The sequence below is a fragment of the Schumannella luteola genome, assembly GCF_013408685.1.
Lineage (GTDB): Bacteria > Actinomycetota > Actinomycetes > Actinomycetales > Microbacteriaceae > Schumannella > Schumannella luteola.
Genome location: NZ_JACBZY010000001.1, coordinates 1,197,506 through 1,307,051, shown reverse-complemented (window position 1 = coordinate 1,307,051; position 109,546 = coordinate 1,197,506). Strand labels below are relative to the sequence as shown.

Here is a 109,546-nt window from a genome sequence, read left to right as displayed (position 1 = left end):
GGTGCTCGTGACCCAGTCGGTGTTGACCGTCGTGACCGGGTCGGCCTTGAGCTTGTCGTAGGCGAAGAACTCGTCCAGCCGCGACTCGACCGCGGGGCGCGGGTCGGCCGCGTCCTTGCTCAGCAGGCGCATGAGGCCCGGCACGTCCTGCTGCACGAGCCAGCGGTACTGGGATGCGGTGCCCTCGTGGAATCCGGGCGCCTGCGAGGCCTCCGCGTCGCCGACGAAGGCGCCGCTGCGGTCGCGCGGACGGAAAGTGCCAGCGGCCGCATCCCAGATCGCCCGGTAGTTCTGCCCGCGGGCGGCGAGCCGTTCGGCGTCGGCGTCGTGGCCGAGGTCGCGGGCCATCGTGGCGAGCGTCGCGTCGGCGAGCGCGTACTCGAGCGTCGCCGAGGCGCCGTGCTGCAGGTCGTAGTCGCCGGGGAATCCGCTCTCGGCCGGGGCGTAGGGCGCGAAGCCGTCGGCCACATACACCGGGTTGCCGGCGCGGCCGTTGGCTTTGAGCGGCAGGTCGGCGGGTGGGGTCCCGTCGGCGTTCTCCAGCAGCAGCGCGTAGGCGCGGTCGGCCTCAGCCCGGGTCAGCAGACCCTGGTGCCAGGCGCTGACGAGGAACGGGGTGACCGGGTCGCCGGTCATGATGTTCGTCTCGACGAGACCGTAGGCCCAGCGCGGCAACCAGCCGCCCTGCTCGCCCATGCGGATGAGCGACACCGCCATGTCGGCGGACTCCTTCGGGGCGAGCATGGCGAGCAGCTGCTGCTGGGTGCGGTACGTGTCCCAGAGCGAGAAGTTCTGGTAGTACGGGCGATCGCCGGCGGAGCCGCGGTGGATGGCGCCATCCCAGCCGCGGTAGCTGCCGTCGACGTCGTTGCCGATGTTCGGCGAGAGGAAGGAGCGGTAGAGCGAGGAGTACAACTCGCGCGAGCTCGCCGCGCCGGCCGGGATGCGCACCTGCGACAGCCGCTGCACCCAGGCCTTCTCGGCATCCGTGCGCGCCCGGTCGAAGCCCGCCGTCTCGGCGGTGAGGTTCGCATGGGCGCCGTCGGCATCCACGTAGCTCATCGACGTGACCGCCTCGACGGTGCGGTCGTCGGTGGTGTCGAAGGTCGCCCAGGCGCCGGTGCGGGTGGCCTCGGCAGCGGTGTCGGAGCCGTTCGCGACGGCGCCGCCGGTCCAGGTGCCGTGCGAGGCGAAGGGCCGGTCGAAGCTGGTCTCGGTGAAGACCGTGAAGGGCTGCGTCGACTGGCAGAAGCCGGAGATGCGGATGGCCGTGCGGATCGTGTGGTCGTCGACGAACTGCACCGAGGCGGGCACGTCGCCGGTCAGCGTCTGGCCCGCGTTGACCATGACGGTCGACCGCGTGCTCGACGGGAAGGTGTAGCGCTGCACGGCCGTGCGCTCGGTCGCGCTGAGCTCGGCGTTCACGACGGCGCCCTTCTCGGGGCCGCCGCGGCTCGTGAGCTTCACCTGGAAGTAGCCGGGCGACGCGTTCTCACGCGTCGTGTCGTCGGCCGTGTTGTGCGAGAACGCCATCGCGTAGTCGGCGTAGTCCGTGACCCCGGTGTCGACCGGGGATCCGAGCACGGGCAGCACCGGCAGGTAACCGGCGATGCCGCAGCCGACGCCCGAGAGGTGCGCGAGCGAGAAGCCGCGCACGACGCTGTCATCCCAGGCGTAGCCCGTGTTGTGGCCGGTGTCGGGCGAGAACTGCACCATGCCGAAGGGGCGGGCCGCGCCGGGGTAGGTGTTGCCGAGGTTCTCGGTGCCGATGAAGGGGTTCACCTGGGCGAGCAGCGCTGCATCATCGAGCGGCGCGGGGGCCGCCGTCGCGGTCTGGTCGGGCACCGCGGCGATGCCGATCGCGGCCGCGGTGGCCAGCGCGAGGGCGAAGGCGAGGGGGCGCGCGGGGCGCGCGGGCACGGTTCTGCTGAGCTTCACGACGACGTTGTCCTCTTCCCGATGCGCATCCGACGCGGGGGCGGTGCGGAGCGTCCGGCCAGCCTGCCAGCCGATGACAGCGCTGTCAACGACGGTTCCTCAGCAGATCGGGTGAGGGGATGCGCGTCAGGGCTCGAGCAGGATGAGCTGCTGCGTCGCGCGGGTCATCGCCACGTAGCGGTCGACGGCGGCCTCGATCGAGGTGGGCGCGAGCGAGGCGGGACCGGAGGATGCGACATCCGCGCCCGCCGGCTCCGACGCCGGGTTCACCAGCAGCACCAGGTCGAACTCGAGGCCCTTCGCGAGCTCGGGCGTGAGCGAGGCGACGCGCGGACGCGGCGCGAACGACGCATCCCCGATGACGACCGCCACGCCCTCGTCGTTCGCGTCGAGCCAGGCGTCGAGCAGCGCATCCCGCTCGACGAGCGGCCGCGCCTCGACGGGGATGCCGCTCGCGCGCACCGACGACGGCACGTTCGCCTCGGGGAACACGGCGTGGATGACCGGCTCGGCTGCCGCCATGACCTCCTCGGGCGTGCGGTAGTTGATCGTGAGCGAGGCGAGCGAGACCGCACCCGAACCGGCCCCGCCGCCGATGCCGACCCGGCCGAGCCGCGCCTCCCACGACTCGGTGAAGCCGTGCCGCGCCTGCGCGCGATCGCCGACGATCGTGAAGCTGCGCGACGGGTTGCGCCGCAGCAGCATCGCCCACTCGGCGTCGGTCAGCTCCTGCGCCTCATCGACGAGGATGTGCGCGAAGGGTCCGGCGAGCGCATCCGGGTCGGGGGCGGGCAGCGATCCGGTGTCGATGAGCTTCTCGCGCAGGTCGGCGCCGTACTCGCCGGTCAGCATCGTCAGCAGGCCCTCGCTGTCGGTATCGGAGTCGAGCATCCCCGAGCTGAGCAGGTCGTCGAGCACGGTCTCGCGCTGCTCGGTCTCGCGGGCGAGCAGGGTCTCGCGCTGGCGGCGCAGCTTCGCGGCCTCGGGGTCGCCGATGCGCAGCCGGGCGGCGTCGAGCAGCGGCAGGTCGCTGACGGTCCACGCGCGCGGGTCGGCGCGCTGCAGCAGCGCGATCTCCTCCGACGAGAGCGACGGAGCGGAAGCGCGCAGGTACGACGGCACGCTCCAGAGGTCGGCGACGACGCCCGCCGGGTCGAGCAGCGGCCACGCCTTCGCGAAGGCCCCGCGCAGCTCCTCGTTGGTGGTGATCGCGCGCTGGGCGATGTGCGGCGGCACATCCTCGCCGACCTTGTCGATGAGGATCGTCAGCAGCTCCTCCCACACCTGATCGCGCTGCTCGTTGTGCGGGGTGGAGCGGTCGGCGGCCGCGAAGGCGTCCTCCCAGTCCTCGGGCTCGAGCTCGACATCCACCCAGTCGGTGCGCACGACCATGCCCTCGGCCGGCGGGCGCTCGTAGTGGCGCACGGCGCGCTCGATCGCCTCGACCAGGGGCAGGGATGCCTTGAGCGCAGCGACGGGCGGGTCATCCTCGCGCCCGGCGGAGACCTCGTCGGGCAGCTCGCCGCCCTGCGGCACGAGGTCGCGCAGCGTCGCGATGTGCACGCCGTCTTCGCCGAGGCTCGGCAGCACGTCGCTGACGTAGTCGAGGTAACGCGCGCTCGGGCCGACGAAGAGCACGCCGCCGTGGCTGCGCGAGAGGCGCGGGTCGGCGTAGAGCAGGTAGGCGGTGCGGTGCAGGGCGACGACGGTCTTGCCGGTTCCGGGGCCGCCGTCGACGACGAGGGCGCCGCGGGAGGAGGCGCGGATGATCGCATCCTGATCGGCCTGGATCGTGCCGAGCACGTCGCGCATCCGCCCCGAGCGCACGCCGCCGAGGCTCGCGATGAACGCCGACTGGTCGTCGAGCGCGGCCCGTTCGGTGCGCTCGGTCAGCTCGTCGGCGACGTAGACCTCGTCCCAGTAGTCGGTCACGCGGCCGCGTGCCCAGCGGTAGCGGCGCTTGCTCGCGAGACCCATCGGGTCGGCGTGGGTCGCGCCGAAGAAGGGCTCTGCGGCGGGTGAGCGCCAGTCGATGAGCAGGCGGTTCCCGTCTCGGTCGGTGAGGCCGAGGCGGCCGATGTAGACGGTGTCGGCGGATGCGGGCGCGGCGTCGGCGGGGCCGGTCGACTCGGCAGCATCTCCGGTCGGCTCCGCGCCGGCCGGGCCGGCGGCGTCCGGCACGATCCGCCCCAGGCACAGATCGAGCCCGAAGCGGCTCAGCGAGCGCAGCCGTGCCGTGAGGCGGTGCACCTCCTGGTCGCGGTCGAGCGCATCCTGGCCCGAGCCGCCCGGCATCCGCAGCGTCGTCGCCAGGCGGGCGGCGAGGTCGGCGCGCTGGCGGGCGAGCTCGGCCTCGATGCGGGCGAAGTGCGCCTGGTCGGCGGCGATGAGCCCGGGCGCACGCTTCGCCGCGAGACGGTCGGGCAGGTCGAAGACGGAGAGCGGCGCGGCGGTTTCGGCGGCGGAGGTGGCGGCGGCGGGGGTGTGTTCGGCAGGCACGGTGCACGATCCTGCACCCGCACCGGGGTCTTGCGGCAAGCCCCCGGCGCGCGGATACTCTTTAACAGACGGAGGGATTCCCTCCGCTTCGTCGTTTAACCGGCCCGCACGCCCGAACCCTCGCGCGACCGGCCCCTCGCATGATCGGGCCTTCGCCCGAGCGGCGACGCACCCACCGCACAGTCCACTCGCGACCGCGTGGCATCACTCCCGCTCGTGAGTCCGTTTCATCACCCTGCGTTCTATTACGCTGAACGACGCATTATTACTCAGCGGCCGACGGCGGGCCCATCCCCGTTGCTAGCGTGCCGACACGCCCTTCTCCAGCGCCGGAGAGTCCCGACGGATCCCGGCTCGCTCGCGCGCCGCATCCGCCCCGACGGGCACCTCTGCATCCGCACCGCCGCACGTTCCCAGCGCACGGCACCCGCAGCCGACCGGCCAGCACCGGCGGCCTCCCCACAGAAACCGGATCACCATGAAGAACGCCTTCGCCCGCGCCGCCGCGGTCTCGATCGTCGCCCTCGTCGCCGTCGGGCTGACGGGATGCGCCACCGGCTCCGGTTCGGAGGCCGGCGGCGACGCGGGATCGGGCGACACCGTCTACTTCGGCGTCTCGTCGGCGACGACGGGCCAGTACGCGCAGTACGGCGACCAGTTCAAGAAGGCCTTCGACCTCGCGGTGAAGGAGGTCAACGCCGACGGCGGCATCGACGGCAAGAAGGTCGCGCTGAAGTACGAGGACTCGCAGTCCGACCCGAAGCAGTCGGTCACGGTGGCGCAGAAGTTCGTCGCCGACAAGGACGTCGTCCTCGCCTTCGGCGACTACGCCTCCTCGGCCTCGATCCCCGCTTCGCCGATCTACACCGCCGGCAAGCTCGTGCAGTACGGCTACAACAACTCGAACCCCGACTTCACCGCCAAGGGCACCGAGTACCAGTGGTCGACCGCGATCACGACCACCGCCAGCTACACCTGGACGGCCGACTACATCAAGAAGCAGGGCGTGAAGTCGGTCGGCGTGACCTACCTCAACACCGCCGACTGGGGCATCCCCGCCTACAAGGCCTTCGAGGCTGAGGCGAAGAAGATCGGCCTCAAGATCACCGACTCGGAGGGCGTGCTCGACAGCTCCGACGACTACCGCCCCTCGCTGTCGAAGATCGTCGCGACGAAGCCGGATGCGATCGTGCACGTCGGCTACGGCCCGGATGCGGCGAAGATCGTGAACCAGCTGCGCTCGACCGGCTACGACGGCACCTTCTACGGCGGCCAGGACGAGGAGTCGTTCGACGCGACCCCCGAGGCCGAGGGCTCGGTCATCGGCACGGAGTTCGTCGAGACGAACCCCGACGCCGCCGTGCAGAAGTTCGTGAAGGCCTTCAAGAAGGCCTACCCGAGCGAGGAGCACGTGACCCTCTTCGAGGCCGGCGCCTATGACGCGCTGCACGTCGCCGTCGCGGCGGCGAAGGCGGGCGGCACGACGCGCGAGGGCATCCTCGCCGGCTTCAAGAAGCTCGAGGGCGTGCCGAGCGTCGTCTACGGCGCGATCACCTTCGACCAGAAGACCCGCCGCGTCGCCGACCCGAAGCTGACCCCGGTCGAGCTGAAGGACGGCAGCTGGTCGGCCATCGAGAAGTGAGCTGAGGGCGCTCACACCACATGCTCGACACCCTGATCGCCGGCCTGCTCCGAGGCAACATCTACGCCCTCGGAGCGGTCGGCATCTCGCTCGTCTTCGGCGTCATGAACGTCGTCAACTTCGCGCAGTTCTCGTTCTTCGGGCTCGGCGCGATGCTCGCCTGGTTCGGCATCGTCAAGCTCGGCCTGCCGTTCTGGCTGGCGCTGCCGCTCGTGCTCGTCGTCTGCGCCGGCATCGGCCTGCTGACGAACGTCGCCGTCGTGCGGCCGCTCGCGAAATACCTGCCGCTCGCGGCGATGCTGTCGACCTTCGCCGTGTCGCAGATCCTCGACAACGCCTCGCAGGTCGCGTTCGGCGCGAACTTCCGCGCCTTCCCGAAGGTGCTGCCGACCTCGAACTTCCGCGTCGGCAACCTCGCCTTCGGCACCTCCGACCTGGTGATGCTCGGCATCACGATCGTCGTGATGGTCACGATGTCGCTGTTCCTCAAGTACGGCAGGATCGGCCGGGCCATCCGCGCGACCTCGCAGGATCAGGAGGCGGCGCTGCAGGTCGGCATCCCGGTCGCGGGCGTGCAACACGTCTCCTTCGTGATCGCCTCCGCCCTCGGCGGTCTCGCCGGCGTCTTCATCGCGCTCTACGTCGGCGTCGCGAACCCCTCCTCCGGACTCGAGACCGGCCTCGTCGCCTTCGTCGCGGCGACCCTCGGCGGGCTCGGCTCGCTCGTCGGGGCCGTGATCGGCGGCTTCGTGCTCGGCGTGCTCGAGGCCTTCGGCATCCACTTCTTCGGCGACACCGCCCGCGAGATCATCGTCTTCGCGGTGCTCATCATCGTGCTGATCGTGCGCCCCGGCGGGCTGCTCGGGCGCGTGCCGCTCATCTCGAGCGAGCCGCTCACCGGAACCTTCCTCGGGCGCGGCCGGCCGTTCCGCATCCCGAAGTGGGTGTGGCCGATCGCCCTCGTGATCGCGGCGGTCGTCGTGCCGCTCGTCGGCGGCGACTACGTGCTGACCACCGGAACGCAGGTGCTGATCTACGCGACGATCGGCGCCGGCTTCACCCTCACCGCCGGGCAGGCCGGCGTGCTCGCACTCGGCCAGGCCGGCCCGATCGCGATCGGCGCCTACAGCTCGGCGCTGCTCACGACGGTCGTGCACCTGCCGTTCTGGGTCGCGCTGCCGGTGTCTGGGCTCATCGCCGCGATCATCGCCTCGATCCTGTCGTCGCCGATCTGGGGCGTGAAGGGCCACTACATCTCGATCGCCACGCTCGGCGTCGGCACCGTGATCGTGGCCGTCATCCAGTTGGTGTTCCCGCAGGGCATCTACGGAATCCCCTTCCCCGAGTGGTTCGGCACCCCGCTGACCTCGCCGCTCGCCTACTACCTGATCGACCTCGGCGTGCTCGTGATCACCCTCGTGGTGATGTGGCGCATCCGCCGCTCGCACCTCGGCAAGGTCATCGCCTCGGTCGGCAGCGACGAGACGGCCGCCGTCGCCTCGGGCGTGCGCGCCCGCGACTACAAGGCGCTCGCCTTCGCGGTGTCGGCGTTCTTCGCCGGCGTCGGCGGCTCGCTGCTCGCGCACCAGTACACCTACATCGACCCGACGATCTTCACGACGCTCATGTCGCTGCTCGTCGTCACGATCGTCATCATGGGCGGCGTCAACCTGCCCTACGGCGCCGTGCTCGGGTCGATCGTGCTGATCGGCGCGATGGAGCTGCTGCGCTTCACGCCCGAGCTGCGCATCATCGTCTACGGCCTCGTGCTGATCCTCGTCGTGAGGTTCCGGCCGGGCGGACTGCTGGTGAGGAACTCATGAGCGAGAACACGGCTGCTGCCGACGCATCGGCGACGGGCGAGGTGGATGCGGCGGCTACCGCGACGGCGGATGCGCTGCTCAGCGTCGACGGCCTCGAGCGCCACTTCGACGGCGTGCGCGCGGTCGACGGCGTCAGCTTCACGGTCGCCCCGCACGAGGTCGTCTCGATCATCGGGCCGAACGGCTCAGGCAAGACGACGACGCTCAACCTGGTCAGCGGCGCGCTGCGCGCGGGCGCCGGCACGATCTCGCTCGAGGGCCGTCGCATCGACCACGCCGACCCGGCGCGCATCGCCGAGGAGGGCGTCGCCCGCACCTTCCAGAACGGCCGCGTCTTCGCGACCCTCTCGGTGCGCGACAACGTCGAGGTCGGGCTGCACTCGACGCTCGTCGCGAGCCGCCCCTTCCGCCGGCTGTCGCGGCTGTTCCTGCTGAAGTGGGTCCCGCTGCTCGGCGAGCTGTTCATCGCGATCATCGGCACGCCCGCATCCCGGCGCGAGCAGAAGCAGATCGATGCGGCCGTCGAGAGCGAGGTGCAGCGCTTCGAGGCCCGCCTCGGCCCGCGCCGCGACGACCCCGCCTACTCGCTCAGCTACGCCAACCGCCGCCGCACCGAGATCGCCCGGGCCCTCGCGCTGCAGCCGAAGCTGTTGCTGCTCGACGAGCCGACCGCCGGCATGAACCAGTCGGAGACCGCCGAGGTGCTCGAGCAGCTGCTGCAGCTCAAGGCCGACGGCCAGGCGATCCTGCTCGTCGAGCACAAGCTCGACCTGGTCATGACGGTCAGCGATCGGGTGATCGTGATGGATGGCGGCCGGATCATCGCGGAGGGTCCTCCGCAGACCGTGCGGCACGATCCGGCCGTGATCGAGGCGTACCTCGGGCGGCGGCGCGGGCTCGGGGGCGGCGTGGATGACGTCGTGAGCTCCGGGGACGCGGTCTCCGGCGACGCGGTCTCCGGCGACACGACCACCGGAGGGGACGAGGCATGAGCGCCCTGCTCGAGCTCGACGACGTGCACGTCTACTACGGCCCGTTCCACGCCCTGCGCGGCAACACCCTCACGGTCGGCGAGGGCGAGATCGTCTCGCTGCTCGGCGGCAACGCGAGCGGCAAGTCGACCACGATGAAGACGATCCTCGGTCTCGTGAAGCCGAAGGGCGGCACCGTGCGCTTCGACGGACGGGATGTGACGCACGCCTCGACGCGGCAGCGGGTCGTCGCCGGCATCGCCTCCGTGCCCGAGGCGCGACGCGTGTTCCCGCAGATGACGGTCGACGAGAACCTGCTCGCCGGGGCCTTCACCCGCAAGGACCGCGCCGGCATCCAGGAGGACCTCGGGCGCATCCGCGAGCACTTCCCGCGGCTCGCCGAGCGCCGCCGACAGGAGGCGGGCACGCTCTCCGGCGGCGAACAGCAGATGCTCGCCTTCGGCCGCGCGCTCATGAGCCGCCCGCGTCTCATCTGCATGGACGAGCCGACCATGGGCCTCTCGCCCAAGCTCGTCGATCAGGTGCTCGACGAGATCGCGCGCATCAACCGCGAGCTCGGCGTCGCCGTGCTGCTCGTCGAGCAGCAGGCCGAGCTGGCGCTCTCGATCGCCTCGCGCGGCTACGTGCTCGCCTCGGGCGAGATCGTGCTGCAGGGCGGATCGCGCGAGCTGCTCGACGACCCCGAGATCCAGGTCGCGTACCTGGGCAAGGCGACGGACACCGCCGCAGAAAGCGACACCACCGCATGACGTTCCGACTCGGATTCTTCACCCGCCTGCTCGACGACGTCGCGCCGGTCGAGCGCTACCGCAACGCGCTCGCCCAGATCGTGCACGCGGAGGAGCTCGGCTTCGACACGGCCTGGGTGGCGCAGCACCACTTCCACGGCGACGAGGGCGGGCTGCCGTCGCCGTTCGTCGTGCTGGCGCAGGCCGCGGCGCAGACCTCGCGCATCCGCCTCGCGACCGGCATCGTGACGCTGCCGCTCGAGGCGCCGATCCGGGTGGCCGAGGATGCGGCGGTGCTGTCGCTGCTCTCGGGTGGACGCTTCGAGCTCGGCATCGGCTCCGGCGGCACCTCCTCGTCGTTCCCGCCCTTCGGCCACGACCCGGCCGACCGCCCCGCGATCTACGCCGCGCACAAGGAGACGCTGCTGCGCGCGCTGCGCGGCGAGGTGCTGACGAGCGACGGCGGTGCGCTGTACCCGCCGGCCCCGGCCGAGCTGCTCTCGACGCTCTGGGAGGCGACCTTCTCGGCCTCGGGCGCCGCGCGCATCGGCGGCGAGGGGCACGGGCTGCTGCTCTCGCGCACGCAGCCGCGCCGCGAGTACACCGGCACCGGCTCAGCCGTCGACCAGGTCGAGATCGTCGAGGCGCACGCCGCCGCGCTGCCGGCCGGCGTGCCGCAGCGGGTCATGGCGTCGCGCTCGGTGCTCGTGGTCGACGACGAGGCCGAGGGCCGCCGCCTGCGCGCCGCCGGCATCGCCGCCTCCGTGCCGCAGATCGAGAAGCTCGGCGTCACGCTGCCGTCCGGCGTCTCCGACGAGGAGGCGGCCGCCTACCTCGACCTGCACATCGGCACGCCCGAGCAGGTCATCGACTCGCTCGGCGCCGATCCGATCGTGCCGCTCGCGAGCGACGTCGTGTTCCAGCCGCATCCGGTCGACCCGCCGCACGCGGTCGTGCTGCGCTCGCTCGAGCTGATCGCCGAGCGCGTCGCGCCGGCGCTGGGCTGGGCGCCGGGCGCCTGACTTCCCGCTTCCCCATCCATCCGACCGAACCCCTCGAGAGGACCCCATGACCGCCGATGTCATCGACCGCCTGGTCGGCGTGAGCGAGGGCGACAGCCTCGACGCCGTGCGCCGTCAGCGTCCCGACGCGAAGGCCAACGCCCAGGCCAGCTACGACGCGCTCTTCGACTCCGAGGACCTCACGCAGGTGTCGCAGCTCGAGCGCCGCGCCGTCGCCTACTGGGCCGTCGCGCTCACGCAGAGCCCCACCGCCGGCTACTACCGCGAGCTGCTCGCGGCGGAGCCAGCCGGCACGAGCGCCCTCGACGGCGCCGCCCTCGCGACAGCTCTCGATGTCGCGCTCGAGGATGCCACCACGGTCGGCCCCTACGGCGACTTCCCCGCGGGCCCGCTCTCGGTCGAGAACGTCGACGGCCTGCACTGGGCGCCCTCGGCCCCGCTGGCCGCCGCGACCGGCGAGCGCCTCGCCGCCGCGCTCGCGCACACCCACCTGCTGACCTATCGCCCGCGCGACGCCTCGCAGGACGCCCTGCAGGCGCTGCTCGACGCCGGCTGGTCGACGACCGGCATCGTGACGCTGTCGCAGCTCGTGTCGTTCCTGGCCTTCCAGTCCCGCGTCGTCGCGGGCCTCACCGTGCTGAAGGGAGCCCTGTGATGAGCGAGAGCGTGCTGCGCCCCGAGAACACCGAACCGGTCGAGTTCACCCAGGAGAACCTCGGCTGGGTGCCGTGGCTCGAGCCCTTCCCGATCGACGAGCTGACCGAGCGCCACTGGCACGGCCTCACCGACAAGGGCCGCGCCAACAGCGACTACTTCCGACTGCTGGTGCGCGACCCCGACATCCTCGGCGCCCGCACCCGCACCGACAACGACATCTTCTACAACGAGAAGGGCGGCCTGCCGCGCGCCCTGCGCGAGCTGTCGGCGACGACCGCCTCGCGCGTCAACGGCTGCATCTTCTGCGCCTCGGTGCACTCGCGCTTCGCGACCCAGAAGTCGAAGCGCGGCGACGAGGTGCAGGCGCTGCTCGACGGCGGCGTGGATGCGGAGCAGCCCGACGCCGCCTGGCGCGCCGTGATCGACGCCTCGGCCGCGCTGACCCGCACGCCGAGCGACTTCGGGCCGCAGCACGTGCAGGCGCTGCGCGACGCGGGCTTCGACGACCTCGCGATCGCGGACGTCATCCACGGCGCGGCGTTCTTCAACTGGGCGAACCGGCTCATGCTGTCGCTCGGCGAGCCGACGCCGCCCGCGAGCTGAGGCGCGCGAGCTGACGAAGCTCGCCCCCGACTCAGAGGAGCCCCTCACCGCCGGGACGTGAGGTGAGGGGCTCCTCGCCTTGTCGGCTGTTCGTCTAGTCGGCTCGTCGGGGATGCCGCTCAGGCCTCGGTCGCCCCGACGGCCGCGGTCGGCGCGATCCCGGCTTCGGCCTCCGCGGCCAGCTTCACGAGGTGCGCGTGCGCGTACTCGCAGATGAGGGCGTGGCGGTAGACGGTGCGCGGCACATCCACGTTCGAGTCGAGCCAGAGGCTGAGCCCGCCGACCTTCCAATGCCGGAAGGTGTCATCGTCGGTGATGAGCGCGAGCATCTCGAGGAAGCTGTCGTCGAAGCGCATCGAGTGCACGGCCCGGCGGTACTCCTCGAGCGACAGGGCCATCGAGAACGGGATGTTCATGAAGCAGAGCGCGGTCTGGATGTCGAGCTTGAGCGGCCGACGCCGGTGCCGCTCGGGGTCGAGCTCGGGCATGTCGAGCTGCTGGAAGTCGAGCTCCGCGCGCGGCCGCGCCGTGATCGGCGCCCCGTCGAGGGCGATGAGCACGTCGTAGACGTTGATGTCGTGCTCGACGACGGCGTGGTCGCCGAGTCCGGCGAGCGCCGTCGGCCGCAGCGTGACCGGCTCGATGCGCGCCGGGGTGTTGCGGATCACGAAGTTGACGACGTTCGTCTCGATCACGAAGTGGCGGATGAGCAGCTCGACCGCGTCGGGATCGACGAAGCGGCGCAGGAACCAGACGCAGAGCACGTCCATCATGCCCAGCGGCATCCACCGGAACGGCAGGATGCGCTTGAGCGCCGACACGACGCCGACCACGAGCCGCGAGACGACCCGGGCGATCGGATGCAGCCAGCGCCGCGAAGGCCGCTGCTGGTCGACGACGATCTTGCGCAGCAGCTCGCGGTCGAGCGGCACCGAGGGATCGGCGTAGACCGCATCCCACATGCCCGGATCCGAGAGCACGGGCGCGGTCACGTCAGTTGTCCAGCTCTTCCAGCTGGAGCGCGTAGAGCCGCGCGACGACCTCGGCGCAGCGCACGATCTCATCCGCGGTGCTCGCGTCGATGAGGCCGGAGGTGAGGATGCCCTCCATGTCGCCGGTGTGCTGACCGTCGGCCTCCTGGTGGTAGATCATGAAGTGCACCTGGTTGTCGGCCAGGCCCAGCACCTCCTGGAAGCGCGCGGCCCACTCCGCCGCGCGGCGGGCGCCGAGGCCCTCGATGATGAACATGGCGCCGAGCAGTCCCGCCGGGTTCGGCCGGTCGGCGTAGTGGAAGAGGTAGCCCGACAGCGCCTCCGATCCGAGGTTCTTGCGCCCGGCGCGCAGCTCGGTGAGCGAGCCGCCGACGGCGACGTAGTCGCGCTCGAGCATGAGGTGGTCGCGGTGCTCCTCCTCGGCGTGACGGATGGCGGCCGACCGCAGCTCGAAGTGCTCGACGTCGAAGTTGGAGGCGGCCCGCGCGATCCAGGGCGAGCCGTCGATCACCTGCTGGCGCAGGTTGAACAGCAGCCGCTGGTAGTCGTGCAGGGTGACGGTGCCGGCGGCGAGGCGCTGCAGGATCGGCACCCGATCCAGGCGCTCCTCGAGCGTCGCCCAGACGCCGGCGAGGCGCTCGAAGAGCGAGGCGGGGATGTCGGCGTTCACCTCGCCGGCGCTCGAGAGATCGGCGGCGGCACTGTCGGTCGTGATGCTCATGCGGAGGCTCCTGTCGAAATGGGCGATGACGGGGTGGATGACGACGGGGTGGATGACGACGGATCGGCGGGGATCGCACCGGGCGGCGCGACGACCGTGAGGTGCGCGAAGGCGAAGGAGAAGCGCCCCGACTCGGGCACGGCGAGCAGGATCGTCTCGCCGGGGGCGAAGTCGCGGGTGCGCCACGCCTCCTCGAGGGCGATGAAGATGCTGGCTGAGCCGGTGTTGCCGCGCGTCTCGAGGTTCGAGTACCAGCGGTCGGTGTCGAGGGTGGGGATGCGGCGGCGCAGCGCCTCGAAGGCGACGTCGCGGAAGACGTTGGTGCTGTAGTGGCAGATCACGTGGTCGAGGTGGCGCACATCCACCAGGCCCGTGTCGACGAGCTCCTCGAACTGGCCGATGCCGGCGCCGGCGAGCTCGTCGAGCATGCTCACGTCCTGCCGCAGCAGGAACATGCCCGCCGCATCCGCTTCGCCGATCGAGCCGTCCTGCCAGGTGCCGCCGACCTCGGCCGCCGCGCCCGACATCCCGGCGCGCATGCAGACCGGATGCTCGTGCGCGAGCGAGACCTGACGCACCCAGTCGACGCGCAGCGAAAGCCGGGTGGGATGCGGCTGGAACTCGACGACGACCGCGCCGGCCCCGTCGGAGAGCATCCAGCGCAGGAAGTGCGCATCCATGCCGGCGCGGATGCCCTCGTAGCGCCGCTCGCGCAGGCTGCGGCTCGGCAGCTCGGAGCCGACGACCGCGGCGCGGGGGTGGTCGCCGAGGCGGATCTTGCTGACCGCCGCATCGAGCGCGGCGAGGCTCGAGGCGCAGACGCCCGAGGCGCTGAGCGTCTGCATCGGCCCGCCGCCGAGCCGGCCGTGCACCATCGACGCGAAGCCCGGCACGAGCACGTCGCCCATGGTCGTGGCGCAGACGAGCATGCGCAGGTCGGCGGCCTCGATGCCGCGGTCGTCGAGCGCCGCCCGGAGGGCCTTCACCGCGAGCTCTTCGTTGAGCTCGGTCGGCTCGCCGTCGCCGTCGAGCGCGTAGTGCCGCTGCCGGATGCCGTTCTGCTCGAGGATGCGGCGGCGGATGCGCTCGGTCACCGCATCCGTGCCGCCCAGTCGCCCTGCGATCTCGTCGTTGCCGACCGGCGGACCCGGCAGATAACTGCCGAAGCCGGTGAGGTACGCGGTCGCGAGAGACGCCATGTCGCTGACGATAGGGATGCGCGACCGGCTCGCGGTCAGCGCCAGCCCCGATCTGTGCAGAGTTCGGGGGCACCCCGGATCTGTGGATAACGGCCGCGGAATGCGGAGCGCCAGACCGTGCCAGCCTGTGTCGGCCCGCGTCACCCGCCCGCGCTACCGTCGGCTCGTGCCCACCCGCCTGCTGCTCGTCGCCGACACGCATGTGCCGAAGCGGGCGCGCATCCTGCCCGACCCGGTTCTCGCCGCGGCGCGCGAGGCCGACCTGATCGTGCATGCCGGCGACTGGGTGGATGCGGCCACGCTCGATCTGCTCGAGAGCTGCGGCGAGGTGCTCGGCGTATGGGGCAATAACGACGGCCCAGAGCTGCGGGCGCGGCTGCCCGAGACCGCCCGGCGCGACATCGACGGGGTGCGGTTCGCGGTCATCCACGAGACGGGCGCCGCCGGCGGACGCGGGGCGCGCATGGACGCCGCCTTCCCCGACGCCGACGTGCTCGTCTTCGGACACAGTCACATCCCCTGGGATACGACGACGCCGCGCGGGCTGCGCCTGCTCAACCCGGGCTCGCCGACCGACCGTCGCCGCCAGCCGCACTGCACCTTCGTGACGGCGACGGCGGATGCCGGCGAGCTGCGCGACGTGGAGCTCGTGCGCCTGCCGCCGCGCAGCCAGGCGTAGTCAGGCGTAGTCAGGATCAGCCGGGGTTGCGCGGATCGAGAGAGGTCGCCGCGGCGGGCAGCTGCTTCTCCTCGGGAGTGCAGTCGACGACGGCGCCCTCGCCCGAGGCATCCCAGCGCAGACCGGTCGTCTGACCGACGGCCTGGACGGCGCACGTCAGATCGCCGTCCTGCTCGCCGAGCGATGCGGAGATGGACGGCATGGAGACCGAGGGCGCTCCCCCGCCGAAGAAGATCTCGAGATCGCCGCGACGGTAGTCCAGCCGCTGAGTCCAGGGCGATGCGACGGGTCCGACATCGCGCGATCCGCCGTTCACGTCGTCGGGATCGGCGTAGTGGATCGCGGCGATCATGCCGGTCGACGAGGTCACCCGCACGACCAGCACGACGCGCTCCTCGGCACGCACGCGCGCCGCGTCGTCGATGGCCTGGATGCGCGCGGAGACCGCGCGCGCATCCGACACCGCGACGACGGCGATCTGGCCGGCGATGCCCGCGATCGCGAGCACCGCGCCGACGGCCGCGACGAACCGGCGCCACGACGGACGCCCTGCCGCCCGTGCGGGCCGGACGATCGGGTCGAGCGCGCAGAGCAGAACGGCGAGCACCCCGAGCAGCCAGGCGGGCGACGCGGATGCGGCCACCGGTATCACTGCGCAGCAGACGGCCGCGAGACCGAGGCCGACCAGGCCGAGGCGAGGATCGCGGCGGAGCCCGGGCGCCGGAAGCCGCCGGAACCAGTGGGGGCGTCGGCGGGCCGCGCCGTGATCGGCCGTCATCCTGCCCCCTTGAACTCGTGCGACGCTCATCTTCACACGACGCGCGATTCCGAGCACCCCACACGAAGAGGGGGCCTGCGCGACCGCCGACATCGAACTAGCCTCGCCGTCGTGCCCCCTGTCGACGCGCCCGACGGCCCGGTCGCGGAGGACGCGCCGCACTCCGTCGCCATGCTTCCCCGCCGGTATGCGCGGGCCGTGGTGTGGTCGCCGGCGAGCTGGGGTCGCCGGCCTGCGAGCACCGCCGATCTCGCCGTCGGCGCACTCCTGACCGTGCTGCTCGCCTGGTCGGCCTGGTCGCTGCACCTCGCCGCCGTCGAGATCGCCGCGGGTCGCGTCACCTACGGCGGCCTGATCGGCTACCGCCCCGAGCACGTGCCCGAGCTCGCCGCACAGGGCTGGGGCTGGTTCGCTCTGTTCTGCCCGGCCGGGGTGGCCTTCGTGATCTGGATGCTGCTGCGCGGCTGGAAGGACGCCGTCTCGGTGGGGGCGGCGCTGCTCGCCGCTCTCGGCTCGGGCGTGGTCGGCCTGTTCGTCGGCGTCGGCGTGCTGATGCGGCTCGACTTCCCGATCGCCTCGGCCGCCGCGAGCGGGATCGGCGCGGCCTGCGGGCTGCTCACCGTCGACGCGCTCGCTCAGCGTATGCGGATGGCGCACGCGAACCGGCGACGCGCGGCGACCGCGCTCGACGGTGACGCGGATGCGACCCCTCCGCCGCCAGCCGCGACGGGGTCGACGGGCGCGCCGCGCAAGCGCATCCCCGACCCGGTCGCGAGCACGAGCCGCGCGCTTCCGCGCACGGTGCTCGTCGTGCTCGGCACGATCCTGCTGCTGGCCGTGATCATCGATCGCCTCATCGCGTTCAGCACGACCGGCCAGCTGCTCGGACCGCCCGTGCTGCTGCCGGTGCCCCGGTTCGATCGCTGAACAGCGCGGAGCGGAGCCGAACGGCAGATGGAGACGGGGCGTGCACCGCAGCGGCACCGTCGCCCGCGCGGATGGTCTGGATAGCCTCGGTACGTGATTCCCGATCCGGTGCTCTGGATGCTGCTCGGCGTCGCGCTGCTGCTGATCGTCGCCGTCGAGACGGTGACCATCCGCGACATCGTGCGGCACCCCCGCATCAGCCGCGACCAGAAGACCGGGTGGATCGTGATGGTGCTGCTCGTCGGCATCGTCATGACGCCGGTCTGGTTCGCGAACGAGGAGCGCTTCGGGCGGGAGTGAGCGGACCCGGCGTCGCTCCGGCGTCGTCCGGCTCGCCTATCATCGGGTCGTTCGTCGTCTCCCTCGATCGCCTGGATCCCCGCCCGTGACCGACCCCGCATCCGAGCCGTCGCCGGTCGCGCCGCGCACGCGACGGCAGTGGCTCGCGCTCGCGCTCGTCGGCGTCGCGATCGTCGGCTGCGTGGCGCTGTTCGCCGGGGCGCTGCTCGCGACGATGCCGGGCGGCCGGCGCACAGCCGGTCCGCACGGGGTCAGCTCGGCGCCCGACGCGGTCGCGTCGGGGTCGGCGGGGGATGCGGCGAGCGGCTCGACGGACGGAAGCGGCGGCGGATCCGGTGCGGACTCCGGCGTCGGCTCGGGGTCGACGGGGTCGGACTCCGGGACCTCCCCCGGCACGATCTCGCCGGCGTCCACCGGCATCAGCTCGCTCGCCGACGCGGCCTGGATCGCCCGGGTCGCCGCCGGCACCGGCATCCCCTCGCGCGCCCTGCAGTCGTACGCCGGCGCCGAACTGCGGCTCGCGCAGGAGCAGCCCGGCTGCCGACTGCGCTGGAGCACGCTCGCCGCGATCGGCTCGGTCGAGAGCGGGCACGGCAGTCACGACGGATCGGTGCTCGGCGCCGACGGCACGGTCGCTCCGGCGATCATCAGCATCGCGCTCGACGGGCGCACGACCGACGCGATTCGCGACAGCGACGGCGGCGCGCTCGACGGGGATGCGCGCTGGGATCGGGCGGTGGGTCCGATGCAGTTCCTGCCGTCGACGTGGGCGCGCTTCGGCGCCGACGGCAGCGGCGACGGCGTGGCCGACCCGCAGAACCTCGACGACGCCGCGCTCACCGCCGGCCGCTACCTGTGCTTCGACGGCGCGGACCTCGCGACGGATGCCGGCTGGATCGCCGCGATCGCCAGCTACAACGACACCCTCGACTACAACCACCTCATCGCCGACGCCGCGAAGCGCTACGCGCGGGTGCGCTGATCCCGCGACCTTCCTGTCGTGACGCGCTGATTCGCTGCGAGGAGCCGCCGGCCCAGGCGCCCCGGAGATCGACGCCGACGCCGGCGCAGACGGCGACGCCCGGATCTGCGGTGCGCGATCGGGATGCGGCTCGGTCGAGCCCCGAGACAGCCGGCTGGGGCCGCGACGCGTGATGGCAGATGAATCCTGAGCGGCGCCTCCAGCAGCTCGAGAGCTCGTGCGGCCTCTCGATCACCGGCGGCTGAAATGTCGGTGGCGTATGCAGTCGGAGTCGGCGCGGAATGGGTTTCTGACCTGCGGTTCTGATGCCGCGGCCGGTACCGGTGGATGTCGGTGGCGGCTGTCATGGTGTGGGTATGGAGAAGCCCACGACGACACCCCGAGGCGATGACCTCGGTGGTGGTCTCGCGGGTGCGGGCGACCTTCGGGAGGTCACGCTCGAGGGCCTTGTCGGGCGCGCCGGAACCGTGTCGGCGCGAGTGTGTGCGGCGCAGGTCGCGGAGGTGCGGATGCTCGCCGACGCCGGCTTCTACGCCGAACGCGAGTCGGCGGGTGCGGCCGCGAGCGTGAAGGCGCACGACATGGCACTGCGGGCTGTCGCCGCGGAGCTCGGCGGGGTGCTGCGGCTCTCGGACCGGGTCGTGCAGGGTCGCATCGGCGACGCCCGCGAGATGGTCGAGTTCTACCCTGACGCCGTCGACGCGTGGGAAGCCGGGCTGATCAGCCGCGGGCACATGAACGTCATCGTCACCGCCGGGCGTGCGGTACCCGTCGAGCTCCGGGCCGAGTTCGAAGCCGAGGCGATCGACCGGAGCCTCGCTGACACCCCGAACCGGGTCCGGGCCGGTCTGGAGATCTACGCGGAGCAACTCGCCCAGCGCAGCCTCACCGAACGCCACGAGGAGGCCGCGCGGGAGCGGTGCGTGCGCGTGTTCCCGGGGCGGGACGGGATGTGCGATCTCGTCGCCACCGTCCCGATGGTGATCGGCGACGCGATCCTCGACCGCCTCACCCGCATGGGCCAGACCGTGAAAGACGCTCGCTCCCCGCAGGCCGGCGAGAGCCGTCCACGTCCTGACTCGGCATTCGGTGTCTGCCAGGGCGATGTGCGAGCGCACGCCGGAACCGCCGACGAGTCGACGGACGAGGCTCCTTCTGACGTCGAACCCGACCTGCGCGGGATCGATCAGATCCGCGCCCAGGTGCAGGTCGTGGTCCCCGCACTCGCGCTGGTCGGCCACGGCGAATCGCCCGCGGATCTGGTCGGACGATCGCCGACCGACGCGGACACCGCGAGGACGCTCGCCCGCAACGCGCCCTCGCTCACCCGGATGCTGACCGACCCCGTCACCGGAACCGTCACCGCCGTCGACTCCTACCGGCCGAGCTGGGCGCAGCGCCGGCACCTGCGCGCCCGCGACCAGCATTGCCGCTTCCCCGGATGCCGGCAGGCCGCCATCCGCTGCGAACTGGATCACACCCTCGACCACGCCCTCGGCGGCCCCACCGCGCTGAGCAACCTCGCCCACCTCTGCCAGCGGCACCACTCCATGAAGCAGTTCACCGGATGGACGGTGCGACAGCTGTCCGGCGGCGCGCTCGAATGGACCTCCGAGACCGGACGGATCTACAGCGAGAACGCCCCGACACCCGCCGTCGCATTCACCCCCGACTCGCCGACGACGACCCCACCAGTGCCATCCGACCCGGCGAACCCGACCGAACCACCGGGTCCACCGGCACCCCCGGCACCCCCGGAACCGCCGACGCCACCCGACGCCGCAACCGACCCACCGGACCTGGACATCCCGATCGACCCCGACCCCGACGCGCTCGACCGGTTCTTCGAGCTGCTCGAGATCGAACTCGGCCGACACGTCGACCTCGCACCCGACGACCCACTCGACCGCGCGCTCGACCCCGCCCCCTTCTGACGTTCGGGGCGCGGGGTGGCCCGGGGCTCGGGAGCAGCAGGTCCGGACGTCCGAACGCCGTCACGGGCCATCGCGGGCGTCGCGGTGTCACGGGCGTCGCGACGTCACGGGCGTCGCGACGCCGACCACGGTGACCCCGACAGCGATGACCCCGACCACGACGCCGATCCTCACGTCGAGCGCCCCGCGAGCCCGGAACCGCGAGCGAGCGCCTCAGCGCGCAGACGCGCGCGCGGCGTGACGCGACGCGGCATCCGCATCGCGTTCCGAGAGCTCGAGGAACGCCGGGATGCTGAGCCGGCCGGGCCAGTCATCCGGCAGCAGCTCGAACGGCAGGCCCGGATCGACGTAGGGGATGTCGCGCCACGCATCCACGGCGACGACGTAGCGGCGGAAGGCGGCCGCCTCCGCGAACCCCGGCCCCGCCTCCGTGACCCCCGGCCCAGCGTCCGCGAACCTCGACCCCGGCCCCGACCCCGACCCCGGCCCCGGCGCCGGCGCCGGCGCCGGCGCAGTCGCAGTCGCGTCATCAGCGAGCGGCATCTCGAGCGCTGTCTCTGCCGTCGGATCCGACTCGGCGGGCAGCCCTGCGAGCACCCGCAGGAACTCCTGGTGACGTGCGGCGATCGCCGGCAGGTCCCACCAGGTGGCCACGGCGTCGGCGAGCGATCCGGCCGGGCGCGGGTCATCCGCGAAGAAGAGCACCGTCGACGCGCGCACCGCCAGCTCGTCGAGGATCTCCTCGACCTCATCGGCCAGGAACGCCGGCGCGATCCAGAGACCGGGGGCGACCGTGCCGCATCCGATTCCCTGCAGGCGTCGCCGCAGCTGCGCGCGCACGCCGCGCTGCTGCTCGGGCAGCGAGAACGAGATCAGGCACCAGTCATCGCCGGGCACCATGCGCCGCGGGGCGAAGATGCGCCGGTCGCCGCGCTCGAACATCCGCTCGGCGGCCTTCGCGAAGGCGTAGCCGGCGACACCGTCACGGCTCGCCGCGACCAGCACCCCGCGCTGCTTCAGCCGGGTGAACGCCGAGCGGGTCAGCGCGGTCGCCGCCCCGGCGTCAGCGGCGAGCCGCACGAGCGCCGCCGTCGACATCCACCCGCCCGAGCGCCGCAGGTAGAGGCCGACGATCGTCAGCACGAGCGACGGCACGCTGCCCGTGCGCATCCCCAGCTCGTCGACGAGCGCCGCCGCCGCCAACGCCCGAGTCGTCACCCTCGGTGCGGTGCCGGCCACTCCGAACGCCGGGGTGACCTCGCGCGCACCGGGCGTCGCCGCTGGGCCTGGCACGCCGGGCACTCCGGGTACGGCCACGGGAGCAGGAGCAGGATCGGTCGCATCCGGAACGCGGCCGGCCACCCCGCGGGGCGATCGGCTCACATCACCAGACGACCGGCTCACGCGGTCGATCCGGGCGAGTCCGCGCCGGCACCCGCCACACCCGCCGCGCGCAGCTCCTCGCCGATCGCGCGCACGCCCGCCTCGACCTCGGCGAAGGTCGTGCTGAGCGGCGACAGCCCGATGCGGATGCCGTCGGGCGCCCGGAAGTCGGGGATCACACCGCGCTCCCACAGCCGCGCGGTCACGGCGCGGAACGACGGATGCGCGACTGTGAGGTGACTGCCGCGACGCGCGCCGGCCGGCGGCGACACGAGGCGCGCCCCGTGCGGCAGCACGTGCACCCCGAGCGCCCGCTCGGCGAAGTCGGTCAGCGCCCGCGACTTCGCGTGGATCGCCGCGACGCCGGCCTCCTCGATGAGGTCGAGCGTCGCATCCATCGCCTCCATCGCGAGGATCGCCGGGGTGCCGCTGAGGAAGCGCCGCACGTCGGCCGCCGGCTCGTAGCCGGGGCCCATCGCGAACACGTCGGCGTGCCCCATCCATCCCTGGATCGGCTGCCGCAGCTCGCCCTGCAGCGAGGCCCGCACATAGCCGAACGCCGGCGCGCCGGGTCCGCCGTTGAGGTACTTGTAGGTGCAGCCGACGGCGAGATCGACGCCCCACCCGTCGAGCTCGATCGGCAGCACTCCAGCGCTGTGGCAGAGATCCCAGACGACGAGCGCACCCGCTTCGTGCGCGAGCCGCGTGATCGCCGGCACGTCGGCGGCGAAGCCCGAACGGTAGGCGACGTGGCTGAGCAGCACGACCGCGGTGCGCTCGCTCAGCACCTCGGCGACGAGCTCGGGGGTGACCCCGCCGGCGGGGTCGGTCGGCACCCAGCGCACCGTCGCGCCCGCCTCGGCGGCGATGCCCTCGACGATGTAGCGGTCGGTCGGGAAGTCGTCGTCGCCGAGCACGAGCTCGGTGCGTCCCGGACGCCCGGCGAGCGCCGCGCGCACCAGCTTGTAGATGAGCACCGTGGTCGAGTCGCCGATGAACGTCTGCCCCGCGGCGGCGCCGAGCGCGACCCGGCCCAGGCGGTCGCCGAGCTCGACGGGGCGCCGCATCCACCCCTCATCCCAGCCGCGGATGAGCCGGGTGCCCCAGTCGTGCTCGATGAAGCGCGTCATGCGCGCGGCCAGATCGGCGACCGGACGCCCCAGCGAGTTGCCGTCGAGGTAGGCGACCACTCCGGGGCTCGGCGCGAAGCGGCTCGTGAAGCGGGCGAGCGGATCGGCGGCGTCGAACGCCGTCGCCACCGCGGCGAGCGCGGCCGCCGGGTCGAAGCCGTCGCCCGATGCGGAGTCGGGAACGGGGGTGGATGCGGAGATCGCGTCGGTCACGAGAGGTGCTCCTCGAGGTGGGCGGCGTGCACGGGGCGCGCGCCGAGCAGGGTCGGGATGAGCTCGGCGAGGTCGGGGGTCGCGAGTCGGCCGGGTTCGGTGCCGGCATCACGCGGGGCGGCGTGCGAGCGCGGGTCAATGGTGGGGCGGTGCTCGTCGTCGGCGCGCAGGGTGGCGCGAGCCGGCGGGGTGGTGCGGGCCGACGGGGCGGTGCCGACGGACAGGGCTGCATCCGCGCCGAGCGCGGCGTGCGTCGCGGCGTCACTCGGCAGCAGGGAGACCGTGGCTCCCCAGGTCGGCAGCAGGCCCCGGCTGTCGAGGGCGTCGAGCAGGGCGACGGCGCTGAGGCCGGCCGAGCCCAGCAGCTTCAGTTCGCGCGGCTCGAGCTCGCCGTGGCCGAGGTCGTTGCCCGCGTCGGTTCCGTAGACGACCGTGCCGCCCGCGGCGACGAAGCGGCGGGTGTTGTCGAGGGCGGTGTCGAGCGCATCCGTGCCGGCGCCGCGGCCGCGCTCGTGGATGTCGAGGGTCGCGATCCAGCGCAGGCCCGCCCCCGCCATCCACGCCAGCAGGGCGTCGTCGAGGCGCTCGGTGAAGGGCGCATGCGCGAGCGCGCTGACCCCGGCGCGTCCGGCGCGCTCGGCCTGGCCGACGCCCTCGACGTGCGCGATCACGGGGCGCCGCCGACGCCGCGCAGCCGCGACGATCGCCTCGAGCGTCGCGTCGTCGTGAACCGGGCCGGCATCCGCGTTGAGCGTCACCTTGATCACGTCGGCGCCGAGTGCGACCTGGGTCGCGACGACGGCGTCCGCCTCGACCGGCGCGGCGACGCCGACCACCGACCCCGGCGGAGCCCAGCCGCGCGTCGACGGATAGCCGCCCGGCGCCGTGAGGAACGCGCCCGCGAAGCGGACCTCCGTGCGCGTGAAGCCGGAGGCTGCGTCGGCCGCCGCCGCCCGCGCGACGATCTGCGCCGGATCCCAGCCCAGATCGAGCACCCGCGCGAGCGACCCGGAGGGCCGGTCGGCGAGCTCGGTCAGACCGACGTGCACGTGCGCGTCGGTGATCGGCGGCAGCACGGCCGCCCGCAGCCGCGGCGCCGCGGCCGGATCGATGCCGGCGGCCTCCGCGCGGGCGAGGTCGACGACCGAAGCCGGGTGGATGCGGTCGGCGCCGACCGCGAAGAGCACGTCGCGCTGCCAGCGGCCGTCGACGCGGGCGAGGTCGGCGCGCACGAGTCGCGCGGAGCGCGCATCCGCGCCGGCCGGGCCCGAGAGCGCGCGCGAGCGCTCAGCCAAGGCGCGTCCGCACCGCGTACATCTCAGGGAAGAACGTGAGGTTCAGCGCCCGCGCCAGGAAGTCCGCACCGCTCGATCCGCCGGTGCCGATCTTGCCGCCGATCGTACGGCCGACGGTGCGCAGGTGCCGGAAGCGCCAGAACTGGAAGTTGTCCTCGAGGTCGACGAGCTCTTCGCAGCTCTCGTAGACGTCCCAGTGCGTCTCGGCGTCGCGGTAGACGGTCTCGAAGAGATCCACGATCCGCTCGTCGAGCACGTGCGCGACCGTGACATCGCGGTCGACGATGTCGGCGGGGACGGCGTACCCGCGTCGCGCGAGGAGACGCAGGAACTCATCGTAGAGGCTCGGCCGTTTCAGCTCCCGCTCGAGCAGCTCGCGGTTCGCGGGCTCGGCATCGAACACCCGCAGCATCTTCGCGTTCTTGTTGCCCAGGCCGAACTCGACCGCGCGGTACTGCGCCGACTGGAAGCCGGACGAGCTGCCGAGCGAACCGCGGAACTCGGCGTACTCGGTCGGCGTGAGCGTCGCGAGCACGCTCCACTGCTGCGTCAGCACCTCCTGGATGTGCTTGATGCGGGCGATGCGCTTGAGCGCGCCGCGCAGGTCGTCGGCCGCGAGGAGGCGCCGGGCGTCATCCAGTTCGTGGATGACGAGCTTCAGCCACAGCTCGGTCGTCTGGTGCTGCACGATGAACAGCAGCTCGTCGTGGTGCTCGGGCACGCTCACCGGCAGCTGCGCGGCGAGCAGCGTGTCGAGCTGCAGGTAGCCGCCGTAGCTCATCCGGTCGCTCAGGTCGGTGACGATGCCGGCCTCGAGCGGACGGGTGTTGTCGTTGGCCGCGCTGTCCGTCGCGCTCGCAGCCGCGCTGTCGGTGGATCGGTCGTCGTGCGTGCTCACGGAGCCTCCACGGATGCGCGGCCCGCACCCTGCGCCGGTTCATCCGTGTTGCACGATAAGTGCGTCCGTCATGATTACGCAATACCCGCGAGCGCGCGACTCAGACGCGCGCCGCCTCCGCGGCCCGGTAGGCGTCGATCAGCGCGTCCGGACCGCCGCGCCAGGGAGCGCCGTGACCCGGGATCACCCAGTCGACGTCGAGTCCGCGCAGCTTGTCGAGCGACACCGAGGAGTCGTGCTGGTCGTCGGTGAACGGCGCCGGCTGCGGCCCCTCGACTCCTGTCAGCACGTGCCGTGTCGTGAGCTCGTCGCCGACGAACACGGCGCGCTGCGCCGGCGCGAGCACGGCGATGCTGCCCGGCGAGTGCCCGGGCATCCCGATCACGACGGGTGCGCCGGGCAGGTCGAGCACGTCGCCGTCGGCGACCGGCACGACCTCCTTCAGCGGCGGGATGCGCACCATGCCCTTGCGCAGGCCGTAGGCGGCGAAGCCGAGGGTCGGGCCGAGCTTCATCGCATCCTTCGGCGTGGCCGGCGGCTTCGCACCGCGGGCGCGGTCGGCATCCCCCGCTCCGATGAAGACGGGGATGCCGAGCTCACTGCGCAGACGCTCGGCGAAGCCGATGTGGTCGCTGTCGCCGTGCGTGAGCACGATGCCGCGGACGTCGGTGATCGGCCGGTCGAGCGCGTCGAGCTCACGGCGGAGGTCGGAGTAGTGGCCCGGCAGGGCGGCGTCGACGAGCGTGATGCCCTCGGCGGCGACGAGGAGGTGGGCGGCGACGATGTCGTTGCCGATGCGGTGGAGTCCCGGTGCGAGCTGCATGATGGCTAAGATAATTAGCTATCAGACATCCGTCAAGCACGGATACCCCGCACGGATACCGTGACAGCGACGAACAGGAGCCCCATCCATGCCGACCCCGCCGAAGACCGGCATCGACCAGGTCGTCGCCGCCGCCCGGGCCCTGCTCGAATCCGGCGGACCGGATGCCGTCACGATGAGCGCCGTCGCCGAGCGCGTCGGCGTGCGCTCGCCGAGCCTCTACAAGCACGTGCGCGACCGACGCGCCCTGCTCGCCGCCGTCGTCGCGGCGACCGTCGACGAGCTCAACGACCGCGTCGAGGCAGCGGCCGACCCCGCCGACGCGACCCGTTCCATCCGCCGCCAGCTGGATGCGCTGCGCACCTTCGCGCTCGCCAATCCGCAGGGCTACGGGCTCGTCTTCGGCGTCGCCGAGGGCGTTCCGCGCCCCACCCCGGACGATCTCGAGCGCAGTCTCGCCCCGCTGCTCGCCGCGACGGCCGCCCTCGTCGGCGCCGCGCACGCGCTCGACGCCGCGCGCTTTCTCACCGCGTGGGCGAACGGCTACCTCACGATGCGCCTGAGCGACTCGCTGCAGATGGGCGGCGACCTGGACGCGGCGTGGGACTGGGGCGTCGAGCGCGCCGTCGCGGCGGTGTCGCCCGGCGCCTGAGCCCGCCGACGACCCGGCTGCGACCCGGCTGCGGTGCGCCGGCGGGCCGTCAGGGGAGCGTCACGTAGATCGAGGGGCGCTGCTCGACCACGACGTCCGCGCGCGCACCCGAGCGCGCCGCCGCGATGCCCGCCTCGCACAGGGCGACGGTGAGCAGGCCATCCCAGGCCGATGCACCCGTCCACCCGTCGCCGACACCACGAAGACCGTCCACCCACTCCTGGAACTCACGGTCGTAGGCGGCTGCGAATCGCCCGACGTACGAGCGGTCGACCGCGCGATGGCGACGGCCGTCGTGCAGGGTCGTAGGCCCCTCGGGGGCGTCCGCGACGACGCTGCCCGCCTCGAACACGGCTTCGGTCGCGACCTGGTAGGCCGCCTGCGAGCTCATGTTGATCTCGACGTCGGCGAGCACTCCCGATTCGGTGCGCAACAGCAGCATGATCGGATCGCTCACGCCGTCCCGCGCATGGCGACTGCTCTTGCCGCGCCGCACCTCGACCGAGACGACCGGCTCACCCGCGAGCCACGCGACGATGTCCATCTCGTGCGCGGCAGCATCCTCGATCAGAAGCGCGTCATCCCAGCCCGGAGGCAGGTCGGGATTGCGGTGCCGGCAGTGCAGCAGCAGCAGATCGCCGAACGCGGCGGCGCGCGCGACCGAGCGGAGCGCGCGGTAGCCGTCGTCGAAGCGACGATGGAACCCGACCGAGATCAGCCGGCGCCCGATCGCGATCTCGTGATCGACGACCCGGCGAGCGCTCACGGCATCGAGGGTCAGGGGCTTCTCGCACAGCGTCGGCAGCCCCGCGTCGAGCAGTTCGTGCAGCGCCGCCTCGTGGAAGGCGCCCGGTGAGGCGACGACGGCGGCATCGATGCCGCCGTCCGCGATCGCGCTCGTCAGATCCGGATGCCACACCGCCGAACCCTCTGAGCTCTCGACACCCACCGCACCGCGCCCCGCATCCGGCTCGATCACGGCGACGACCTCGGCGCCCCTCGTCGAACGAGTGAGCCGACGGATGTGGTCGAGACCCATCGTCCCGGCGCCGATCACGGCGATACGGATGTGCTCTCGGCTTTTCACAGCGTTGTCCCTTCGTCGTCGAGGCGTTCACGGCTCTGATTCGAGCGCCGGAGCCCGGAGGTCAGGCATCGCGCAGTTCGATGAGCGCGGCGATCAGCTCGTCGATGAGGACCTCCCGCTGCCGGGCCGAGCTGCCCTCGATGGTGAGGCGACGGACGCGCGATGCGTCGTCGCCTCCTCGGGCGATCACCGCGACGCGATCTCCCGCGGTGCGGTCGATCTCGAAGATGTCGCCCTCGGCGAGCGCGAGTCCCTCAGCCATGTCGGCCCCCTGACCTCGTCACGATCCATTCCGGCCGTCTGCCACGTGCGGCGTCGGCGGGCCCCTCACTCGGGAGCGACCACAGCGGGCGCCGGCACGGTCTCCCGCCCGGCGCCCGCCGCACCATCGGCGGCCCTGCGTGGCCGCCTCCGCACCCCGACGGCGGCCACCACAGCCGCACCGTCGGGAGAAGGGGGATGCCGAGACGCCCAGGGCATCCCCCCGCCGGGATCAGCGCACGCCGGCCTTGGCGCCGCTCACGGCCTTGTCGACGTTGTCCTTATCCACCACGAGCGGGCCGGTGAGGATCGGCTTGGTCGGGGTATCGAGACCGTAGGTCACGTACTGGAAGCCGGCCGACACGGCGTAGAAGCCCTGCAGGTACGGCTGCTGGTCGATCGTCGCGTAGGCGACGCCCGACTTGACCGCGTCGAGGATCTTGGAGTCGACGTTGAAGTGCACGTACTTGACCTTGTCGCCGACGCCCGACTGCTTGAGCGCATCGAGGGCGGCGGCCGCGTCGGAACCGCCGACCGTAGCGAGACCGTCGACGTCGGAGTCCTTCTGCAGCGCGGCCTTGATGGCCTGCGACACCGCGGTCTGATTTCCGTAGCTCGAGCCGGCGAGCGAGAGCTGAGTCGACTCGCCGCCGCTCTTCTTCAGTCCGTCGGCCACGCCGCGGCATCGGTCTTCGAGGTTCTGCGCACCGGGCACGGTGTTGACGCAGACGTTCTTCTTCACGCCGGCCTTGCCGAGCGCCTCGCCGCCGGCCACGCCGGCCAGGTACTCGTCGGTGCCGATGTAGGTCAGCGCGCCGACCTTCTCGGCCTCCTCGTAGCCGCCTGCGTTGTAGAGGATGACCGGGATACCGGCGTCGACGACCGACTTGATGGCCGGATTCTCGGCCTCGGGCACCCAGTCGGGCACGGCGATGAGGCTGGGCTTCTGGCCGAGCGCGTTCTTCACGAGCTGGGCGGCGTCGGGGCCGATGTTGTTGTAGTCCTTGAGCGCGAGGTAGGTGACCTTGCCGCCGTGCGACTCGACGACCTTCTTGGCGTCGTCGACACCGCGCTTGATCGACGAGAAGAATGCGTCGTCGCTGGCGCCGCCGATGATGACGATGTTGACGCCCTTGGCGTCGTCGTCGGTCGTGCCGGTCGCGGTGCCGGCGCCGCCGGAGGTGCAGCCGGCGAGCGCGGCGACCGTGAGGCCGGCGATGACGGGGACGGCCGCGAGCAGGGCTCGGCGGCGACGAGACGGGCGGCGGGTGAGCGAGACGACCATGTCCCAGCTCCTTTCGTTGTCAGCGACGCTGCTGTGCCGACCAGGATGGCCGACTTCACTGCTGTCGCCCGATGAATGGATGAGGCGATGCGAGGGGATGGTGCTGTGGGTGGATGCGGGCATCCGCCACGAACGTTAGACCGGTCTATTTTGTTCTGTCAATAGGCCATATCCTCGACAGGTGTCGGGGTTTGACAGGACATATTAGACCGGTCTAGTTTGCGTTGCGAGTGCGCTGTCGCGCTCCGGCGCGGATCTCCATCGCCGGCGCAGCTCGGCCGCCGCGATCCACGACACCAGGAGCCCGTTCATGAAACTCACCATCGACCCGCTGCCATTCCGGCACCTGCCGATCCCCGAGATGGTGCGCACCGTCGCCGAGCTCGGCTACGAGTACATCGAGTTCTCGCAGCGCGACGACTTCTTCCCCTTCTACCTCTACCCGCGCGCGAACGACGACCTCGTGCAGACGCTCAAGCGCTCGCTGAAGGAGACCGGCGTGCAGATCGCGTCGGTGCTGCCGATCCTGCGCTGGTCGAGCCCCGACGAAGACCAGCGCCAGGCCGCGGTGCGCTCATGGCTGCGCTCGATCGACATCACGGTCGAGCTCGGCGTCGACCAGATGAACTCCGAGTTCTCGGGCCGCCCCGAGCAGTCGGAGCGCAGCGAGGGCCAGTTCCTCAAGTCGATGGAGGTCATCCTGCCCCGCCTCGAGAAGGAGGGGATCAAGCTCAACATCGAGCCGCACCCCGACGACTTCATCGAAGACGGCATCGAGGCGATCCGCTTCATCCGCGGCCTCAACTCGAAGAACGTCGGCTTCCTCTACTGCGTGCCGCACACTTTCTACCAGGGCCACGACATCGCCGAGATCGTGCGCTACGCGGGCAAGGACCTCAAGCACCTGCACCTCGCCGACAGCTTCGACTACCGCGCCTCGGGCGGCCGCCGCTACCTACTCAACCCGGCCGAGACCAACGCGACCGTGCATCAGCACCTGCCCTACGGCCAGGGCGAGGTCGACCTCGACGCGTTCTTCGCCGCCCTCAAGGAGGTCGAGTTCGACGGCATCGCGACCGTCGCCGTCTTCTCGCAGGAGGAGAAGGCTCACGAGAACGCCGTGTGGATGCGCCACGAGAGCATCCGCCGCCTGGGCATCGCGGCCTGACGTCGGCGCGCATCGCATCCCGGATGCACGAAGCCCCGGCTCCCGCTCACGCGGGGCCGGGGCTTCGGTGTTTCCGACGCCGTCGTCCAGTCAGCGGGCGACGTCGACCCAGACGCGCTCGTCGCTCGAGCGCTGCGCGGCGTCGAGCACCTCGACCACGCTCGCGCCCTGCTCGAACGACGGGTAGGCCTCGTGGCCCTCGACGATCGCGCGGAACAGGTTGCGCACCTCGATCGCCTTCTGCTCGTGCAGGCCCAGCGTGACTCCGCCGAACGGCCAGTACGCGGCGTAGTCGCCGTGCTGCGGGCCCATCGTGATCGCCGTCGTGCCGGTGAAGCGCTGCGCCTGCTCGCCGCGCAGGAAGAGGTCGACCGCGTAGGAATCCTGCTGACTGAAGCGCAGCGATCCCTTCGATCCGACGATCTCGAGCGCCAGGTCGAAGGAGTGCCCGTTGGCGACGCGGCTGGTCTCGATCAGGGCGCGGGCGCCGCCCGAGAGGCGGGCGACGACGGTCGCGATGTCGTCGTTCTCGACGGGATCGAGCGGCGCCCCCTCTTCGGCCTTCGAGCCGTAGGAGAGCGCGCCGACCGCGCGGGGGCGCTCGGGCACGACGGTCGCGAGCTCGCCGAACACCTCGTCCACGGGCCCGCCGAGGAACTCGACCAGCGAGATGACGTGCGAGCCGAGGTCGCCGAGCGATCCCAGACCGGCCTTGGCACGCTCGTAGTGCCAGGTGCGCGGCAGCGACGGGTCGGCGTTGCCGTCGGCGAAGAAGTGCGACTTGATCTGCCAGATGTCGCCGAGCGTGCCGTCATCGACGAACTGCTTCGCGAGCTGGATGCCGGGGCCGCCGAGGTACGAGAATCCGACGATGGTGCGCACGCCGGCCACGCGGGCGGCATCGCGCATCCGCCGCGCCTCGTCGACGGTGATCGCGAGGGGCTTCTCGCAGTAGACGTGCTTGCCGGCGGCGATCGCGGCCATCGCGATGTCGAAGTGCAGCGAGTTGGGGGTCACGATGTCGACGACGTCGATGTCGTCGGCCGTGACCGCCTCGCGCCAGTCGCTCGTGAAGCGGGCGAAGCCGAGCTGCGCGGCGGCGGCACGGGCCCGCTCGTCGTCGACGTCGGCGAGGATCGACAGCTCGGGCACGACGCCGAGCTCGGGGAACAGACTCGGCAGCGAGTTGTAGGCGAAGGAGTGCGAGCGGGCCATGAGCCCGCCGCCGATGAGGGCGACGCGCAGCGTGCGCGGGCGGGCCTCGGTTGCGGTGATCGTCATCGAACGGTCCTGTTTCTGGTTCTGCGACCCTCGGCGCGGGGCGTGGGGGCGACCGGGAGGTGGATGCTCACGCCCGGCATGGGCCGGTCGTGTTGACAGTCATATTAGACCGGTCTAATCTCGCAGATCGCGGGCCACTGCACCAGTGCCCGCATCAGACCTCCCCACGAAGCAAGGAAGCTCCATGACCGAGACGACGACCCGATGAGAGTCGGCCTGTACCTCGCCGCCCTCCTCGACCTCCCCCTCGCCGAGGCGCTCGCCCGCGCGAAGGCGTGGGGCATCACCGACGCCGAGGTGCCCTCGGCCGGGTTCAACATCCGCCGCCACTGCGACCCGGCGGTGCTCTCGACCAGCGCCGCCGCGCGCGACGAGTTCCAGCAGGTCTTCGCCGACGCCGGCGTGAACCTCGCGATCCTCAACGCCAACGGCAACCCCACGCATCCCGACCCCGAGGTCAGCGTGCCCCACAAGCAGGACCTCCTCGACTCGATCGTGCTCAGCTCGCAGCTCGGACTGCCCGTGCTCAACGCGATGTCGGGCAACGTCGGCTCGAACCCCGCGGCGACCCTGCCGACCTGGTCGCTCGTGCCCTGGGAGAGCGGACTGCTCGAGGTGCGCGATTACCAGTGGTCGGTCGCGATCCCGGCGTGGAAGGAGATCGCCGACTTCGCCGAAGACCACGGCGTGAAGCTCGCGCTCGAGATCCACCCGCATATGCTCACCTACAACCCGGGAACGCTCGAGCGCTTCATCGACGCCGTCGGCAGCGACAGCCTCGGCGTCAACCTCGACCCGAGCCACCTGTTCTGGCAGGGGATCGACCCGAGCCGCTTCGCGAAGCGCTTCGCCGGCCGCGTCTGGCACGTCGCCGCGAAGGACACGGTGCTGGATGCCGAGGGCATCGCCGAGTACGGCGTGCTCGACGACCGCTTCACCTCCATCCCCGCCGAGGAGGAGCCGCAGCCGCTCGGCGGCCGCTACCTCACCACGCGCCCGCCCGAGAACGGGCCGTGGCACTTCGTCGCCGTCGGCCGCGGGCACGACACCGCCTGGTGGACGCAGTTCCTCGCCGACGTGCGCGACTCCGGTTTCGACGGGGCCGTCTGCATCGAGAACGAAGACTGGGATCTGCCCCGCGAGGAGAGCATCCCGATCGCGGTCGCGACCCTGCAGGAGGCCATCGGCATCCGACCGGCCGCAGCCGCCTGACCCGCCGACCACGCTGAGCCGGCCGGGCCTCGCAGAGCCCGGCCGCCGGCGCGGATCACCGCGCCGCCATCGAACCACCATTCGACGCACCACCCCCGACGAAGGAGTCACATGTCGACCCCCCTGACCCGCATGGCCACGTCCCTGCCGCCGCTCACCCCCGGACCGCACTCGCGTCGCCTCGGCGTCGTCGCCGTGGTCGCCACCTTCGGCGGCCTGCTCTTCGGCTACGACACCGGCGTGGTCAACGGCGCGCTCGAGCCGATGAAGCACGAGCTCGGACTCACGCCGCTGACGGAGGGCATCGTCACCAGCTCGCTGCTCATCGGAGCCGCGATCGGCGCCATGCTCGGCGGCCGGCTCTCCGACGCCTACGGCCGCCGTCGCCTCGTCGTGTGGCTCGCGGTGCTGTTCTTCGTCGCTACGCTCGGCTGCGTCGTCTCGCCGACCGCCGGTGTGCTCATCGCGGCGCGATTCGTGCTCGGGCTCGCGGTCGGCGGCGCCTCGGTGACCGTGCCGGTGTTCCTCGCCGAGATCTCGCCCACCGAGCGCCGCGGCGGCATCACCGGTCTCAACGAGGTCGTGATCGTCTTCGGCCAGTTCCTGGCGTTCGTGGTGAATGCGATCATCGGCAATCTGTGGGGCGAGGGCGACGGCGTCTGGCGCGTGATGCTCTCGGTCGCCGCGCTGCCCGCGATCGCCCTGTTCATCGGGATGCTGCGCATGCCCGAGAGCCCGCGTTGGCTGCTCTCGAAGGGACGCCGTGACGAGGCGCTCGCGGTGCTCAAGCAGGTGCGCTCCGAGGAGCGCGCGGTCGCCGAGATCGCCGAGGTCGAGCGGCTCGCCGCCGACGAGGCCGAGTCGAAGCTCGGCAGCTGGCGCTCGCTGCGTCTGCCGTGGGTGCGCCGCATCGTGCTGATCGGCATCGGGCTGGCGATCGCCCAGCAGTTCACCGGCATCAACTCGATCATGTTCTACGGATCGCAGCTGCTCATCACGGCCGGGTTCGAGGCGGACGCCGCCCTCATCGCGAACGTCGCCAACGGCGTCGTCTCGGTCGGCGCGATGCTGATCGGGCTCAAGCTGATCCAGATCATCCCGCGACGCAAGCTGCTCATCGGCGGCTTCGTCGGCATCACGACCGTGCACCTGCTCGTGGGCGCCTTCTCGCTCGTGCTGCCCGACGGCCCCGTGCGCGCCTACACGATCCTCGGCCTCGTCATCCTCTTCGTCGCGTGCATGCAGGCGACCCTCGGACTCACCGTGTGGGTCATGCTGGCCGAGATCTTCCCGCTCAAGATCCGCGGCTTCGCGATCGGCGTCTCGGTGCTGTTCCTCTGGGTGACGAACGCGCTCGTCGCCTTCGCCTTCCCCTCGGTCGTCGCCGGCGTCGGCATCTCGAGCACCTTCTTCATCTTCGCCGGACTCGGCGTCGCCTCGATCGTGTTCATCGCGACCCAGGTGCCCGAGACGCACGGACGCTCACTCGAGAAGCTCGAGTCGGACATCTCGACCGGAGCGATCTTCCTCGAGCGCTCGTGATCGGACGCTGAGCCGTGCCGCCTCCGCCGACGCCGCCGATGCCGTCGGGATCCCTAGACTCGGGGTCTGCCGACACGCGGCGGAGCGGAGGCGGCATGACCAGGCGACCCACGATGCGCGACGTCGCCGCGGCCGCCGGCGTCTCGCACGCGCTCGTGTCGCTCGTCTACCGCACGCCCGAGAAGGTCAGCGAGAAGCGCCGCCAGCTCGTGCTCGATGCCGCCGAGCGCCTCGGCTTCCGCCCGAACTGGGTCGCCAGCTCGCTCTCGGGGCTGAAGAGCTACGGCTCGAGCTTCTTCGGCATCCTCGTCGCGAACCTGCACAACCCGGTGTTCGCGACGATCGTGGATGCGGCGCGTGCCGAGCTCGGCGACTCCGGCAGCTACGGGCTCATGTCGAGCGCCGTGCTGCCCGGACCCGACGGCACGACCGTCACCGACGAGCGCATCGTGCACGCCTTCGAGGATCTCAACGTCGCAGGGCTGCTCGTCGTCGGCGTCGTGCCCGACCTGGATGTCGTGCGCCGCGTGCGCCCCGACCTGCGCATCGTCGTGGCCGCAGCCTCGATCGCCGAACTGCCGCGCGCCACCTCGGTGCGCAGCGACAACGACCACGGGCTCCGCCTGCTCGTGGAGCACCTCGTCGCGCAGGGCCACAGCCGCATCGCGCATCTCGGTGGCGCAGGCGGCCCGGCTTCGGTGAGCCGAGCTGCCGGATACGAGCGGGCGATGCGCGAGCTCGGCCTGGCCGAGCACATCCACGTCGAACCGGCCGGCTTCACCGAGGAGAGCGGGCAGGATGCGGCGGCGCGACTGATCGCCGAGCGCCCGGACATCACGGCCTACACCTGCGTCAACGATCTGGTCGCGCTCGGCGCGATGTCGGCGGCGACCGCCGCGAACCGCTCGGTTCCGGGCGAACTGGCGATCGCCGGCTACGACAACACGTATCTGGCGGGCATCGACCGCATCGACCTCACCTCGGTCGACACCGCGGGTGAGGAGATCGGTCGCACGGCGGCCCGCTGGCTGCTCGCCGATCCGGCGCCGGAGCCGGGAACTGAGACGCTCATCCGTCCGCGTCTGGTGGTGCGCGGCACGACCGGCTGAGCCCCCGCGCCGGCCGAGATGACCGGCGCCGGCATCCGTCGGGCTCAAGGTGCACTTTCAGGCTTTCAGTGCAAAACTGCACTTCATGACCGAGAGTGCACCGACTCTGCGCGAGCAGAAGTCCATCGCGACCGCCCGCCGGCTGCGCATGACCGCGCGCGCCTGGGCCGCCGACCGCGGCCTCGCCGGCTTCACGATCGAAGAGCTGTGCGCCGAGGTCGGCGTCTCGCGCCGCACCTTCTTCAACTACTTCGCGTCGAAGGAGAACGCCGTCATCGGCATCCCGCTGAAGAGCGACGACAGCGACCTCGACGACGAGTTCCTCGCCGGCACCGGCCCTCTCGTCGACGACCTGCTCGAGCGCGCGGTACGTCGCTGGGAGCGTCTCGAGATCAGCGGCGACGAGGTGCCCGACCTCATCCGGGTGCTCGAGCACGAGCCGCGACTCGTCACCCACGTCGTCGGCCTCGTCGAGGAGTCCGACCGCGACGACATCGAGCTCGTCGAGCGACGGCTCAGCATCCGCCACGACCCCGACCGCGCCCCCGACCTCGCCGCCACGACCACGAGCCCCGACGACGTGCGCGCCGTGACCGCCGTGCACCTGGTCGGCGGACTCGTCCGCGCCGTCGGCGCGCAGTTCTTCGCCCCCGACAACACCGCGACCTACCGCACGCTCGCTGGGCGGCGACTCGCCACCGCCCGCGCGCTGCTCGCCGACTGACCCGCCCCGCAGAGAGAGCATCATCGTGAACACCACCGCATCCGGCCCCCTGCTGCTCACCAAGCGGCGCATCTGGATCATCTTCAGCGCCCTCATCGCGGGCATGCTGCTGTCGAGCCTCGACCAGACCATCGTCTCGACCGCGATGCCGACCATCGTCGGCGAGCTCGGCGGCGTCGCGAACCAGGTGTGGATCACCACCGCCTACCTGCTCGCCACCACGATCGTCATGCCGATCTACGGCAAGTTCGGCGACGTGCTCGGGCGACGCAACCTCTTCCTGGTGGCGATCGCGATCTTCACCCTCGCCTCGGTCGGCTGCGCCTTCGCCTCCGACTTCTGGGTGTTCGTGGTGTTCCGCGCCCTGCAGGGACTCGGCGGCGGCGGGCTCATGATCCTCAGCCAGGCGATCATCGCCGACATCGTGCCCGCCAACGAGCGCGGCAAGTACCTCGGCCCGCTCGGCGCGATCTTCGGCCTCTCGGCCGTCGGCGGGCCGTTGCTCGGCGGCTTCTTCGTCGACCACCTGACCTGGCAGTGGGCGTTCTACATCAACATCCCGGTCGGCATCGCGGCGTTCATCATCGCCGCCGTAGCGCTCACCCTGCCGAGCAAGAAGGCGACGAAGAAGATCGACGTGCTCGGCGTCGTCTTCCTCTCGATCGCCACCACCTGCCTGATCTTCTTCACCGACTTCGGCGGGCAGAAGGAGCACGGCTGGGGCGCGATCGAGACGTGGATGTGGGGCGCCGGCCTGGTCGCCGCGGTGCTCGCCTTCGTGATCACCGAGTCGCGGGCGCAGGATCCGATCATCCCGCTCGCGCTGTTCCGCAACGCCGCCTTCATCAACGCCACCGCGATCGGCCTCGCGCTGGGCCTCGGCATGTTCTCGGCGATCGGCTTCGTGCCGACGTTCCTGCAGATGTCGTCCGGCACCTCGGCGGCCGAGTCGGGACTCCTGCTGCTGCCGATGATGGCGGGACTGCTGGCGACCTCGATCGGCTCCGGCATCCTCATCACGAAGACCGGCCGCTACCGCATCTACCCGATCGTCGGCGCGATCGTCGTCGGCGGCGCGATGGTCGCGATGACGACGCTCGCCGCGTCCACGCCGATCTGGCTGATCTGCGTCTATCTGACGATCTTCGGCGCCGGACTCGGCCTGATCATGCAGGTCGTCGTGCTCGTCGCCCAGAACGCCGTGCCGGCCGCGCAGCTCGGCACAGCCACCAGCACGAACAACTACTTCCGCGAGGTGGGCGGCGCGCTCGGCACGGCCGTGTTCGGCACGATCTTCACCACCCGCCTGACCGAGGGCCTCACGAAGGTCTTCGCGGGCGCCGGCGCGAACGCCTCGGATGCCTCGGCCTCCGCCGCCACGCTCGACCCGCAGACCCTGGCGCAGCTGCCGGACGGGGTGCGCGACGGCATCGTGAACGCCTACGCCGACGCGCTCGCCCCGGTGTTCTGGTACCTGCTGCCGTTCATCGGCCTCGCGCTGCTGCTCGCGATCTTCCTCAAGCAGATCCCGCTCTCCGACGTCGCCGGGCTCGCCGCCCGCGGCGAGGCGATCACCGGCGAGGAAGCGGAGCGGATGGAGGCCGAGCAGCGCGCCGGGAAGCGCGGGGCCGGCGCCCACCCCACCGCCGGCGGCGCCGGTGATGCCGCCGACCTCACCGCCGCCTCATCCTCGAACTCCCCTCGGGTTCGTGACTAGGGTGTGGCCGTGACCTCGCGCCTCAACGCCCAGCCCGACGGATTCCGACTGCCCGACTCGCTCGGCCTCGACAGCGAGGCGGAGGCCGAGCTGCGCGAGCAGGCCTGGGCGGTCGTCACCCGCGGGGTCGACGACCCCTTCGAGTTCGTCGACTGGGCGACCGCCTCCGAGCTGCTCGACGAGCCGCGCGCCGAGCAGGTCTGGCAGCTCGTGCTCGACGCCCGCCGCGCTCAGCAGGCCTTGTGGGGCGACACACCGCGCACCGCGCTGACCGACGCCTTCGCCGAGCTGGAGACCCTCGGCGTCGTCGCCCGGCAGAACTTCAGCTGCTGCGGAACCTGCGCCTCGGGCGAGATCTGGGATGAGCGGCCCGCCGACCGGCCCTCGCGCGGCTACGTCTACTTCCACATGCAGGACACCGAGCAGCTGATCGAGTCGAACAGCACCTACCTCGGCTACGGCGCCTTCCCCGACGCCTACCTGTCGGAGGCCGAGTGGAACGCGCTCGACGAGCCCGCGCAGAACGAGTTCTACGAGCGCACCACGACCGCGCTGATGGATGAGGTGGTCACGCCGACGCTGACCAGGCACGGCATCCAGGTGGTCTGGAACCACCGGCTCGACACCCGCATCCTCATCGAGAACGCGGAGTATTTCGAGGCAGTCTGAGCGGCGGCCTGAGTGGCGGCCGAGCGGTCGCCGCGCACATCGCCCGGGGCGGGAGCAGGATGGGCGCATGCCGAATCCGATCGGGCGCGCGCTGCGTCACCGCCGCAACGGACCCGAGACCCTCGCCGTCGCGCGAGCCGAGCTGCAGCCGGCCGACGGATCGGATGCCGAGCCCTTCGCACTGACGAGCCCGGCCTTCGCGCACGGCGGCACGGTCCCCAGCGCGTTCCGCGGGCGGCTGTTCGCGCCGAACGTCTCCCCGGCGCTCGCCTGGGCCGGCGTCCCGGCCGGCGCCGTCGAGCTCGTGCTCGTCGTCGAAGACCCTGACGCGCCGAGCCTGCGCACCCCCGCGCATCTGGTGGTCGCCGGCATCGACCCCGCGCTCGGCGGTCTCGCCGAGAACGCGGTCAGCACGGCCGCCGCGAAGCCGGGCTCGGCATCCGCGCTGCGCTTCGGCCGCGGCGTCGCCGGCCGACGCGGCTGGGTCGGCCCGATGCCGGTCCCCTCGCACGGCCCGCACCTCTACGCCTTCCAGCTGTTCGCGGTGGATGCGCCGCTCACCCTCGCCGATGACTTCGGCCTCGACGACCTCGCGGCGGCCGCCGCCGGCCACGTCCTCGGCGTGGCGCAGCTCGACGGGTACTACGAGAACCCGTAGGCCCGCTCAGACGGAAGCCGCCACGGCGGGCGCCGCGACCGCGCGCACCCGCAGCTCGTCGAGGTTCGGCAGCGCGTGCGACGCGGAGTGCTCGGCGGCGCGGGCGATCGACTGCGCCTCGGCGAGCGCGACCGCGCGCGCGGGCTCGACCACCACATCCGCCGACCCCTGCAGCCGGTGCCCGACCCAACGCAGCTGCAGGTGCTCGACCTCGAGCACGCCCGGCGTCGCGAGCAGCGCCTGCTCTGCACGGTCGACCAGGTCGGGCTCGATGCCGTCCATCAGCCGACGGCCGACACTGCGCACCGTGCCGACCAGCAGCACCAGGATCGCGACCGAGATGAGGATGCCGACGATCGGATCGGCGAGCGGGAAGCCGAGCATGACCCCGAGAGCGCCGAGCACGACCGCGAGCGAGGTGAAGCCGTCGGCGCGGGCGTGCACTCCGTCGGCGACGAGAGCGGCCGAGCCGATGCGCCGCCCGACACGGATGCGGTAGATCGCCACCGTCTCGTTGCCGGCGAATCCGATGAGCCCGGCCGCGATGAGCCAGCCGAGCGCGTGGATCGGCTGCGGGTTCACGATGCGGTCGATCGACTGCCAGGCCGCGACGATCGCCGAGAGCGCGACGACGACCACGATGAACAGGCCCGCCAGATCCTCGGCGCGGCCGAGGCCGAAGGTGTAGCGCCGGCTCGCGGCGCGGCGTCCGATCACGAAGGCGATCCAGAGCGGTACGGCGGTCAGCGCATCCGAGAAGTTGTGGATCGTGTCGGCCAGCAGGGCGACGGATCCGCTCAGCGCCACGACGACCGCCTGCAGCATCGTCGTGCCGAGCAGCACGAACAGGCTGATCTTGAGCGCCCGCACACCCTCGGCGCTCGCCTCCATCGCGTCGTCGATCGAATCGGCGGCGTCGTGCGTGTGCGGCACGACGAGGTGGGTGAGGAAGCCGATCACGCCGCCGCGGTGGGCGTGGTCGTGATCGTGATCGTGATCGTGATCGTGATCGTGATCGTGATCGTGATCGTGATCGTGATCGTGATCGTGATGAGCGTGCGCGTGCCCCGCGGCCGACGTCATTCGCCGCTCGGCTCGCCGTGGTGGTGCCGCGGCGTGCCGCCGAGCGAGTGCTCGGCCTGGAAGATCGCGTCCGTCACGAGCCGCGCGGCGTGCTCGTTCGCGAGCCGGTAGAACACGCGCGTGCCCTCCTGCCGAGTGGTGACGAGCCGGGCGAGCCGCATCTTCGCGAGGTGCTGCGACACGGCGGTCGGCGCCTTGCCGGTCGCCTCCGCGAGCTCGGTGACCGAGCGCTCGCCGTCGCGCAGCGCCTGGATGATCCGCACCCGCGTCGCATCCGCCAGCATCGCGAAGATCTCGACCGCGAGCTCGACGTACTGACTGTCGGGTTCGCGCCCGCACACCTGCTTATCTGCATCCATGCGCAGATAATAACGTTAAAACGGAAGAGAGGGCGATCCGGGAGTCCCGGATCGCCCTCTGGCCGGCCGATCCGATCAGGGGGATCGACCCGCGCCTCCCGTGCGGTAACCAGCCGCCGGGACAGTCGTTCAGCGGCCGCTGCCGCCGCCGGTCAGCTTGTCCTTGAGGTCGCTCGCGACGTCCTTGACGTCGGCGACCTTCTCCTTCGCCGTCGCGGAGACCTGATCGGCCTTGCCCTCGGTCTCGAGCTTCTCGTTGCCGGTCGCGGCGCCGATCACCTCCTTGCCCTTGCCGGTCAGCTTCTGGGCCGTGTTCTTGATGTCGTCGTCGAGTGCCATGTCGGCGTCCTCTCTCTTCTCTTTCGGGGCTCGGGATGGGGCGGGCTTCGGCCCGTTCAGCTCAGGTCACGTCAAGCGGCTCACTCCGCCCGCTGCTCGCGCGCGAAGCTCGAGCGCAGGCCGGTTCGCACCCGCACGACGACGGGCACCCGGGCGCCGAGCGCCGCATCCAGGTCATCGACCGCGCCACGCACGGCGTCGAGCAGCGTTGGCAGGTCGGCGTGCCGGCGCGTCAGCACCGTCACGCGCAGCGCGGTGCGTCCGCGCAGCCGGTGCGCGGTCGCGCCAACGCCGACCACGGCAGGGGTCGGGCCGAGCGAGTCCTGCAGCAGGTCGCGCACGGCGTGGATGTCGATGCGCACGCCATCGACGTCGACCACCGTCGCGGTGCCTCCGCGTCCACGGCTCGCCGTCCACGCCACGGCCAGCAGCAGCGCGACGAGCGCGACTGCCGCGGCAGCGCCGGCGACGCCGAGACGGTCGGGTCCGGCGAGCAGCGCGGCGAGCCCGAGGCGCGGGGCTGGGGGGACGACCAGCCCCGCGACCTCGAGACGCGCCCGCGCGGCCGCCGGCCAGACGAGAGCCGCTGCCCCCGCGAGCGCGAGCACGCCCACGAGCGCGAGCACGAGCCGGTTCAGGGTGCGGTTGCTGCGGGTCATCGCGCCAGCACCCCGTCGCGGGCGACCGTCACCCGCGAGCGCAGACGAGGACGCGCGGCGAGCGCCGTCGCGAACGCCGCCGCAGTGTCGTCGAGCTCGACCTGAGCGAGCGGGCGACCCGAGGTCGGGCGCACCAGCACGACGAGCGAGCCGCGCCCGACAGCCGTGCGCACCTGATCGGCGGCCACGCCGGCGAAGCGCGCGAGGCGCCGCGACACCGCCGAGGCGAGCACGTCGTCGTCGACGAGGATGACGCTGCGCGCGTCATCGAGACGGTGACGCGGCCGGCGCTGCGGCAGCACCGCGAGCAGCAGCGCGATCACCCCGAGCGCGGCGAGCACGGCCGCCGCCCCGAGCACGAGCGGAGCGCCGTCGCGCCAGGCGCTCTCGGCATCGGCCGGGCGCACGAGCAACGGCAGCAACCGGGAGGCCGCGAGCACGAGCTCGACCGCGGCGTAGGTCACGGCGAGCGCGGCCAGCACGGCGGCGACGCCCGAGGCGACCGAACGCGAACGGTGCATCTCGCGCCGCGCGAGCGTGCGCGCGAAGCGACCATCGGCATCCGTGCTCATCGTGCTCTCCGTCCTTCTCCTGTCGCACCGCGCGCCGCGGACCGGTCCGCGGCCGCGACGCCGGTGATCCGCACCGACACCGAGGCGACCTCGACGCCGGCGATCCGTGCGCCGTCGGCGCGCACCGCATCCCGCGCGGCGCCGCCACGCTCGGCGAGCGAGCCGCAGCCGGAGCGTCGCGCCGGCGCCGTCACCGCGACGGCGAGACGCCCGCGCTCATCGGCGACGGTCGCCTTCACGTCGCGCGGCCGCACCCCGAGGTGCTCGGCCGCGACCGCCGCGAACACGGCGCGCAGCGCGCGTTCGGCGACCGAGACGCGACCGGGGATGTCGGCGTCGCCCGCCGTCACCGCACCCGGCGTCACCGCGCTCATCCGACCCGGCGCCCGCGTGCGGCATCGAACGCCGCACGCAGGTCGAGTCGACCCGTCACGGCCGCGCCGACCACGGCGCCGACCGCGCCCAGCACGGCGACGAGCACGAGACCCCAGAAGCCGAAGGCCAGGCCGGCGAAGGCCAGCGCGATCCCGGCGGCGCCGCCGATGACGACGCCGTTCATGGCGGGCGTCACTGGACCCGCGCCTCGGTCGTCGGCTCGGCGGTGTCCTCACCGGGCACGTGCACGTCGGTCACGATCACGTTGATCTCGGCGATCTGCATGCCGATGAGCCCGGTGATCGCGTCGGCCACCGCGGCGCGCACGCCCTCGGCGACGGTCTGCAGCGGCTGCGGGTACTCGACGACGATCGTCACATCCGCGGCGACCTCGGTCTCGCCGACCTCGACCTTGACGCCCTGCGACAGGTCGGTGTTGCCGATCGCGTCGCGCACCGAGCCGATGATGCGCGCGGCGCCGCCGCCGAGCGCGAACACGCCCGGCACCTCGCGGGCGGCGATGCCGGCGATCTTCGCGACGACCGGATCGACGATCGTGGTCTTGCCCTGCAGGGTCGCGGGGGCGGTGGTGGGGGTGCCGGGCTGAGCCATGGGGGTCTCCTTGTTCGAGGTCTTCGCCGCGCGATCATCCGCGCGAGCTGTCAGCCGCCGACCGCTCGGGGGGCGGTGGCTTAGGTTGTTCGCGGATGTGACGCATCCGGCACGGGTTTCGTCACGCCGGTTTTGCTGGCAGTCGGCTGGGAGAGGCGGTGACGGGATGAGCGCGCTCGATGACGCCGCGGATGCCCTGCTCGCCCAGCGCGCCGCCGACGGCGACGAGATCGCCTTCGCGGTGCTGGTGCGCCGGCACGCCGGCTACCTGCGGGCCTTCGCGATCCGGCTGACCCGGTCGGGGGCCGATGCCGACGACGTCGTGCAGGAAGCGCTCATCACCGCGTGGCGGCGCCTGCCCGAGCTGCGCGAGCCGGCGAAGGTGCGCGGCTGGCTGGCGACGATCGTCGCGCGCAAGGCGACCGACCGCATCCGCTCGCGCCGTGAGGCCGACCCGATCGACGAGCTCGACCCGGCCGCCGTGACCGACGGACCCGAGGAGCGGGCCGTGCTGTCGTCGCAGCTGCAGGCGCTCGCCGAGGCGGTCGACACGCTGCCCGACGAGGTGCGCGTCACCTGGACCCTGCGCGAGATCTCCGGCGCGAGCTACGAGGAGATCGCCGCGCGGCTCGAGGTGCCCGTCTCCACGGTTCGTGGGCGTCTGGCCCGAGCGCGTGCGCACCTGCTGGAGCAGATGATGGAGTGGAGGCAGGCATGACTTCCGCGAACGACACGACCGGCCCCGGCGGCATCGGCGGCTCCGGGTACGACCTGGAGGCGCTGTCGGCCTATGCCGATCGCGGCCGCACCCCGGCGATCGCCGCGATCGACGGCAACCCGGAGTGCGTCGCCCTGCTCGACTCGATCGACCGCCTCGGCGCCCTCACCCGCGACCTCGTCGCCGAAGACGCCGCGGCGCAGCCCGCCCCGGACGAGAACTGGATCCGCGCCCTGCTCGACACGATCAGCCGCGAGGTGCGCGCCGGGCGCGACATCCCCTTCCCCGGCACCGGCGAGGATGCGCGCTACGTCGTCACCGAGGGCGCGATCCGTCAGCTGATGCGCGAGACCGGCGATGCCATCGACGGAGCCCTCGTCGGCCGGGTCGGGCTGAGGATCGTGGATGACGCCCGCGCCGAGGTCGAGCTGAGCATCAGCGTCGCGGCGGGTCGGCGCCTCGACCCGATCGCCGCCGAGGTGCGCGACCGGGTCGCCGCGGCGCTGCGACGGTCGACGCCGCTCGAGCCGGATCGCGTCGACATCACGATCGACGACGTGCACGTCGCGGGGTCCTCGGCGACCGACGCCGCAGCGCCCACGACAGCCGAGCCCGGATCGGAGCCGCGATGAGCGACCGCACCTCCCCCGCCGCGCCCGCCGGGGACGGCGACGCCTCTGCAGCCGGCGAACTCGGCTTCGCGATCGACGCGGCCGTTCTGGCCGCACCCGGAGTGCAGCGCCTGTTCCCCACCGACCCGGCCGCCCTGCGCGCGCTGCAGCAGGTCGCCGGCGACGGCGTCGCCCGCCCGGCGAGCGCCTTGCGATCCGGCTCGGTGGCGATCAGCGTCGCGATCGACGACACCCGGCCGACGCGCGAGCTCTGCGACGAGCTGACCGCCCGCGTGCGCGCGATCGCCGGGCCGGTGCGGGTCGAGATCCGGGTGTCGCGCATCCACACCGATCGGATCTGACCCTGTAGCGGCCGACAGCGGCCGCGGCGGCAGCGAGCTAGCCCCGCGCCGCGCGCCGCAGCAGAACGCTGAGGCGGATCGCCGACACGAGGAAGAAGATGCCGCCGAGCGTCGCGTAGCCGGCGATCCCGGTCGCGCTCGCGCCCCCGCCGAGACCCTGGAACAGGAAGCCCAGCCCCGCGAACACCGAGATGCCGCCGCTCAGCACCTGCGGGATCTGCCCTCCGGCACGACGCCGCAGCAGCGCGGCGACCAGCTGGGAGATTCCGGCCACGACAGCCCAGACGCCCCAGACGGCGAGCGCGGCGCCGATCGAGACGGTGGATGCCCAGCCCAGCGCGACCGCGGCGACGACGCTCATCACGACGTTGATCCACTCGGCGACGCGTGAGCTCGAACCACCGCGCTCGGCGCGCAGCTGCCAGATCACGGCGGCCGCATCGACCAGCGGGTAGACGATCAGCAGGGTCGTGAACAGCGGGCCGGGGGCCGCGACCGACGTGACGGCGACGAGGGCGATCGCCCAGACCACGGCGAAGCCGAATCGGAGGAAGTACAGCCGCCGCAGCGCCGAGGCGAGGGGCGGGAGCTGCACGGGCGTGGAGATCTCGGAGGCGGTGCCGGTGTCGGTCATGGGGTTCCTTCCGTGGAGTCCGATCGGATCGATCGCGATGTAGAGTTACTAGTACGTCTACATGCAGGAACCTAGACTGCAGGTCGGCGGATGCGCAAGCCGTCTCGAGATCCGGAGCCCCGAATGACCGCCACAGCGACCCGCGAGCGCATCCTCGACGCCGCCACCGCGCGCTTCGCGACCCAGGGCATCCGCGCGACGAGCGCCGACCGCGTGATCGACGACGTCGGCGTGACGAAGGTCACCTTCTACCGCCACTTCCGCTCGAAGAGCGATCTCGTCGTCGCCTACCTCGAGCGTCAGGCCGAGGGCGAGAGCGGGTGGATGCGCTCCGAGCGCCGCGAGGGCGACCCGCGCGCGACGCTGCATGCGCTCGCGACCGGCATCGGCGCCGCGAGCTGCTCCCCCGGCTTCCGCGGCTGCCCCTTCATCAACGCCGCCGCCGAGTTCCCCGACGCCGAGGATCCGGTGCGCGCCGTCGTCACCGGGCACCGGGAGTGGATGCGCGCCCAGTTCGCCGAGCTCGCCGCCGAAGCGGGTCTCGCCGACCCCGCGGCCGCCGCCACCCGGCTCATGCTGCTGCGCGACGGGGCCATGGTGAACGGCTACCTCGCCGACCCCGCGACGATCGCCGACGCGCTCGACGCGGCCTTCGGCGCCGTGCTCGACGCCGGCTGACCGAGAACGGGCCGCCGGCACGAAGCCGGCGACCCGTCATCCGATCAGCGCGTCAGCGCATCAGCGCACAGCTCAGAGCGTCGCCGTGTCGATCACGAAGCGGTAGCGCACGTCGCTCTTCAGCACGCGCTCGTAGGCGTCGTTGATCTGGTCGGCCGCGATGAGCTCCGTCTCGGGCGCGATGCCGTGCTCGGCGCAGAAGTCCAGCATCTCCTGCGTCTCGGCGATCGAGCCGATGCTCGAGCCGGCGAAGGTGCGGCGGTTGCCGAACAGGGTGAAGACGTGGATCGGCAGCGCCTCCGGCGGGGCGCCCACGTTGACCATCGCGCCGTCGAGGCGCAGCAGGCGCAGGTACGCCTCGATGTCGAGCGGGGCGCTGACCGTGTTGATGATCAGGTCGAAGTGGTTGCGCAGCTCGGAGAACGTCGCCGGGTCGCTCGTCGCGAAGTAGTGCTGCGCACCGAAGGCGAGGCCGTCATCCTGCTTCGACAGCGTCTGCGACAGCACGGTCACCTCGGCGCCCATCGCGGCCGCGATCTTCACGGCCATGTGACCGAGGCCGCCCATGCCGACGACGGCGACCCGCTTGCCGGGGCCGGCGTTCCAGTGGGCGAGCGGCGAGTAGGTGGTGATGCCGGCGCAGAGCAGCGGCGCCGCATCCGCGTAGGGGATCGACTCGGGAACCCGCAGCACGAAGTCCTCGTCGACCACGATGTGGGTCGAGTAGCCGCCCTGCGTGATCGTGCCGTCGCGGTCGACGGCCGTGTAGGTGCCCGTGTTGCCCTTCAGGCAGTAGTTCTCCATGCCGGCGAGGCAGTTCTCGCACTCGCGGCACGAGTTCACCATGCAGCCGACGCCGACGCGCTGGCCGACCGCGAACTTCGTGACCTCGGATCCGACCTCGGTCACCTCGCCGACGATCTCGTGGCCGACGACCTGCGGGTAGGCGATCTCGCCCCACTCGCCGCGCACGGTGTGGATGTCGGAGTGGCAGATGCCGGCGTAGCGGATGGCGATCAGCACATCCTTCGCGCCGACATCGCGGCGCTCGATCGTGATGGGGACCAGGGGTTCGGTCGCCGACGGGGCGGCGTAGGCGTTGACGGTGAGCAACGGTTCTCCTCGGGGTGGTGAGGTCGTGGTGGTGTGACGTCGACCGGGTCCGAACGGTCGGAACGGGATGGGGATGATCGGCGCCGACGACCATCAGACCAGACCCCGCCTGTGCGTGCGACACCCTGCCGTGAGGTGTACCGACAGGCCACCTCTGCGGCCGACGCCGGCACCGGCCGAGTGCCTAGAGTGCCCCCATGGACACGAGAGCCGACGTGCGCGAGTTCCTGATGACGCGCCGCGCGCGCCTCGCCCCCGAGCAGGTCGGCCTGGTCGGTGGCGGCACCCGCCGGGTCGCGGGACTGCGCCGCAGCGAGGTGGCCGCCCTCGCCGGGCTCAGCGCCGAGTACTACGCCAAGCTCGAGCGCGGCGACATCGGCGGCGCCTCGGCGTCGGTGCTGGATGCGATCGGCACGGCCCTGCGCCTCGACGACACCGAGCGCGCGCACCTGCTCGATCTCGCCCGCGCGCAGGACGGCATCCCGACCTCCGGGCGCACCCGCCGCCGCCCCGCGACGCCGAGTGCACCCCGCCCCGCGCTCGCCTGGGCGCTCGACGCGGTCACCGACGGCATCGCCTTCGTGCGCAACTCCCGACACGACGTCGTCGCGACGAACCTGCTCGGCCGCGCCTTCTACGCCCCCGTCATCGGCGACGGCGGACGAACGCCGAACCTGGCCCGCTTCCAGTTCCTCGACCCGGCCTCCCGCGACTTCTATCCCGACTGGGATCGCTTCGCCGACATGTGCGTCGCCGTCATGCGCGCCGAGGCGGCCCGTGATCCCCACGACCGCGGCTTCCAGGATCTGGTGGGCGAGCTGTCGACGCGCAGCGAGGTGTTCCGCACGCTCTGGGGCCGCCACGACGTGCGGCAGCACGGGGCGGGGATGAAGCGCTTCACGCATCCGGTGGTCGGCGAGCTGACCCTCGCCTACGAGGAGCTCGCGATCACCGCCGAGCCGGGCTCGATCATGATGATCTACTCGGCCGAGCCGGGCTCCGCATCGGCCGAGCGGCTTCGCCTTCTGGCGTCGTGGGCGCGCCCCGAGGGAATGACGCCGTATGCGGCCGGGGTCGCGGCGCCGTTCGCCGACGACGAGACGGCTCGCCCGACCGTCGACCGGGTGGAGCGATCGACCGCCGGCTGACCGGACGATCCGCTGCCGAGCCGGCGGGGGCCCCTTCGCTAGGTTGAGCCCGTGATCGGCATCGTGCTCGCGGCCCTCCTGTGGGGCACGACCGGCACCGCCGCCACGCTGCTGCCCCGTGACGTGAGCCCGCTCGCGACGGGCGCCGCGACCATGGCGATCGGCGGGATCCTGCTCGGGGCGCTCGCCGGGCGCGGGAGCATCCGTCTGCTGCGCGAGCGCGCGGCGCGGCCGTGGATCGCGCTCGGCGCGCTCGCGATCGTCGTCTATCCGCTCGCCTTCTACAGCGCGATGTCGCTCGCCGGCGTCGCCGTCGGCAACGTCGTCGCACTCGGCAGCGCGCCCGTCTTCGCGGCCGTGCTCGAGCGCTGGATCGCGCCCCGCGAGCACCGGGCGCCACTCACGCGGACGTGGATGCTGGCCGCCGGCGTCGCGGTCGTCGGCATCGCGCTGCTCGCGCTCTTCGGACACGACACCTCGGGCGTGGCGCACGGCCACGCGAGCGCGGGCTCGGGCTCGGGCATCGGCACCGCTGCCACTGCGACTGCCGACGAGTCCGCCGCCGGCTCCTGGACTGGACTCGGCGTGCTGCTCGGACTCGTCGCGGGTCTCGCCTACGCGACCTACACCTGCACGGCCGCCCGCCTCATCCGCACCGGGCGCCGCTCGTCGACCGTGGTCGGGGTGCAGTTCGGCGTGGGCGGACTCCTGCTCGTTCCGGTGCTGCTCGCGACCGGCGCCCCCCTGCTCCTCAGCGACGCGCCCTCGGCCGTCGCCGACTCGCCGCTGCACGCGCTGCTCGGCCAGCCTCCGGCGCTGCTCGTCGTCGCCTATCTCGCGCTCGGGCCCATGTTCGCCGCCTACCTGCTCTTCGGCCGCGGCCTGCGCACCGTCGCGAGCTCGCGTGCCACCACGATCACCCTGCTCGAGCCCTTCGTGGCGACGCTGCTCGGCGTGGTCGCGGTCGGCGAGCGCCTCGCGCCGCTCGGCTGGCTCGGGCTCGCGCTGGTGCTCGCCGGGGTGGTGACGGATGCGGTGATCGCCGCCCGCGGAGCGGCTGACGCCGCGTCGACCTCATCGCCGGTAGCGAGCTAGCAGGCGAGACATCCCCGGTCAAGGGCGAGCACACCTGCACAGCGCACCATAGGGTGGACCGTCGGTTCCGACCCGAGGAGGACCATGCCGTTCCGCGCCGAAGAGACCATCCAGAACTGGGTGGACGAGTTCCTCGAGCTCGAGTACGACTCCCGCGGCCTGGTGCGGGTGCTGCCGCAGGACACAGCGGGCGGCGAGAACTCGGGCCTCGTGGCGGTGCGGCTCGAGTCCATCGACACCTCGATCTTCATCCAGCCGCGCGAGATCGGCAGCTCGGAGTGGGTCACGACGCTCGAGCAGAGCGACACGATGCGCGAGTTCACCGCATCCCAGCTGACCGCGCTGTCGGCGGAGCTGATCATGGTGTCGGCGCTGACGGCGTTCCTGGAGGCGAAGTCGCGGGAGCTGAGCGCCGAGAACCGCGGAGCGGGCGTCACCGACAGCGACTGAGGAAGCACGTCGCGCGTCGGCCCCACACCGATGTAGACGCTGTTCACATCGCGGCGTACGCTCCTGACATGACCGACGCCTCCGCCCCGACCGACGCCGTCGCCCTCACCGTCTTCGCCGTGCTCCCGGTGCGCGACCTCGCCGCATCCACCGACTGGTACGGCCGGCTCTTCGGCCGGCCCGCCCCGGACGCCCGCCCCGCGCCTCATGTCGTCGACTACTACCTCGCCGCCGGGCGCGTGCCCGAGCACGGCACCCTGCAGCTGCGCGAGGATGCGGACCGCGCCGGCGGCGGGCTCGTGACGATCAACGTCGCCGACCTCGCTCCGCTCACCGCCGCCCTCGCTTCGCTCGGAGTCGAGCTCGCGACGCAGACCTTCCCTCTCGACGCCGAGACGGTGAGCGCGGTCACCGTCGGAACCATCGAGGATCCCGACGGCAACGCCATCACCCTCGTGCAGCCGCACCGGCGCTGACGGCGGGTCGACTCTGCACGCCGCAGACCGCGCTGCGCTCAGGCGGCGGAGTCCAGCAGCTCCAGCACCGCGCGATCCAGCTCGGCCGCGTGCGCCGCGGCGTCGGGCGTGAGCTCGGCGCCGGCGAGGCTCGTGCAGGTGTCGTAGCGCAGGTGCACGCCGTCGTCGCGCTCGAACACGAGGATCGTGACGGGCGCCCCGGCTGCCGCCTGCGGCGTCGTGCGCACCATCGACTCCATCGTGACCGGGTTGCCCGCGATGATGCGCACGGCCCGGAACGCGACCGCGTCCGGATCGCGCGCGACCACCGCGCCCAGGTCGAGCTCGAGGAAGATCATCAGCCCCGCCGGACCCGCGGCGCCGGCCACGACCGCGCGGAACTCCGCCGGGTCGGCGATGCCGGCCAGCCGGGCCGCGAGCACCGGGAAGTCCGGATGCCCGAGTCCCGCGTGCACGGCATCCCGCACCGTGGCGAAGTCGCGCGAGCTGACCAGGTCGTGGCGCTCGACCACGACCTGCGTCGACGTCATCCGAGCTCCGCGATCTGCTGGCGCGCCGCGGCGACGAGCTCGTCGTTCGTGTGCGCGTGACCCCCGAGCCCCCAGCCGCCGGCGGGCGCCTCGGTCAGCAGCACCCAGGTGCGGTCGGCGAGCGCCGCATCCCCCGCCGCCTCGGCGACGAGCGCGGTGAGCTGCGCGACGACGGCGAGCTGCTTGTCGCGGTCGAGGGCGTCGGCGTTCGTCAGCACCTGAACACGTACGTGGCGGCTGTCGCCCTCCACGTCGGAGAGGGATGCCGCGGGCAGCTCGTGCACGAACGCGGCCGTGTTCTGCCGGAACATCGGGATGTCGGGCACCTGCTCGACGCGCATGACCGTCGCGGCGGCGCGCTGCGCGAGGTCGTGCGGGTCGGCGAAGGTGCCGGCGGGGGCGTAGATGTCGATCATGGGCATGAGGGGCTCCTTGCTGGTCTGGTTCGGGGACGGTCTCGAGATGCGGTTCAGCCGGTGACGACGAGCAGCTCGGGCCGCACCCCGTGCGTCTCGTACTCGTGCACCTCCCAGCGCACGACGGCGCCCTCGGTCACGAAGGGGTCGTTGCGGGCGAGCTCGCGCGCCTCGTCGACCGAGTCGACGACGTAGAGGAACAGGCCGCCGAACTCGGGCTGCAGGGTTCCGCCGCTGAGCGCACGACCCGACTCGAGCAGCCCGTGCACGTAGGCGCGATGCCGCGGGCGCACGGCGTGCACGACGTCAGGGTCGCCGTAGGTGAGGATGCCGGCGCAGATCATGCGGCGCTCCCCTCGGCCGGCGCGGGCGCCGGCGACCCTGTCCGCGCGCTCGACCCGCCCGCATCCACTCGCCGCGCCAGGAAGTCGCGGATCAGCGCGCCGATCTCGTCGACGTGCGTCGCGAGCGCGAAGTGGCCGGTGTCGAGCGCGTGGAACTCGGCGTCGGGCACGTCGTCGAGGAAGGCGCGCTGGCTCGCCTCGGGGAAGATCACGTCGCCGCGTCCGCTCGCGACGAGCAGCGGCGGACGCGTCTCGCGCAGCCACGCGCGCGCGGCCGCGAAGGTCTCGACCTGACGGCTGATGTCGAGCAGGTAGTCCATGGCGACGTCGGCGACGCCCGGCCGGTCGAGCTGGGCCTGGTCGAGCTGCCAGGCGTCAGGGTCGAGCAGGTCGATGTCAGCGTCCGCGACGCCGACCTCGTATTGCGCCCGGGTGTTCTCGAGGCTCAGCGCCTCGGCCTGAGCGAGGGCGCGGTTCGCGGGGGTCGGCTCGTGCCAGTACGTGGGCAGCAGCCCGAAGTCGCCGCCGTCTTCCGGATACAGCGGCGCGTTCTGCACGACGATCCCGGCGATCTGGGTCGGCCGGGCGAGTGCGAGGCGCCAGCCGATCGAGCCGCCGATGTCCATCAGGTAGACGGTGAAGCGGTCGACGCCGAGCTGCTCGAGCCAGCGATCGATCACGCGGGCGGCCTGGCCGAAGCCCCAGCCGTCGTCGCCGCGCGGCGGCAGCGACGACGAGCCGAAGCCGGGCAGGTCGGGCGCGAGCACCCGGCGGTGCTCGGCCAGCTGCGGGATGAGGTCGCGGTACATGCGCGACGAGGTCGGGAAGCCGTGCAGCAGCAGCACGACGGGGGCGTCGTCGGGGCCGGCCTCGCGGGAGAAGATCTCGAGGCCGTCGATGGTGCGGGTGCGGTGGTGGATGCGCGGGCGGGACTGCGGGGAGGCGGGCGACGACGTCATCGGGGATCGCTTTCTCTCGGTGGGGTCACGGGGGTCGCAGGGCTCGTGGGGGTCGGCGTGGTCGTCCCGGGGAACAGCGCGCGGGCGCCGGCCCACAGCGCCCCGGTGTTGAGTCGGTCGGGGTGCCGGCGCACCATCTGGTCGAAGAAGTCGCGGGCGGTCATCCGGCTGCCGAGCAGGGCGAGCACGTCGAGCAGGTAGGCCCGAGTCGAGCCGATGTGAGCGGGGCGGTCGTCGGCGCTGGGCGTCTTGTGGCCGCAGACGACGTGCTCCGCATCCAGCCTTTCGACCGTGTCGAGCGCCGCGAGCCAGTCGCGGAAGCCGTCGGCCGAGCCCTCGCGCAGCGACTGGTGCAGCCCGGCGTAGACGACGTCGCCGGCGACGACGAGGCCGATCGAGGGCACGTGCAGCACCGTCGTGCCGTCGGTGTCGGTGTGCCCGGTGTCGACGGGCACGAGCGCGTGTCCCTCGAGGTCGAGCACCCCGCCGGGTGGCGGCACGGCACGCACGGTCGTGTCGCCGATGAGTCCGGGGAACTGCACGTCCCACTGGCCCCGGCGCTGCTCGGGTGCGGCCAGTGCGTGCATCGTCGCGATCGCTCCCGGCATCGCATAGTGGACGGCCTCGGGAAAGCGTTCGAGCACGGTGGCCGCGCCGAACCAGTGGTCGCCGTGGCCGTGCGTGCTGTAGATCGCGGTGAGCCGGCGACCGGATGCCGCGATCCAATCGGCCACGGCCGTCGCCTGCGGAACGGTCAGCGGCGGATCGACGAGCACCGCATCCCGCTCGCCCGAGATGAGCGTGCTCGTGATCGGCGACCACCGCCGCGGCGATCCGTCGGGCGCGGGTTCGGCGTCGTACGGGTTCGCCGCGTTCCCCGACCGGATCGGGACGGCCGGCGAGATCAGCGTCGCGTAGCTCAGCACGGTCGTCCCTCTCCGATCGGCGCGCGGGTCACTCGCCGATGAACTCGAGCAGGCGCGGGTTGACCTCGGCGGTGTGGGTGACGCCGATGCCGTGCGGTCCGCCGACGATCTCGTGCACCTCGGCGCTCGGCACGAAGTCCTTGATGCGGCGGGCGCCGAAGTCGATCGGGATGTTGCGGTCTTCGGTGCCCTGCATCACCAGCAGCGGAACGTCGATCTTCGGCAGGTCGTCGTGGAAGCCCTCCTGCCAGGCGTCGACGCAGTGCAGCACCGCCCATCCGTCGGCGGTCGAAGCGCTGATGAAGTCGCGGCGCAGCTTCGCCTCGCTGACCCGCACGCCGAGGTTCTGGTCGGCGACGTAGTGCTGCAGGAAGTAGTTCTCGAGGTACTGCGCGCGGTCGGCGATGATGCCGGCCTTGATGCCCTCGAACACCTCGGGCCCGAAGCCCACCGGGTCGCTCTCGCGGGCGGCGAGCTGCGGGCCGAAGGTGGCGAGCATCGCGATCGAGTGGATGCGCTCCGTGCCGTGACGCCCGACGTAGCGGGCGATGTCGGCGGTGCCCATCGAGAAGCCGAGCAGCGTGACGTCGCGCAGGTCCAGGTGGCGCAGCACCGCATCCACGTCGTCGGCGAACGTGTCGTAGTCGTAGCCGCCGAGCGGACGGCTCGACCTGCCGAAGCCACGGCGGTCGAGCGCGATCACGCGGTAGCCGGCCTCCAGCAGCGGGATGCGCTGCTCATCCCACTCGTCGCCGGTGAGCGGAAAGCCCTGCAGCAGCACGATGGGGCGGCCGGCTCCCTTGTCGTCGTAGTGGATCTCGATGGGGGTGTCGTTCTCGGTGCCGACGGTGACGAAGGGCATCGATCTCTCCTTTTCGATTCGGTTCGTTCGGTTCGGTTCGTTCAGTTGCGGGGGATGGAGCGGGTCAGGGGAAGAGGAAGACGTTCTGGAGGGCGTGCATGCGCCGACCGCCGAGCTCGGGGAAGGCGGCGTCGAGTCGCGTGTCGAGGTCGTGCGGACCGCTCGCGGCGGCGAGCTCGGGCTCAGCACGCCGCAGGTAGTCGGCGGTCGCGTCGATCACGGCGGTGCCGTCGGACGCGGGGATGCCGTGGCCGGGCAGCAGCACCCGCACGGCCGGCGTGCGCAGCTGATCGAGGCCCGCGCGCCACGACGCGAGGGCGCGTCCGGCGAGGAAGGGGTGCACGCCCGCCGAGACGAGGTCGCCGGCGACGAGGATGCCCTCCGCCGGCAGGCGCACGACGAGCTGCCGCGAGGCCTCGGCATCCTCGACCTCGGCGAACTCGAAGAGCACGCCGTCGATCACCTCCGGGCCGGGCAGGATCGTCGGCTCGACGCGGGGCGCCGGCGGCGCCGCGTCGGAGATGCCGGTCACGGCATACGAGGCAGCGATCTGCTGCGCGCCGGACTTCTCGATCGCCGCGGCGACCGCGGGAAGCGCCCGCACCGGGGCGCCGAAGCGCGCCGCGGTCGCGAAGTGGTCGGGATGCGGATGCGTCACGATCACGGCGGCGAGCGGCGTGCCGACCGCGGCCAGCTCGCGCTCGACGACCTCGGCATCACGGTCGAGCAGCGGCGCATCGATCAGCACCACGCTCGTCGGCAGCACCAGCAGGTGCGCGTTCGCGCGCCAGCCCTCCTCGCTCGCGGTGACCGTGATCGTCGCGACACCGCCCGGGCCCGCGCCGAAGCCGGCCGTGCGGGTGACGTCGGCGCTCACCGGTCGACCTCGATCACGCGGATGTCATCCACGTCGACCGTGATGGGCGTGACGTCGAGGTTCGCGCGACCGTCGGCGTCGTGCACGTGCACCCGGCGCCGGGTCGGGAACACGAGCCCGCCGAACTCGCGGTGCTCATCGGTGTAGTGCGCGATGGGCGAGTCGGTGACCTCGGGGTGGTAGTCCATGCGCCGCAGCAGGAAGCGGTCGTCGTAGGAGAACGTCTGCCGCGGGTTGTGGTTCGGCAGGTGCGGCGGGAAGGTCACCGCCAGCCGGCGCCAGGTCTCGTCGCCCTCGGTCCAGGGCGCGATCTCCGCGACCTCGACGTCGGGGTAGGTGAAGACGAAGGGCTCGGTGAAGTAGTTCCAGCAGGCGCAGCTCGTGAAGTAGGCGGTCTGGATCGCGTCCCACTCGGGTCGGGACGCGGGGTCGGGGAACGAGCCGCGCGGGTCGTCGCGGGTCTCGAGCACGGCGCCGGCGTCATCGAGGATCTGCAGGCGCTCGGCGGGGGCGGGCAGCTGGGCGGGGGCGGCGCCGGCAGCGCCCAGCGTGAACATCCGCGACCGCTGCCCCGCCGCGGGGTACGGGCTGAAGGCGATGTCGAAGCGGCGCGCATCCACCTCGATCGTCTGGTCGCGGTAGACGTCGGGCCAGCCCTTCGACGCCCAGAACGGGCCGCCGAGCGAGGCGCTGACCTCGAGGCGGGCGACGCGGTTCCAGCGGTCGAGACCGCCGTGGGCGTCGAGCACGGCGGCGAGCAGGTCGGTCATCGGGACTCCTCGGTGGGGGTGGATGCGGGGGCGGCGGATGCGGCGGACGACGCGGACGCGGATGCGGCGGTCGGAGCGAGCGGCTCACCCGCCGCGGCGGAACCCAGCGCGGGTCGATGCCGGTCGAGGAACTCGACCGCGTGCGCGACGAAGGTGCGCGGGTACTGGAAGATCGCGCCGTGCCCGGCATCCGGGTAGATCACGAGCTGGGCGTCGGGGATGCGCTGCGACATGACCCAGGAGTTGACGGTCGGCGCCATGATGTCGCGCGAGCCGTTGACGACGAGGGTCGGCGCGGTGATCGACTCGAGGTCGCGCTCCCCCGCCGGGCGCGGCGTCGCCCAGTCGAGGATCGCGTCGCGCTGCGCCTCGAAGGTCTGACGCGAGGTCGGCGCGTCGACGTCGACCGTGCGCTGGTGGCGACGCGCCCAGAAGTCGCGACCGGCGACCTGGCCGGCGGCGCTCGGCGAGAAGAACAGGTAGAGGAAGTCGTCGAGCGTCGACACCTCGTGGCGGCCCGCGACATCGATCACATCGGGCGCGGTGCCCTCCGACTCGCCGCCGCGCGGCTTCGACCCGGCGATGATCAGCCGGCGCACGAGCTCGGGGTGGCGCAGCACGAGCTCCTGTGCGGTGTGGCCGCCGATCGAGAAACCGAGCACATCCACGACGCCCAGATCGAGGGCGCGGATGAGATCCGCCGCGTGATCGGCGAGCCCGGCGAAGGTCGACGGGGTCTCGCCCGACGAGAGCCCGACGCCGGCGTTGTCGAACTCGACGACCTCGCGGCCGGCGGCGAGGCCGTCGACGACGGCGGGATCCCAGTAGTCCATCGAGCCGCGCAGGTGCTGCAGCAGCACGAGCGGGGGCGCGGCGGCGGCCGCCGGCGCGAGTGCTACGGGCCCGTCCGACCCACCTGCCGGCGCATCCTTCTGGACCGCGATGCGCCGGTAGGCGAAGGTCACGCCGCCGGCCTCGACGAAGAGGGTCGGCGCGGTGTCGTGCGTGCACATGCTTCGACGCTAGGAAGCGGGCGAGCCCGTGATCCGTCACGATCGTTATGCCTTCATAAGATGTGCGAGGAGGAGTCACGATGGTCGATGAGCGACAGGATGCCGAACTCAGCCCGCGCGAGCGCATCGTGCGCAGCACTGCGCACCTCATGCGCCGGCGCGGCATCAGCGGCATCGGGCTGCGCGAGATCGTCGCGCATGCCGGCGCGGCCCGCGGCTCGCTGCAGACCTACTTCCCGCAGGGCAAGAACCAGCTCATCGAAGAGGCGATCCGCTACGCGGTGACCGAGTTCCCGCCCGGCTACGGCACCGCGATCCGCACCGCTGAGACGGTCGCGGATGCCGTGCGCATCCTCGTCGACCCCTGGCGCCGGCTGCTGCTCGACTTCGACTTCGACGCCGGCTGCCCGGTCACCCCGGTGCTCATCGACGGCATCGTCGACGAGCGGCTGCGCGAGGTCGCGATCGAGAACTTCGACGCCTGGACGGCGAGCGTGCAGAAGGTCTTCACCGTCGCGTTCGACTTCGACGAGGCGGACGCGCGGGCCTTCGCAGTCGGACTGGTCAGCTCGATCGAGGGGGCGGTGCTGCTCTGCCGCGCCCGCCGCGACCTCGACGCCTTCGACGACGTCGAGCGGCTGTTCGGGCAGCTGGGCGCAGGGCGCTCGCGGCGCATCCCGGTCAGCGAGGAGCCGGCGGCGTAGGCGCGCATCCGCCGAGCTCGGGATGCGCGGCGGCGACCTCGACGAGCACGTCGACGACCGCGAGCACGGCGGCATCGGCCGCGTCGCGCCGCCAGACGAGGCTGGCCCGCGACGGCGCGGGCTCCGGCAGCCGCAGGAAGCGGATGTCGCCGGGTCGCGCGCGGCGTGCGAGGCCGGACGGCACGACGCACACGCCCTCCTCGTCGCGCACCCGCCGGAACAGCTCGGCGACGGTCGCCGCCGGGTGGAGCGGCACGAGCAGCTCGGCGCCGGCCGACTCCGAAGCGGCGCTGTTCGCGGCGTGGGCACCGCCGCCCGCACCGTCGTGCACGCCCTCGCGCAGCGGCGCGCCCCAGGCGTCGCCGCACGCCGAGCTCACCGGCAGCCCGGCCGGAACCAGCCGCATCCCGCGCAGCTGCTCGCAGGTCGGCACGTCGACGCCGGCGAGCGCGCTGTTCGCCGAGACGCCGAGCAGGCGCTCCTCGACCGCGATCGGTCCGGTCGCGGCGAAGTCGGGGTCGGGCATCCATTCGCGCACCAGCAGCACGTCGACCTGCCGCTCGGTCAGCGGACGCAGCTGCGCGTCGAGCGGCGGATGCACCGTGCGCAGATCGATGTCGGGCAGCCGGCGTCGCACCGCCCGCAGCAGCTCGTCGCCGAGCACGCCGAGCCCGTGCCCCGGCCAGCCGATCGTCACCGTGCCGACGACACCGGCACGCAGGCGCTGCGCGAGCTCGCCGAAGCGGTGCTGCGCCGCCATCACGCGCGGCGCCTCGGCGGCGAAGAGCTCGCCGAACTCGGTCGGGGCGACGCCGTTGGCTCCGCGCCGCTCGAGCAGCTCGGCGGCGAGCTCGGCTTCGAGCGTGCGCACGAGCCGCGACAGCACGGCCTCGCTCAGCCCGGTGTCGAGTGCGGCGCGGGTGAAGCTGCGGCGGGCGACGACCGCGAGGAAGGCGTCGATCGCGCGGATCTCGAGGGTCATGCGCGGCGTCCCGCCGGGCCGCGGTCCGGGTCGAGGTCGGGGTCCGCGTCGCGGGCCGTCCCTCGGTGAGCGTCGAGTCCCGTGCCGTGCGCCCCGCCGCCGAGCAGCAGATCCTCGGGCAGCGGCGGGGTGTCGCCGCACCAGGCCAGCGCGTACGACACCGGCGGCGCATCCACGACGGGGATGCGCGTGAGCGAGTCGTCGACGAGCGCCGCCGCGTCGGCGTCGGGCAGCAGGCAGATGCCGCGCTGCAGGATGAGCGCGTCGCGCAGCTCGCCGACATCGCCGACGATCCCGTCGGCGGGCGGCAGCTCGCTCGGCCGCCACAGCTCGGCCGAGCCGAACTCGTCGGGGTCGAGCGCGAGCGGCACCTCGTGGCGCAGTTCGGCGAGCTCGATCCGACGACGACGGGCGAGCGGATGCGAGCGCGGCACGACGACCGAGCGCGGGTCGAAGGCGATCGGCGCCGAGACCCCGCCGAGGTCGGCGAGGGCGGTCGCATCCAGGCTCAGCGCCAGGTCGATCGCGCCGTCGGCCAGGGCGCGACGCAGCTCGTGCGGGCGCAGCTCGACGACCTGCAGCTCGTGACGCCCCCAGAGCCGATCGGCGAGCCCGGCCGCGATGCGGTCGGCGGTCGTCATGCCCATCGGCGTCGAGATGCCGAGCCGCACGGCGCCCGTGCGCAGTCGGTCGAAGCGGTGGCGCAGCCGTTCGAGCGACGCGAGCTCGGCGATGATCTCGCGGGCGTGCGGCATGAGCGCACGCCCGGCGGCGGTCAGCTCGACCGTGCGGGTCGTGCGGTCGAAGAGCCGCAGCGCGAGCGTCGACTCGAGCCGTTTGATGTGCTGCGAGAGCGCCGGCTGGGCGATGGACGCGGCGCGCGCCGCCGAGCCGTAGTGCCGGTGCTCGGCCAGCAGCACGAAGAGCTCGAGCGCGCGGGTGTCGACGTCGATCGGGTCGACGTGCGCGCGAGTTCGGCTCGACTCCGGCGTCATCGCCCCGACGCTACAGGACGAACGCGTCTCCCATGACGACTGTCATGTTCCGGGTGCGAGTGCCTCTCGATCACGCGGGTCGCCGGGCACGCCTCGACGGCTACGCTCGCCGCGTGCCCCGGATCCGCGTGGTTGTCGAACTTCCGCCTGATGGCGAGGGAGATGAGGTTCACCGAGGACGGTGCGCTTGAGGTCGGACGCGGAAGCAGCCTTCTGCGCGGTTCTTCGCTCATCGACCTGGCCTCTGGCGTCGCGCGACACGACGACTCATCCTGGTCGACGTCCACCGTGCTGTCGTACCCCGGCGAAGCCGGACACGGCATGCCGGAGATCGTCGCCTGCCCGCTGAACGCGATGCCGTGACACGGCGTCGGTACCGGGGCGCGCCCGGCGACAGAGAAGTCGCTAGCACCGGCGCTGATCGGTCGAGGCGTCGAGCCGAGCGAGCGATTGCTGCGTCCCGACCGGGAGCCGCGCACGCGTGCCTCTGTCCGGGGCTGTCGACACGGCATCGCGGCTCCGCATACTGAGCGCATGCAGTCCCCGCCCGACGTCCTGGTCTTCGTGATCGTGTGGACGCTGCTGTCGGCGGGGATCACGGCGGTGAGCATCTACGGGCTGCGCAACGTCGACAAGATGGCCCGGTTCTTCCACGCCGCGGGTGCCGCCATGTACGGCTCGCGGATAGCCGACCGCTTCTACTCGCGCCGCAGCACGCTGGTCGGCTTGGCCTGCAACGCCGCGATCGGGCCGGTCTTCGTCGTGATCGGCATCGTGATGATCGTCAGGAACCTGCTCGGCGTCAGCTGAGCTCGCGGTCGCCCCAGCTTGCGAGCTGCGCGTCGCGCGGGCCGTCGACGACACGGGAGGGCGTGCCGAACTCCTGGGTCGGATGCCGCGCATCCCAGGCGGGCCAGCCCGGCTCGCCGGTCGTCGCGAAGCGCACCCAGGCCGCGTGCATCTCGTCGGCGAGCACCTGCGGGGCATCGGAGCCGGCGAAGCGCGTCCAGTCGGGCGAGCGCAGCCGGTCGAAGACGAAGCCGATCTCGAGTGCGTGCGTCGCGCCGAGGTCGCGCACGCTCGTGCGCCAGTCGAACTCGTAGACCCAGGTGGGCGCGGCGCCGCGGGCCGCGCGCGCATCCGCCACCCGGTACCAGGGCAGGCGCGCCGTGAGGTCGATCGCGAGCTGGCCGAACAGGTCGGTGCGCCCGATGCCGGGGCGGGCGCGACGGTAGGCGGCGATCACGGCGCGGCCGATCCTGAAGCGCAGCCGCACGGCCGCGAACAGCAGCGCCGAGATCGGCGAGGTCGCCGGGTGCGCCCAGAGCCGATGCTCTTCGTCGTTCCAGCCGATGAGCACGGGGATGTCGTCGCCGGCTCCGGCGAGCGCCGCCGGCCCCGGCGCGACGGGCACGAGGTCTCCCCCGATCGCGTTCGCGTAGCCGGGTCCTCCGTTGATCGGGCTCGATCCGGCACGCACCTGCTCGTCGGCCTCGAGCAGCTTCTCGAGCGGCACCGAGGCGAAGCCGGCGCGCGTCGCGGGAACGCCGAGCTTCTTCGCGACGGCTTGCGTGATCCGGCCCGCCGACTCGGGGGTCTGGCCGCTGAGCATCCCGCTCTGCACGATCGCCCGGTCGAACAGCTCGCGCGCGTTCGGCGACGCCACGAGCGCGCTGATCGCCACGCCGCCGGCCGATTCGCCGAACACCGTCACCCGCGTCGGGTCACCGCCGAAGGTCGCGATCTCGGCGCGCACCCAGCGCAGCGCCGCCGCGATGTCGGCCAGGCCGAGGTTGAGCGGCGCATCCTCGAGCACCGAGAAGCCCTCCGGCCCGAGCCGGTAGTTCACACTCACCAGCACGACGCCGTCGCGGGCGAAGGCGGTGCCGTCGTAGCCGTCGAGGGCGTTCGAGCCGTGCACGTACGAGCCGCCGTGCACCCACACCATGACGGGCGCGGCGGTCGCGTCCGACGGCGCCCACACGTTGACGTTGAGGTACTCCTCGCCCGGGATGATCTCGTTCGCGAGGATCTCGGCGATCGCCGGCGCGTAGTCGGTCTGCGGCGCCGTGGGTCCGTACTCGGTCGCGCGCCGCACGCCGTCCCATGCGGGCGCGGGCGCCGGCTCCCGCCAGCGCAGCTCGCCGACCGGCGCGGCCGCGTACGGGATGCCGAGGTAACGGTCGACGCCGCCGTGCCGTGTGCCGGCGAGGGCGCCGCTCGAGATGCGCGTGCTCACCGGCTCGCTCGGGATCCCGGTCCGCTCGTCGTCTGCCGCATCCGTCATCGCTCGGTCCCCCGCCTGGCGGCTGTCGTCGCCCTGACCCCCAGTCTGCGACGACGGCCCGGCCGAGGGAACGGCCGGTCGGGAGATCGGATGAGGTCGCCAGGCTCGGCCGGGCTCGGTTGACCTCGACCGGTCTCGATGCCCTCGGTACGGAGGGCTTCCTGCCCCGGACGCCCTCGGCTTCAGATTTCGCCGAGGATGCGCGCCCGAGCCGCGGCGTGCTCGTCCGGGCTGATCGCGCCGCTCGCCTTCAGCTCGTCGAGCTTCGCGAGCCGCTGCTCGACGCTCTGCTCGCCGCGAAGGGCCTCGCTCTGCAGCACCTTGATCGCGATGTCGGTGTTCAACGTGGTCGGATCGAGACCCGCCCGCCGTGCCTTCGCGCCGTTGCGCACGGCGAGCACGATCACCGCGATGATGCCGAGCACGATGATCACGGCCACGATCGTGAACACGGTCGCGAAGCCGGAGTCGAACCCGCCGAAGTCTCCGTCGTCGAATCCCATGCGAGCTCCTCTCGTCGGAGCTCCTCAGTAGAACACGGCCGACGCGGATGCGACGGGTGACCGGCGGGCCGCCCACCGCATCCGATCGATCCAGCCGCGGTCAGCGCGCCGCGCGCCACTCGGTGCGCAGCAGGCCCATCACGACGATGTCCTCGTAGTGCCCGCGCACCCAGGCGTGCTCGCGTCGCCGGCCTTCGATCACGAAGCCGGCCCTCTCGTAGGCGCGGATCGCGCCCGCGTTGGAGGCGATCGCCTGCAGGTGGAGGCGGCGCAGGTTGCGCCGTTCGAAGGCGAACTCGGCGAACAGCCCGATCGCCGCCGTGCCGATGCCGCGCCCGCGGAACCCGGGCGCCAGCGAGATGCCGACCTCGGCGTGCCGCGCCAGCCGGTCGATGTCGAACAGCGAGACGCTGCCGACGCCCTCGCCGTCGACGTCGATCACGAAGTGCAGCGACTCCTCGGGGTCCGCGTTCAGGGCGAGCGTGCCGCGGGCATCCCAGGCGGCCCGCGTGACCGGCGCCGGCGAGTGCGGGTTGCGCTCCTCCCAGGTCGGCAGGTCGCTCGAGATCGCGAAGAGCATGTCGAGGTCGGCCTCGGTGGCGGCCCGCAGGGTGACGTTCGGCGTCGTGGTCACGCTCGCAGGCTAGCCCCGGCGACGGCTCGCGGCGAGGGGTGCCGGGAGTGGATGCGCGCACTCAGCCCCGCGCGTCGGGCACGACGACCGTCGCCCGCCCTGCGTCGATCTCGAGGGTCGCCGCCCAGCTGGCGAGCAGGGTGAGGGCGTCGGCGGAGGCCGTGCCCGGCGCGGCCGTGTAGGCGAGGAAGGTGAGATCGGGGTCGGAGCTCAACGTCATGGCCTCGTAGGAGAGCTCGAGGTCGCCGATGATCGGGTGGTGCAGCTTCTTCGCTCCGGTGCGGTGGAAGCGCACGTCGTGCCGGGCCCAGCGGCGGCGGAAGTCGTCGCTGCGCATCGACAGCTCGCCGACGAGCTCGGAGAGTCCGCGGTCGTGCGGGGCGCGACCGGCCTCGGAGCGCAGCATCGCGACGATGTCGTCGGCGGAGCGATCCCAGTCACGGAAGAAGCGGCGCGACCGCTCGCTGAGGAACAGGAAGCGGGCCGTGTTCGCCGGCCGCACCTCGTCGAAGAACAGCTCGGAGTACAGCGCGAAGCCGAGCCGGTTGGCGGCGAGCAGATCGTGACGGGCATTGCGCACCCAGGCGGGCGCATCCGTCATCGCATCGAGCATGTGCTGCACGCTGGGGCGCACGCCCCGACCGCCACGACCCGCGCGCCCCGCCGAAGTGCCGCGGACCGGCGAGCGACCGGATGCGCGCGCCAGGTCGTGCAGGTGCGCGGCCTCGGCCTCGTCGAGCTGCAGCGCCCGCGCGATCGCGTCGAGCACCGACTCGGAGACGCCGGAGAGGTTCCCCCGCTCGAGCTTGTTGTAGTAGTCGACGCTCACGCCGGCGAGCAGCGCGACCTCTTCGCGCCGCAGCCCGGGCACGCGGCGGTTGCCGCCGTAGGCGGGCAGCCCGGCCTGCTCGGGCGAGACCTTGGCCCGGCGCGACACCAGGAAGTCACGGGCGTCGTTCGGGGTGGGCATGCCCCGACGCTACGACGACGCGCCCGGGCGCGGGAGGTTCTGCCAGTACACGTCACGACGGGCACTGCCGGCGACGGCGACGCGCACGTCGGATAGGAGCATGCCTCTCCTCCCCCAGATCCCACCCGACGTCGAGGCCGTGGGCGACGAACCCGCCACGATCGCGACGTCCGACCGGATCGATCGGCCCGACATCACCGACCGGATCGAGCTGATCGACCGGATCGCCCGCGAGACGCTCGGCCTGCACGGGGTGTGACCGGGGGTCGGCTGAGGCGTCCGCTCCGACGCCGAGCCCTCGCTCCTGCTCGCGACCGCGCGCCGCGTTGCTGTGAGCGGACTCCGCGCGGGGTGTCGGATGACGCGCCCCGCCGCATACTGAGCGCGCCCCGAACCCGAAGGAGGCGCTCGTGCCCCAGCCCCAGCCCCCTCTCCCGATCCACCCGAGCGGAGTCGTCTGGTCGCGCGTCGAGCCCGGCTTTCACGTCGGCAGCCGCAGCAGCGAGTTCCTCGGCTACGTCGAGCGTCAGACCGACGGCTCCTACCGCGCGCACGACATGCGCTCGCAGACCGTGGGCGACTTCGCCGACCTCCGCGCGGCCACCCGGGCCGTCGAGGCACTCGAGCCCGCCCAGCCGACGGGCAGCGCCTCGTGAGCGGCGACGTCTTCGCGGCGCTCTACACGAGCACGGCCGCGGCGCCCTTCGACGACGATGCGCTCGCCGAGCTGCTGGCGGCCAGCCGAGAGGCCAACCGACGGTCGGACATCACGGGGATGCTGCTCTATCGCCGCGGCCGCTTCGTGCAGGTGCTCGAGGGCGCCGAGCACGAGGTGCGCGCACTGCTCGAGCGCATCCGCGCCGATGCGCGGCACGGCGACGTGCGCGTGCTGCTCGACGAGCGCATCCCGACACGGCAGTTCGCGGACTGGTCGATGGGCTACCAGCGCACCACCGGAGCGGACGAGGCGCCGCCCGCCGGCTTCCGCGACACCTTCGCCGACCTCGACGAGGCCGCCGATGACAGCGTCGTCGCCCGGGCGGCACGCGAGCTGAGCATGTGGTTCCGCGTGCGCTCCGGTCAGCCGCCGATCGCCGGAGGCGCCTGACGCGAGTTCAGAGCGGTGGCGGCGTCGACGGGCGTGACGACGACGGCGTCTGCGACTCCCGGCGTCCGGCTCTCCAGGCGATCGCGCCCGAGCGACCGAGCTCGTAGAGCGCGACCACCAGCAGGGCGAGCCCGGTGGTCTCGGCGATCCGCGCATCCAGGTGCTCGCCAACCAGCTCGATGCCGTAGCGGACGCCCAGCGTGACGACCCAGAGAGCGACGCCCACCCATCCGGTGCGGCCCTCGTGCTCGGGGATGCTCGCTCGAGCCCAGCGGCCACCGCGGACCCGTCGCGCCTCGAGCTTCGCGCGGGTCGCCGGGGCGAGCGGTCGCAGCCGGGTCAGCAGTCCGGCCGCCGCCCCGGAGCCGAGAGCGGCGACCACCGCGATCGCCAGAAGCCCGAGGTCGACGCCGCTCGGCGGCAGCAGACCCGTGTTGAGCAGGCCGATGAGCCCGATGAGCCCGATGATGCCGGGCACGCGCCACTCGATCGTGGTCTCGACCGGGCGCCAGCGCAGCTCCTGCACGATCGTGTACACGACGTAGACGAGCGCGCCGAGCTCCTGCAGCCGCCCCGTCGCCTCGAGCAGTTCGAGGATCACGCGGCGGGCACCACGACCGCGCGCCCCGGCCCGTCGTAGGCCCACGCCGCGGCGACCTCGTCGAAGCCGAAGGGCACGGCCTGCGGGGTCAGCACGCCGTCGGCGATCGCCGCCATCACCTGCGGCAGGGTCGCGACCAGCCGCTCACGGCGGATGGATCCGAGTCCGCTGCCCGAGATGCGCAGCCGCCGCGAGCGCAGCAGCGCCGACGGCACGGATGCATCGGCGCCGGCCATCGATCCGATCTGCACATAGGTGATGTCGGCCGCGTCGTCGGCGCGGCTCGCGCGGGCGAGCGCCGCGAACGCGGCCTCGGCCACCGGACCCCAGAGGAAGTCGAGCACGATCGACGGCGCGTGACCGTCGAGCGCGACGGCGAGGGCATCCGCGGCCGCGGCTCGGCCGTCGTCGACGTCGGCGCCTTCGAGCGACGCCACCACCGCTCCCTCGGCGGCCAGCCGGCCGAGGGCGTCGGCCGACCGTCCCGCCGCGACGACGCGCTCGGCCCCCAGCGCCCGCGCGGCCTGCACCGCGAGCCCTCCCGCCATGCCGGTCGCGCCGAGCACGAGCACCGTGCCGAGCGCGCCGACCTCCTCAGCACGGGCGGCGAGCGGCAGCCATCCCGACATCGCCGGGTTCATCCCGGCCGCGACGGCGAGCGGATCGGCTCCCTCAGGGAGGGGAGCGCCGAAGGGAGCGCTGAGCCGCTCGGCCATGGTGCCCCACGGCTCGGGCGTCCAGCCCGTGTAGACGAGGCGGCCCTCGGCGTGGCGCGCGACCGCATCCACTCCCGGAACCATCGGGTACACGTCGCCAGCGCTGTAGTGCGCACCGGATGCCCGCGACTTCACGACGGGATGCACGCCGGCCGCGACGAGGTCATACGCCGTCAGCGCGGCGCCGTTCGGCGGCTCGGGGAACTCGGCGGCGACGGGCGCCGCGCCCGCTTCGGGGATGGTGACAGCGCGCATGATCGACTCCTTAACTAAGTTCAATTGACGAGCCGATCGTCGCTTAACATCGTTAAGCTGTCAAGCGTGGCGAAGGGCATCACCAAGGCGGCGATCGTGCAGGCGGCCCTCGACCGGCTCGACGAGGCCGGCATCGAGGGCGTGACGGTGCGCGCCGTCGCCGAGCGGCTCGGGGTGCGCGCGCCCGCGCTCTACTGGCACATCCGCGACAAGCAGACCCTGCTCGACGAGATGGGCACCGAGATCGAACGCCGCGTGGTCACCGCGCTGCGCGGGCGCGGCGACCTCGGCTGGCGCGAGGGGCTGACGACCTACGCGAACGTGCTGCGCGCCGAGTACCTCGCCCACCGCGACGGCGCCCGCGCCTTCGGCGGCACGCGCATCACCGATCCCGAGATCCTCAAGGCGCAGGAGCCCTGGATCCGCAGCTGGACCGAGGCGTCGGGCATCCCCATCGAGATGGTCGCGACGGCCGGCGAGCTCGTGACCGCCTTCGTCGTCGGCTTCGTCATCGAAGAGCAGGAGCGCGCGCAGTCGGGGCCCGACCGCTATTCGATCGAGGCACGGGATGCCGCCCTCGGCGACGACGCCCCGGCGACGGCCGCCGCGGGACGCGCGCGCGTCGGCGACGCCGGCCCGCGCTTCGCCCTGCAGCTCGAGATCGTGCTCGACGGACTGGCGGCGCGGATCGAGCGCTGACGCGCGAGCCCGCCCAGCTGCTCGCGTCGCGTCACCCGCTCGGAGCCGAGCATCCGACCTCGCCTCAGACGCGTCGCGGCACGGAGTGCGCCGAGCCCCCCGGCCAGCCACTCAGGGCGAGCTCGACCATCTCGAGCAGTTCGGTCGTCGGCGCACCCTCGGCGGCGCGGGCAGCGAGGCCGTGGAGGATCGTCGCGACGAACGCCGAGAGCAGTTGCGGATCGGCATCCTCCGGAAGCTCTCCCTCGTCGCGCGCTCGGGCGAAGCGCCGACTCATGGCGTCGACGTCCGCCTGTCGAAGCTGCCGGATCAGCCGGGCGACCTCGGCGTCGCGGATCGCGGCGCCCGATCGTGCTTCGTAGGTCAGACTGCGCTCACCGGCGTCGGGTGACGTGAACAGAGCGGCGGCGTCGCGCAGGATCCGGGTCGCCGCCCCGACGGCTGTCGCCTCGTCTTCGAGCGCGGCGTGCACGAACCCGCCGACGGGCGAGCACTCGAAGACCGCGACGACCTCGGTGAACAATGCCTTCTTGTCGCCGAACGCCGCATACAGGCTCCCCGACCGGAGCCCCATCGCCGCGGTGAGCTGCCCGATCGAGGTCGCCTCGTACCCCTGCGCCCGGAAGAGGCGCGTCGCCGCGGCGAGCGCGTCGCCGCGGTCGAACAGCGGCGGGCGTCCGCGCTTCCGTGTCGTCGACTCCATGCGCCGATTGTAGAACGGTCGTTCAAGTTAGGTTAGGGTTTTCTTGAACGACCGACCAAGAATATGGGGTGGATGATGTCCCGCAGCACGACAGGCATGACGGCGCTGGTGACCGGCGGAAGTCGAGGGATCGGCCGGGCCGCGGTACGACGCCTCGCCGCCGACGGCTACCGGGTCGCATTCACCTACGCGGCCGACCAGGCCGCCGCCGAGGAGACCTCGCGACTGGCGGAGGAGGCCGGCGGCCGAGCGGTCGGCTTCCGGGCGGAGTTCGGCGCCCGCGGCGATGCCGCACGCGCCTGGGCGGCGTTCGATGCGGCCGCCGCCGACCACGACCTCGGCGGCCGTCTCGATGTGCTGGTGAACAACGCCGCGGTCGGCGGTGTCGCCCCGCTGTCGGCACTGGACGAGGACGAGTTCGACCGCGTGTTCGCCGCCAACGTCCGCGCCCCGCTGTTCCTCATCCGCGAGGGGCTGGCCCGCCTCGACGACGGCGCGCGCATCGTCAACGTGTCGAGCCTCGCCGCCCGGCTCGCCACCCCGCCGATGATCGCCTACGCCGCCAGCAAGGCCGCGCTCGAGAACGTGACCCTCGCGCTCGCGAAAGAGCTCGGACCGCGCCGCATCACCGTCAACGCCGTCCGTCCGGGCACCGTGCGGACCGACTCCTGGAACGCGCTCAGCGGAGGCAGCGTGGAGGCCGAATCCGCGGTCGCCGCACGCGCCGCGCTCGGACGGATCGGCGAGGCCGACGACATCGCCGATGTGATCGCCTTCCTCGCATCACCGGATGCGCGATGGATCACGGGGAGCGTCGTCGACGCCGGCGGCGGCACTGCGATCTGACAGCACTGCGATCTGACAGCCGGCGTCCCACCCGCGCGGAGGCCTAGCTCGACTCTCGGTCGCGCAGCAACCCGATGACGAAGTCCATGCCGGCGCGGATGTCGGCCCATCCGGTGCGCGAGCGCAGGCGGCCGCCGGCGTCGGCGCCGATCAGACCGTGGACGGTCGCGAAGAGCATGATCCCGAGGTTGTCACTCGGCGACGCGGGCAGGGATCCCTCGCGCTGGCCGTCGACGACGATGTCGACGAACGCCTGGAGCGCGGTCTCGGCAGCCGCGTCGAGGCCCTCGCCCTGAGTGACGGGATCCGGCGCACCGAAGAGCAGGCGGTAGCGCGCCGGGTGGTCGCGAGCGAACTCGACGATCACGTCGACCGCGTCGAGAATCCGGTCCCGGCCGACGGCCGAGCCGCCGCGCACCGCCCGCCACTGCTCGGCGAGCTGGATCAGGTCGCGGGTCGCGACCGCGCCGAGGAGGTCGTCGCGACCCCCGAAGTGCTTGTAGGGCGCATTGTGCGAGAGGTCGGTGGCGGTCGCGACGGCCCGCAGGGTGACGGCCGCCTGACCGCCCTCGTCGAGCAGTCGTGCCGCGGCGTCGACGATCCGGTCGGCGGTGGTCGACGCGCCAGTGCTCATCGGGGCCTCGCTCATCGCGTCGGGGCCATCGCGCCGGGGACGGCCTGCTCGATGAGATCGACCGAGTCGTCCCAGAGCTTCGCCGCACGGCGACGGTCGTAGGTCAGCGTCGCCGAGCGCACCGCCGACAGCACGCCGTCGTTCGCCTGGAAGTACTCGCCCGTGCGATCGGCGTACCCGGGCGCGATCGCGAGTCGGGCGAGCGATCCGCCCGAGAACCCGACGTCGGAGACGACGCCGCCGATGCGCTTCGAGATCCAGCCGAACAGGGATGTCGTCGCGACCCGCTGGACGATCCGCGGCATGTCGCGCAGGAAGCCCGTCTCCGGCACCTGGCCGGGATCGAAGGCGATCGCGTGCACGTCGCTCCCCTCGGCGCGCAGACGCCGATCGAGCTCGTAGATGTACATCACGGCGCACATCTTCGACGTCGAGTACCGCTTCCCGGCGCTGAGCGGCGCCGCGCCGTCGCGGCCGATGTGCGCGAGCACGGCCGCATCGGGCTCGACGGCGGCGCCGACCAGCCGGCCGTCGACCGACTCGGGATCGTGGGTTCCGCTGGCCGTGACGATGACGCGGGCCATTGCGCTGAGGTGCGGACGGAGCAGATCGACGAGCAGCACGTTGCCGAGGTGGTTCGTGGCGAAGGTCAATTCGTAGCCCTCGGTGCTGTAGCCGACCTCGCCGTCGTAGCGTCCGCCGGCATTGCACAGCACGGCGTCGAGCTCGGCGATCGCGCCGGTCTCGCGCCAGCGCCCCAGCTCGGCGGCGGCCTCGCGTACCGAGGCGAGCGACGACGTGTCGAGGCGCAGCAGCGCGACCGTGACGCCGTGGTCGGCGGTCAGCTCATCGGCGACCTGCTGCATGCGCTCGGGGCTCCGCCCGGCGAGCACGAGGTCAGCACCCGCCCGGGCGAGTTCGCGCGAGGCGGCGAGCCCGATGCCCGAATGCCCGCCGGTGATCAGAACAGTCGTCATCGATACCTCCAGGTTGACATTGTCAACCTAACCCTCCGGGTTGACAACGTCAACCTCGCGTCGGCGTGCCGACTCACCTGCTCGCCCGACTCACCCGCTCGCCCGCACCACCAGCGTCGGCGTCAGCTCGACCTTGCGCACGGCCGCGCCGGTGCCCGAGATCGCGCCGAGGATCAGGTCAAGCGCGGCGGCGCCCGACTCCTCGAGCGGCTGCCGCACGGTCGTGAGCCCGAGGGCCGCGCCGAGCGGGCCGTCGTCGTAGCCGACGATCGCGACGTCGTCGGGCACCGAGCGTCCGGCCGCGGCGAGACCGCGCCAGGCCTGCGCCGCCAGCCCGTCGTGGTTCGCGACGACGGCGGTCGGCGCATCCCCGCCCCTCAGCACCTCGAGCAGCGCGGGTGTCGGATCGGTGCCGAGCGGGCAGCGCACATCCACCACCTGCACCGACTCGAGCAGACCCCGGCGGCGCAGCATGCCGGCCGAGATGTAGTCCTCCGAGCGCTGGATCTCGCCGAGGAACACGACCCGCTCATGGCCGCGCGAGCGCAGGTGCTCGCCGATCAGCCGGCCGCCGAGCTCGTCGTCGACGAGCACGACCGGCACGTCGTCGCCGACCGGGCGGGCGCGGCGCATGTCGATGAACACGAGCGGCAGCGCGGCCTCGCGACTCGCGCGGAGGGCGGCGCTGCCGAGCGGCACGCCCATCACGATCAGCCCGTCGATCCCCCGGCGCGCGGGCAGCGCATCCAGCAGCGGCGCGTCGACCTCGTTCGCCGACTCGAGGTCGTGGGCGATGAGCTCGATGGACGCCTGCCGAGCGCGCACGAGCATCCCCGAGAACCGGCGGAAGTAGCTCGAGTAGGTGCTGAACGGTGCCGCGACCGCGATGCGGGTGCCGGCGTTCGCGTGCGAAGCGGCCCCGGACGCGCGGTACCCGAGCGCCCCCGCAGCTGCCACGACGCGCGCCCGCGTGCGCTCGCTCACCCGGTGCGGCGCGTTGATCGCGAGCGACACCGTCGAGATGCTCACGCCGGCGCGCTCGGCGACCGTGTAGATCGTCACCTTCGACATGCCGAAAAAAGTACTTCATCGAAGCTCTTCGATCCGCCCAGGATGTTGGGACAGCGCATCCACGAGCCGACAGCCGTGTTCTCGACCGCCGCGACGACGCTGTCTTCATCAGCAAGAAGGAGGCGACATCGATGTCGTTCACGAAGCCCCGCCTCGACGCCTTCGCCCGCGCGGTCGACGAGCGGCTGAAGCCGCGAGCCCCCGCCCCGGGGAAGACCGCGCAGCAGCGCCGTGCGAACGCCGAGGCCTTCGACCCGATCATGTGCGCCGAGCTCGGCATCGGCCCCGTCGACCTCGCGACCGAGGAGCACACGCTCTCCGTCGCCGGGCATCCGGATGCGCGTCTGCGCGTCTACTGGCCGACCACCGAGCGCCCCGCCGCGACTGCCGACGGCGCGGCCGGGCTGCCGATCCTCGTGTACTTCTTCGGCGGCGGATTCGAGATCGCCGGAATCGACTGGGTGTGGTGGGATGCGTCGTTCCGCGAGCGGGCCCGCGACGCCGGCGTGATCGTGATCGCCGGCGAGTACTCGCACGCACCGGAGCGGAAGTTCCCGACGCAGGCCGAGCAGTGCTGGACGGTCTTCGAGTGGGCTGCCGAACACGCCCGCGAGCTCGGTGGCGATCCCGAGCGCCTCGCGATCGGCGGCGGATCGGCCGGCGGCAACCTCGCCGCGGCCACGCTGCTCATGAACCGCGACCGCGCGAACCGGCCAGTGCGCCTGCAGCTGCTCGAGGTGCCGCTGCTCGACCTGACCGGCGCGCACCTGAAGAGCCAGCCCGGCATCCCGAAGCTCGTGTTCTGGCAGCTCGCCCGCACTCTCGTGACCCAGTACCTCGGCCGCGATCGCGCTCTGCGCCGCAACCCCTACGCCTCGCCGCTGCGCGCGGAGTCGTTCGCCGGCCTGCCGCCCGCGGTCATCTACACGGCCGAGCTCGACGCCCTGCGCGGCGACGGCGAGGCCTACGCCCGCGCCCTCAGCGAGGCCGGCGTGCCCGTCTCGTGCGTGCGCATGATCGGCCAGAACCACGGATCGGCCGGCTACCGCCACGCGGTGCCGATGTCCGACCACCAGCACCGCGACATCGTCGCCACCTTGCGCACCCTGCACGACGACCCCGTCGTGTATCCGCAGATCGGAGCAGCCCTGTGAACATTGCCGACATCGACTTCGAGCCCGGCATCCGCGCCTGGATCGACCGCATCGAAGCGCTCGCGCCGACCCTGCCCGACCTGACCAGCGCCGATCCGGCCGTGCAGCGCATCGCCGCCCGCGAGCTCTCCGACCTGCTCGCCGTCGACTGCACCCTGCCGATCCCCGACGGCGTCGAGCTCGACGACCTCGTGCTCGGCGGGCGCCCCGCGCGCCGCTACCGCCCCGCCGGAGTCGAGGGCCCGATGCCGACCCAACTGTGGCTGCACGGCGGCGGCTTCTTCGCGGGCACGATCGATGAGGTGCTCAACGACCGGCTCAGCGCCCGGCGCGCCCTCGACAGCGGCGTGCAGATCGTCTCGCTCGAGTACCGTCTCGCCCCCGAGGCCCACTACCCGGCCCAGGTGACGGATGCGCTGGGCGCGCTCGAGGCGCTGATCGCCGACGCGGAGCGGCTCGGCGTCGACCCCGCGCGTCTCGGAATCGGCGGCAATTCGGCCGGCGCCGCGATCGCCGCGAGCACCGCGCTGCATGCCCGCGACGCCGGGCTCGAGCTGCTGCACGTGACGCTCGAGGTGCCCCCGACGGCGATGCCGCCGGTGGGCGACTCGGCCGTCGACTTCGCGACCGGCTTCGGCCTCGACGGGGTCGAGCACATCATCCACCTCTATGCCGGGCCCGACGGTCCGGCCGACGCCTACATCGCGCCCCTCGACGTGGCCGACCTGACCGGACTGCCGCCGCATCTCATCCTCGTCGCCGAGTACGACCCGCTGCGCGACTCGGGTACCCAGTACGCCGACCGGCTCACCGCCGCGGGTGTCGACGTCGAGGTCTACTTCGGCGACGGACACCTGCATGGCAGCCCCGGCCAGACCGCCGTCTCGTCCGCGGCGGTCGAGTTCCAGCGCGAGCACTCGCAGCGGCTCGCCGCGGCGTACCGCGTGCGCTGAGCGCACTCACCGCACAGGGATGCGACCCGCGGCCGGTCGCATCCCCCGCGGTCGCGCCCGCTGAACCCGGCCGCGCCACCCCGCGTTCCATCACACCGCGTTCCATCACACCGACCAGGAGACGACGATGTCCCCCACGATGCTCGACCCGCTCGACCCCGCCAGCGCCCACGGAACCGCCGGCGACTCCCCAGCACCCGCCGCCGCTCCCGGCGACGTCAGCCCCGACGCGATCCCCGGCTCGCCGCAGCCGCGGGTCTTCCTGCCCTTCTTCGTGCTCGCCTGGTTCGGGCTGAGCCTGGCGCTGAGCATCATCGGCGGCGGCTCGATCCCGAAGGTGTTCGCGTTCCTCGACGACGCGACCAAGGGCGTCAACCTGTCGATCGTCGCCGCGGTCGGCGGGGTCGTGGTGATCGTCATCACTCCGCTGTTCGGGCGGCTGAGCGACCGCACGATGTCGCGGCTCGGCATGCGCCGGCCCTGGATCCTCGGTGGCGCTCTCGCCGGACTCGTCGGCGTCGGCGTGCTCGCGTTCTCGTCGACGCTCTGGCAGGTGATCATCGGATGGGCCATCGTGCAGGCCGGCTTCGGCGCCACCAACGCCGCCGTGCATGCGCTGCTGGCCGACCAGATCCCGATGCGCATCCGGGCCCGCGTCTCGGCCGCGGCGAGCGCCGCGAACGCGCTCGCGCTCATCATCGGCGCCCTCATGATCGCCGCCCTGCCGAACGACGCGCAGTGGAGCTGGTTCATCGTGCCGGGCGTGATCGGCGCCGTGCTCAGCGGGCTGCTCTTCTTCGGCCTGCGCGACATCGTGCGCACCGAGCGCCCCGCGCCGTGGAGCTGGCGCGACGTGCTCTCGACGTACTGGCTGAACCCGGTGCGCTACCGCAACTTCTTCTGGGCGTGGGCGTGCCGTCTGCTCGTGACGATGTCGATCTTCACGGTCACGACCTACCTGCTCTTCTACATCATCGACCGGATGGGCGTGCCCAAGGAGCAGGCGTCGGGCACCTTCGCGACCGGCATCGTCTGCTTCACGGCGGCGAGCATCGTCACGACCATCCTGTTCGGCTGGCTCTCCGACCGCACCGGGCGCCGCAAGGCGATCGTGTGGGTGTCGGCGCTGCTCTCGGCGGCGGGTCTCACCGTCGCCGTGTTCGCGCCCGACCTGACCACGCTGCTGATCGCCCTCACGCTCGTCGGCGCCGCCCAGGGCGCGTTCGTCTCGGTCGACATCGCGATGATGACCGAGGTGCTGCCCACCTTCACCGAGGCGGGCAAGGATCTCGGCATCGTCTCGCTGTCGTACCAGGTGCCGCAGGTGCTCGTGCCGGTGCTCGCCATCCCGCTGCTCGCCATCGGCGGCGGGGGCGAGAACTACACGGCGCTGTTCATCGCGGCGATCGTCTGCGGCGTGCTCGGCGGGCTCGCGGTGCTGCCGATCCGCGGGGTGAAGTAGGGGAGGAGCCCGGTCGCCGGCTGCGTCGAGCCGGCTACTCGACCCTGAGGATGCGGCCGGTCACCGAGTCATGCCAGTTGCCGGAGCCGGTGGTGCGGTGCCAGCGCTGATGGAACGCGAGACCGGCGCCCTCCGCCTCGATGACCGACGCACCGCAGATCGCGCAGATGTTCAGCATCCACACCTCACCGTTCGTCGCCGTGACCGAGATCGCTCCCGCCGAGAATCCAGAACCCATCGCTCCCTCTCCGCTCCCCTGAACCGACGAGGAAGCCAACAGACACCCATTCACGCTACCCAGTCCTGGCCGCGCGATCCGGACGGGCTGAACTGCCGAGCACCCACTTCGAAGGTCGCGAGGATCCCGGCGACAGCGACGACGGCCTGTTCCACTGCTGCTCTCCGAAGAAGCCCGGAACAGGAACAGGACGCGCCCCGCCAGCTGGCTCCGGACGACGATCGAGAAGCCGCTCGCTCGAACCTCACGGCGATAACCGCGTGTCAGTCGGCCGCGACGGCGGGGACGTCGAGGATGCGGCGCGCCGCCGTCATCCCGCTCTCGATCGCGCCGTCGATGAAGCCGCCCCAGCCGTCGGCGACGTCGGACCCGGCGAAGTGGATGCGGGCTGTGCCCGACTGCAGTGCCGGCAGCCCGGTCGACAGGTAGCCCACACGGTGCATCGGCCAGGTCTCCCCGGAGTGCGGGTCTGCGACCCAGTCATGCAGCGTGGTCTCGACGACCCGGAGACCGGGGACGAGGCGATCCACCGCCGCCTGGACAGCGGCGACGTCCGCGCCGTCGAGCGCGGTCGAGTCGGGGCCGAAGCCGATCACGATCGTGCGCCCGTCGACGTGGTACTCCGACTGCAGGAAGTTCAGCGGCCAGTCGGCGTCGCCGAACGCGACGAAGTGCGGCCTCTCGCCCTCGACCGAGAACCAGACCTTCGTGCCGAGCCCGAGCTGCCCGACCTCGATCGCCCGCTCGGCCGACGGGGCGAGCTCCGGCGTGAACCGGATGCGGGCGAGCGCGTGGAGCGGGGTCGTCACGACGACGTCGGAGGCGACGAAGGTCTCGCCGCCGGATGTCGTGACGGCGGCGACATCGCCGGCTTCGTCGATCGCGACGACGTCGCGCCCGAGGAGGATCTCGGCCGGCGATGCGGCGGCGATGGCCTCGATCAGGGCGCGCGTGCCGCCCACGACCTTGTAGGTCGCGCACGTCTCGAACATGATGCGCCAGTCGCCGTTGGCGGCAGCGAGCCAGCGCAGCGCCTGCGTCAAGGCGGCGTCATCGAGGCGGCCGTTGAAGTTGAGCGTCCAGAACGAGCGCAGCAGCGTGCGCTGCTGCTCGTCGAGCGGCAGCTGGTCGATGCGCTCGACGAGATGCACGTGATCGAGGTCGTCGGCGTAGAGCGAGCTCATCGGCGAGTACGGGAGCGGGAACACCTCGCGGGACTCGGCGCCGAGCAGCCGATTCGGCTCGTCGAGCAGATCGAGCAGCTCGTCCGGGGTGCCGGCGACGGTCTCGGATCCGTTCCACCACCACGCCTCGAGCGGGATGGGGCTCGGGACGACGCCGATCCCGTACCGGCGCAGCTCCGCCCAGACGAAGGGCTGGGTCCAGTGCACCCAGGTGCCGCCGAGCTCGAGGTCGTGGCCGAGACGGCGCTCGGTCCAGGTGCGTCCGCCGGTCCGGTCGCGAGCTTCGAGGACGAGCACTCGGCGGCCTGCGGCGCTGAGCTCGCGGGCGGCGGTGAGTCCGGCGAAGCCGGCGCCGATGACGATGGCGTCGTAGCGAGAGGTCACGATCGGGCTCAGGAGTAGACGAAGAACTCGACCGTGGGGGCGAGCACGGTCCAGAGCGCCGGGACGCCCTTGTCGAACGTCGCGACCGATCCGGCGGTGAGCTCGAATGCCTCGCCGCCTTCGGGTTCGACGCGCAGGTGACCTTCGAGGATGTAGACGGTCTCGTCGGCGTGGCCGACGACGCGCATCGCGCCGGGCGTCTCGTCGGGGCTGATGAACCAGAACCCGGATGAGAGGTCGGCGCGATCTCCGTCGCCGGGGCGTCGGATCCACTGGACCGTGCCGACCTCGAAGGGCTCGGCCTTGCTGCGGTCGAGGGTGCCGAAGCTGATGGATGCGTGGTCGGACATCGTCGTCTCCCTGGTGCGGTGCGGTGCGGCTGATGCCGGGCGCTCAGTCGTTGGGGTAGGTGGTCTCGTTGAGGATCGTGAAGCGACTGTCGAAGGGGATGTGCACGACGCTCTGGGTCGGGTTCTCCCAGCAGAACATCCGCCCGATGGAGCGCTTCTCGCGCAGGTCGACGACGAGGAAGCTCTCGACCGGCATCACGCTCTCCTTCCAGGAGAAGATGACGATGTCGTCGGCGAGCTCGTAGGTGCGGGTCTCGTCGACGTCGGCGAGGCCGCGCTCTCCGCCGGAGATGCAGTGCCAGACGAAGGTGCCGCCGTTGAGGTAGATGTGCTCGTAGCGCTCCGTCGGGCTGTAGCGGTAGTAGATGCGCTTGCCGACGAGGGCCTCGCTGCGCTGACGCGGCTCGATCGCGCCCGACCCGATGCCGTCGATGCGGCCGTGCAGGAACTCGGTCGCCGTGCGGCCCTCGGTCTCGCCCTGGTAGATGCTGCTGTCGGCGGTGGTGACGCGGCCGTCGGTGACATCGACGACCATCGTGACCGCGTGGGTCTCGATCCCGTCGCCCTTGAGGAAGTCGACGAGGAACAGGTTCTCCCGAGCCTCGACAGCGCGGTACGGGTGCGTTCCGGTCGCGCCGATGGCATCACCGGCGATGACCGTCCAGGTGAGTTCGGCCGCCGTGACGAAGTCGTGGCGGATCGTCCACCCGTTGTCGTAGACGATGTCGAGCGTGCGGTCGGCGAGGGCGTCGCTGGCGGGCAGGCTCGGGTCGCCGAAGCCGTCCATCATGACCGAGACGTCGGGCCAGTCCTGCTGGGCGACGAAGCCCTGCTCCTGAACCTGCTGGTCGACGCCGGTGCGGGCGGTGGTGTCGGTGGTGCTCATCGAGCTGAGTCCTCTCGGTGCGGTGGTGGGGATGTCGACGCGGCGGTCAGCTGATCGCGACGATCGCGAAATCGATGTCCTTGCGGAAGCTCGGCATGATGAAGCCGGCGACGAAGGCGAGCGGGATGAGCACGAGCATCGCCGCGGCGATCGTGCCGTCGCCGAAGAGCAGCACGTTGAAGTTGCTCAGCGCGATCACGAGCACGCCGACGTTGAGGATGAGCGCGAGTCCGGGCGCGAACTTGGTGCTCCAGAACCCCGTCTCGAGCCGTTCGCGGACGAAGAAGGCGAGGATGCCGACCGAGGCGAGCGTCATCATCGTGATGAAGCCGATCGTGCCGAGCGCGACGAACCAGGCGTAGATGACCACGATCGGGTCGGCACCGGCGGCGAAGAACCCGGCGAGCACGACGGCGACGACGGCCGCGCCGATGATCGCGGCTCGAGACGGCGCCTTGTTGCGCGCGGAGACGTGAGCGAACACCTTCGGCAGCACCCGGGCGCGGCCGAGCGCGAAGCAGTAGCGGGCGAACATGTTCTGCACGCCGATGAGCATCGCCAGGAAGCTGGTGAGCACCAGGATCTGCATCGTGATCGACAGCCACGGCCCGACGGCCTTCGTGGCGAGGTCGAAGATGACGCCAGACAGATTGTCGGCGGAGGCCTTCTGCACGTTCGCGGCGCCGAGTCCGTAGCTCACGGCCCAGGTGGCGACCGTGTAGTAGACGGCGACGAAGCCGATCACGACGAAGAGGGCGATCGGGATGGTGCGACGGGGGTTGCGTGCCTCCTCGGCGAACACGGTGGTCGCCTCGAAGGTCGTGAAGCAGGTGAAGACGAACAGTCCGGCGACGCCGATGCCCGGGTTCGCGACGACGGCAGGGCTGAAGCTCACCAGCGACGGGTCCTGACCGGGGAACGCGACGAGGATGCCGACGACGAGGATCGCGATCACGATCACCTCGAGCGCGATGATCACGCCGAGCACGCGCATGTTCACATCCACCCCGCGCATGACCAGGACGGTCGTGAGGATCACGGCCGCGAACACCCACACCCAGACCGGGAGCTTCAGACCCGCCTCTGCGGCGAGCTGCTGAGCGAAGACGCCGAACTGCGACACGAGACCGATCTGCAGCGCCAGGTAGGTGACGACGACGATGCCGGCCGAGCCGGTCGCGGCGCGCGATCCCAGCCCCCGGGCGATGAACGCGACGAAGCCGCCCGCGTTCGTGATGTGGCGGCTCATCTTGAGGTAGCCGACGGCGAAGATCGCGATGACCGCGGCGACGAGCACGTAGACCAGGGGCGCGCCGGCGCCGACGATCGAGAACACGACCGGAGCGGCGCCGACGAATGCCGCCATGGGCGCGGCGGCGGCGATCACGAAGAACGCGATGCCCGCCACGCCGAGGCTGTTGCGCTTCAGCGCCGTGGTCGTCTCGGCCGGGGCCGATTCCGTCGGGGTCGATGTCACGGGCGTTCTCCTTCGAACGGCTCATCGTCGGGTGCGGTGATTCAAGCATTCGCCCAAATTGATATCAAGCATATGCCCAAATCAGTGCACGGATCGTCAACTCCCGCGAATAGGCGCAGGTAGCCTTCGGTCATGGCAGCGCCGCGGACGAAGTACGGAACCGGGCGCGAGATGCTGCTCGAGGCGGCCGTCCGCGTCGTCGCCCAGCACGGCCTCCACGGCATGACGTTCCGCAAGGTCGCCGACGAGGCCGGCGTCAACAACTCGCTCGTCTCGCACCATTTCGGATCTCTGCCCGCGCTGGCCGCCGGAGCCCTCGACTGGTCGGTCTCGACCGCGCTCCGCGACTCGCACCTGCCGGCTTTCGCCGACTCCGAGCAGGAGTACCGCGACGCACTCCGCTCGACCCTCGCCGACGAGCTCGACCTGCACGTCTACCAGTACGAGATGGTGCTCGAAGCGAGCCGCGACGAGTCGCTTCGCCCCCAGATCGTCGACCTGTATGCGCGGTACACGGCCGAGATCGAGCGCAGCGTCTTCGGGGATCAGCCCTCTCGGGCCGACCGTGCCGCGGCGCGCGCGATCTTCGCCGCGATCGACGGACTCGTGCTGCAGTTCGTCGGCGGCGCGATCACGCCCGAGGACTTCGATGAGTCGGTCAGCGCGATCTGGCGCTACGCAGAGTCCATCCGCGCCGGCGAAGCATCCTGACCCACCCGGGGCGCGTCGACGCCCCCAGCGAAGCTGAAAGGCCCTCGTTCGGGGAACCGGAACCGAGGGCCTTGCGGTAGCGAGGGCGGGACTCGAACCCGCGACACCACGATTATGAGCCGTGTGCGAATACAGACCCTCATGATCGAGGGCGAAAATCCCGGATTATCAGTCCAGTCGAGCTTACGTGATCACTGATCCGCACCGCGGGTCTCGCTAAATTGTGTCCAGGATGCGTCCAAGTCACTCGATGCTCCATCAACTCACGCCAGCTGTCGGCGGGGCCGACCTGGCGGGCGATCTCCGACGGACACAGCGTCGCGGACGCTGACAGCGCGGCGAGGCGCTCGCGCAACCGGGACTCGAGCTCCCGGTCGAGCGCGGTCAGCTTCGCGCGTCGGCACGCACCCGAGCACCAGCGCGCGTCAGGGTCCGCGCCGACCGGCATCCGCCGACCGCATCGGCCGCAGGTGCGGCTGGGATCGCCGCCGTGCTCGACCCGGGGGCCACCACGCCGCGACCACGCCCGCGCCCGGCGGGGCGGGCGGACATCACGACACGGAGTCGTCAGGTGTCGCCTCGACGGCGGTCACATCCGCGCCTTCTCCCTTGTCGGCGGCGGGATCATCGACAGGATCGGTCTGCTCAGACGCCTCGCTCGCCTTCTCCTGGTGGATCAACTCGAGCTCGTCGTCGCCGCTCGCGGCGCTGTCGCGCGTGCGCGGATCGTCACGATCATCCATCTTCTGGCTCCTTCGTCGAGTTCAGCCCAGAGCCGACGGGGCGCGGGCGGCGGCACGAACGCCCCGGCCCTGCGCTCCGTCGGCGTCGTGGTCAGTGCTTCGTGGCGTCCTTGATGTCGTCGCCGGCCTGCTTCACGTTGGCCGACGCCTGCTCGGCCTTGCCCTCGGCCTGCAGCTTCTTGTCGTCGGTGGCGTCGCCGACGCCCTCCTTGACGTGGCCCTTGGCTTCTTCGGCGGCGTGCTTCGCCTTGTCTCCGAGGCTCATGGCGATTCCTTCCCAGTGGATCTCCCCCGCCGGATCCGACGGGATGCGTGCACGCTACGTCGGCGCCGCCGCCCGATGGTCGGCTCCCAGCCCGCGGTCGGCGGGCGCCCGGTGCGGGGTCAGAAGCGAAGGCCGATGCACGAGCACGATCAACGTGGTGCGGGTTCAGCGCTCCGCGGCGCGGTCCGAGCTGAACGACGACGACGACGGCGATGCCGGCTGCAGCGACGCCGAGGCGGGCACCCCTGCCTCGTCGCGCATCCCGTCGAGCAGCTCCCGCAGGGCGTCACGGGAATCGACGCGCGGCCGCCAGCCGAGCTCGGTGCGCGCTCGCCGGGTCGACATCAGCGGCACGCCGAGCGCGAGGTCGAGCCAGCCCGCCTCGGTCGGCTGGATGCGCGCCCGCCAGCTCGCGTCGACGAGGGCGCGCAGCGCTCGCGCCGGTACCGGCAGCCAGCGTCCGCCGAGGAGGCGCGCGAGGCCGCGCGGTCGGATGCCGGGGTCGCCGGCGAGATTGAAGGCGCCCGTCACGCGCTTCTGGACGATCCGCGCGATGCCGTCGGCCAGATCATCCGCGTGGATCACCTGCAGCGTGAGCGCCGACGGCAGCGGCACGATCGGCGAGCGCAGCTGGCCGACGAGCTTCGGCGGGATCGAGCCCAGGAACAGCCGGCCGATCTCGGAGGCGGCGTCGCGCTGGAAGACGAGCGCGGGGCGCACCCGGGCGACGCGCAGCGCGGGATGGTCGCGTTCGACGAGGTCGAGCTGGCGTTCGACCGCGCACTTGTGCCGCGAGTACGACGAGGTCGGGATGCCGCCGGTCGGCCAGTCCTCGCCGGCCGGATGCGTCTTCGAACCGGGCGAGTACGCGCCGACCGACGAGACCACGACGAGCTGGCCGACCCGCGCGGCCGCGGCCGCGTCGAACACGCGACGAGCGCCATCGACGTTGGTCGCGTGCATCTCCGCCTCGTCGTGCTGCGGCTGGAGCTTCCAGGCCAGGTGCACCAGCGCATCCGCCCCTACCAGCAGCGGGGCGAGCAGACCATCGGCGTCGGGCGTCGCCAGGTCGATCTCGTGCCACTCGACGCCGCTGTAGGGGCCGACGGGCTCGGGCGCCCGACGCGAGACGCCGATCAGCTCGTGGCCGTCGTCCGCGAGGCGGCGGAGGATCGCGGTGCCGAGGTTGCCGGATGCTCCGGTGATGACGATGCGCATGCCCCGACGCTAGGAAGGCGGCGTCGCGGCGCCGGACGACGTTGCGCGGGCGCCCAGCCGACACGCACGCGACGCGCACCTGGGCGCGGCGCGAGCGGCACCTCGGCGGCACATCCGAGACCGGACCGGCCATGGCGGGCGGCGTCTAGCGTCGCGATCACGCACACGAGAGCGACACGAGAACGGAGAGCGCGATGAGCGACCCGAACGAGAACCCGGCACCTGAGCCCGGCGAGACCGCGGAACGCGACGAGGACGACAGCACCGTCGCATCCGGCCCGAGGGAGGAGCAGAACACGGAGCCCAACCCGCCGCTGCCGCAGCTCTACGGGCAGGACATGCAGGGCCACGACGCGGCTACCGCGGAGAGCGGCGAGGACGTCGCGCGAGCGGATCGCGAGCCGGGCGGCAGCTGATCCGCTAGGGCCGGCCTCCAGGTGTCCGGTCGACCGCGCGGTCGTGCGATAGCTCAGGTCGCGGAGTCGGGGTCGGATTCGACTTCGGCGGACGATCGGATGGCGGCATCGCCCTCATCGGCGCGCTGCTCGCCGATGCCGGACTCCTCATCCTCGCCGGCGCCGATTCCGGCATCGAGGCCGGCCTCGTGCTCGCGAAGCGCCTGGTCCTGCTCGGCGCCGCGCGGATCGCCGGGGTGGTCGTACGCGGTCTGATCGTGGAGCCCCTCGCGCTTCTCGGCGGGCGTCGCGTCGGCGGCGCCATCCATGATCGGCACGTTCTGCTCTCGTGGCGGATAATCCTTCATCGCACTGTTCCTCTCAGTTCGTCGAGGTTCGTCGTATCGGTTGCGTTCGTCGCCGCGGGCGGCCCCGACGGCAGTTCACGTGGACTCAGCGCAGCGCCTCCGGCACCTCGCCGTGCTCCGGAGCCAGATGGTCGAGCAGCCGGTGCCAGTGGTCGACGATCGGCTGCGGCGAGGCCGAGAGCACGGACGCCGCTCGACGCAGATGCCGCTCGTACCAGCGTGCGTCGGCCGACCCGAGGGCGGCTCCGTCGCGCCGGTGCACGAGCAGCGTGGCAGCGGCGATCGAATTCAGGCTCGCGGCCCAGGCGTGGGAGACGAGCGCGCGGGCGTCGCCGATGCGGCCTGCATCTCCCTGCGTGACGCCCGCCTCGACGACATGTCCCAGTCGCCGCACCGCCAGCGGCTCCTCGACGAGGTCGACCTCGGGCTCGATGGTCTCACTCAGAGCGAGTCGACTCAGGGCGCGCGGGCGCCGGGTGCCGACGAGCGCAAGGCGATCCGCCCGCTCGCCGAGCCGCGACGCCAGAGCCAGCGCATACGCCCCGCCTCCGCCCCAGCCCAGGATGCCGATCTGCTTCGCGACCGATGCGGAGGCGTTCCGCTCGGCCTCGTCGAGGTCGTGCAGCACCGCGCCGGCGATGTCGTCGGCCCACGCCGTCACGCTCGGCTGCTCGCCCTCACGCCACGGGTCGGATGCGCCGTACCCGGGCCGGTCGAACGCCAGGATGTGCACGCCCCAGTGGGACGTCAGCATCGGGTCGGGATCGAAGCCGCTCGCGATGCCGAGAGGGTGACACGCGATCAGGAGGCGCCGCGCGATCGGGTCACCGAGCCCGCTGACGCCGGCCCAGCGTCCAGAAGGGAGCTGGATGCGCCTCGCGGCGGTCACGTCCGCCCCGCACCGGCCGCGGCCGCCACCGGATCGCTCCCGGTGCGCGGACTCGCGTCGTGACTCATACCGGTTTGACCGGCGAGGTCAGCGGATCATCCGGGTGCGGGCCGTCGTCCGGATCGGTCGGCTCCTGCCCAGGCGTCGGCGGCTCGACCGGCTCGTCGGGCGCGCCCGCGGGGCTGCCATCCGGCGGATTCCCCTCGGGCGGGACGATCGAGTCGCTCGCCGGGCCGGCGGTGCCGCCCGACGTCGCGGCCTGCGCCGTGTCGAAGTCCGGGTCACCCACATCGGGGTTCAGCCCGCCCTGGCTGTCGATGCCGGGGTCGTCGCCGTTCGGATCGCTCATGATGAAGCCTCCATTCGCTGAATCGGTCTTCGCCATCCAGTGCACGCCCGGTCGCGGCCGGGAGCGCCCAGGCTCGGGCGACGCACAGCGGGCGCTGACCGCGCGCGCGGAAACCGCAGGTCTCACGACGTCGCGCCGAGCGAGCGTGCACGTCGGCTCCACACCCTCTGAGCGCCGCCTGACCCCCTCCTCACCCCCGCCGGGGTTCTGCCTAACGTGCCCGCATGAGAGCCCTCACCTGGCAGAGCGACCGACAGCTCAGCGTCGAGACCGTCGACGACCCGCGCATCGTCGAGCCGACCGATGCGATCGTGCGCATCACCTCGACCGCGATCTGCGGCAGCGACCTGCACCTCTACGACGTGCTCGGCCCCTTCCTCGACAAGGGGGATGTGCTGGGCCACGAGCCGATGGGCGTCGTCGAGGAAGTCGGCGCGTCCGTCACGCGCATCAAACCCGGCGACCGTGTCGTCGTGCCCTTCGTGATCGCCTGCGGCGAGTGCTTCATGTGCCGTCACGGCCGCAGTTCGCAGTGCGAGACCACACAGCAGCGCGACACCGACTCCGGCGCCGCGCTCTACGGTTACACCCGCCTCTACGGCTCGATCCCCGGCGGCCAGGCCGAAGCACTGCGCGTGCACCGCGCCGACTTCAACCTGATCAAGGTCGGCGGCGATCTGCCGGATGAGCGCTACCTCTTCCTCAGCGACATCCTGCCCACCGCCTGGCAGGGGGTGCAGTACGCGGATGTGCCCGAGGGCGGCACGCTCGCCGTCGTCGGGCTCGGCCCGGTCGGCCAGCTGGCGGTGCGGATCGGCCGGCACCTGGGCTACCGCGTGCTCGGCGTCGACCCGGTGCCCGAGCGCCGCGCGATGGCCGAGAAGCACGGCGCCGAGGTCTACGACGGGGAGGGCGAGGTCGCCGCCGAGCTGCGCAAGGTCACGAACGGGCGCGGGCCGGACGCGGTGCTCGACGCCGTCGGCATGGAGGCGCACGGCAACCCGATCGCCTCTCTGCTGCAGAACGCCTCGACCGTGCTGCCGGCGCCGGTCGGCCGCGTGGTGGCGCAGACCGCGGGCGTCGACCGCCTCGCCGCTCTCGAGCTCGCGATCGACGCGGTTCAGCGCGGCGGCACCGTCTCGCTCAGCGGCGTCTACGCCGGAGCGAAGGATCCGCTGCCGATGGTGCGCATGTTCGACAAGGGGCTCACGCTGCGCATGGGGCAGTGCAACGTGCACCGCTGGCGCGACGAGCTCCTCCCGCTCGTCGAGCGCGACGACGACCCGCTCGGCATCGACGACCTCGTCACCCACGAGGCCTCGCTCGAGGAGGGTCCGGAGATGTACGAGGTGTTCAAGCAGAAGGTCGACGGCTGCGTGAAGGTGGTGCTGCACCCCTGAGCGGGCTCGCCGACTTCCGGGCGCGCTCCTGGGCTCGCGCTCGCGGTTCGCTGCGGCGAGCCGTGGGCGGCGAGCGCGTGCTGCTCGCCGCCAAGACCGCAGGGGCGGCCGCGCTCGCGTGGCTGCTCGGGCACCAGTTGCCGGGAGCGCTCGGCGACTATGCGTATTACGCGCCTTTCGGCGCCGTCATCGCGATGACGCCGACGCTCGTCAGCTCGGCGCGGTCGACCTTGCACACCGTCGCCGGAACAGCGGTCGGAATCGGCCTCGCCTGGTTGCTCTTCCTGCTGCACGCCCCGGGCTGGTTGGCCGTGCCGATCGCCGCAGCCGTCGGAGTGATCGTCGCCGGTCTGTTCACGCCCGGTCCCGCGCGCGACTACGTGCCGGTCGCGGCGCTCTTCGTGCTGACGGTCGGCGGCGCGGACGCGGGCGACTACTCGATGGGCTACCTGCTGCAGGTCGCGCTGGGCATGGGCATCGCCGTGATCGTGACCCTGCTCATCCCGCCGCCGGTCGGGCTCACCGATGCCGCTGACTCGGCTCGGCGCCTGCGCGCCGAGGTCGCCGCCGTTCTCAGAGACGTCGCGACGACCGTCGAGGAGCCCGACGCCGACGAACCGGCAGCGACCGCCGCGATCCCCCGGCTGAGACGTGCGCTCGCGAGCGCCGAGGAGTCGCTCGATCAGGCGCAGGAGAGCCGCCGCGGCAACGCGCGCGCGTGGCGTCAGCGCGAGGCGATCGCCGCGGAGACCCGCCAGCACGGTGCGCTGCGCCGCATCGTCCGTCGCGCCGAGGAGCTCATCGACCTCCTCGCGCCGGCTCAGTCCGACGACGAGAGCCTGCGCGACCTCCCCGACGGCGCTCGCGCGGAGTCGGCGGCCGCCATCCGGCTCACCGCCGACGCGGTCGAGCAGTGGCCGGAGGCCGGCCCCGACGCCGAGCTCGCCCACGGCCGCATCGACGAGCAGCTCGAGCGGATGCGCGCTGCGCTGGAGCCCGGCGATCGCGGCGCCCAGGTCGGCGGGGCCGTGGCGACCCTGCTCGGGCGGATCGCGGTCGGCGCGACCCGACCGGCGGACTGAGCGCGCGGCTACTCAGAGACGATGTCGAACCGCAGCCGCAGCGCCGGATCGAAGACCCCGGGGCTCTCGAGCAGAGCGCTGGTGTGACTGATCTCGACCGGCTCGAGGTCGTGCACCCAGTCGAGCGGGAAGAGCGCGACGATCCGCCGCTCGCCCACACGCACCCGCACGCTGCGACGCCGGCGGATGACGCGATGCTCGAAGTCGACCGCGAAGGCGATCGCCGTCGGCGGTGTCACCTCGAGCCCGAGCTGCAGCGGGCCGCCGCCGTTGCGCGGGAACCAGATGTTGAGGTGAGTGCGCTGCGAGCCGGTCGTCGACAGCGGGCTCGCCAGGTTCCAGGTGACCACGAGGGCGTGCGCGCCGATCGCGGCGGTCGCGTCCACGATCGGCGGCAGATCTGTGAGGGTGGCCGCCTGGTCGAGCTCCTCCTCGCGCAGGACCGGGAGCTCACCCGCCGTGTCGTCTCTCATGCGCTCAGTGTGAAGTCGCGCATCCACTCGATACGGGGCGTCCAGCGAGCTTCGAGCGGGCCCGCGTGCCGCTCACATCCGCGCGCCTGCGCTCAGTCGTCGGCGAGGCTCTGCAGCGCTTCGGCCGCGCGGCGACGGCGCTCGGCGATCGGCTCCTCCCACCAGCGCGGCCCCCGCTCGCCGAGCCCGGTCTTCGCGAGCCCCACCCGACTTCGCGCCTCGCGCAGCGCCTCCTCGTCTCCGCCCTTCTTCGCCGTGCGCACGGCCGCCCGCGCCCGCCCGAGATGCGACCGCAGCGCCGCCGCGACCTCGTCGGCGAGCTCGGGATCGGTGCGGCGCCAGCGCCGCCCGTCGATCACGAGCCAGTGCTCGCCGTCGCGCGGCTTCTCGCCAACCGACTCGTCGCCGTCGGCCTTCGCGCTAGCGGCATGGTCCTGTCCGGTCATCCGTCGCCTCGCCTCTCCCGGTCGCGTGTCGCGAACGTATCGTCGACGTGGTCGCGTATCTGCTGACAGCGCCATCAGCGGTCTCTGATCGCGTCGCCGCCGCGGTCACATCCCGTCCTACCGTCGCGTCATGACCGATGCCGAGCTGACTGCTCCCCCATCCACGTCGTCGCCCGCGTCCGACGACGGGCCCGACCCGGCGCACCTCCGCCCGGACGGCGTGGATGACGCGACCGTCGCCGCGCTCGGCAAGCTCTCCGAGGCGCTCGAGGTGGTCGAGCAGGCGCGCGGCGAGCTCTACGCCTTCCACCGACTGACCGGGCGGGCGGATCTCGCTCTGGGCGACGCGGTCGAGCAGCTGCGCACGGCAGGCCACGTCGAGCTCGCCGAGGGGATCGAGCGCGAGCTCGTCGGCCGCAATGTCATCGAGGGTCGCTGGACGTTCCAGATCGTCGAGGATTACGACGACGGATACTGGGCTGCGTTCCGGCGGTGGGAGCAGATCGCGCGCGACCAGCTCGTCAGCGGTCGACGTCATCTCGCGGAGGCGGAGATGAAGGAGCAGCGCCGCACGCACGGGGCGCGCCACCATGAGGCGCGACCCCGCGAGGCGGGCACGGCCGACTCCGACTGACGGCTCGCCGAGGTCGGGCTCGGGCTCTCTGCGCCCTCCGCGTCATTCCATATCGTCGGCGGTCGCGACCCGGTTGCCGTCGACCAGCGATTCGGGGCGCCGCTCGGACGGGGTCTGCGGCGGCCGCTCGTCCTCCGGCACCTCGACGTCCGCCGCAGTGCCCGCACCGCCGGCGTCGCTCGTCGGAGCGAGCGCGCCATCGTCGGTCACGGCCGGCTCGACCGGAGCATCCGAGGGACGGCCGTCGGCGACGTGCTTTCTCATCACAGGCTCCGCAGCTTCTCGAGCAGTGGACCCGCGGCTTCGTCGAGGAAGCGCTGCTGCCCCTCGTCGCCGACCTGCACGAAGGCGAGGTCGGTGAACCCTGCCTCCAGGAACGGGCGGGCGCTCTCGGCGAGCTCATCGAGGTCGGGGCCGCAGGCGATGGCGTCAGCGACATCCTCCTCGCGCACGAACTGGGATGCGGCGGCGAAGCCGGCGGGCGTCGGCAGGTCGGCGTTGACCGCCCAGCCGCCGCCGAACCAGCGGAACTGCGCGTGCGCCTGCTCGATCGCCTTCTGCTTGTCCGGACCCCAGCAGATCGGGATCTGCCCGATCACGCGGGCGGGATCGCCGTGCCCCTTCTTCCAGGCCTTCACGACATCCGCATCCGGCTGCACCTGGATGAGGTGGTCTGCCAGGTCGGCGACGGCATCCACCGACTTCTTCCCCGACACCGCCACCGCGATCGGCACACCTTCGTCGGGCAGGTCCCAGATGCGCGCCGAGTCGACGCGGAAGTACTGCCCGTCGTAGGTGACGAGGTCGCCGGAGTGCAGCTCGTGGATGATCTCGAGCGCCTCCTCGAGCATGTCGTGGCGCGCATCCACCGCCGGCCAGCCCTCGCCGACGACGTGCTCGTTGAGGTTCTCGCCGGAGCCGAGGCCCAGCGTGAAGCGCCCCTCGGCGAGCAGCTGCAGCGTCGCCGACTTCTGGGCGACGACCGCGGGGTGATAGCGCACCGTCGGGCAGGTGACGTAGGTCATCAGCTCGACGCGCTCGGTCGCCTGCGCGACAGCGCCGAGCACCGTCCAGGCGTAGGGCGCGTGCCCCTGCTCGGTGAGCCACGGCGAGTAGTGGTCGCTCGACACCTCGAAGTCGAACCCCACCTGCTCGGCGGCCTGCGCGTAGCGCACGAGCTCGCGCGGCCCGCTCTGCTCGGTCATCAGCGTGTAGCCCCAGTTCGTCATGCGGGCGACGCTACGAGCGGGGCGGTGGAGCGGGCGGATGCGTGCGGTCCGCTCCCAGCGGATGGCCGGGTCGTGCGGAGGCGCCGGCCCTCCCACCTCCGTGCCGCCCGAGCGGCACCTTGGCGCGGGCGCAGAGAGCTCCACCCGACACCCGCTTCGACCCCACCGTGAACGCATGAGCGAATCACGCGACCGCAACCTCACAGCCCAGGAACGACTCGGCGAGATCCTCGCCGCACGCGATGCGCAAGCTCTCACCGAGGTCTTCCACGACGACGTCGTCGATCACGATCCCGCGCCCGACCAGGCGCCGGGATCCGCGGGCATCGTCGGCTTCTGGACCGAGATGTTCACCGCCTTCCCCGACCTCGAGGCCGCGCCGCAGACGCTTGTCGCCGACGACGAGTCGGTGACCGTCGCGCTCACCATCAGCGGCACCCACACCGGCGAATTCCAGGGCCACGCACCGACCGGACGCCGCTTCTCTGTGCGCGGCATCCAGGTCGGACGCTTCGACGACGGCCGACTCGTCGAGCGCTGGGGCGCCACTGACGAAGCGGGGATGCAGCAGCAGCTCGGGCTCGCCGGCTGAGAGCCGCGGTCGCTATCACCACGCGGTCAGCTGGTCGGTCGATCAGTCGACGACCGCCGCGACGAGTCGCGCGACCGCCTCGCGGTCTCCACCCGTGCGGCTCAGCGCGCGGAGGATGACCGCCCCGACGAGCAGCTCGGCGATCTCGGCAACCGGGGCCCTCGTCGGCAGTTCTCCTGCCGTGACGGCCGAGCGCAGTCGATCCGTCACCGACGGCTCGGCGCTCTCGGCGCTTGCGGCGTCATCCGCCCCACCGGCGACACCCTCCCCCGCGATGCGCTCGCGCAGCCGCAGGCCGATGTCGGCGTTGTCGGCCGCGGCGGCGATCAGCGAGCGCAGGAGTCCTTCGCCCTGCGGACCGGCGAGCATGTCGAAGACCGCGCCCAGCCAGCTCTCGAGATCTGATCGCAGGTCGCCGGTGTCGGGGATGTGGAAGCGCTCGCCCAGCAGCCGGTCTTCGAGCACGGCCTCGGCGACGAGATCGCCCTTCGAGCGCCACCACCGGTAGATCGTCTGCTTGCCGACGCCGGCAGCGGCCGCGATCCCCTCGATCGTGAGGTGCTCGTAACCCCGCGCGGCGAACTCGCTCGCGGTCGCCTCGAGGATCGCGAGGCGCGCGGCCTCGCTGCGCACGCGACCACCCTGTCGGGTCTCGGGCGGCGCGGGAGTCACCCGCACAGGGTAGTGCGCACGAATCGAGACGTTGCGTATTGTTGACGAGTCGCCACCGTCGCCGACCGATGCCTCGCGCATCCCCCACCGCAGCACCCGGACGCCTCGCGCCCGCACCCGAGAGGACCGACGTTGGCCGAACTGCTCTACCGGCTGGGCGTGTTCAGCGCCCGCCGCGCGAAGACCGTGATCCTGGCCTGGATCGTCATCGTCGCGATCGTCGGCGGCGGCTTCGCCCTCGGCTTCCGAGGGCTCAGCTCGAGCTTCGACATCCCGGGCACGCGCTCCGGCGCCGTGCTCGACCAGCTGCAGAAGAAGCTGCCCGACTTCAGCGGCGCCTCCGGCTCGGTGGTATTCGCCACCGAAGACGGCTCGGCGCTCACGGACGAGCAGCAGAAGCAGATCTCCGCGCGCATCGCCGACGCCGACGGACTCCCCGACGTCAACTCGGTCGTCGACCCCTTCGCGACCGAAGCCCAGCGCGCCGACCGCCGAAAGCAGGTCGACGATGGGTCGGCGCAGCTGGATGCGGCGCGCACCCAGCTCGAGCAGGGCCAGGCCCAGCTCGACGCCGCGAAGGCGCAGCTCACCGCGGCCGGACTGCCCACGACGGCGCTCGACGCGAAGCAGAAGGAGCTCGACGACGGCGCGGCCGAGCTGACGGCGCAGCAGAAGCAGCTCGACGACGGCGCCCGCCTGCTCGAACTGGCCGACGGCATCCGCCAGGTCGCATCCGACGGGTCGGCCGCCGTCGCCACCGTCTCGTTCACCCTGCCCCGACTCGAACTGCCCGAGAGCGCCAAGCAGGCCGTGGTGGAGCACTTCGACGCGAAGAAGATCGACGGCGTCACCGTCTCGTACTCGACCGAGATCTCTCAGGGCGTTCCGCAGATCCTCGGCGTCGGCGAGGCGATCGGCGTCGTCATCGCGGCGATCGTGCTCATCGTGATGCTCGGTTCCCTCCTGGCGGCGAGCTTCCCGATCGTGACGGCGATCGCCGGGGTCGCCATCGCGTCCCTCGGCACCCTCGCCTTCTCGGGCGTGGTGCAGATGGCCTCGGTCACCCCCGTGTTGGGCGTCATGCTCGGCCTCGCCGTCGGCATCGACTACGCGCTGTTCATCATCAACCGGCACCGGCGGCAGCTGCTCGAGGGCGCCGAGGTGCGCGAGTCGATCGGACTCGCGAACGGCACCGCCGGCAACGCGGTCGTCTTCGCCGGCTCGACCGTCGTCGTCGCGCTGCTCGCCCTGAACATCACGGGCATCCCGTTCCTCGGCCTGATGGGCACCGCCGGCGCGATCGCCGTGGTCATCGCGGTGCTCATCGCGATCTCTCTCACCCCCGCGCTGCTCGGTCTCGCCGGAACCCGCGTGCTCGGCCGACGCGGCCGCCGCCAGCTCGCCGCCTCGAACGAGCGTCGTCGCGCCGATGCCGGCGTGAAGCCGATGTCGACCCTGCGCGCGGTGCTGACCGCGGTGCTGGCCGTCGCCGCGCTGCTCGTGATCGCCATCCCCTCGTTCTCGATGCGCCTCGGACTGCCCGATGGCGGATCGGAGCCCGCCGGCTCCGCCGCGCGCGTCGCCTTCGACACGCAGGCGAAGCAGTTCGGCGCCGGGTCGAACAGCGCCCTGCTGGTGACCGCCGACCTGCCCGCCGACCAGGACGACAGCGAGCAGCTCGACTCGCAGCTGCAGATCGCCGAGGCGCTCGCGAAGGTCGACGACGTCGCGGCGGTCGCGCCGATCGCCGTCTCCGACGATGGCCGACTCGGCGCCTTCCAGGTGCTGCCCGATCACGGGCCGAATGCCGTCTCGACCGAGAAGCTCGTGCGCGAGCTGCGCGGTCTCGATCCGATCGGCACCGGCGACCTCGGGGTGGCCGGGCAGGCCGCGAGCAACATCGACATCTCCGAGAGCCTCGGATCGGTGCTGCCGATCTACCTCGTCGTGGTGATCGGCCTGTCGCTGATCATCATGATCGGCGTCTTCCGCTCGCTGCTCGTGCCGATCATCGCCACCGGCGGCTTCGTGCTGTCGCTGCTCGCGAACTACGGCGCGATCGTCGCCGTGTTCCAGTGGGGCTGGCTGAGCGACCTGTTCCACGTGACGCCCGGCCCGATCCTCAGCTTCCTGCCGGTGATCCTGGTCGGCATCCTCTTCGGCCTGGCGATGGACTACCAGCTCTTCCTGTCATCGGGGATGCGCGAGGCCTACGTGCACGGCAGCCCGGCCCGGCTCGCGGTCGCCCAGGGCTTCCGCGCCGGCCGCAGCGTCGTGATCGCGGCCGGCATCATCATGGTCGCCGTGTTCTCGGGCTTCATCGGCTCGGAGTCGACCATCATCCGCTCGCTCGGCTTCGGCCTCGCCTTCGGCGTGCTGCTCGATGCCTTCGTCGTGCGCCTGCTGCTCATGCCCGCGCTGATGCACCTGCTCGGCCGGGCGGCGTGGTGGTTCCCGCGCTGGCTCGACCGGATCGTGCCCGACGTCGACGTGGAGGGCGCGGCCCTCGAGCGGCGGCACCACGTGGAGGCCGACGGGGCGCCGACCACGCACGCCGTCGGCTGACCCGCGGCCGGGATCCGGCTCGTGCGGGGCGTGACTGCCCGCACGAGCCGTGATATCGATATCGCGTGATCGAGACCGCAGCCCACGTCGCGCCGCCGCTCCGGATCGGCATCCTCGGGGCCGCGGCCATCGCCCCGACCGCGATCATCGCCCCGGCACGCGAGCGCGACGACGTCATCGTCACGGCGGTCGCCGCGGCGCGCCCCGGTGCCGCGCGCACGTTCGCTCGGACGCACGGGGTGGCCTCGTGCCACGTGGACTACGGCGCTCTGCTCGGCCGCGACGACATCGACCTGATCTACCTCGCCACGGCGGCGTCCTCACACGGCGAGCTGACGTGCGCGGCGCTGGAGGCCGGGCACCACGTGCTCGTCGAGAAGCCGGCCGCGATGACGGGCGAGGAGGCCGCACGGATGACGGCGACCGCGCGGCGTACAGGCCGTCGCGTCATCGAGGCGTTCCACTACGCGTGCCATCCGATGTTCCACGAGCTGCTCGCCACCGTGCGCGGTGGCGAGATCGGCGAGCTCGTCGAGTTGCACGCCGAGGTGCATGATCCCCGGCCGTTCACCACGGGCTCGGTGCTGCACGAGCTGCGACTCGGCGGGGGCGCGCTGCGGCACGCCGGCTGCTACCCGGTGCACGCGATGCGCCAGCTCACGGGCGCCGAGCCGACGGTGCGGTCGGCCACGAGCACGCTCAACGCATCGGGCGCCGACATCGCCACCACGGCCGAGCTGTCGTTCGGCGACGTCGCGGCGACCCTCGTGGCATCGTTCGGCGACGACGGGCGGGTGGGCAACCGGCTCGTCGCGATCGGCACGCGCGGCCGGCTCGAGGCCGAGAACTTCATCGCTCCGCACCTCGGGGCGTCGCTCGCCGTAGTGACCGCGGACGGTGGACGACGCGAGGTCGCGATCACCGGAGGAGTCTCCTACGCCCACCAGCTGGATGCGGTGGTCCGCGCGATCCGGAGCGGCGAGGCGCTGCGCACGGAAGGACCGGACATCGTGGCGAACGCCGCGGCGATCGAAGCGATCCTGGACGCCGTCGGGATAAACGCAGGATGAGATGTTGTGCGCGGTCGAGCGCGATGACAGGATTCTGGTAACGATACCAACGCCGGGAGGCACCGTGACGAAGCCGTCGCTCATCGCAGCACGACCCTGGGACCACGAAGACGCGCGAGCGGGCTTGATCCAGCGGGCGGTGACATCCACCGGAACGGTCGGCGGCCGCGCTCTTCAGATCATCGGCGAGCCGCTCCTCGCGACCGTCGACGGCCGCGGTGTGCAGAGCCTCCGCGTGCTGCTCGGCGCCGTCGACAGCCCCGACGAGGACGCCACCGCGCCCGAGATCGTCGTCACCGTCGACGGCGAGCGCATCGATCGGGCGACCCGGCCGGCCGAGCCCGGCAGCATCCGCGTGCTCGTCGACGCCGTCACGTCGGAGACCACGGCGCGGCTGGCCGTGCCCGCGTGGGGCGATGACGCGATCGAGGTCGAGCTCGTTCCGCAGCGCGAGTGGACGGTGCACATGGTGCACCACTCCCACTACGACTTCGGCTACACCGACCCGCAGGCCGAGGTGATGGCGGCGCAGCGCTCGTACCTCGACTCGGCGATCGACCTGATCGAGCAGACCGCGGACTGGCCCGAGGAGTCGCGCTTCCGCTGGAACTCCGAGGCGCTCTGGGCCGTCTCCGATTGGGAGTCGCACCGGCCGCAGGCCGTGGTCGACCGCTTCATGCAGCTCGTCAAGCAGGGCTCGATCGGCCTCAGCGCCATGCCCTACAACCTGCACACCGACGTGTGCTCCACGGATGAGCTGCGCGAGCTGATGCGCGAAGCCCGTCGGCTGCGAGACCGCTACGGCATCGAGTTCACCTCGGCGATGCAGACCGACGTGCCCGGTCAGGTCGCGGGCCTCCCCGACGCGCTCAACGAGATGGGCGTGCGCTACCTCTCGGTCGCGCACAACTGGGCCGGCCGGTCGGAGCCGCACACGCACGGCGCGATCAACCATCCGCGTCTTTTCCGCTGGCGCACGCTCGCCGGCGGCGAGGTGCTGGTGTGGATGACCGACAGCCCGCACGGCCTCGCCTACATGGAGGGGCCGATGCTCGGCTTCACCGAGGACTTCGCGCAGGTGCAGAACTATCTGCCTGCCTATCTGACCGCGATGAGCGAACGCGGCTACCCGTTCCCGATCGGGGTGTTCGGCGCTCACGGCGAGACGATCGAGGGCCGCGATCCCTACCCGTGGGATGTCGTGCACATCCGCACGCAGGGCTTCATGGGCGACAACGGCCCGGCCCGTCGACTGCTGTCGGAGATCGTGCGCGAGTGGAACGACACCTGGGATGCGCCGAAGCTGCGCGTGTCGACGAACCAGGACTTCTTCGAGGATGCGGAGAGCCGCGTCGGCGACGACCTGACGACGGTCGAAGGCGACTGGGGCGACTGGTGGGTCGAAGGCGTGGGCTCCGCGGCGGTGCCGATGGCGCTGATGCGGCGAGCGCAGGCGCAGGTCGCCGACGCCCGGTCGATCTCGCAGCTGGCGGGATGGCTCGGCGGCGAGTCGTCGCCGCGCGAGACCGCGGAGGCGCACGGCACCTACGACGCGATCTCGATGTTCAACGAGCACACCTGGGGCGCCGGCAACTCGTGGCTGCACAGCGACCACGGCTTCGACTCGGGCGAGCTGCAGTGGCGGTGGAAGGTCGCGCAGGCGCTCATCGGCGAGCAGCGCTCGCGCGCCTCGGTGGACGAGTCGCTGGCGTACCTCGGCGCCGCCGTGGCGCCGGCCGACGACGCGCTCGCCAGCTTCGCGATCGTGAACCCGACGGGGCTCGCGCGCAGCGGCGCGGTGCGCCTGCTGCTGCCGGAGACCGTGGCCGCGCTCGAGGCGCAGGTCGATCTCGTCGACAGCCGTTCCGGGAACGCCCTCCCCCTCTCCGTCGAGGCGCAGAGCAACCACCCGCACCGCGAGTCGGGCCGCTGGCTGACCGTGCGGGTCGACGACGTGCCCGCGTTCGGAACGGTGCGCCTGGATGCTCGGGAGCGTGTCGGCGACGACAGGCCCCGCGCGATCGACGACCCCTCGGTCGCCGAGCCCGGCTACCCGTCGGAGGTCCCGATGACAGAGCTGCTCCGGCTCGAGAACGACCACCTGACGGTCGTCGTCGATCTGCAGCGCTCGGGGATCTCCTCGATCGTCGAACGCGCGACCGGCCGCGAGCTGGTGCGCGCGGACGCCCTCGTGCCGTTCAACGGCTACGTCTACGACGAGTACGCGAGCTCGGGTGCCGGATTCAATCACCTCGCGAACAAGCTCGCGACGAGCGACCGGCTCGAGATGCTGGCGACCCGGCAGATGGGGCTGCCGGCACGACTCGTCGAGCGACGCGACGACGCGATCGAGCAGCGCCTGGTGTACGAGTTCCGCGCCGCCGGCGCCGAGCGGGTGCGCGTGACCCTGCGGCTGCGGCACGGCGACGCCCGGCTGTTGATCGAGAACAGCGTGGCCAAGCCTTCGGTGCTGATCAAGGAGAGCGCCTACTTCGGCTTCCCCTTCGCCGGCGACGACGCGCAGCTGCGCTACGAGGTGTCGGGCAGCGTCACGGGCGCGGGGCTGCCGCACATCCCGGGCGCCCCGCAGCACATGCGGGCGATGCGCGACTGGGTCACCGTGACGAGCGGCGACGACGTGGTGGTCTGGGCGACGCCCGACGTGCCGCTCGTGCAGCCGCACACGATCGCGGTGCCGTACTCGCCGTTCCCGCCGAGCACCTCCCCCTCCGAGCCCGGCACGGTGTACTCCTGGCTGCACAACAACCTCTGGGACACCAACTTCCCGATCGAGCAGGGCTTCGACTCGACCTTCCGCTACGCGGTCGGCGTGCGGGCGACTCCGGAGCAGTCGGTCGAGGAGGTGGCGATCGCGACGGCGGCCGAGCTCGCGCATCCGCTGCGCGCGGCCCGTGCGCGCGGCGCGGCGGACGCGCATGCCGGCACGCATTCCGGCCTCGGTCTCAGCGACGCCCGCGTCAAGCTGATCGCGGTCGTCGCCGACGACGAGGGCTCCGGATCGATCGTGCGCCTGCAGTCGTTCGCCGATGAGCCGGTGCGGCTGACGCTGACGCTCGGGCGCTCCGCCGTGTCGGCGACGCGCAGCACGTTCCTCGGCGACATGATCGCCGACCTCGTCGTGGACGACGCCGGCGACACGGTCACCGTGGAGCTGGCGCGGTTCGAGGCGACGGCGGTGCACCTCCGGTTCTGACCCGAACAGAAAAGGGGCCCGGGTCGCGATCGCGACCCGGGCCCCTTTCGATGCGCCGACGAGCTCCTCGGTCAGTACTGTCCGAGCGCCAGTCCGCGCTGGAAGAAGCGCTGGGTGAACAGGAACAGCAGCGCCGTGGGTATCGACACGATGAGCGCCGCCGTGAGGATCACGGTGTATCCGGGCCCGCCGCCCTCGACCGACTGCAGCGCGTTGAGCAGCGGCATGACCGGCCGCGTCTCCGGGCTCTGCGTGAGGATGAGCGAGAGCAGCAGGTCGTTCCACACCCACGTCGCCTGCAGGATGAAGACGACCGCGAGCGCACTTGCCGACATCGGCAGGTAGATGCGGGTGAAGATCCGCCACACGCCCGCGCCGTCGACCACAGCCGCCTCGAAGACCGACTCCGAGATGCCGCTGAAGAAGTTGCGCATGACGAACGCCGAGAACGGCGTCGCCACGACGGAGTAGATCAGCAGCATCCCGCCCTGGGTGTCGAACAGCCCGATGCGCGCGTAGACGTCGAACCAGGGCAGCACCATCATCTGCAGCGGGAACACCGTGCCGCAGAAGATCACGAAGAACCAGAAGAAGCCGTGCTTCACGCGCAGCACGATCACCGCGAAGCCGATCGCGGCGCCGAGCACGACGGCGATCGCCGGCGCGACGAGGGCGTAGAGCGCGGTCGCCGCGAGCCCCGAGGGCACGTCGGTGCCGGTGAAGACCTCGCCGACGTTGGCGAAGAGCGCCCCGATCGATCCCGGCTCCCACAACGCGTCGCCCGAGTAGTCGGCCACCGACTTGCCGGCGTTGGCGAGCAGCAGGTAGATCGGCACGAGCCAGATCAGTCCGAGCACGGCGAGGATGACCGTGCGCACGACACGCGAGATCACGAGATCACCTCCGCGGCGACGCGTCCCGCATCCGAGCCGTTGCCGATGCTCAGCTGACGGCGCAGATAGATCACCGACGCGGCGACGGTGATGACGCTGAGGAAGATCGCGACCGCCGAGCCGAGCCCGTAGTCGCTGTTCACGAAGGTGTCCTTGTACATCGTCACGCCGAGGGTCTCCGATACGCGGTTGGGTCCGCCCTGGGTCATCGCCTGCACGATGTCGAAGGTCTTCAGGCTGTTGACGATCGAGAGTCCGACGACGATCGTCGTCGAGGGGCGCAGCAGCGGCCAGACCATGGTGCGGAAGAGCGTGAAGCCGCTCGCCCCGTCGATGCGCGCCGCCTCGAGGGGTTCCTTCGGGATGGACTGCAGCCCGACCGTGAACAGCAGCGCGTTGACGCCGATGCCCTGCCACGACGCCGCCAGGATCATGACGACCGTGTTGAGCGGCGACTCCTGCAGCCAGCGCGTGTCGGAGCCCGGCAGCCCGAAGAAGGCGAGCGCCTGCGACAGCGCTCCCCCGTTCTGCAGCACGAAGCCGAAGAGCACACCGACCGCGACGCCCGAGAGCGCGTAGGGGATGAGGAACGGGATGCGCAGGATGCCCGCCCAGCGCAGCCCGAACGACAGGTACGCGATCAGCAGTCCGATCCCGACGGGGATGATCAGCGTGCCCACCACCCAGATCGCCGTGTTGACGAGCGAACCCAGGAACGCGGGATCCGCGAACATCTCCACGTAGTTCGCGCCGCCCACGAAGACGGGATCGGCCAGCCCGCCGTAGCGGGTGAAGCTCAGCACGAGGGTGTAGATCACGGGCAGGTAGAGCACGATGACCACCAGGGCGGCGCCCGGGCCGAGAAAGGCCCAGGCGCCGCGCTGATAGTCGGTCGACGACTTCGAGGTCATCAGTGGTCGGCCCAGTACTTCTTCGCCACCTGCTCGATGCCCTTGAGGTAGGGCTCCGGGTCGCCGGGGTTGGTCATGAAGCCGGTGAACTGGTCGAGCGCGGCGGTGAGGATCGGCGTCGGCGTCGCCTCGTAGTACCGCAGGTAGAAGTCGTACTTGTCGGGCTCGGCGAACTCCTTGCCGATGTCGCGGAAGGTCTGCGTCGACGCGGTCGACTTCGGGTTGAAGGGCAGGTTGCCCTGCTGCTTCGACCACGCGGTCTGCGCCTTGGCGCTCATCCACCACTGCGAGTACTTCAGGGCGTCGGCCTTCTGCGAGGACTTGACGGTGGCGCACACCGGCGCCGTCTCGATCGCGACCGGCGTGCTGCCCTGGTCGGTGATCGAGGGGATGGGGAACGCGCCCCAGTCGTCGCCCTCCTTGAGCACCTGGGAGATCGTGGAGGCGTACCAGGTGCCGAAGGGGATCATGGCGAGCTTGCCGTCTTTCATCTGCGTCTCGGGAGCGGTCTTCGATCCCGGGTCGCTGAAGAAGCCCTTCTTCTCCATGTCGAGCCAGACGTTCATGGCGTCGACGACACCGGGGTCGGTGTACGACGCCTTGCCCGCGGCGAGGTCCTTGTAGAGCTGCAGGTCGCTGCCGGCGAGGATGATCTGGAACCAGACGAACGCCCAGGGGTTGCCGCCCGAGCTCCAGAACGGGGCGATCCCGTTCGACTTGAGCACCTCGGCGTTGTCCATCAGCTGCTGCCAGGTGGTCGGAACCTGCAGGCCGTACTCGGCGTACGCGGCCTTGTCGTAGTACATGACCCAGTTGTCGACGCTGATCGGGGTGCAGTACTGCTTGCCGTCGATCGTGTAGAGGTCCTTCACCGATTCGGCGACGTCGCCCTTGGCGATCTCCTCTTTCCAGATGGTGCTGGTCTCGGCGACCAGGCCCTGGTCGACCAGCTCCTCGAGCTGCCCGCCCGTGTGCCAGGTGAAGAGGGCGGGCGCCTTGCTGGTGCGCAGCGACTGCTTCACGAAGGCGACGAAGGCGTCCTGGTCGGCGTAGGTGCTCGCGTCGAGCCCCATGTCGATCTGGTCCTGGGACACCTTCGAGAAGGCCTTGAAGTCCCAGGACTTGTCGTTGACGAACTTCAGCTTGTCGGGAGATCCCCCCGACGCGGAGCAGCCGGCCAGCATGCTGACCGCCGCGACGGCGGCCGCCGCCAGCAGGAGGGGTTTCGGGAACCGCACGGGAACTCCTTCGTTCGGGGGCGATTGATATCGTTACCAATCGGCGGGAGCGTAACACCGCCTCGCGACGGAGCACAACGATCCGCGGCCTCCGATACCGTGACCCCATGAGCGCGACACCCGATCCGGTGGCCTCGCCGGCGGCCCGCCCGCCGACGCTGCGCGACGTCGCGGTCCTCGCCGGCGTCAGCCCGATGACGGTGTCGCGGGTCTTCTCGGGCAACCTCAACGTGCGCCCCGAAGTGCAGGAGCGCGTGCGGTCGGCGGCATCCACCCTCGGCTATCGCCGCAACGAGAACGCCCGCAGCCTGCGCCCCGGTCATCGCTCGGGACTGATCGGCGTGACGATCACGAACATCGCCAACCCGTACTACGCCGAGATGCAGCGGGGAATCGAAGAGGTCGCCGCCGAGCACTCGCGCCGCATCCTGATCGGCAACTCGAACGAGGATGCGGAGCTCGAGTCGCGCCTCGTCGCCGACTTCCTCGGCCGCCAGGTCGAGGGGCTCATCGTGGTGCCGTCGGGGTCGGCCGCCGACAGCGTGCACCTCCGCACGGCCGCGCAGGGCGGAGTGCCCATCGCCCTCGCCTCGCGGGCGCTCGACGACCTCGACGTCGACACGGTGCTGGTCGACGACATCGGCGGCGCGTTCGCCGCGACCGACCGCATCCTCGCCGAAGGACACACGCGCGTCGGATTCCTCGGCACTCAGGCCTCGGTCTTCACCGGTCGTCGGCGGCTGCAGGGATTCCGAGACGCCCACGCCGTGCGCGGCATCGCGATCGACGAGGATCTGGTGCTCGCCGGCCAGAGGGATGTGCAGTCGGCCGAGGCGGCGATGCAGGCGCTGCTGCAGCTCGCCGACCCGCCGACAGCCGTCTTCACGGCCAACAACCGCAACACCATCGGCGCGATCCGCGCCATCGAGCTCGATCGCCGCCGACGCCGCTCGGCCGCGCCGCTGCGCATCCGACTGATCGGATTCGACTCGTTCGAGTTCGCCGACCTCTCCCCCGTGCCGCTCTCGGTGGTGGCGCACGACGCGCGCGAGCTCGGCCGGCGCGCGGCGAGCATGCTGCTCGAGCGCATCGAGGGGCTCGATCCCGCGGTCGCCGGTCGGGTGATCGAACTGCCGGCGCGGCTGCAGGAGGTCCCGGCTCCCTGAGCCGGTCGATCCGACGCCCGCCGGGGCACTCGCCCGGTCGGGTGGCTTGCGCCCGCGCCGATCCGAGATAACGTTATCAATCGGCGCGGACGCCACACGGCTCGAACACCGCCGCCACCGAGCGAACGGAGTGCCGCCAGTGACGAGATACCTGCCTCGAGGCGTGCCGAAGGGGTCGTACGACACGCAGCCGGCCATCGACCTGCCGTCGACCGAGCCTGTCTGGAGCGGCGCCGACGTCTGGGCCGAACTCGGCGCGAGTTTCGAGGGCCCCGGCGCGGCGCTCGCCATCGACGCCTACCCGGGCGCCGACATCCCCGCCATCATCGCCGCCGCCCGCGCCGCGCTGCCCGACGCCCTCGTCATCGACGTCGAAGACGCCGCCGCGCTGCCGATCGAGCGCATCGACGAGCTGATCAGCGCGAATCTGACCGACGACCGGGTCTTCGGGGTCATGGGCCATCAGCGCCTCCCCGACTTCTACGACCCCGAGCGGCTCGCCGCGGTCGCGGATCGGATCCGCGCCGCCGACCGCCGGGTCATCGTCGTCGGCTGGGGTGCCGCCCTCGTCCCCTGCGACTTCCGCACCGTCGTGCTGGCCGACATGCCGCGCTGGGAGATCCAGACCCGGCAGCGTGCCGGAGCGCCGAACTGGCGCTGCGACAACGGCGACGAAGATGCGCTGCGCAAGGTCAAGCGCGGCTTCTTCGTCGAGTGGCGCGTCGCCGACCGGCACAAGCGCGCTCTCTTCCCCCGCCTCGACTACGTGCTCGACACGACGATCGACCTCGACCACGCGAAGCTGATCACGGCCAGCACCTTCCGCCTCGGGCTGAGCACGGCGGCGGCGCAGCCGTTCCGGGTCGTCCCCTTCTTCGACCCCGGCGTCTGGGGCGGCCACTGGATGCAGGAAGTCTTCGACCTGCCGGCCGACGGCAACCTGGCCTGGTGCTTCGACTGCGTGCCCGAGGAGAACAGCCTGCTGCTGCGCGTCGGCGAGACGACGATCGAGCTGCCCGCGCTCGACCTCGTGTTCGCGCATCCGCGCGAGCTGCTGGGTGAGCTGACCTTCGCCCGCTTCGGCGCCGAGTTCCCCATCCGCTTCGACTTCCTCGACACGATGGCCGGCGGCAACCTCTCGCTGCAGGTGCATCCGCTGACCGACTACATCTCCGACGTCTTCGGCATGACCTACACGCAAGACGAGAGCTACTACCTGATGGATGCCGGCGAGGGCGCCGAGGTGTACCTGGGCCTGCGCGACGACGTCGAGCCCGAGCAGATGGCCGCGGCCCTGCGCACGGCGGCGGCCGGCGGCCCCGAGTTCGCAGCGACCGACTTCGTCAACACCTTCCCGGCGCAGAAGCACGACCACTTCGCCATCCCCGCCGGCACCGTGCACTGCTCGGGCGCCGATTCGATGGTGCTCGAGATCTCGGCGACGCCGTACATCTTCACCTTCAAGATGTGGGACTGGGGCCGGGTCGGACTCGACGGCATCCCGCGCCCCGTGCACCTGGAGCACGCGCTGAACAACATCCAGTGGGATCGCGACACGCAGTGGACGCGCGACAACCTCGTCGCGCAGACCACGGAGGTCGCCCGCGGCGACGGCTGGGTCGAGGAGCGCACCGGGCTGCACGAGCTCGAGTTCATCGAGACGCGCCGGCACTGGTTCACCGACGTCGTGCCGCACGACACCCGCGGCACCGTCAACGTGCTCAACCTCGTCGAGGGCGCGGAGGCGATCGTCGAGAGCCCCGAAGCGGCGTTCGAGCCCTTCGTGGTGCACTACGCCGAGACGTTCATCGTGCCGGCCGCGGTCGGCCGCTACACGATCCGCCCCCACGGCGCCGGGGAGGGGCAGCGACTCGCGACGCTGAAGGCGTCCGTGCGCGCGACCGAGACGACGACCGCGAGGACGACGGCGACCGTGGTGCGCGACTGACCCGGCGGGGCGGCGATCAGTCGCGGGTCGCGGCGATCGCCGCCCCGAGCAGGGCCGCGTCGTCGCGGCGCTCCGCGGGTCGCAGGATCAGGTCGACGAGTTCCGGCGCCGCGGTGAGCGCCGCGCGCAGCGGCTCGTCGATGAGATCCCACGAACGCGACATCCCGCCGCCGATCACGAGCTCGTCGGCGCCGAACGCCGCCAGCGACGGGGCTAGCACCTCGCCGAGCGTCGTCATGGCGCGACGCCAGACGGCGCTCGCGACCGGATCGCCCGAGCGCGCGGCGTCGGCGACCTCGGCCACCGTGCGGCGCCGCCCGGTGCGCTCGAGGTGGTCGGCGATGATCGCGGCGGTCGACACCCGGGTCTCGAGCGGCTCGCCGTCGACCTCGAGCAGGTGCACCCATCCCGAGGGCGGCACACCCGGGCCCGACTCGACCGGGCGGCCGTCGCGCAGGAACGCCGAGCCGACGCCGGTTCCGAGCGTGATCCCGACGAATCGGGCGGCTCTGCGGGCATCGGCAGACCACTCCCCGATGGCGAAGGCGGCGGCATCGTTGATGAATCGGATGCGCCGCGCGTCCGTGCGCAGCAGCGTCGCGAACGGACGCGCCAGCGGCACCCCGGCGATGGCATCGAACTTGCCGACCCCGGCGAAATCGCCGACGCCGCGCGGATAGTCGAACGGCCCGGGCAGGGCGATCATCCAGGGCAGATCGGGCACGTCGAGGGCGACGGCCGGCGCGACCATGGCGCGCAGCAGGTCGTCGGGCCCGGCGGCCGCATCCACGTGCCCTTCTGCTCTCGCCAGGATGTCCGGCGCGGCGGGGCCTCCTCCGATCAGGGCGGCGGTCGAGTGCGATCCTCCGATGTCCATGACTCCGGCGGCGGGACGGTCGGTCACTCTGGCTCCTCCAGTCGTCGGGATCTCCGTCGTGCCGTCCGAGCTCGGGCATCGGACGGCACGACCTGAGACGCGGGGACGATCGCGTCGCTCAGCGGGTTCGCGTCGCGCCTTGACACTAGCGCGATCGCGGAACGATTGTTAACGTTAACAAACGCAATCCGACGCCGGCGTCGTGACGAGCGACGCGGGCACGATCCGAGGAGCGCAGATGCGTCCGTCTGTCACATTCGCCGCCCGGGCTGGAACCGCCGTCACGACCATCGGAGTGCTCGCCCTCGCGACGCTCTCGTCCCCCGCCGCCTACGCCGCATCGAAGCAGAGCGCAGCACCCGACGACACCCCACCCGGAGCGCGCGCCGCGGCCCCCGACTGGGCGAATCGCGCGGCCGGCGCCTACGACGCCCTGCAGTCGAACCTCTTCCTCGACTCCTCCGGTCACGGCCTGTTCGTCGAGAACGCGCCCGTCCTCCCCGGCGAGAACCCCTACTCGTACCTGTGGACGTTCCGCGAGGCGACGGAGGCCGCGATGGATGTCGCCGACGTCCCCGGAGTCGGACCTCGTTACGCCGCGGATGCCGCCGCGCGCTTCACGAGCCTGCAGTCCTACGCCGGATTCGACGCCGAGGGCTACCCGGGTTACGAGTCCGCCGTGGCGCCGCCGCTCGGCGGGGGCGGCGACGTCTTCTACGACGACAACGCGATCATCGGGCTCTCGTACTTCCAGCGATTCCAGCGGTCGAACGACCCCGCCGACCTCACGCACGCGCGATCGCAGCTCTCCGTCGTGCTGCGCGGCTGGGACACCGATCCGTCGGCCACCTGCCCCGGGGGCCTGAACTGGATCGCGTCGCCCGCCAACACCACCCGCGGCGCGAACATCACGGGTCTCGGCGCGCAGCTCGCGGCCCACCTCTACGAGCAGACGCGCGACCCCGGCTACCTGGCGTGGGCCACCCAGCTCTACGACTGGAACGAGCGCTGCCTCAAGCAGTCCGACGGCCTCTACTGGAACAGCCGCGACGACGACGGATCGCTCAACACGACGCTCTGGACCTACAACTCGGGAGCGATGATCGGCACGGCGACGATCCTCTACCGGGCGACTTCGGACGCGGCGTGGCTGCAACGGGCGACCGCCGCCGCGAGGGGCTCGCTCGACTACTGGACGGCCGAGAACCGCCTCTACGCCCAGCCGGCCGTGTTCAACGAGATGTACTTCGACGACCTGCTGCTGCTCGACTCCGTCCAGCACGATCCGCGGTATCGCGCCACCGTCGCGAAGTACGCGGCTCAGATCTGGCGGGCCAACCGCGACGCGACCACGGGCCTGTACCGATTCGGACCGTCGGGCGGAGGCGCACCGGACCCCGCGACCCGGATCAGCACCCTCGAGCAGGCGGCGGTCGTGCAGATCATGGCCTCGCTCGCGTGGGACCGCAGCCAGTACCACCGGATCGCCTGAGCAGCGGGGTGCTCGACGTCAGCCTCACGCCCGGTGGAACTGACGCCAGCGCGTCGCACTCGGAACGAGCAGAGTGGAGGCATGACGAGCACGGATGCGAACCCCCGCGCGACGACGATCGCCGTCGAGGAGCACTGGATGCCCGGGTGGCTGGAGGACGCGCTCGGGCGCCTGCCCGACTCGCTGCGCGACGAGAGCCTCGTGCTGAACCACCGCGGCGACGAGTCCTCGCGTCTGACGGACCTCGGCGCCGGCCGGGTCGCGGCGATGGACGCCGCCGGGGTCGATCTGGCACTGGTGTCGCTCACCCCACCCGGAATCGGCCCGCTTGCGCCGGCCGAGGCGATCGCGATGAGCCGCGCCGTCAACGACGCCGTCACGGACGCAGTCCGTGCGCACCCGGACCGGCTCCGCGCCCTCGCCTCGTTGCCTCTCGCCGCACCCGACGCCGTCGTCGCCGAACTCGAACGCGCGGTCGCCGCCGGTGCGGTGGGGGTGATGGTCCACGGCCGCATCGGCGACCGCGCGCTCGACGACCCCGCGTACGACGGCTTCTGGGATGCGGCCACCCAGCTCGGCACCCCCGTGTCGATCCATCCGCAGATCGCTCCGGCGGGGACCCGCGCCGACTCCTACTCGGGGTTCGACGACATCGTCTCGCTCGGCCTCGCGACCTTCGGCTGGGGCTGGCACATCGAGGCGGCCACCGCCGCTCTCCGGCTGATGCTCCGCGGCACCTTCGACCGCCATCCGGACCTGCAGATCGTCCTCGGACACTGGGGCGAACTGCTGCCGTTCTGGTCCGACCGCACGAACAGCCTCGCAAGGGCGGCCGGCCTCGATCGCTCGATCTCCGACTACGTCCGTGACAACGTCGTCATCACCAACTCGGGGATGATGAGCCCGACGCTTCTGCGGCACGCGCTCGAGATCACGACCCCCGATCGGATCGTGTACTCGACCGACTACCCGTTCCAGCGCCCCAGCGCGTCCGACCTCGACGAGCTGCTCACGTGCTTGCCCGACGACGACGCCCGAACCGCGTTCCGGGGCGGCAACGCGCAACGGCTGTACCGCCTGCGCGATCTCCCGCCCGGGGAAGCCGAAAGCCGGCGCTGACTCCCACCCGAACCCGATCAGGAAGGCGAATCATGACCGACATCCTCCTCACCGGCGCATCCGGATCGACGGGCGGCGCGATCGCGACCGCGCTGTCCGAGACGGGCGCCTCCTACCGTGCGATCAGCAGGAGGGAGCACCTGGAGCTCCCCGCGGGCGGCATCCACGTGCGGGCCGATCTCGACGACACCGCCGCGCTCGCCTCCGCCTTCGACGGCATCCGCGCGGCGTTCCTCGTCACGCCGTCGACCGAGGGCGCCGAGTCTCAGCAGCGCCGGTTCATCGATGCCGCCTCGACCGCCGGAGTCGAGCACATCGTGCTGCTCTCGCAGTTCGCCGCGGCGACGGATTCGCCGGTGCGGTTCCTGCGGTACCACGCAGCCGTCGAAGAGCACCTCGCCTCGAGCGGGATCGCCGCGAGCGTGCTGCGCCCGAACCTGTTCATGCAGGGACTGCTGCTGTTCGGTGACCAGCTGAGGAGCGGCGTGCTGGCCGCTCCGATCGGCGACGCCGCGGTCAGTGCCGTCGATGTGCGCGATATCGGCGCCGTCGGCGCGGCCGCGCTGACCGGGGAGCCGCTCGGAACGATCGACCTGACGGGGCCCACCGCTCTCACCCACGCCGCGATGGCGGACGCGCTGTCCGCGGCCACCCGGACTCGTATCCGCTTCGAGGACGTGCCGCCGACCGAGTTCGCCGACGCGCTGCGCGGAGCCATCCCGGACTGGCAGGTCGACGGCCTCGTCGAGGACTACGCGCACTACGCCGCCGGTGAAGCGGCGCGCGTCAGCACGGACATCCGGACCGTGCTCGGGCGCGATCCGATCGATTTCGACCGATTCGCCGCAGACGTGGCCGCCCCGGCACTGGCCGCCTCAGCCCGGTAGGGGTCGCGTCCGCGGGAGTCCTTCGATGGCGCGCGCCGACCCACGCTCGCCGTTCGTTGACCCGCCTCCGACTGAGCACCTGAGATTCGACGTTCAGATCACTCGAGTGAACCGTTACAACGAACCGAGTCCATCGAGATCTTCCAGGCCTGACTTATCAGCGCTGGAACTTAATGAAACGTTATACCGCGGAAGCGAAAAATGTCGTACGGTGAGGTCGCCATGACGGTGGCGGCCCTCGACGCCGAGACGCGTTCGGACCGATCCGATTCGGGGATCCGCCCGTCGACGAGAGAAGGACGACGATGCGACACGCACAACGAGGTGCGGTTCTCGCCGGGATCGCGCTCGCGATCGCGGCGACCCTGACGCCGATCCCGGCGTCAGCCGCGAGCACCGCCTACTACATCGACAGCCGACCCG

General features: G+C 71.9%; 122 protein-coding genes (2 of these 122 cut by a window edge). 55 read left to right on the top strand and 67 right to left on the bottom strand.

Going from position 1 to position 109,546, the window contains the following annotated elements; translation table 11 throughout:
- Both BJ979_RS05820 and helR read right to left on the bottom strand, forming a co-directional pair.
- Window positions 1-1,938, bottom strand: partial view of a GH92 family glycosyl hydrolase gene (locus BJ979_RS05820; RefSeq protein WP_179566080.1) — the 5' end (the start) only. It extends 2,268 nt beyond the left edge of the window; the window shows 1,938 of its 4,206 coding nt (coding positions 1-1,938); its start codon is at window positions 1,936-1,938; its stop codon lies beyond the left edge, outside the window.
- A gap of 126 nt (window positions 1,939-2,064) precedes the next feature.
- Window positions 2,065-4,437, bottom strand: coding sequence for an RNA polymerase recycling motor ATPase HelR (helR, locus tag BJ979_RS05815; protein WP_179566078.1), 2,373 nt, complete (start codon window positions 4,435-4,437; stop codon window positions 2,065-2,067).
- 478 nt (window positions 4,438-4,915) lie between these two features.
- On the opposite strand from helR, the gene BJ979_RS05810 reads away from it, so the two are divergent.
- From BJ979_RS05810 to BJ979_RS05780, 7 genes are read left to right on the top strand one after another with little or no spacing between them, the layout of a single operon-like run.
- Window positions 4,916-6,079: an ABC transporter substrate-binding protein gene (locus tag BJ979_RS05810; RefSeq protein ID WP_179566076.1), complete on the top strand. Its 1,164-nt coding sequence runs from the start codon at window positions 4,916-4,918 to the stop codon at window positions 6,077-6,079.
- 20 nt (window positions 6,080-6,099) lie between these two features.
- The gene (locus BJ979_RS05805) at window positions 6,100-7,902 is read left to right on the top strand and encodes an ABC transporter permease (RefSeq protein WP_179566074.1); all 1,803 of its coding nucleotides are present in this window, start codon (window positions 6,100-6,102) and stop codon (window positions 7,900-7,902) included.
- Window positions 7,899-8,894, top strand: a complete 996-nt coding sequence (locus BJ979_RS05800; protein ID WP_179566071.1) for an ABC transporter ATP-binding protein — start codon at window positions 7,899-7,901, stop codon at window positions 8,892-8,894. Before BJ979_RS05805 ends, BJ979_RS05800 begins: the two co-directional genes overlap by 4 nt.
- Window positions 8,891-9,643: an ABC transporter ATP-binding protein gene (locus tag BJ979_RS05795; protein WP_179566062.1), complete on the top strand. Its 753-nt coding sequence runs from the start codon at window positions 8,891-8,893 to the stop codon at window positions 9,641-9,643. The genes BJ979_RS05800 and BJ979_RS05795 overlap by 4 nt, the downstream gene beginning before the upstream one ends.
- Entirely contained in the window at window positions 9,640-10,644 is a 1,005-nt protein-coding gene (locus BJ979_RS05790) for a putative FMN-dependent luciferase-like monooxygenase (RefSeq protein WP_179566060.1), read from the top strand. Before BJ979_RS05795 ends, BJ979_RS05790 begins: the two co-directional genes overlap by 4 nt.
- Window positions 10,645-10,690: 46 nt before the next feature.
- Complete coding sequence (locus BJ979_RS05785) at window positions 10,691-11,299, top strand: CMD domain protein (protein WP_179566058.1); 609 nt, start codon at window positions 10,691-10,693, stop codon at window positions 11,297-11,299.
- Complete coding sequence (locus BJ979_RS05780; protein ID WP_179566056.1) at window positions 11,299-11,904, top strand: alkylhydroperoxidase domain protein; 606 nt, start codon at window positions 11,299-11,301, stop codon at window positions 11,902-11,904. Before BJ979_RS05785 ends, BJ979_RS05780 begins: the two co-directional genes overlap by 1 nt.
- Window positions 11,905-12,023: 119 nt before the next feature.
- Here BJ979_RS05780 and BJ979_RS05775 read toward each other — a convergent pair whose 3' ends face one another.
- Genes BJ979_RS05775 through BJ979_RS05765 form a run of 3 tightly spaced genes read right to left on the bottom strand, consistent with a single transcriptional unit; the run spans window position 12,024 to window position 14,816 of the window.
- Complete coding sequence (locus tag BJ979_RS05775; protein ID WP_179566054.1) at window positions 12,024-12,896, bottom strand: DUF6999 family protein; 873 nt, start codon at window positions 12,894-12,896, stop codon at window positions 12,024-12,026.
- A 1-nt stretch (window position 12,897) separates the two neighbouring features.
- On the bottom strand, window positions 12,898-13,617 hold the full coding sequence (locus BJ979_RS05770) for an iron-containing redox enzyme family protein (protein WP_179566051.1): 720 nt from the start codon (window positions 13,615-13,617) through the stop codon (window positions 12,898-12,900).
- Window positions 13,614-14,816, bottom strand: coding sequence for a 3-oxoacyl-[acyl-carrier-protein] synthase III C-terminal domain-containing protein (locus BJ979_RS05765; protein ID WP_179566049.1), 1,203 nt, complete (start codon window positions 14,814-14,816; stop codon window positions 13,614-13,616). The genes BJ979_RS05770 and BJ979_RS05765 overlap by 4 nt, the downstream gene beginning before the upstream one ends.
- Before the next feature lie 166 nt (window positions 14,817-14,982).
- Here BJ979_RS05765 and BJ979_RS05760 point away from each other — a divergent pair, with 166 nt between their 5' ends.
- Window positions 14,983-15,495 carry a metallophosphoesterase family protein gene (locus BJ979_RS05760; RefSeq protein ID WP_343046609.1) on the top strand — a complete coding sequence of 171 codons (513 nt, stop codon included), beginning with the start codon at window positions 14,983-14,985 and terminating at the stop codon, window positions 15,493-15,495.
- Window positions 15,496-15,511: 16 nt separating this feature from the next.
- Here the strand turns inward: BJ979_RS05760 and BJ979_RS05755 are convergent, their stop codons facing one another.
- Window positions 15,512-16,138, bottom strand: coding sequence for a hypothetical protein (locus BJ979_RS05755; protein ID WP_179566045.1), 627 nt, complete (start codon window positions 16,136-16,138; stop codon window positions 15,512-15,514).
- A gap of 246 nt (window positions 16,139-16,384) precedes the next feature.
- Between BJ979_RS05755 and BJ979_RS05750 the strand changes: the two genes are divergently transcribed.
- From BJ979_RS05750 to BJ979_RS05735, 4 genes are all read left to right on the top strand, one after another.
- Window positions 16,385-17,200, top strand: a complete 816-nt coding sequence (locus tag BJ979_RS05750; RefSeq protein ID WP_179566043.1) for a hypothetical protein — start codon at window positions 16,385-16,387, stop codon at window positions 17,198-17,200.
- 93 nt (window positions 17,201-17,293) lie between these two features.
- Window positions 17,294-17,500, top strand: coding sequence for a hypothetical protein (locus tag BJ979_RS05745; RefSeq protein WP_179566041.1), 207 nt, complete (start codon window positions 17,294-17,296; stop codon window positions 17,498-17,500).
- A gap of 85 nt (window positions 17,501-17,585) precedes the next feature.
- Window positions 17,586-18,482, top strand: coding sequence for a lytic murein transglycosylase (locus BJ979_RS17910; RefSeq protein WP_218853450.1), 897 nt, complete (start codon window positions 17,586-17,588; stop codon window positions 18,480-18,482).
- Window positions 18,483-18,838: 356 nt separating this feature from the next.
- Window positions 18,839-20,416 (top strand): HNH endonuclease signature motif containing protein, encoded by a 1,578-nt coding sequence (locus BJ979_RS05735; protein ID WP_179566039.1) that lies wholly within the window; start codon window positions 18,839-18,841, stop codon window positions 20,414-20,416.
- A 213-nt stretch (window positions 20,417-20,629) separates the two neighbouring features.
- On the opposite strand, the gene BJ979_RS05730 is transcribed toward BJ979_RS05735, so the two are convergent.
- The 5 genes from BJ979_RS05730 to BJ979_RS05710 all read right to left on the bottom strand — a co-directional run bounded on the left by BJ979_RS05730 (window position 20,630) and on the right by BJ979_RS05710 (window position 26,158).
- Window positions 20,630-21,799, bottom strand: a complete 1,170-nt coding sequence (locus BJ979_RS05730) for a PaaX family transcriptional regulator (RefSeq protein ID WP_179566037.1) — start codon at window positions 21,797-21,799, stop codon at window positions 20,630-20,632.
- 17 nt (window positions 21,800-21,816) lie between these two features.
- The gene (locus tag BJ979_RS05725) at window positions 21,817-23,130 is read right to left on the bottom strand and encodes a kynureninase (protein WP_179570051.1); all 1,314 of its coding nucleotides are present in this window, start codon (window positions 23,128-23,130) and stop codon (window positions 21,817-21,819) included.
- A gap of 8 nt (window positions 23,131-23,138) precedes the next feature.
- The gene (locus tag BJ979_RS05720) at window positions 23,139-24,437 is read right to left on the bottom strand and encodes an amidohydrolase family protein (protein WP_179566035.1); all 1,299 of its coding nucleotides are present in this window, start codon (window positions 24,435-24,437) and stop codon (window positions 23,139-23,141) included.
- A complete protein-coding gene (locus BJ979_RS05715) occupies window positions 24,430-25,218 on the bottom strand; it encodes a tryptophan 2,3-dioxygenase (RefSeq protein WP_179570050.1) in 789 nt (262 codons plus the stop codon). The genes BJ979_RS05720 and BJ979_RS05715 overlap by 8 nt, the downstream gene beginning before the upstream one ends.
- 217 nt (window positions 25,219-25,435) lie before the next feature.
- Window positions 25,436-26,158, bottom strand: coding sequence for an MBL fold metallo-hydrolase (locus BJ979_RS05710; protein WP_179566032.1), 723 nt, complete (start codon window positions 26,156-26,158; stop codon window positions 25,436-25,438).
- A gap of 88 nt (window positions 26,159-26,246) precedes the next feature.
- Here BJ979_RS05710 and BJ979_RS05705 point away from each other — a divergent pair, with 88 nt between their 5' ends.
- A complete protein-coding gene (locus tag BJ979_RS05705) occupies window positions 26,247-26,810 on the top strand; it encodes a TetR/AcrR family transcriptional regulator (RefSeq protein WP_179566029.1) in 564 nt (187 codons plus the stop codon).
- A 49-nt stretch (window positions 26,811-26,859) separates the two neighbouring features.
- Here BJ979_RS05705 and BJ979_RS18080 read toward each other — a convergent pair whose 3' ends face one another.
- From BJ979_RS18080 to BJ979_RS05690, 3 genes are all read right to left on the bottom strand, one after another.
- Window positions 26,860-27,897 (bottom strand): Gfo/Idh/MocA family protein, encoded by a 1,038-nt coding sequence (locus BJ979_RS18080; RefSeq protein ID WP_179566027.1) that lies wholly within the window; start codon window positions 27,895-27,897, stop codon window positions 26,860-26,862.
- 61 nt (window positions 27,898-27,958) lie between these two features.
- Complete coding sequence (locus BJ979_RS05695) at window positions 27,959-28,159, bottom strand: hypothetical protein (RefSeq protein WP_179566025.1); 201 nt, start codon at window positions 28,157-28,159, stop codon at window positions 27,959-27,961.
- Between the two features lie 231 nt (window positions 28,160-28,390).
- Entirely contained in the window at window positions 28,391-29,443 is a 1,053-nt protein-coding gene (locus BJ979_RS05690) for a substrate-binding domain-containing protein (protein WP_179566023.1), read from the bottom strand.
- A gap of 310 nt (window positions 29,444-29,753) precedes the next feature.
- Here BJ979_RS05690 and BJ979_RS05685 point away from each other — a divergent pair, with 310 nt between their 5' ends.
- Window positions 29,754-30,611 (top strand): sugar phosphate isomerase/epimerase family protein, encoded by an 858-nt coding sequence (locus BJ979_RS05685; RefSeq protein WP_179566021.1) that lies wholly within the window; start codon window positions 29,754-29,756, stop codon window positions 30,609-30,611.
- A gap of 90 nt (window positions 30,612-30,701) precedes the next feature.
- Here BJ979_RS05685 and BJ979_RS05680 read toward each other — a convergent pair whose 3' ends face one another.
- Entirely contained in the window at window positions 30,702-31,892 is a 1,191-nt protein-coding gene (locus tag BJ979_RS05680) for a Gfo/Idh/MocA family protein (protein ID WP_179566019.1), read from the bottom strand.
- A 204-nt stretch (window positions 31,893-32,096) separates the two neighbouring features.
- Here BJ979_RS05680 and BJ979_RS05675 point away from each other — a divergent pair, with 204 nt between their 5' ends.
- The 7 genes from BJ979_RS05675 to BJ979_RS05645 all read left to right on the top strand — a co-directional run bounded on the left by BJ979_RS05675 (window position 32,097) and on the right by BJ979_RS05645 (window position 39,523).
- On the top strand, window positions 32,097-33,104 hold the full coding sequence (locus BJ979_RS05675; RefSeq protein ID WP_179566017.1) for a sugar phosphate isomerase/epimerase family protein: 1,008 nt from the start codon (window positions 32,097-32,099) through the stop codon (window positions 33,102-33,104).
- A gap of 111 nt (window positions 33,105-33,215) precedes the next feature.
- Window positions 33,216-34,646, top strand: a complete 1,431-nt coding sequence (locus BJ979_RS05670; RefSeq protein ID WP_179566015.1) for a sugar porter family MFS transporter — start codon at window positions 33,216-33,218, stop codon at window positions 34,644-34,646.
- 95 nt (window positions 34,647-34,741) lie between these two features.
- Window positions 34,742-35,755 carry a LacI family DNA-binding transcriptional regulator gene (locus BJ979_RS05665; RefSeq protein ID WP_179566013.1) on the top strand — a complete coding sequence of 338 codons (1,014 nt, stop codon included), beginning with the start codon at window positions 34,742-34,744 and terminating at the stop codon, window positions 35,753-35,755.
- Window positions 35,756-35,840: 85 nt separating this feature from the next.
- Complete coding sequence (locus BJ979_RS05660; RefSeq protein WP_179566011.1) at window positions 35,841-36,479, top strand: TetR/AcrR family transcriptional regulator; 639 nt, start codon at window positions 35,841-35,843, stop codon at window positions 36,477-36,479.
- A 25-nt stretch (window positions 36,480-36,504) separates the two neighbouring features.
- Window positions 36,505-38,196: an MDR family MFS transporter gene (locus BJ979_RS05655; protein WP_179566009.1), complete on the top strand. Its 1,692-nt coding sequence runs from the start codon at window positions 36,505-36,507 to the stop codon at window positions 38,194-38,196.
- A gap of 9 nt (window positions 38,197-38,205) precedes the next feature.
- Window positions 38,206-38,865 (top strand): DUF6891 domain-containing protein, encoded by a 660-nt coding sequence (locus tag BJ979_RS05650; RefSeq protein WP_179566007.1) that lies wholly within the window; start codon window positions 38,206-38,208, stop codon window positions 38,863-38,865.
- 67 nt (window positions 38,866-38,932) lie between these two features.
- Window positions 38,933-39,523 (top strand): YbhB/YbcL family Raf kinase inhibitor-like protein, encoded by a 591-nt coding sequence (locus BJ979_RS05645; RefSeq protein ID WP_179566005.1) that lies wholly within the window; start codon window positions 38,933-38,935, stop codon window positions 39,521-39,523.
- Window positions 39,524-39,529: 6 nt separating this feature from the next.
- On the opposite strand, the gene BJ979_RS05640 is transcribed toward BJ979_RS05645, so the two are convergent.
- From BJ979_RS05640 to BJ979_RS05605, 8 genes are all read right to left on the bottom strand, one after another.
- On the bottom strand, window positions 39,530-40,606 hold the full coding sequence (locus BJ979_RS05640; RefSeq protein ID WP_179566003.1) for a cation diffusion facilitator family transporter: 1,077 nt from the start codon (window positions 40,604-40,606) through the stop codon (window positions 39,530-39,532).
- Complete coding sequence (locus BJ979_RS05635; RefSeq protein WP_179566001.1) at window positions 40,603-40,965, bottom strand: ArsR/SmtB family transcription factor; 363 nt, start codon at window positions 40,963-40,965, stop codon at window positions 40,603-40,605. Before BJ979_RS05635 ends, BJ979_RS05640 begins: the two co-directional genes overlap by 4 nt.
- Before the next feature lie 129 nt (window positions 40,966-41,094).
- On the bottom strand, window positions 41,095-41,304 hold the full coding sequence (locus BJ979_RS05630) for a CsbD family protein (protein ID WP_179565999.1): 210 nt from the start codon (window positions 41,302-41,304) through the stop codon (window positions 41,095-41,097).
- A gap of 80 nt (window positions 41,305-41,384) precedes the next feature.
- A complete protein-coding gene (locus BJ979_RS05625) occupies window positions 41,385-41,963 on the bottom strand; it encodes a hypothetical protein (protein ID WP_179565997.1) in 579 nt (192 codons plus the stop codon).
- Window positions 41,960-42,535 carry a hypothetical protein gene (locus BJ979_RS05620; protein WP_179565995.1) on the bottom strand — a complete coding sequence of 192 codons (576 nt, stop codon included), beginning with the start codon at window positions 42,533-42,535 and terminating at the stop codon, window positions 41,960-41,962. The genes BJ979_RS05625 and BJ979_RS05620 overlap by 4 nt, the downstream gene beginning before the upstream one ends.
- Window positions 42,532-42,900 carry a hypothetical protein gene (locus BJ979_RS05615; protein ID WP_179565993.1) on the bottom strand — a complete coding sequence of 123 codons (369 nt, stop codon included), beginning with the start codon at window positions 42,898-42,900 and terminating at the stop codon, window positions 42,532-42,534. Before BJ979_RS05615 ends, BJ979_RS05620 begins: the two co-directional genes overlap by 4 nt.
- Window positions 42,901-42,905: 5 nt before the next feature.
- Window positions 42,906-43,106 carry a hypothetical protein gene (locus BJ979_RS05610; protein WP_343046608.1) on the bottom strand — a complete coding sequence of 67 codons (201 nt, stop codon included), beginning with the start codon at window positions 43,104-43,106 and terminating at the stop codon, window positions 42,906-42,908.
- Window positions 43,103-43,522 (bottom strand): Asp23/Gls24 family envelope stress response protein, encoded by a 420-nt coding sequence (locus BJ979_RS05605; RefSeq protein WP_179565991.1) that lies wholly within the window; start codon window positions 43,520-43,522, stop codon window positions 43,103-43,105. The genes BJ979_RS05610 and BJ979_RS05605 overlap by 4 nt, the downstream gene beginning before the upstream one ends.
- A gap of 166 nt (window positions 43,523-43,688) precedes the next feature.
- On the opposite strand from BJ979_RS05605, the gene BJ979_RS05600 reads away from it, so the two are divergent.
- The 3 genes from BJ979_RS05600 to BJ979_RS05590 are packed head-to-tail and all read left to right on the top strand — an operon-like array spanning window position 43,689 to window position 45,213.
- Window positions 43,689-44,240, top strand: a complete 552-nt coding sequence (locus tag BJ979_RS05600) for an RNA polymerase sigma factor (RefSeq protein ID WP_179565989.1) — start codon at window positions 43,689-43,691, stop codon at window positions 44,238-44,240.
- Window positions 44,237-44,872 (top strand): Asp23/Gls24 family envelope stress response protein, encoded by a 636-nt coding sequence (locus BJ979_RS05595; protein WP_179565987.1) that lies wholly within the window; start codon window positions 44,237-44,239, stop codon window positions 44,870-44,872. Before BJ979_RS05600 ends, BJ979_RS05595 begins: the two co-directional genes overlap by 4 nt.
- Window positions 44,869-45,213, top strand: coding sequence for a hypothetical protein (locus BJ979_RS05590; RefSeq protein WP_179565985.1), 345 nt, complete (start codon window positions 44,869-44,871; stop codon window positions 45,211-45,213). Before BJ979_RS05595 ends, BJ979_RS05590 begins: the two co-directional genes overlap by 4 nt.
- 37 nt (window positions 45,214-45,250) lie before the next feature.
- On the opposite strand, the gene BJ979_RS05585 is transcribed toward BJ979_RS05590, so the two are convergent.
- A complete protein-coding gene (locus tag BJ979_RS05585; protein WP_179565983.1) occupies window positions 45,251-45,847 on the bottom strand; it encodes a hypothetical protein in 597 nt (198 codons plus the stop codon).
- Between the two features lie 123 nt (window positions 45,848-45,970).
- Between BJ979_RS05585 and BJ979_RS05580 the strand changes: the two genes are divergently transcribed.
- Window positions 45,971-46,525 carry a TetR/AcrR family transcriptional regulator gene (locus BJ979_RS05580; protein ID WP_179565981.1) on the top strand — a complete coding sequence of 185 codons (555 nt, stop codon included), beginning with the start codon at window positions 45,971-45,973 and terminating at the stop codon, window positions 46,523-46,525.
- Between the two features lie 72 nt (window positions 46,526-46,597).
- Here the strand turns inward: BJ979_RS05580 and BJ979_RS05575 are convergent, their stop codons facing one another.
- Window positions 46,598-47,638, bottom strand: a complete 1,041-nt coding sequence (locus BJ979_RS05575) for an NAD(P)-dependent alcohol dehydrogenase (RefSeq protein WP_179565979.1) — start codon at window positions 47,636-47,638, stop codon at window positions 46,598-46,600.
- A 197-nt stretch (window positions 47,639-47,835) separates the two neighbouring features.
- Between BJ979_RS05575 and BJ979_RS05570 the strand changes: the two genes are divergently transcribed.
- The 4 genes from BJ979_RS05570 to BJ979_RS05555 all read left to right on the top strand — a co-directional run bounded on the left by BJ979_RS05570 (window position 47,836) and on the right by BJ979_RS05555 (window position 50,807).
- Window positions 47,836-48,786 (top strand): helix-turn-helix transcriptional regulator, encoded by a 951-nt coding sequence (locus BJ979_RS05570; protein WP_179565977.1) that lies wholly within the window; start codon window positions 47,836-47,838, stop codon window positions 48,784-48,786.
- A 51-nt stretch (window positions 48,787-48,837) separates the two neighbouring features.
- Entirely contained in the window at window positions 48,838-49,881 is a 1,044-nt protein-coding gene (locus tag BJ979_RS18075) for a DMT family transporter (RefSeq protein ID WP_179565975.1), read from the top strand.
- Between the two features lie 84 nt (window positions 49,882-49,965).
- Window positions 49,966-50,331: a hypothetical protein gene (locus BJ979_RS05560; RefSeq protein ID WP_179565973.1), complete on the top strand. Its 366-nt coding sequence runs from the start codon at window positions 49,966-49,968 to the stop codon at window positions 50,329-50,331.
- Between the two features lie 68 nt (window positions 50,332-50,399).
- Window positions 50,400-50,807, top strand: coding sequence for a VOC family protein (locus BJ979_RS05555; RefSeq protein ID WP_179565971.1), 408 nt, complete (start codon window positions 50,400-50,402; stop codon window positions 50,805-50,807).
- Window positions 50,808-50,845: 38 nt separating this feature from the next.
- Here the strand turns inward: BJ979_RS05555 and BJ979_RS05550 are convergent, their stop codons facing one another.
- From BJ979_RS05550 to BJ979_RS05510, 9 genes are all read right to left on the bottom strand, one after another.
- Complete coding sequence (locus BJ979_RS05550; protein WP_179565969.1) at window positions 50,846-51,337, bottom strand: DUF302 domain-containing protein; 492 nt, start codon at window positions 51,335-51,337, stop codon at window positions 50,846-50,848.
- Window positions 51,334-51,759: a tautomerase family protein gene (locus tag BJ979_RS05545; protein ID WP_179565967.1), complete on the bottom strand. Its 426-nt coding sequence runs from the start codon at window positions 51,757-51,759 to the stop codon at window positions 51,334-51,336. Before BJ979_RS05545 ends, BJ979_RS05550 begins: the two co-directional genes overlap by 4 nt.
- 47 nt (window positions 51,760-51,806) lie before the next feature.
- A complete protein-coding gene (locus BJ979_RS05540) occupies window positions 51,807-52,097 on the bottom strand; it encodes a YciI family protein (RefSeq protein WP_179565965.1) in 291 nt (96 codons plus the stop codon).
- A complete protein-coding gene (locus BJ979_RS05535; protein WP_179565963.1) occupies window positions 52,094-53,056 on the bottom strand; it encodes an alpha/beta fold hydrolase in 963 nt (320 codons plus the stop codon). The genes BJ979_RS05540 and BJ979_RS05535 overlap by 4 nt, the downstream gene beginning before the upstream one ends.
- Complete coding sequence (locus BJ979_RS05530; protein ID WP_218853449.1) at window positions 53,053-53,982, bottom strand: MBL fold metallo-hydrolase; 930 nt, start codon at window positions 53,980-53,982, stop codon at window positions 53,053-53,055. The genes BJ979_RS05535 and BJ979_RS05530 overlap by 4 nt, the downstream gene beginning before the upstream one ends.
- Before the next feature lie 28 nt (window positions 53,983-54,010).
- Window positions 54,011-54,844, bottom strand: coding sequence for an alpha/beta fold hydrolase (locus BJ979_RS05525; RefSeq protein ID WP_179565961.1), 834 nt, complete (start codon window positions 54,842-54,844; stop codon window positions 54,011-54,013).
- A gap of 64 nt (window positions 54,845-54,908) precedes the next feature.
- Window positions 54,909-55,721: an MBL fold metallo-hydrolase gene (locus BJ979_RS05520; protein WP_179565958.1), complete on the bottom strand. Its 813-nt coding sequence runs from the start codon at window positions 55,719-55,721 to the stop codon at window positions 54,909-54,911.
- Window positions 55,718-56,491, bottom strand: coding sequence for a hypothetical protein (locus BJ979_RS05515; RefSeq protein ID WP_179565956.1), 774 nt, complete (start codon window positions 56,489-56,491; stop codon window positions 55,718-55,720). Before BJ979_RS05515 ends, BJ979_RS05520 begins: the two co-directional genes overlap by 4 nt.
- Window positions 56,488-57,504, bottom strand: a complete 1,017-nt coding sequence (locus BJ979_RS05510) for an alpha/beta fold hydrolase (RefSeq protein WP_179565954.1) — start codon at window positions 57,502-57,504, stop codon at window positions 56,488-56,490. The genes BJ979_RS05515 and BJ979_RS05510 overlap by 4 nt, the downstream gene beginning before the upstream one ends.
- An 80-nt stretch (window positions 57,505-57,584) precedes the next feature.
- Here BJ979_RS05510 and BJ979_RS05505 point away from each other — a divergent pair, with 80 nt between their 5' ends.
- Window positions 57,585-58,208 carry a TetR/AcrR family transcriptional regulator gene (locus BJ979_RS05505; protein ID WP_179565952.1) on the top strand — a complete coding sequence of 208 codons (624 nt, stop codon included), beginning with the start codon at window positions 57,585-57,587 and terminating at the stop codon, window positions 58,206-58,208.
- On the opposite strand, the gene BJ979_RS05500 is transcribed toward BJ979_RS05505, so the two are convergent.
- Entirely contained in the window at window positions 58,186-59,190 is a 1,005-nt protein-coding gene (locus tag BJ979_RS05500) for a LysR family transcriptional regulator (RefSeq protein ID WP_179565950.1), read from the bottom strand. The genes BJ979_RS05505 and BJ979_RS05500 overlap by 23 nt on opposite strands.
- Window positions 59,187-60,185, bottom strand: a complete 999-nt coding sequence (locus BJ979_RS05495) for a LysR family transcriptional regulator (RefSeq protein WP_179565948.1) — start codon at window positions 60,183-60,185, stop codon at window positions 59,187-59,189. Before BJ979_RS05495 ends, BJ979_RS05500 begins: the two co-directional genes overlap by 4 nt.
- Before the next feature lie 162 nt (window positions 60,186-60,347).
- Here BJ979_RS05495 and BJ979_RS05490 point away from each other — a divergent pair, with 162 nt between their 5' ends.
- Entirely contained in the window at window positions 60,348-60,548 is a 201-nt protein-coding gene (locus BJ979_RS05490) for a hypothetical protein (protein WP_179565946.1), read from the top strand.
- A gap of 171 nt (window positions 60,549-60,719) precedes the next feature.
- Window positions 60,720-60,995 carry a hypothetical protein gene (locus tag BJ979_RS05485; RefSeq protein WP_179565944.1) on the top strand — a complete coding sequence of 92 codons (276 nt, stop codon included), beginning with the start codon at window positions 60,720-60,722 and terminating at the stop codon, window positions 60,993-60,995.
- Here the strand turns inward: BJ979_RS05485 and BJ979_RS05480 are convergent.
- The 4 genes from BJ979_RS05480 to BJ979_RS05465 all read right to left on the bottom strand — a co-directional run bounded on the left by BJ979_RS05480 (window position 60,988) and on the right by BJ979_RS05465 (window position 64,579).
- Window positions 60,988-62,472, bottom strand: coding sequence for a carboxylesterase/lipase family protein (locus tag BJ979_RS05480; protein ID WP_179565942.1), 1,485 nt, complete (start codon window positions 62,470-62,472; stop codon window positions 60,988-60,990). The genes BJ979_RS05485 and BJ979_RS05480 overlap by 8 nt on opposite strands.
- A 182-nt stretch (window positions 62,473-62,654) precedes the next feature.
- Entirely contained in the window at window positions 62,655-62,975 is a 321-nt protein-coding gene (locus tag BJ979_RS05475; protein WP_179565940.1) for an SHOCT domain-containing protein, read from the bottom strand.
- Window positions 62,976-63,075: 100 nt separating this feature from the next.
- Window positions 63,076-63,609, bottom strand: a complete 534-nt coding sequence (locus BJ979_RS05470) for a GNAT family N-acetyltransferase (protein WP_179565938.1) — start codon at window positions 63,607-63,609, stop codon at window positions 63,076-63,078.
- Between the two features lie 61 nt (window positions 63,610-63,670).
- Entirely contained in the window at window positions 63,671-64,579 is a 909-nt protein-coding gene (locus BJ979_RS05465) for a helix-turn-helix domain-containing protein (RefSeq protein ID WP_179565936.1), read from the bottom strand.
- A gap of 100 nt (window positions 64,580-64,679) precedes the next feature.
- On the opposite strand from BJ979_RS05465, the gene BJ979_RS05460 reads away from it, so the two are divergent.
- From BJ979_RS05460 to BJ979_RS17885, 3 genes are all read left to right on the top strand, one after another.
- Complete coding sequence (locus tag BJ979_RS05460; protein ID WP_179565934.1) at window positions 64,680-64,838, top strand: hypothetical protein; 159 nt, start codon at window positions 64,680-64,682, stop codon at window positions 64,836-64,838.
- A gap of 151 nt (window positions 64,839-64,989) precedes the next feature.
- Complete coding sequence (locus tag BJ979_RS18070) at window positions 64,990-65,235, top strand: hypothetical protein (protein ID WP_218853448.1); 246 nt, start codon at window positions 64,990-64,992, stop codon at window positions 65,233-65,235.
- Window positions 65,232-65,687, top strand: coding sequence for a BLUF domain-containing protein (locus tag BJ979_RS17885; RefSeq protein WP_179565932.1), 456 nt, complete (start codon window positions 65,232-65,234; stop codon window positions 65,685-65,687). The genes BJ979_RS18070 and BJ979_RS17885 overlap by 4 nt, the downstream gene beginning before the upstream one ends.
- 7 nt (window positions 65,688-65,694) lie before the next feature.
- On the opposite strand, the gene BJ979_RS05445 is transcribed toward BJ979_RS17885, so the two are convergent.
- Together BJ979_RS05445 and BJ979_RS05440 are read right to left on the bottom strand one after the other, a co-directional pair.
- Window positions 65,695-66,288 carry a hypothetical protein gene (locus BJ979_RS05445; RefSeq protein WP_179565930.1) on the bottom strand — a complete coding sequence of 198 codons (594 nt, stop codon included), beginning with the start codon at window positions 66,286-66,288 and terminating at the stop codon, window positions 65,695-65,697.
- Window positions 66,285-67,259 (bottom strand): zinc-binding alcohol dehydrogenase family protein, encoded by a 975-nt coding sequence (locus BJ979_RS05440; RefSeq protein ID WP_179565928.1) that lies wholly within the window; start codon window positions 67,257-67,259, stop codon window positions 66,285-66,287. The genes BJ979_RS05445 and BJ979_RS05440 overlap by 4 nt, the downstream gene beginning before the upstream one ends.
- Window positions 67,260-67,325: 66 nt before the next feature.
- Between BJ979_RS05440 and BJ979_RS05435 the strand changes: the two genes are divergently transcribed.
- The gene (locus BJ979_RS05435) at window positions 67,326-67,958 is read left to right on the top strand and encodes a TetR/AcrR family transcriptional regulator C-terminal domain-containing protein (protein WP_179565926.1); all 633 of its coding nucleotides are present in this window, start codon (window positions 67,326-67,328) and stop codon (window positions 67,956-67,958) included.
- 64 nt (window positions 67,959-68,022) lie between these two features.
- On the opposite strand, the gene BJ979_RS05430 is transcribed toward BJ979_RS05435, so the two are convergent.
- Window positions 68,023-68,661, bottom strand: a complete 639-nt coding sequence (locus BJ979_RS05430; protein ID WP_179565924.1) for a TetR/AcrR family transcriptional regulator — start codon at window positions 68,659-68,661, stop codon at window positions 68,023-68,025.
- A gap of 72 nt (window positions 68,662-68,733) precedes the next feature.
- Here BJ979_RS05430 and BJ979_RS05425 point away from each other — a divergent pair, with 72 nt between their 5' ends.
- Window positions 68,734-69,507: an SDR family NAD(P)-dependent oxidoreductase gene (locus BJ979_RS05425; protein ID WP_179565922.1), complete on the top strand. Its 774-nt coding sequence runs from the start codon at window positions 68,734-68,736 to the stop codon at window positions 69,505-69,507.
- Between the two features lie 43 nt (window positions 69,508-69,550).
- Here BJ979_RS05425 and BJ979_RS05420 read toward each other — a convergent pair whose 3' ends face one another.
- The 3 genes from BJ979_RS05420 to BJ979_RS05410 all read right to left on the bottom strand — a co-directional run bounded on the left by BJ979_RS05420 (window position 69,551) and on the right by BJ979_RS05410 (window position 72,189).
- Window positions 69,551-70,141 (bottom strand): TetR/AcrR family transcriptional regulator, encoded by a 591-nt coding sequence (locus BJ979_RS05420; protein WP_179565920.1) that lies wholly within the window; start codon window positions 70,139-70,141, stop codon window positions 69,551-69,553.
- An 11-nt stretch (window positions 70,142-70,152) separates the two neighbouring features.
- The gene (locus BJ979_RS05415; RefSeq protein WP_179565918.1) at window positions 70,153-71,118 is read right to left on the bottom strand and encodes an SDR family NAD(P)-dependent oxidoreductase; all 966 of its coding nucleotides are present in this window, start codon (window positions 71,116-71,118) and stop codon (window positions 70,153-70,155) included.
- Between the two features lie 90 nt (window positions 71,119-71,208).
- Entirely contained in the window at window positions 71,209-72,189 is a 981-nt protein-coding gene (locus BJ979_RS05410) for a LacI family DNA-binding transcriptional regulator (RefSeq protein WP_179565915.1), read from the bottom strand.
- A gap of 131 nt (window positions 72,190-72,320) precedes the next feature.
- Here BJ979_RS05410 and BJ979_RS05405 point away from each other — a divergent pair, with 131 nt between their 5' ends.
- From BJ979_RS05405 to BJ979_RS05395, 3 genes are all read left to right on the top strand, one after another.
- Window positions 72,321-73,343, top strand: a complete 1,023-nt coding sequence (locus BJ979_RS05405) for an alpha/beta hydrolase (protein WP_246286696.1) — start codon at window positions 72,321-72,323, stop codon at window positions 73,341-73,343.
- Window positions 73,340-74,296: an alpha/beta hydrolase fold domain-containing protein gene (locus BJ979_RS05400; RefSeq protein WP_179565913.1), complete on the top strand. Its 957-nt coding sequence runs from the start codon at window positions 73,340-73,342 to the stop codon at window positions 74,294-74,296. Before BJ979_RS05405 ends, BJ979_RS05400 begins: the two co-directional genes overlap by 4 nt.
- A gap of 127 nt (window positions 74,297-74,423) precedes the next feature.
- A complete protein-coding gene (locus tag BJ979_RS05395; protein ID WP_179565911.1) occupies window positions 74,424-75,758 on the top strand; it encodes an MFS transporter in 1,335 nt (444 codons plus the stop codon).
- Between the two features lie 34 nt (window positions 75,759-75,792).
- Here BJ979_RS05395 and BJ979_RS05390 read toward each other — a convergent pair whose 3' ends face one another.
- From BJ979_RS05390 to BJ979_RS05370, 5 genes are all read right to left on the bottom strand, one after another.
- Window positions 75,793-75,996, bottom strand: coding sequence for a histidine ammonia-lyase (locus BJ979_RS05390; protein ID WP_179565909.1), 204 nt, complete (start codon window positions 75,994-75,996; stop codon window positions 75,793-75,795).
- Window positions 75,997-76,259: 263 nt separating this feature from the next.
- Window positions 76,260-77,564: a flavin monoamine oxidase family protein gene (locus tag BJ979_RS05385; RefSeq protein WP_179565907.1), complete on the bottom strand. Its 1,305-nt coding sequence runs from the start codon at window positions 77,562-77,564 to the stop codon at window positions 76,260-76,262.
- A gap of 8 nt (window positions 77,565-77,572) precedes the next feature.
- The gene (locus tag BJ979_RS05380; RefSeq protein ID WP_179565905.1) at window positions 77,573-77,914 is read right to left on the bottom strand and encodes a cupin domain-containing protein; all 342 of its coding nucleotides are present in this window, start codon (window positions 77,912-77,914) and stop codon (window positions 77,573-77,575) included.
- Between the two features lie 43 nt (window positions 77,915-77,957).
- Window positions 77,958-78,800 (bottom strand): MoaF C-terminal domain-containing protein, encoded by an 843-nt coding sequence (locus BJ979_RS05375; RefSeq protein ID WP_179565903.1) that lies wholly within the window; start codon window positions 78,798-78,800, stop codon window positions 77,958-77,960.
- 46 nt (window positions 78,801-78,846) lie between these two features.
- Window positions 78,847-80,277, bottom strand: coding sequence for an APC family permease (locus BJ979_RS05370; protein ID WP_343046607.1), 1,431 nt, complete (start codon window positions 80,275-80,277; stop codon window positions 78,847-78,849).
- A gap of 132 nt (window positions 80,278-80,409) precedes the next feature.
- On the opposite strand from BJ979_RS05370, the gene BJ979_RS05365 reads away from it, so the two are divergent.
- The gene (locus tag BJ979_RS05365; RefSeq protein ID WP_179565901.1) at window positions 80,410-80,988 is read left to right on the top strand and encodes a TetR/AcrR family transcriptional regulator; all 579 of its coding nucleotides are present in this window, start codon (window positions 80,410-80,412) and stop codon (window positions 80,986-80,988) included.
- A 139-nt stretch (window positions 80,989-81,127) separates the two neighbouring features.
- On the opposite strand, the gene BJ979_RS18250 is transcribed toward BJ979_RS05365, so the two are convergent.
- From BJ979_RS18250 to BJ979_RS05345, 4 genes are all read right to left on the bottom strand, one after another.
- On the bottom strand, window positions 81,128-81,436 hold the full coding sequence (locus tag BJ979_RS18250) for a DUF3253 domain-containing protein (RefSeq protein ID WP_179565899.1): 309 nt from the start codon (window positions 81,434-81,436) through the stop codon (window positions 81,128-81,130).
- 103 nt (window positions 81,437-81,539) lie between these two features.
- The gene (locus tag BJ979_RS05355) at window positions 81,540-81,731 is read right to left on the bottom strand and encodes a hypothetical protein (RefSeq protein WP_179565897.1); all 192 of its coding nucleotides are present in this window, start codon (window positions 81,729-81,731) and stop codon (window positions 81,540-81,542) included.
- Between the two features lie 91 nt (window positions 81,732-81,822).
- Window positions 81,823-81,996 (bottom strand): CsbD family protein, encoded by a 174-nt coding sequence (locus BJ979_RS05350; RefSeq protein WP_179565895.1) that lies wholly within the window; start codon window positions 81,994-81,996, stop codon window positions 81,823-81,825.
- A 165-nt stretch (window positions 81,997-82,161) separates the two neighbouring features.
- Window positions 82,162-83,214: an NAD-dependent epimerase/dehydratase family protein gene (locus tag BJ979_RS05345; RefSeq protein WP_179565893.1), complete on the bottom strand. Its 1,053-nt coding sequence runs from the start codon at window positions 83,212-83,214 to the stop codon at window positions 82,162-82,164.
- 194 nt (window positions 83,215-83,408) lie between these two features.
- On the opposite strand from BJ979_RS05345, the gene BJ979_RS05340 reads away from it, so the two are divergent.
- Window positions 83,409-83,630 (top strand): hypothetical protein, encoded by a 222-nt coding sequence (locus BJ979_RS05340; protein ID WP_179565891.1) that lies wholly within the window; start codon window positions 83,409-83,411, stop codon window positions 83,628-83,630.
- 53 nt (window positions 83,631-83,683) lie between these two features.
- Here the strand turns inward: BJ979_RS05340 and BJ979_RS05335 are convergent, their stop codons facing one another.
- The 3 genes from BJ979_RS05335 to BJ979_RS05325 form a co-directional block, all read right to left on the bottom strand.
- Window positions 83,684-83,977, bottom strand: coding sequence for a hypothetical protein (locus BJ979_RS05335; protein WP_179565889.1), 294 nt, complete (start codon window positions 83,975-83,977; stop codon window positions 83,684-83,686).
- Window positions 83,978-84,062: 85 nt separating this feature from the next.
- A complete protein-coding gene (locus BJ979_RS05330) occupies window positions 84,063-84,866 on the bottom strand; it encodes a hypothetical protein (protein WP_179565887.1) in 804 nt (267 codons plus the stop codon).
- 64 nt (window positions 84,867-84,930) lie between these two features.
- A complete protein-coding gene (locus tag BJ979_RS05325; protein WP_179565885.1) occupies window positions 84,931-85,251 on the bottom strand; it encodes a hypothetical protein in 321 nt (106 codons plus the stop codon).
- Window positions 85,252-85,439: 188 nt separating this feature from the next.
- Here BJ979_RS05325 and BJ979_RS05320 point away from each other — a divergent pair, with 188 nt between their 5' ends.
- Entirely contained in the window at window positions 85,440-86,615 is a 1,176-nt protein-coding gene (locus BJ979_RS05320) for an alcohol dehydrogenase catalytic domain-containing protein (RefSeq protein WP_179565883.1), read from the top strand.
- A gap of 62 nt (window positions 86,616-86,677) precedes the next feature.
- A complete protein-coding gene (locus BJ979_RS05315) occupies window positions 86,678-87,697 on the top strand; it encodes an FUSC family protein (protein WP_179565875.1) in 1,020 nt (339 codons plus the stop codon).
- An 8-nt stretch (window positions 87,698-87,705) separates the two neighbouring features.
- On the opposite strand, the gene BJ979_RS05310 is transcribed toward BJ979_RS05315, so the two are convergent.
- Window positions 87,706-88,170 (bottom strand): hypothetical protein, encoded by a 465-nt coding sequence (locus tag BJ979_RS05310; RefSeq protein WP_179565873.1) that lies wholly within the window; start codon window positions 88,168-88,170, stop codon window positions 87,706-87,708.
- 92 nt (window positions 88,171-88,262) lie between these two features.
- Complete coding sequence (locus BJ979_RS05305; protein ID WP_218853446.1) at window positions 88,263-88,616, bottom strand: biopolymer transporter Tol; 354 nt, start codon at window positions 88,614-88,616, stop codon at window positions 88,263-88,265.
- 130 nt (window positions 88,617-88,746) lie between these two features.
- Between BJ979_RS05305 and BJ979_RS05300 the strand changes: the two genes are divergently transcribed.
- The gene (locus tag BJ979_RS05300; RefSeq protein ID WP_179565871.1) at window positions 88,747-89,250 is read left to right on the top strand and encodes a hypothetical protein; all 504 of its coding nucleotides are present in this window, start codon (window positions 88,747-88,749) and stop codon (window positions 89,248-89,250) included.
- Between the two features lie 42 nt (window positions 89,251-89,292).
- Here BJ979_RS05300 and BJ979_RS05295 read toward each other — a convergent pair whose 3' ends face one another.
- A complete protein-coding gene (locus tag BJ979_RS05295; RefSeq protein ID WP_179565869.1) occupies window positions 89,293-89,514 on the bottom strand; it encodes a hypothetical protein in 222 nt (73 codons plus the stop codon).
- Window positions 89,514-90,479, bottom strand: coding sequence for an LLM class F420-dependent oxidoreductase (locus BJ979_RS05290; protein ID WP_179565867.1), 966 nt, complete (start codon window positions 90,477-90,479; stop codon window positions 89,514-89,516). The genes BJ979_RS05295 and BJ979_RS05290 overlap by 1 nt, the downstream gene beginning before the upstream one ends.
- Before the next feature lie 175 nt (window positions 90,480-90,654).
- Between BJ979_RS05290 and BJ979_RS05285 the strand changes: the two genes are divergently transcribed.
- Entirely contained in the window at window positions 90,655-91,071 is a 417-nt protein-coding gene (locus BJ979_RS05285) for an ester cyclase (RefSeq protein WP_179565865.1), read from the top strand.
- Between the two features lie 42 nt (window positions 91,072-91,113).
- On the opposite strand, the gene BJ979_RS05280 is transcribed toward BJ979_RS05285, so the two are convergent.
- The gene (locus BJ979_RS05280) at window positions 91,114-91,743 is read right to left on the bottom strand and encodes a TetR/AcrR family transcriptional regulator (RefSeq protein WP_343046606.1); all 630 of its coding nucleotides are present in this window, start codon (window positions 91,741-91,743) and stop codon (window positions 91,114-91,116) included.
- Window positions 91,744-91,875: 132 nt separating this feature from the next.
- Here BJ979_RS05280 and BJ979_RS05275 point away from each other — a divergent pair, with 132 nt between their 5' ends.
- From BJ979_RS05275 to BJ979_RS05265, 3 genes are all read left to right on the top strand, one after another.
- A complete protein-coding gene (locus BJ979_RS05275; RefSeq protein ID WP_179565861.1) occupies window positions 91,876-94,308 on the top strand; it encodes an MMPL family transporter in 2,433 nt (810 codons plus the stop codon).
- A gap of 65 nt (window positions 94,309-94,373) precedes the next feature.
- The gene (locus BJ979_RS05270; RefSeq protein ID WP_179565859.1) at window positions 94,374-95,378 is read left to right on the top strand and encodes a Gfo/Idh/MocA family protein; all 1,005 of its coding nucleotides are present in this window, start codon (window positions 94,374-94,376) and stop codon (window positions 95,376-95,378) included.
- Window positions 95,379-95,517: 139 nt separating this feature from the next.
- Window positions 95,518-98,592 carry a glycoside hydrolase family 38 N-terminal domain-containing protein gene (locus BJ979_RS05265; protein ID WP_179565857.1) on the top strand — a complete coding sequence of 1,025 codons (3,075 nt, stop codon included), beginning with the start codon at window positions 95,518-95,520 and terminating at the stop codon, window positions 98,590-98,592.
- Window positions 98,593-98,663: 71 nt separating this feature from the next.
- On the opposite strand, the gene BJ979_RS05260 is transcribed toward BJ979_RS05265, so the two are convergent.
- Genes BJ979_RS05260 through BJ979_RS05250 form a run of 3 tightly spaced genes read right to left on the bottom strand, consistent with a single transcriptional unit; the run spans window position 98,664 to window position 101,634 of the window.
- Window positions 98,664-99,485, bottom strand: coding sequence for a carbohydrate ABC transporter permease (locus tag BJ979_RS05260; protein ID WP_255447088.1), 822 nt, complete (start codon window positions 99,483-99,485; stop codon window positions 98,664-98,666).
- Window positions 99,482-100,396, bottom strand: a complete 915-nt coding sequence (locus tag BJ979_RS05255; RefSeq protein ID WP_179565855.1) for a carbohydrate ABC transporter permease — start codon at window positions 100,394-100,396, stop codon at window positions 99,482-99,484. Before BJ979_RS05255 ends, BJ979_RS05260 begins: the two co-directional genes overlap by 4 nt.
- On the bottom strand, window positions 100,396-101,634 hold the full coding sequence (locus BJ979_RS05250; RefSeq protein ID WP_179565852.1) for an ABC transporter substrate-binding protein: 1,239 nt from the start codon (window positions 101,632-101,634) through the stop codon (window positions 100,396-100,398). Before BJ979_RS05250 ends, BJ979_RS05255 begins: the two co-directional genes overlap by 1 nt.
- Before the next feature lie 107 nt (window positions 101,635-101,741).
- Between BJ979_RS05250 and BJ979_RS05245 the strand changes: the two genes are divergently transcribed.
- Window positions 101,742-102,800 (top strand): LacI family DNA-binding transcriptional regulator, encoded by a 1,059-nt coding sequence (locus tag BJ979_RS05245; protein ID WP_179565850.1) that lies wholly within the window; start codon window positions 101,742-101,744, stop codon window positions 102,798-102,800.
- A gap of 163 nt (window positions 102,801-102,963) precedes the next feature.
- On the top strand, window positions 102,964-104,748 hold the full coding sequence (locus BJ979_RS05240) for a class I mannose-6-phosphate isomerase (RefSeq protein WP_343046605.1): 1,785 nt from the start codon (window positions 102,964-102,966) through the stop codon (window positions 104,746-104,748).
- Between the two features lie 16 nt (window positions 104,749-104,764).
- On the opposite strand, the gene BJ979_RS05235 is transcribed toward BJ979_RS05240, so the two are convergent.
- Complete coding sequence (locus BJ979_RS05235) at window positions 104,765-105,652, bottom strand: ROK family protein (RefSeq protein WP_179565848.1); 888 nt, start codon at window positions 105,650-105,652, stop codon at window positions 104,765-104,767.
- 211 nt (window positions 105,653-105,863) lie between these two features.
- On the opposite strand from BJ979_RS05235, the gene BJ979_RS05230 reads away from it, so the two are divergent.
- The 4 genes from BJ979_RS05230 to BJ979_RS05215 form a co-directional block, all read left to right on the top strand.
- A complete protein-coding gene (locus tag BJ979_RS05230) occupies window positions 105,864-107,117 on the top strand; it encodes a glycoside hydrolase family 76 protein (RefSeq protein ID WP_179565846.1) in 1,254 nt (417 codons plus the stop codon).
- Window positions 107,118-107,198: 81 nt separating this feature from the next.
- The gene (locus BJ979_RS05225) at window positions 107,199-108,236 is read left to right on the top strand and encodes an amidohydrolase family protein (protein WP_179565844.1); all 1,038 of its coding nucleotides are present in this window, start codon (window positions 107,199-107,201) and stop codon (window positions 108,234-108,236) included.
- 32 nt (window positions 108,237-108,268) lie between these two features.
- Window positions 108,269-109,123 (top strand): NmrA family NAD(P)-binding protein, encoded by an 855-nt coding sequence (locus tag BJ979_RS05220; protein WP_179565842.1) that lies wholly within the window; start codon window positions 108,269-108,271, stop codon window positions 109,121-109,123.
- 305 nt (window positions 109,124-109,428) lie between these two features.
- Window positions 109,429-109,546, top strand: partial view of a hypothetical protein gene (locus BJ979_RS05215; protein ID WP_179565840.1) — the 5' portion only. 2,207 nt of this gene lie beyond the right edge of the window; the window shows 118 of its 2,325 coding nt (coding positions 1-118); it begins with the start codon at window positions 109,429-109,431; its stop codon lies beyond the right edge, outside the window.

Coding starts and splice junctions, on each gene's coding strand:
- BJ979_RS05810 (WP_179566076.1), top strand. CDS start 4,916: ATGAAGAACGCCTTCGCCCGCGCCGCCGCGGTCTCGATCGTCGCCCTC.
- BJ979_RS05805 (WP_179566074.1), top strand. CDS start 6,100: ATGCTCGACACCCTGATCGCCGGCCTGCTCCGAGGCAACATCTACGCC.
- BJ979_RS05800 (WP_179566071.1), top strand. CDS start 7,899: ATGAGCGAGAACACGGCTGCTGCCGACGCATCGGCGACGGGCGAGGTG.
- BJ979_RS05795 (WP_179566062.1), top strand. CDS start 8,891: ATGAGCGCCCTGCTCGAGCTCGACGACGTGCACGTCTACTACGGCCCG.
- BJ979_RS05790 (WP_179566060.1), top strand. CDS start 9,640: ATGACGTTCCGACTCGGATTCTTCACCCGCCTGCTCGACGACGTCGCG.
- BJ979_RS05785 (WP_179566058.1), top strand. CDS start 10,691: ATGACCGCCGATGTCATCGACCGCCTGGTCGGCGTGAGCGAGGGCGAC.
- BJ979_RS05780 (WP_179566056.1), top strand. CDS start 11,299: ATGAGCGAGAGCGTGCTGCGCCCCGAGAACACCGAACCGGTCGAGTTC.
- BJ979_RS05770 (WP_179566051.1), bottom strand. CDS start 13,617: ATGAGCATCACGACCGACAGTGCCGCCGCCGATCTCTCGAGCGCCGGC.
- BJ979_RS05765 (WP_179566049.1), bottom strand. CDS start 14,816: ATGGCGTCTCTCGCGACCGCGTACCTCACCGGCTTCGGCAGTTATCTG.
- BJ979_RS05735 (WP_179566039.1), top strand. CDS start 18,839: ATGGAGAAGCCCACGACGACACCCCGAGGCGATGACCTCGGTGGTGGT.
- BJ979_RS05715 (WP_179570050.1), bottom strand. CDS start 25,218: ATGAGCTACGGCGGCTACCTGCAGCTCGACACGCTGCTCGCCGCGCAG.
- BJ979_RS05710 (WP_179566032.1), bottom strand. CDS start 26,158: ATGCAGCTCGCACCGGGACTCCACCGCATCGGCAACGACATCGTCGCC.
- BJ979_RS05705 (WP_179566029.1), top strand. CDS start 26,247: ATGCCGACCCCGCCGAAGACCGGCATCGACCAGGTCGTCGCCGCCGCC.
- BJ979_RS05695 (WP_179566025.1), bottom strand. CDS start 28,159: ATGGCTGAGGGACTCGCGCTCGCCGAGGGCGACATCTTCGAGATCGAC.
- BJ979_RS05690 (WP_179566023.1), bottom strand. CDS start 29,443: ATGGTCGTCTCGCTCACCCGCCGCCCGTCTCGTCGCCGCCGAGCCCTG.
- BJ979_RS05685 (WP_179566021.1), top strand. CDS start 29,754: ATGAAACTCACCATCGACCCGCTGCCATTCCGGCACCTGCCGATCCCC.
- BJ979_RS05680 (WP_179566019.1), bottom strand. CDS start 31,892: ATGACGATCACCGCAACCGAGGCCCGCCCGCGCACGCTGCGCGTCGCC.
- BJ979_RS05675 (WP_179566017.1), top strand. CDS start 32,097: ATGAGAGTCGGCCTGTACCTCGCCGCCCTCCTCGACCTCCCCCTCGCC.
- BJ979_RS05670 (WP_179566015.1), top strand. CDS start 33,216: ATGTCGACCCCCCTGACCCGCATGGCCACGTCCCTGCCGCCGCTCACC.
- BJ979_RS05665 (WP_179566013.1), top strand. CDS start 34,742: ATGACCAGGCGACCCACGATGCGCGACGTCGCCGCGGCCGCCGGCGTC.
- BJ979_RS05660 (WP_179566011.1), top strand. CDS start 35,841: ATGACCGAGAGTGCACCGACTCTGCGCGAGCAGAAGTCCATCGCGACC.
- BJ979_RS05645 (WP_179566005.1), top strand. CDS start 38,933: ATGCCGAATCCGATCGGGCGCGCGCTGCGTCACCGCCGCAACGGACCC.
- BJ979_RS05640 (WP_179566003.1), bottom strand. CDS start 40,606: ATGACGTCGGCCGCGGGGCACGCGCACGCTCATCACGATCACGATCAC.
- BJ979_RS05635 (WP_179566001.1), bottom strand. CDS start 40,965: ATGGATGCAGATAAGCAGGTGTGCGGGCGCGAACCCGACAGTCAGTAC.
- BJ979_RS05630 (WP_179565999.1), bottom strand. CDS start 41,304: ATGGCACTCGACGACGACATCAAGAACACGGCCCAGAAGCTGACCGGC.
- BJ979_RS05625 (WP_179565997.1), bottom strand. CDS start 41,963: ATGACCCGCAGCAACCGCACCCTGAACCGGCTCGTGCTCGCGCTCGTG.
- BJ979_RS05620 (WP_179565995.1), bottom strand. CDS start 42,535: ATGAGCACGGATGCCGATGGTCGCTTCGCGCGCACGCTCGCGCGGCGC.
- BJ979_RS05605 (WP_179565991.1), bottom strand. CDS start 43,522: ATGGCTCAGCCCGGCACCCCCACCACCGCCCCCGCGACCCTGCAGGGC.
- BJ979_RS05600 (WP_179565989.1), top strand. CDS start 43,689: ATGAGCGCGCTCGATGACGCCGCGGATGCCCTGCTCGCCCAGCGCGCC.
- BJ979_RS05595 (WP_179565987.1), top strand. CDS start 44,237: ATGACTTCCGCGAACGACACGACCGGCCCCGGCGGCATCGGCGGCTCC.
- BJ979_RS05590 (WP_179565985.1), top strand. CDS start 44,869: ATGAGCGACCGCACCTCCCCCGCCGCGCCCGCCGGGGACGGCGACGCC.
- BJ979_RS05585 (WP_179565983.1), bottom strand. CDS start 45,847: ATGACCGACACCGGCACCGCCTCCGAGATCTCCACGCCCGTGCAGCTC.
- BJ979_RS05580 (WP_179565981.1), top strand. CDS start 45,971: ATGACCGCCACAGCGACCCGCGAGCGCATCCTCGACGCCGCCACCGCG.
- BJ979_RS05570 (WP_179565977.1), top strand. CDS start 47,836: ATGGACACGAGAGCCGACGTGCGCGAGTTCCTGATGACGCGCCGCGCG.
- BJ979_RS05560 (WP_179565973.1), top strand. CDS start 49,966: ATGCCGTTCCGCGCCGAAGAGACCATCCAGAACTGGGTGGACGAGTTC.
- BJ979_RS05555 (WP_179565971.1), top strand. CDS start 50,400: ATGACCGACGCCTCCGCCCCGACCGACGCCGTCGCCCTCACCGTCTTC.
- BJ979_RS05550 (WP_179565969.1), bottom strand. CDS start 51,337: ATGACGTCGACGCAGGTCGTGGTCGAGCGCCACGACCTGGTCAGCTCG.
- BJ979_RS05545 (WP_179565967.1), bottom strand. CDS start 51,759: ATGCCCATGATCGACATCTACGCCCCCGCCGGCACCTTCGCCGACCCG.
- BJ979_RS05540 (WP_179565965.1), bottom strand. CDS start 52,097: ATGATCTGCGCCGGCATCCTCACCTACGGCGACCCTGACGTCGTGCAC.
- BJ979_RS05535 (WP_179565963.1), bottom strand. CDS start 53,056: ATGACGTCGTCGCCCGCCTCCCCGCAGTCCCGCCCGCGCATCCACCAC.
- BJ979_RS05525 (WP_179565961.1), bottom strand. CDS start 54,844: ATGCCCTTCGTCACCGTCGGCACCGAGAACGACACCCCCATCGAGATC.
- BJ979_RS05515 (WP_179565956.1), bottom strand. CDS start 56,491: ATGACCGACCTGCTCGCCGCCGTGCTCGACGCCCACGGCGGTCTCGAC.
- BJ979_RS05510 (WP_179565954.1), bottom strand. CDS start 57,504: ATGTGCACGCACGACACCGCGCCGACCCTCTTCGTCGAGGCCGGCGGC.
- BJ979_RS05505 (WP_179565952.1), top strand. CDS start 57,585: ATGGTCGATGAGCGACAGGATGCCGAACTCAGCCCGCGCGAGCGCATC.
- BJ979_RS05500 (WP_179565950.1), bottom strand. CDS start 59,190: ATGACCCTCGAGATCCGCGCGATCGACGCCTTCCTCGCGGTCGTCGCC.
- BJ979_RS05495 (WP_179565948.1), bottom strand. CDS start 60,185: ATGACGCCGGAGTCGAGCCGAACTCGCGCGCACGTCGACCCGATCGAC.
- BJ979_RS05490 (WP_179565946.1), top strand. CDS start 60,348: ATGAGGTTCACCGAGGACGGTGCGCTTGAGGTCGGACGCGGAAGCAGC.
- BJ979_RS05485 (WP_179565944.1), top strand. CDS start 60,720: ATGCAGTCCCCGCCCGACGTCCTGGTCTTCGTGATCGTGTGGACGCTG.
- BJ979_RS05480 (WP_179565942.1), bottom strand. CDS start 62,472: ATGACGGATGCGGCAGACGACGAGCGGACCGGGATCCCGAGCGAGCCG.
- BJ979_RS05475 (WP_179565940.1), bottom strand. CDS start 62,975: ATGGGATTCGACGACGGAGACTTCGGCGGGTTCGACTCCGGCTTCGCG.
- BJ979_RS05465 (WP_179565936.1), bottom strand. CDS start 64,579: ATGCCCACCCCGAACGACGCCCGTGACTTCCTGGTGTCGCGCCGGGCC.
- BJ979_RS05460 (WP_179565934.1), top strand. CDS start 64,680: ATGCCTCTCCTCCCCCAGATCCCACCCGACGTCGAGGCCGTGGGCGAC.
- BJ979_RS05440 (WP_179565928.1), bottom strand. CDS start 67,259: ATGCGCGCTGTCACCATCCCCGAAGCGGGCGCGGCGCCCGTCGCCGCC.
- BJ979_RS05430 (WP_179565924.1), bottom strand. CDS start 68,661: ATGGAGTCGACGACACGGAAGCGCGGACGCCCGCCGCTGTTCGACCGC.
- BJ979_RS05425 (WP_179565922.1), top strand. CDS start 68,734: ATGATGTCCCGCAGCACGACAGGCATGACGGCGCTGGTGACCGGCGGA.
- BJ979_RS05420 (WP_179565920.1), bottom strand. CDS start 70,141: ATGAGCACTGGCGCGTCGACCACCGCCGACCGGATCGTCGACGCCGCG.
- BJ979_RS05415 (WP_179565918.1), bottom strand. CDS start 71,118: ATGACGACTGTTCTGATCACCGGCGGGCATTCGGGCATCGGGCTCGCC.
- BJ979_RS05410 (WP_179565915.1), bottom strand. CDS start 72,189: ATGTCGAAGGTGACGATCTACACGGTCGCCGAGCGCGCCGGCGTGAGC.
- BJ979_RS05405 (WP_246286696.1), top strand. CDS start 72,321: ATGTCGTTCACGAAGCCCCGCCTCGACGCCTTCGCCCGCGCGGTCGAC.
- BJ979_RS05395 (WP_179565911.1), top strand. CDS start 74,424: ATGTCCCCCACGATGCTCGACCCGCTCGACCCCGCCAGCGCCCACGGA.
- BJ979_RS05390 (WP_179565909.1), bottom strand. CDS start 75,996: ATGGGTTCTGGATTCTCGGCGGGAGCGATCTCGGTCACGGCGACGAAC.
- BJ979_RS05380 (WP_179565905.1), bottom strand. CDS start 77,914: ATGTCCGACCACGCATCCATCAGCTTCGGCACCCTCGACCGCAGCAAG.
- BJ979_RS05375 (WP_179565903.1), bottom strand. CDS start 78,800: ATGAGCACCACCGACACCACCGCCCGCACCGGCGTCGACCAGCAGGTT.
- BJ979_RS05365 (WP_179565901.1), top strand. CDS start 80,410: ATGGCAGCGCCGCGGACGAAGTACGGAACCGGGCGCGAGATGCTGCTC.
- BJ979_RS18250 (WP_179565899.1), bottom strand. CDS start 81,436: ATGCCGGTCGGCGCGGACCCTGACGCGCGCTGGTGCTCGGGTGCGTGC.
- BJ979_RS05355 (WP_179565897.1), bottom strand. CDS start 81,731: ATGGATGATCGTGACGATCCGCGCACGCGCGACAGCGCCGCGAGCGGC.
- BJ979_RS05350 (WP_179565895.1), bottom strand. CDS start 81,996: ATGAGCCTCGGAGACAAGGCGAAGCACGCCGCCGAAGAAGCCAAGGGC.
- BJ979_RS05345 (WP_179565893.1), bottom strand. CDS start 83,214: ATGCGCATCGTCATCACCGGAGCATCCGGCAACCTCGGCACCGCGATC.
- BJ979_RS05340 (WP_179565891.1), top strand. CDS start 83,409: ATGAGCGACCCGAACGAGAACCCGGCACCTGAGCCCGGCGAGACCGCG.
- BJ979_RS05335 (WP_179565889.1), bottom strand. CDS start 83,977: ATGAAGGATTATCCGCCACGAGAGCAGAACGTGCCGATCATGGATGGC.
- BJ979_RS05325 (WP_179565885.1), bottom strand. CDS start 85,251: ATGGCGAAGACCGATTCAGCGAATGGAGGCTTCATCATGAGCGATCCG.
- BJ979_RS05320 (WP_179565883.1), top strand. CDS start 85,440: ATGAGAGCCCTCACCTGGCAGAGCGACCGACAGCTCAGCGTCGAGACC.
- BJ979_RS05310 (WP_179565873.1), bottom strand. CDS start 88,170: ATGAGAGACGACACGGCGGGTGAGCTCCCGGTCCTGCGCGAGGAGGAG.
- BJ979_RS05305 (WP_218853446.1), bottom strand. CDS start 88,616: ATGACCGGACAGGACCATGCCGCTAGCGCGAAGGCCGACGGCGACGAG.
- BJ979_RS05300 (WP_179565871.1), top strand. CDS start 88,747: ATGACCGATGCCGAGCTGACTGCTCCCCCATCCACGTCGTCGCCCGCG.
- BJ979_RS05295 (WP_179565869.1), bottom strand. CDS start 89,514: ATGAGAAAGCACGTCGCCGACGGCCGTCCCTCGGATGCTCCGGTCGAG.
- BJ979_RS05290 (WP_179565867.1), bottom strand. CDS start 90,479: ATGACGAACTGGGGCTACACGCTGATGACCGAGCAGAGCGGGCCGCGC.
- BJ979_RS05285 (WP_179565865.1), top strand. CDS start 90,655: ATGAGCGAATCACGCGACCGCAACCTCACAGCCCAGGAACGACTCGGC.
- BJ979_RS05255 (WP_179565855.1), bottom strand. CDS start 100,396: ATGACCTCGAAGTCGTCGACCGACTATCAGCGCGGCGCCTGGGCCTTT.
- BJ979_RS05245 (WP_179565850.1), top strand. CDS start 101,742: ATGAGCGCGACACCCGATCCGGTGGCCTCGCCGGCGGCCCGCCCGCCG.
- BJ979_RS05230 (WP_179565846.1), top strand. CDS start 105,864: ATGCGTCCGTCTGTCACATTCGCCGCCCGGGCTGGAACCGCCGTCACG.
- BJ979_RS05225 (WP_179565844.1), top strand. CDS start 107,199: ATGACGAGCACGGATGCGAACCCCCGCGCGACGACGATCGCCGTCGAG.
- BJ979_RS05220 (WP_179565842.1), top strand. CDS start 108,269: ATGACCGACATCCTCCTCACCGGCGCATCCGGATCGACGGGCGGCGCG.